This is a genomic window from Flavobacterium sp. FlaQc-49, assembly GCF_044005985.1.
GTDB lineage: Bacteria > Bacteroidota > Bacteroidia > Flavobacteriales > Flavobacteriaceae > Flavobacterium > Flavobacterium cupriresistens.
Genome location: NZ_JBIPCS010000016.1, coordinates 1 through 82,528 on the forward strand (window position 1 = coordinate 1; position 82,528 = coordinate 82,528).

Genomic DNA, 82,528 nt, shown 5'->3' on the forward strand with positions numbered 1-82,528 from the left:
TATTTCTTGAACAATTTGTAATTTAAAAGACATACTGTAGTCTTTTTGGGTACGCTTTACATAGCGTAATTCCTGATGGTTTTCCATAATGACACTTTTTGTGTATCGCTATTTCAGGACAAGACAAAAAAAGTATAAAAAAAGCTTCGTCTGAATGTAGACGAAGCTTTTTTTTAATATAAGGTAAACTTGAATTAATAATTATTTATAAAGCCGAGGCTAAACCCTTAAATTCAATTTTAATTTGGTAATACTTTTGTATTTGTTTGATGCTCAAATATACCATATACTAAAACGTAATAGTCTTAAAATTATACTAAATTTTTAAAGTGAAAAACGAACGATTGACTACTTTTTTTAAAGTGCAATTAATTGTTTTTGAAGGCAATCAATTCTGTTGGGTGCGCAAAAGCATTTTGGTCAGGTTGGATTTGCAGGAGTGTTTGTAAATTATGGTAAAGTCGCCAAATTCGATATTTTTTAGTTCCTCGTCAATTACTTTTTTTGCAAGATTATAATCGGTAACGATACACCCAATTTCTAAGCTATCACATTTGGTAGCAATGCTGTTGCAATGACCAAGACTTCTTAATTCGAGTATATGACTGATTCGTTCTTCAAGATTGTATCGTTTTTCTAAGTCGTTTTCTTTCTCGAAAGTTTGATTTTTATATGCAATCTCCAGATATAAAAATTGCTTTTCATCAAGCTCTGTATATCCTTCTTTTCGTTTTGTGTTAATTCTGTTTTTAAGCGTTCTTGGTAAATTGATGAAAATACCACTTTTAATTTCTTTGTATTGCCCCAATTTTCCAACAATACCCCAATAGACGATGGCTGTTTTTTCATCCACTTGCCAGATCTCCCAATAGTGGAGTTGGTTGTGAATTGTTTTATAAAGTTTAATCATTTTATTTTAGTATTACGTTACGATATAAAAGTTTTGCAAAATCAGATTTGTTTACATTATAGCATATTGCAAACATAGTAATATTCTTACTTTTTGTTTGTTTTTTTAGCAGTTTAACAAGTCAGGAGGTGAGTTATAAATTACTTGCTTGTTAATTTGTTGATATGTAGTTGTTTGTAGCTGTATGTTGCCCTTTGTTTTTGTGAATGCATTTTGAGGAATACTTCTTTGAGGGACTGCTACTATTCTTGACAAAGTGACAATTTGACATTTTAGAAGATTTGGCAGTACTTTTGCAGTCCAACAGAAAGAATAAAAAATGAAGTTTAAAAATATTTTTAAAAATAATAGTAATATGACTACGGAAAATACAGAATTCGATCAGGAATTAGATGATGTAACGTTAGAGAACAATGCCAACGGTGAGCAGTTAATTGTTGAAGAATTAAGTGTTGAAGAGCAATTAGCTCAAGACTTGGCAAAAGAAAAAGATAAGTTTCTGAGATTATTTGCCGAATTCGAAAATTACAAAAGAAGAACTTCAAAAGAGCGTATCGATTTATTTAAATCGGCAAATCAAGAGGTTTTGTTAGCAATGCTTCCTGTTTTAGATGATTTTGACAGAGCAATTGTAGAAATTAACAAATCTGAAGATGAAACTTTGACAAAAGGAGTGGAGTTAATTCATGAAAAACTAAAAAGCACTTTAGTAGGTAAAGGTTTAGAGCAGGTTGAAGTTAGAGCAGGTGATGCTTTTGATGCCGATTTTGCTGAAGCAATTACTCAAATTCCTGCACCTTCTGATAAAATGAAGGGTAAAATTGTTGATGTTATAGAAAAAGGATACAAATTAGGAGACAAAATTATCCGTTTCCCTAAAGTAGTTATCGGTAACTAAAATGCAAATAAAATTCTGAAAGTCAATTTTTTAAGCATTGGAATTTAGAGTTTAAGATTTGGAATTTAACTTAGATTATGAAAAAAGATTTTTACGAAATACTTGGCATTTCAAAAGGTGCCGATGCTGCTGAAATTAAAAAAGCGTACCGAAAAAGTGCACTAAAATATCACCCGGATAAAAACCCGGGCGACAAAGAGGCAGAAGAAAACTTCAAATTGGCAGCAGAAGCTTATGAAGTTTTAAGTGATCCAAGCAAAAAAGCGAAATACGATCAATACGGACATCAAGCATTTGATGGTTCCGGCGGATTTGGCGGTGGTGGCCATGGCGGGATGAATATGGATGACATTTTCAGCCAGTTTGGTGATATTTTTGGTGGCGGATTTGGTGGATTCGGTGGTGGCGGAGGCGGAGGCCCTCGTCGCTCTAAAGGAAGTAATCTTAGAATTAAAGTTAAATTGACTTTAGAAGAGATTGCCAATGGAGTAGAGAAAAAAGTAAAAGTAAAACGTAAAGTTCAAGCCAAAGGAGCTACCTACAAAACCTGTACGACTTGTAACGGTCAAGGTCAGGTGATGCGTGTTACCAACACTATTTTAGGAAGAATGCAATCAGCATCTACCTGTCCTGCTTGTGGTGGTTCCGGACAAATTTTAGATAAAAAACCTTCTGAAGCAGATTCTCAAGGAATGGTTCTGGAAGACGAAACCGTATCAATCAAAATCCCAGCAGGTGTTGTTGACGGGATGCAGCTTAAAGTTTCCGGAAAAGGAAATGATGCTCCGGGAAATAGTATTCCAGGTGATTTGATTGTTGCTATCGAAGAGTTAGAACACGAGTTTTTGAAACGCGAAGGAGAGAATATTCATTTTGATTTGTATATCAGTTTCCCGGAAGCTGTTTTAGGAATTTCTAAAGACATCGAAGCCATCAACGGAAAAGTTCGTATCAAATTAGAAGAAGGTATTCAATCCGGAAAAATCTTAAGATTAAAAGGAAAAGGAATTCCAAGTATAAATGGTTACGGAAGCGGAGATTTGTTAGTGCACGTAAATGTTTGGACGCCAAAAACGTTAAACAAAGAGCAAAAACAATTTTTTGAAAATGCGTTAAACGACGATCATTTTATTCCAAGTCCTGAAAAGTCAGAAAAATCATTTTTTGAGAAAGTAAAAGATATGTTTTCATAGCGCAAACTCTTTTTAAAAAATTGAAATAAATACTAAAACCCATTCTAATAGAAACATTAGGATGGGTTTTTTGCGTATTGTAACGCAGATTCGCTTCGAATTATTTACTTTTACAACCCCGTGATAGCACAATGATCAAACTGACGCAGAAAATTCTAATAACAGCATGAGCAACTTACTCGAAGTACATAAAGTCGTAAAACAATACGGTGATTATGTAGCGCTTAACGAAGTTTCATTAAATGTACCAAAAGGTAGTATTTATGGACTATTAGGTCCCAATGGAGCCGGAAAAACATCTCTAATTCGTATTATAAACCAGATTACTTTGCCCGATAGCGGTGAAATAATTCTGGACGGAGAAAAATTACAACCCAAACATGTACAAACAATAGGATATTTACCCGAAGAAAGAGGTTTGTATACTTCAATGAAAGTAGGCGAGCAATGTTTGTATCTGGCACAAATGAAAGGTCTTTCTAAGGCAGAAGCCAAACAACAGTTAGAATACTGGTTTGACCGTCTGGGAATTCAGGGTTGGTGGAACAAGAAAATTCAGGAACTTTCTAAAGGAATGGCACAGAAAATACAGTTTGTAGTTTGTGTCTTGCATAAGCCTAAATTACTGATTTTCGATGAACCTTTTTCAGGTTTTGACCCTGTAAACGCCAATGTCATAAAAGATGAAATTTTGGCATTAAAAGAGCAAGGCGCAACGATTATTTTCTCTACGCATCGTATGGAAAGTGTAGAAGAACTTTGCGACCATATTGCACTGATTCATAAATCAAATAAATTAATCGAAGGAAAGGTTAGCGATGTAAAACGCCAGTTTAGAACCAATAGTTTTGAAGTGGGTATTCTGACCGATAATGTAGAAGGTCTGATGTATGATATTACACAGAAATTTACCGTTGCCCCGGCACAGTTTAAATCCTTAAATGAAGATCTGAAGTTAGAGATCCAAATCGGAAATGCGACTCCAAACGAACTATTGCATCTTTTGACACAGCGTGGACAAGTCACCCATTTTGTGGAAAAGATTCCAAGTATCAATGATATTTTTATTAAAACCGTAACGGAAAACAAAAACTAGATTTTGGATTTTAGATTTTAGAGTGAAACCCTAAGATCTGAAAATCTAAAGTCAGCAATCTAAAATCTAAAATAAAAAATGAGCATTATATCATTAATTATAAAAAGAGAATTTATAGCAAAAGTTCGTAACAAGTCTTTTGTTGTCATGACATTTTTGAGTCCGTTGTTGTTTGTTGCCATTACCGTATTTATTGGTTATTTAGCTTCAATGAAAGCAGATACAAAGCGTATTGCAATTCATGATGAAACGGGTTTGTTTGCAGACGATTTTCTGAAAGAGAATAAAAAAGAGGCCGAATACCATTACCTTAATTTATCGGAGATAAGTGTTAAGAGTTTAAAGGATAGTATTACCAATGAAAATTTTAGTGGTTTAATTGTGATCCCTAAAACCGGCAACTTAAAAGATCTGGAAAGTAAAGTAGAATTGATATCCGGCGAAAGTCTTCCGGGACCTTTTATAAAAGATGTACAAAATTTAGTAGAGAAAAAGCTTACCGCATTCAACCTGCAAAAAGCAAACATAGATACTTTGCAAATTAAAAAAGCACAATCTAAAGTAGATGTGGTTTTGAAAAATACAAAGGGTGAAAAGAGATTCAAAGGATTAAATTGGATGAAAATTGTAATTGGTGGCGGATTCGGTTACTTAATTATGATGTTTATTATCATTTATGGCAATATGGTAATGCGCAGCGTGATCGAAGAAAAAACGAATCGCATTATTGAAATTATTATTTCGTCGGTGAAACCTTTTCAGTTGATGATCGGTAAAATTGTCGGGACCTCACTTGCAGGATTGTTACAGTTTTTGATTTGGGTCGTCATTGGTCTCGGATTAATGTTTGTCGCTTCTGCTTTTTTTGGTGTGAATGTAGGACCGGAAGGAAGAATTCCTCCCGAAGTAATGCAGTCCGCACAGCAGGAATTTTCAGGAACAGCACAAATGTACATTGCTGAATTATGGAATTTGCCTATTGCCAGTATTGTAATTGGTTTTGTTATTTATTTTATTGGAGGGTATTTTTTATATAGTTCATTTTATGCCGCGATTGGGGCTGCTGTTGATAATCAAACCGATTCACAACAATTCCTTTTACCTATTATTATGCCTCTAATTCTGAGTGTTTATATCGGATTTTTTACCGTTGTGAATGATCCGCATGGAACTATTGCCGTGGTGTTTTCGATGATTCCGTTAACATCACCGATTGTAATGTTAATGCGACTTCCGTTTGGAGTGCCTTGGTGGCAAATTGCAATTTCAGTATCTTTATTGTTTGCGACCTTTTTGCTTGTCGTTTGGTTCGCTGCGAAAATTTATCGTGTCGGTATTTTAATGTACGGAAAGAAACCAACCTGGAAAGAGTTATACAAATGGCTTAAATATTAAAAATTATGTGGAAGGATATTATTGAATTTATTAATTACAATTTTATTAATGGCGAAAATGTAAAAATCTCGCTACTTGATTTGATGCTGCTTTTTCTTGCTATAACGGCAACATCGATCGTATTAAAGTTAATTCAGAAGTTGTTTAGTAAAAAACTTCCTGTCGCAGACAAAAAGAAGTTCAATAGTGTTTTTCAGGTCGTTAAGTATATCGTTTACCTTTTTGTAATTGTATTAATGCTAAACGCAACCGGAGTAAATGTCAATGTGTTTTTAACCGCCTCTGCTGCCTTGTTTGTAGGTTTGGGGTTTGCATTACAAACATTTTTTCAGGATATTATTTCGGGAGTTCTAATCATTTTGGATCAGTCTTTGCATGTTGGTGATATCATTGAAGTCGACGGTCGTGTAGGATTGGTACAAGAGATCAAATTAAGAACCACCATTGTTGTGACCAGAAATGATCGTGTGATGATCATTCCGAATCATAAATTTATGGACGACACACTTTTTAACTGGACTCAGAATAATTCGAGTAACCGGGAAAGTGTTTCCGTTGGAGTAGCGTATGGAAGCGATGTTCGTTTAGTTGAAAAATTATTGCATCAGGCAGTAGATTCAGTTGAAGGAATTGTCAAAGGAGGAACGGTTAAAGTTACTTTTGATGACTTTGCAGATTCTTCGCTAAACTTCTCAGTTCACTTTTATGTTATTCATGGTATGCAGACACCGGGGATTCAAAGCGAAATTAGGTTCCGAATAAATGATCTGTTTGCAGAAAACAATATTTCAATTCCGTTCCCGCAAAGGGACTTAAACGTAATAAGCGTGCCGGTAAATTTGGCTTCAAAAAAAGAGAAAGAATAAGTACTGGTTTCAAATTTAATAAAGATGAGTAAAATATTAATTATAGAAGACGAAGCAGCGATCAGAAGAGTTTTGGTAAAAATTTTATCAGAAGAAAATGATACCTATCAGGTCGAAGAAGCCGAGGATGGTGCTGTGGGTCTCGAAAAAATAAAAAATAACGACTACGATTTGGTTTTGTGCGATATCAAAATGCCAAAAATGGATGGCGTTGAGGTTTTAGAAGCAGCCAAAAAAATAAAGCCGGAAATCCCGATGGTGATGATCTCAGGTCACGGGGATATGGAAACGGCAATTCATACCATGCGATTAGGCGCTTTTGATTATATTTCAAAACCACCCGATTTAAATCGTTTGTTAAATACCGTTCGTAATGCTTTAGATAAAAAACAACTGGTAGTTGAGAATAAAATTCTGAAGAAAAAAGTCAGTAAAAATTACGAAATGGTTGGCGAAAGTGAAGCAATCTCTCATATCAAAGTAATGATTGATAAAGTTGCACAAACAGAAGCCAGGGTTTTAATTACAGGGCCAAACGGAACCGGAAAAGAGTTGGTGGCACATCAGTTACACGAAAAAAGTGAACGTGCAAATTTCCCTTTGATTGAGGTTAATTGTGCTGCAATTCCAAGTGAGTTGATCGAGAGTGAATTGTTCGGACACGTAAAAGGTGCTTTTACATCTGCAGTGAAAGATCGCGCCGGAAAGTTTGAAGCGGCAGACAAAGGAACTATTTTCTTAGATGAAATTGGTGATATGAGTCTTTCCGCGCAAGCGAAGGTATTGCGTGCGTTGCAAGAAAGTATGATTACAAGAGTCGGTGCCGAAAAAGATATAAAAGTAGACGTTCGTGTTGTAGCAGCTACGAACAAAGATTTAAAAACAGAAATTGCCGAAGGTCGTTTCCGTGAAGATTTGTACCACAGGCTGGCTGTTATTTTGATTAAAGTTCCGCCTTTAAACGAAAGACGTGACGATATTCCGGCTTTGATTACCCATTTTACAGAGAAAATTGCTTCCGAGCAAGGAAATGCCATCAAAGTATTTTCAACACAAGCCATAAAACTATTACAGGAATACGATTGGACAGGGAATATCCGTGAACTTCGAAATGTAGTAGAAAGATTGATTATCTTAGGAGGAAACGAAATCTCAGAAACGGACGTAAAAATGTTCGCGAGCAAATAGTGGACTATAAGCAATAGGCTTTAGGCCTTAAGCTTTGGACTTCGTTAAATAATATAAATAATTTTTGCTTAGAGTATAAAGCTTAAAGCATAAAGTGTAAAAAAAATGAAACTAAAAAAAATAAAAGAACAATTACAAGACGCTTTAATCGAAAATGGTTTAACAGAGGCAAATGTATTGCAACAAGAGACTTTTTCGACTATTAAAAGTGGTGCTGACTGTATCATTCTTTCTCCGGAAAAAAGTGGAAAATCGACTACCATTGTAATCAATGTAATTCAGCAATTGGCAGGTTCAGTCGAAGAATCTCCAAGAGCGTTGATTATTGTAGAAGATAAAACTAAAGTTTTGGAAATGGTAGAGCTTTTTGCAAAATACGGAAAGTATACCGATCTTGAAGTGTACGGGGTACATGACAAAGGAGATATGGATTACGATAAAAACTATATTTCAACAGGAATTGATGTTTTAATCGGAACACCAAATAAATTAAGCGACATGTTTACAACGGCAGGGTATAATGTAAACCGTTTGAAAATGTTTGTTTTAGATGATGCAGATCCAATTTTAAAGCTACGTCATGAAACTAAAATCATGCGTATTTCGAATAGTATTGCAAAAACACAAAGAATCATTTTTGCCGAGCAATTAACGGAACGTATCGAAATTTTGGCAGAGAAATTTTTACTGGAGCCTTATATTTTTGATATGGAGGAAGAAGAAGAGGATGAAGAATTTGATGAGGAAGAAGAACTTGACGAAGAAGAAGATCAAACTGAAGAGGAATAGGGTAGTGAAGCGATAAATTTTATGGAGATATTTAAAACGCTTAAATTTTTATCGATTGTACTTGTAGTCTTTTTTGTTGTGATTTATCTGCTGCTGATTTCTTATCTGTATTTCAATCAGGTTGGGATGGTTTTTCAAAGTGCCGCGCTTCCCAAAGAATATCAGTTTGACTATCAGGAGAAATTCGAAGAGCTAAATATCAAATCTTACGACGGTACAACCTTAAATGGATTGTTGTTTAAAAGCGAAAAATCAAAAGGCTTGGTTTTTTATCTTCATGGAAATGCAGGAACACTGGAAACCTGGGGAAAGATGGCTAAAGTTTATACCCATTTAGGTTACGATCTTTTTATCTTAGATTACAGAAGTTTTGGAAAGAGTGAAGGTGAAATTGAAAATGAAGAACAGTTAAACAAAGATGTGGCTACGGTTTATAAAACACTAAAGAAGCGCTATTCTGAAGATAAAATCATTATTACGGGTTATTCTATAGGTTCAGGATTAGCTACAATTTTGGCTGCTGAGAATAAACCAAAAGCTTTAATTCTGCAATCGCCTTATTACAGTTTTACAGAATTATCGAGTAGTAAAGTGCCTTATTTTCCAAATTTCATGAAAAAGTTTCATTTGGAAACGTTTGAATATTTGCCGAAAATAAAAGCGCCGATTTACATTTTTCACGGAGTTGACGATCAATTAATTCCCTATGAGAATTCAGTTCGCTTAAACAAATTATTGAGGTCTAACAGCTCTTTTTATCCATTAAAAAAGCAAGGGCACATTGGAATGAACGAAAATGAAGATTTTCAAAAGCATTTAAAGACAATATTAGAATAGAAAATAAAAAATAATAATAAAAAACAATGTTATGGGATTAATGAAGGTATTTTCAGGAAGTGAAGTATTAGCAATTGCTTTAAAAGAAAGATTAGAAGAAGCCGGAGTAGAAACGGTAAAAAAAGACAACATTCAATCGGCAAGACTAGGTGGTTTTGGAGGTTCAGATTTAGCAGTTGAAGTTTTTATTCAGGAAACTGACTTTGCAAAAGCAAATCCCGTTATTGAGGATTTTAGAATGAATATTTAATAGCTCTCAGTATTCAGTCTCAGTATTCAGTCTCAGTCGCAGTTTACAGTCTTCTGTAAAATGCGAAAATGTGAAATGCGATTGAGTACTACAATTGAAATTAGAGGCCTGGATTCAGACTGCAAACTGCGACTGCGACTGAGACTGAAGGCCGCGATTGAGAACGGAGAAAAGTAAATTAATAAAAAAAATGCAATACAAAATGCTGGTGCTCGACATGGATGATACCTTGTTGACTGACGATCATAAAATTTCTGATTTAAATAAAAAAGTACTTCTTGAAGCGCAGGCCAAGGGGGTTTATGTGGTTTTGGCTTCAGGTCGGCCAACCTCTGCTATGACGGCTTATGCTAAGGAGTTGGAATTGGATTTGAATAACTCGTATATCATTTCGTTTAACGGTGCTATTATTAGTACAGTTAAAGACGATATTATTTTGTTTGAGCAAACACTGACACAAAAGCAGATTCACGAACTGTACGATTACAGTGTGAAGATGAAAACGCATATCATTACCTATCTTGACGGAGAAATTATAAGCGAAACCGATTCGGAGTTTATTGAAATTGAAAAAGTAATTACCGGAATGCCACATCGCAAAGTATCAAGTTTTAAAGAGGCTGTTGACAGGTCCGCAGTAAAATGTATTTTGTTGGCGGAACCTTCTTATTTGAAAGAAGTAGAGCAGGATCTGAAAGAGGCAATGCCACATTTAAGTATTTCAATGTCTAAACCGTTTTTCTTAGAAGCCGCTCAATATGGAATCGATAAAGCAGCAAGCATAAAAATTTTGGCTGAAAGGCTAAAGATCCAACAGAGCGAGATTATTGCAGTAGGAAATGCCGGAAATGATCTAAGTATGATTGAATATGCCGGATTGGGTGTTTGGGTAGATAATGTGACTCCCGAATTGCGCGACAGAGCTGATATAATTGTAGCTTCAAATAATAATGATGGAGTGGCAGAAGTAGTACAACGTTATATTTTAAATTAAAACTAAAATCGGATGAGAAAACCAATTGAAACTGACCGCTTAATTTTAAGAGAAGTGATTTCTGCTGATGCAGAAGGAATGTTTGAATTGGATTCGAATCCCAATGTACATCTTTTTGTGGGAAAGAAACCCGTTACCACCATCGAGGAAAGCATTGCTTATATTGAAAATTTGCAACAGCAATACAAAACTTTTGGCACTGGCCGCTGGGCTGTTGTTTTAAAAGAAACCAATGAGTTTTTGGGTTGGTCCGGAATAAAGTTTATCACAGACGAAATCAATAACCATAAAGATTTTTATGAAATCGGATACCGTTTCATTGAAAAACATTGGGGAAAGGGCTATTCTACCGAAGCCGGAAAAGCTTTTGTGGATTATGCATTTAATGAAATGAAAGTAAAGGCGCTCTATGCCTATGCAGATGAAGGAAACGAAAACTCAAGAAAGGTTTTAGAAAAACTGGGTTTCCGTTATGTGAATTCGTTTGATTACGAAGACGAAAGAGAAGTTTGGTATGAATATAAGAATCCAAACCTGATATAATACCCTAAGAAATGCATCCCAAATCTTTTCAAATGTACTTCTTACAGATTAAAAAGATTTGGAAAACAGCTCGTAGTTTAGGTTTCCGAAATGTTTCGAATTATTTTTTAGCTACAGAAACAAAATATTTATTTCCGTCACCCATAGTTAGCTTAACACGCTCGTCGCAAAGATCGATTGCAAAATTCACGCTTTCGTAACAAGCACAAGTAGTGTTTTTGTCCTTAGACATTTCTGTTTTACAATTGTTGTTTTTGAAAGTTGACAATTGTGGAGTGTACAGACTAACTAAATCAGTAGAAGCAGTTACTAAAGAGATAATACTTGCAGAATTATTATTTGTAATTCTGTAAACAATTCTATCCGTATAGTTTACTTCATTTACCGTTACCTTACGGATGTAAGTGTAAGCTGTAGATCCTTCACTTGGTTCTTTTACTTCAAATTTAAACCCAACGGCACGGATTGCAATATCAAATTGTGATTGATTGTTTAAACTGGCCCAACCTGTTAAAGTGCTAATTGACGGGAATGGATTAGTTGCAGGAGCAGCTGCAGTTTGCGCTTGCGAACTGAAAAGGGTTAAGAACATCAAGCAGATTGTGGGTAAAAATGCTTTCATAGTAAGTCTGGAATTTTTAATTGTTGCCTACTCTTTATGGTTTTCGGCTTTCCCCATTATTTTTATTAAACAAAACAACAACATAACGACAGAATATCAAAATTGTTATGGTAAAATCTGTCGAGAGATCAATTAATTTATTAATTGCTTAACTTTTTTAGCCGAAAGCATTATTTTGAACAGTTAAATGTAAGAAAATTTTAATCTAATTTTTTAAAAAATGTATTTAATCGATATTATTTGCATTTAATCGATGTTTTTGTCATTTTATTCCTATTGAAAGGACATTTAAGATCTTTTAAATATAAAACTTATTTTAGTCATTAGCAGGTTCAATTTATAGTTTTTAAGCCAAACTTAATTGTCTGGATAATGCAAAATGTTGATATATAGTGTATTATTGATTTTATTTTAAAGAATATTGTATGTAAATTTGCAAACTCTTCAATTGAGAATGTAAATATAATATCTTACTACTTAAAACGTAGTGTATTCCTATGGAAAATAGAAAAAAAGTTGCCTTTTATACGCTTGGTTGCAAACTGAATTTTTCAGAGACTTCCACAATCGCCCGAAATTTTAACGATGAAGGATTTGATCGTGTTGATTTTGAAGAAATAGCAGACATTTATGTCATCAATACCTGTTCTGTTACAGAGAATGCTGATAAACAATTTAAGCAGGTCGTAAAAAAAGCAATGAGACTCAACGAAAAAGCCTTTGTAGCTGCCGTTGGGTGTTACGCGCAATTAAAACCGGAAGAATTGGCAGCCGTTGATGGAGTTGATTTGGTTTTGGGGGCCACCGAAAAATTTAAAATCACTGATTATATTCACGACTTAAGCAAAAACGACATGGGGGAAGTACACTCCTGCGAAATTGCTGAAGCCGATTTTTATGTGGGAAGTTACTCTATTGGTGACCGAACCCGTGCCTTTCTGAAAGTTCAGGATGGTTGTGATTATAAATGTACGTATTGTACCATTCCGTTGGCAAGAGGAATTTCAAGAAGTGATGCATTGGAGAACGTTTTGCAAAACGCAAAAGAAATTTCAGCACAAAACATAAAAGAAATTGTTTTAACCGGAGTAAATATCGGGGATTACGGAAAAGGAGAATTCGGAAATAAAAAACACGAGCATACTTTTCTCGATTTGGTTCAGGCTTTAGACAAAGTGGAAGGAATTGAGCGTTTGCGTATTTCTTCGATTGAGCCTAATTTATTGAAAAATGAAACCATTGATTTTGTTTCTAAAAGCAGAACTTTTGTACCACATTTTCATATCCCGCTACAATCCGGAAGTAATGATATCTTAAAATTAATGAAACGTCGTTACTTACGTGAAGTTTATACAGAACGTGTCAATAAAATTCGCGAAGTAATGCCACATGCCTGTATTGGTGTTGATGTTATTGTTGGTTTTCCGGGTGAGACAGACGATCATTTTCTGGAAACCTATCATTTTCTGAATGAAATGGATATTTCGTATTTACACGTATTCACGTATTCAGAAAGAGACAATACTGAGGCAGCAAATATGGCAGGAGCTGTTCCTGCAAACGTAAGAGCAAAACGCAGTAAAATGTTGCGTGGATTGTCGGTTAAGAAACGCCGTGCTTTTTACGAAAGTCAATTAGGAACAAACAGAACTGTTTTGTTTGAAGGCGAAAATAAAGAAGGTTATATTCATGGTTTTACTGAAAACTACGTAAAAGTAAAAACACCGTGGAATCCAGAATTAATCAATACATTACAAGAAATTAACCTGACCAAAATAGACGAAGACGGAAGCGTTCGTTTAGAGTTTTTGAATAAATTGGCAGAGGTGTAAAATGTTTCTTTGTAAAATGTTCTTTGTAAGATGTGAAATGTATGATGAGGTTGGAAATTTGAGATTTCAGTGCCTTTTATATAGTTAGAGTTTAGAAAAGAGTTACATACAGTCTGTCATTTCGAGCGAAGTCGAGAAATCACACCAGGTATTCCGTTTCTATTTTCAGCAGTTTTGTCATCCTGAGGAACGAAGTATCTTCACAAGTAATTCCGTAAAGTGAAGTTCAACGGTATCGATTCAGCAAACGAAGATCCTTCGTTCCTTAAGGATGACAAACTGTACGGAGTCTCTAGTGTGATTTCTCGACTTCGCTCGAAATGACAATGTAAAACAGAAAAGTCCTTTATTACAAAGGACTTTTCTGTTTTATAAAGTGAAATATTACTTCACATCTTCCTGAACAACCAATTTCAAGGAATTGATATAATCGGTGTCGAACTCGATGACTCTAATTTTTTGCGGATTAAAGCTCAATTCGCCTCCAAATTTACCTCTTGTGTCTAAGAAGTCGATGGTGAGTTCTTCGTCTGTTAATTCGATTAGTTTGCCTAAATAAGCAGATTTGGCTGATTTTTTTGAAATCTGAAAAATCTCGTATTTATTCGTTAAGAAGTTTATGATAGCCGCAAGGTCCCTAATCGGAATAATATCTTCGGCATTTGTTTTCAGGCCTTTCATTCGGATTACTTTTTCGGTAAAAGCAAGATCCTGGTCTCTGTGAACGGCTTCGATATTTTTGTTTCTCAAAATCACAAAACCATCAAGGATATAGTCAACCGGATTATTTCTCAATAAAATCCAGTCATCAGAATAATCGATAAGAAATCCGGTAAAAATTTCTTTTTTATCGGTAAATTCTATTGCAATTAATTGTCTTAAATACTGTTCCATAATATTAGTTTTTTGAAATTCCAATTCCGAAAATTCCAAATTCCAATCAATGCGATTGAAATTTCAAAGAAACAAATTCAATCCAAAGAAGAATTGGAATTTGGAATTTTAAAATTTGAAGTTTACTGTAAGTTTAAGGATTTGTAGACCAGATGCTACTGTTTTTAATAAAAACTCTGCGGTTTAATTTAAGTTGAGCCACTATCAATTCGGCAATATCTTCCGATTGCATTACTTTTTCAGGATTACCATCCGTCAGATTCAGGTCTTTTGCCATGTCGGTTGCAACAGTACTTGGGGTTAGAGCGGTGACACGTATGTTGTGTTTTCTCATTTCCTGCATCAAGGAATCTGTTAGACCCAAAACAGCAAATTTAGAAGCGCTGTAAGCACTGGTCAAAGCATTTCCGTTTAATCCGGCTGTAGAGGATATATTGATAATATCTCCGGTTTGTCTTTCGATCATATTAGGTAAAACAGCACGGGTAGCGTAGTACGTTCCCATAAGATTCACTTGAATGATTTTTTCCCAGGCTGCTGGCTCTAAGTCAAGGAATTTACCAAAAGCGGCGATACCGGCATTGTTGATCAGAATATCGATAGTTTTAAATTCAGCTAAAGCTTTTTCTACCGCTGTATTTATGGAATTAATGTCCGAAACGTCAGCACTCAATGCCAAAGTTTTTACACCAAAAGCAGAGATTTCAGTACTTAATTGATCTACATCAGATTGGGTTTTAGCAACTAAAATTACATTTACGCCTTCTTTGGCTAAAGCAATTGCAATGGCTTTTCCGATTCCTTTTCCAGCTCCGGTAATAAGAGCATTTTTATTTTTTAAATCTGTCATGATAGTATTTTTGAAATGCAGAAAGCATCATTTTAGTCATACAAAAATAATTCATTTGCGTACTAAAATGATGCTCTCCGCCGTTTTCTTAATCTAAGTTTAACAACTTTGTTATTCTTTAAGAACCATATCAATGCACATTACCGCGCCAAGGATTAATTGTCTAAGTGGACTGTCTGCCGCTACACTTTCTTCGATTTGAAGGACATAATTGTCAGCACTTGTGAAAAATTCTTTCCCCAATCCAGCCCATTTTTTACTTACCTGAGCCAATGGTTTGTTTTCATGCGAAAATTTAAAATCCCAACCCGTCCATTTTCCTTGAAGGGTAGCACATGGTCTTTCGTTTTTATCCAGAATTTCGAATCTGCCTCCAAAAGAAAAGAATTTTTGTTTGAAAGTTCCGATCAAACGGTCTTTTTCATCTAAAACCTCTACTGTTGAACGAAAAACAGCGATGCCACGTCTCACGGTTACTAATTTTTCTCCTGAGGCAGTTGTAATTTCAACATTAAAAGGAGTCATTCTTTTATAATCAGTAAAACGCAATACTTTTGTGAAAAAGCCAAGATTATTTTCACGGCAATTCATAACGATCTGATTGGTTTCCGGATTGTAAATGTCGTAATTGTTTGCTGCTTTAAACATCCCAACATGCTCTTTTACAAGAAATAAATTCTGGTTTAAAATAGGGTTCATTTTAATTTTTTAAAATTAGGTTATAAATGGAAATCTTCAATTTTGAAGCGAGACCAAATGTAATAAAACCGCTATTAATAAGCTAGCTTTACTCCTTCAATAAGACGAATAAATTCTGCTTTATATCCGTCAGTATCGTTCGCCACTCCTTGTTTCGCCAATTTTAAAATAGCATCAGAAGATTTATTCGTTATTAGTTTTGAATCTCTCAATTTTAATCCGAACCAGGCAACGGCTGTGCTGAATTTAAAATCGGTACTTGAGCTCTCTAGTGAGATGGTTTTATTTTCAATTATAGCTACCATTTCGATACTTTTGTCTCCGTCGGGTTTTTTGTAACGGAATTTTATCGTCGCCAATTCCGTGCTGTATTTAGTTGTGTTTTCTTCAACGGGAGTATATTTTAAGGCATCAGGCTGATGATTTAAATAATCACTTTTAACTCCGGCCGGAATAATTTCATACAAAGCCGTAACTGTATGATTACTTCCTAATTCGCCGGCATCGATAGCGTCATTTTTAAAATCTTCTGCGCGAAGTTTTCTGTTTTCATACCCAATCAATCGATACGCCTGAACTTGTTTGGGGTTAAATTCAATCTGGATTTTTACATCTTTCGCGATAGCAAACATAGAACCTTTAAATTCTTTGCTTAAAAAACGATTCGCTTCCTGAATGTTATCGATATACGCATAGTTTCCGTTTCCTTTATCGGCCAGTGTTTCCATTTTACTGTCTTTGTAATTTCCCATGCCGTAACCAAGACAAGTTAAGAAAACACCCGTTTTTCTTTTTTGTTCAATTAAACTTTCCATGTCAGCGTTAGATGAACTGCCCACATTAAAATCGCCGTCTGTTGCTAAAACCACTCTGTTATTTCCGCCTTTGATAAAATTTTCGACCGCAACTTTATAAGCCAATTCAATTCCGGCACCTCCGGCTGTACTTCCTCCGGCGCTTAGATGGTCTAAAGCTTTAATAATTGTTTCTTTTTCGTCTCCAGAAGTTGGAGGTAAAACCAATCCGGCTGCACCGGCATAAACTACAATGGCTACTTTGTCTTTTGAGCGAAGTTCGTTTACCAATATTTTCATAGATTGTTTCAATAAAGGCAACTTATTAGCGTTATTCATAGAACCCGAAACATCGATTAAGAATACAAGATTAGAAGCTGGTAAATTTTCGGTTGGAATATTTTTGCCTTGCAAACCAATTCTTAGAATTTTGCTTTCAGGATTCCATGGAGATTCGCTTAACTCGGTATTGATAGAAAACGGATCCTTACCTTTTGGCTGCGGATAGGTATATTTAAAGAAATTGATCATTTCCTCTACACGAACGGCATCTTTTGGAACCGCCTGTCCATTGTTTATAAAACGTCTGATATTCGTATAAGAAGCATTATCAACATCTATTGAGAAAGTAGACAAAGGCGCTGCTTTTGGACTTTCGAATGCATTTTCTGCAAACGTATCATAATCTTCATTAGTTACTTCTGGTTGAACAGGAACGGTTATGTTTAGTTTTTTGTTAATTTCCTGCTCCGTAAGATTTTTGTAAATGTTGTTTTTAGTAGCAATTATGATAGCGCCGTTTGCTGCTCTGCTTCCATAAATTGAGGTAGCTGATGTTTCTTTTAAGACTTTCATGTCCTGAATATCATTTGGATTTATTCTCGCTATTTGCTGCGATTTTACAGGAACTCCATCTAGAACATACAAAGGCTCATTTGATGATGGAAGAGACTGGGAGCCATGAATTTTGATGTTCGAAGGAGCGACATATTGCGTGTTAGTTTGAACTTGCAAACCAGGAGTTCTCCCCTGAAGCATTTCGGTAACTGACTTTTTATCTTTTTTTCTTTCCGAGCGGGTGTAGTTTTGAGTTGTATATTCGGAATCACTTGCTCCGTATCCTACAACGACAACCTCATTTAGATTTTGTGAAGCTTCTTTCATCTTTACATTGATAAGGTCTTTGTCATTAACGACAACGGTTTCTGTATTAAATCCGATATAACTAAAAATAAGAATATCTCCTTTTTGAGCTCGAATCGAGTATTTCCCGTCAAAGTCTGTTGCAGTACCCGTTTTTGTTTTTTTAATGGTGATACTAACCCCCGGAAGTGCAACAGAACTATAATCTGAAACCGTTCCTTTAATTGTTCTTTCCTGCGCCATAGATACGAAACATATAAGCATAGTAATGGCTGATGAAATAAGTTTTAGACTTTTCATGATAGTAAATTTTAAGATTGAATTTTAGGTTTTAACTAGTGCTGCGAAGTTGGTTTCCCCGTTTTTGTAGTGATGATTATGACTCCTTTTTTTCCTTTTTCGCCATATTTTGAAGTGGCTTCAAGATCCTGAAGGATGGTGATGGTTTTAATTTCCTGTTTGTTTAAAGGAGCGTAAGGACTTGTCGGATTCTTCCCGAATAAATCATTTTCAGAATAGTAGTTTCCATCAATGATATACAAAGGTTCTGCTAGTACTACCAAAGACTCTACATTTTCAGGACTCAGGTTGGAAAGCTCAGCTTGCATCATTTTATCTCTTTTAACATCGTCATTGTGAGAAAGTGCTTTTCCGTTCATGATGACTAATGGAGCGCTTTTTTTAGCCATTTGCGGGGACGCCTCAGCATCTGCAATTCGGTAAGATTCGCTTTTTGCGGATTTTGATAATTCTTCAGTTGCAAAAGCTTTGTCTTTTAGATAAGATCTTTCTTCTGTTGCATAAGCGGGTGCCATTACCGGAGGCGAAATGTAAGCTTTAGCAGAAGCTTCAGCCTTTACTGTTTCATAAGCAATTACCGCTGCAGGATTTGGACTTTGTATGTCGTTTTGTACAATCTCTTTTTGTTGCTTAATTTGGTTGTCTATGATTTTTTCAGCCTCTTTTTGGGAAACTATTTTTGAGTTTTCTGATACAGCGACTTTGCTTTCTTCTAAAATTGGTTTCTGAACAGGTTCAGTTTTAGTATCGGTTGTGACTACTTTATTGGTGTTTTGAATAGTTTGACTGTTGTCTGTTTTTATAAACTGAGATCCTAAAGAAATCACGAGTAAAAGAGAAGCAGCAATTGCAATCTTTTTCCATAACGCGATTGTTTTTTTAGCTTCTTTTTTGTCAAGCTTCTCTTCAACACGCGACCAGACTTTTTCCATTGCCGGAAAATCTTTGCTTTCGGCGTTATGCGAAGCTTGTTTTATTTTTTCGAATAATTTATCTTGATTGTCCATGACTATTTTGCTTTTTGATAATACAACTTATTTACTAAATCCTTTAGCTTGGTTTTAGAGGCATTCAATTGTGATTTGGAGGTGCCTTCCGAAATGTTTAGCATGCTGGCTATTTCTTTATGTCCGTAACCTTCAATTACAAAAAGGTTAAAGACCGTTTTACAGCCGTCTGGAATATGGTTTAATAAATTGAGTAAATCTTCTTCTTCTAAGTGATTAATTTCGTCTGTAAAAGGCTGAGACTGCAATTTGACATCATCAAGATACATATTGAAATTAGTATGTTTTCTGATGGTTGCCAAACAATGATTCACTGTTATTTTTCTGGCCCAGGCCTCAAAAGCATGAACTTCTTTAAGCTGATCCATTTTTGTAAAGATGGTATAGAAAGCGTCGGCCATAGCCTCTTCGATTTCTTCCTCCTTTTTTAGATAGCGCTTGCAGAGGCGATACAGCTTTGGAGCCATATACTCATAAACCTGACGCTGTGCATCGCGGTTCATTTTTTTACAGTTAGAAATTTGAGTTTCGTTTATCACAATTGTTGTCTTTATACTAAAGAGAGATAAAAAGATAAAAAGGTTGGGACGATTATTAAAAAAAAGTAAAAATAATTTATGATTGGTTGTAAGTAGTTGATTTTATGCTTCTTATTGCTCGTAACAAATGTAGTTGTAATATTCGACGATTTCTTTAATTTGAATAGAATTAAACGTCTTGTCTTTTATTTTTTTAATAAGAATATCGCAATCGGAAAAGTAATTGGTAGCCGTTTTTTTCCAATTAGAAAGAATTCCAAGATTGATATAAGTAGGGTATTGCTCTTTTTTTCGTTTCAGATAGTAAAGCTCCGTAAATTGCTCTGTAGTCTCCGAATAGCGTACACCACCTTTCGCTATGGCTGTTGGTTTTAAATCCGGCATTGTAAAATATTGCAGTTTTGTCATTCGATACAAATGGACTTCTCCATCAAGAACAAGTTCCAGTAGTTTCGGTTTGTCGGACGAATTTATTTTTACATATTCATAGGTTTCCACAAAATCAAGTCCAACGAATTTTACTTTGGAAATAGTTTCGAAATCCCAGGAATCGGCCTTGCTGTCGGGAGTAATTTTAAATTTTACTTTATTATTTTTTATTTGGCCAACACCTTCGATAGAATCTCCTTCGTGAAAAAAAATGATACATTCCCGATCTTGTGCATAAATTGAAGTGTTAAGAAAGAGTAAGAAGATAAATAAGCTTTTAATGGTTTGTTTCATTCTTTTAAAAAGTGCAATCCGATACTGGATTGGGAGTGAATTATTTTTTATTTTTTTGCCACGAATTTCGCGAATTTTCACGAATTGTTTTTTTGCGACCGGATAGGAAAGCTCTGTGCCTTTGCTTCTCTGAACCTTTACTTTACAAGAAAACTAGTTTTTTAAAGGCAAACTAAGTTTAAAGATTTTCGTTTCCAGAACTTCGGTGTCATTATCTTCGCAAAGCAGAAATTCGATTTTGCCGTTTGCTTTTTGGTAGAAGGTCAGACCTTCAAATTTATTGGTTGACGTTATTTTCTGCGTGAAGTCGATTTTCATAGTTTTAAGATCGATGCGTCCGATAAAGCTTCCGAGGATTTCTCCGTCGTCGTAAGTCGATTTGGTGTCTTCGGCAGTAGAGAGAAAATAAATTTTATCTTCGACTAAAATCGCATCTGTAAAACTGGAACGCACTCCTTTTATTTTGGGCAGTTTATAATTGACAGCGACCAAAGCAAATTCTTCGCCCAGGTTTTTCGCATGGATCGTAAAAATGGTGTTTTTGTTTGAAATTCCATTACCACGATTGAATAAATACCAGTTTTCTCCATCGAAAATAGCCCCTTCCAGATTGAAGTCTTCCGGTTTTATTTCGCCAAAACTTTGCATTAAGTCGTATAAATCAACCAGATTGTTTTTTTGAAGAATGGTTTTCGTTTTGAGATCAAACGCGATCATTTTATTTCGTTTTTCGGTAGAGCCCGAACCAAATACATATAAAGTATCATTGTGATTGGTGATCGATTCGAAATCCGGTTTTATATTTTTTGGAATGTTTTGCGTCGGATTATCGATTAAAGCATGTTGATTTAATTGCTGATTCTGCATGTTGTATTCGTATAAGAATCCACTGTTATCACCAATGACATAAAGAGAATTGTTATTGAAGAATAATCCCGAAGCAGACCCGATTCCGATGATTTGAAATAATATTTCCAGTGTGAATTTTTCCATGAATGTTGTTTTGAAAACTAAAGTTTAACCGTGCTAAAAATGAAAATAACCTATTGAAAAAGTATTACCATAAATAGCAAAAATATGCTTCGTAAAAGTAGTATATTTACTTATATGATAAAACTGATAGTATGAAATCTATAGATCCGAATAATTTTAAAGTTGTAAAAAAAATAAGTTTAAAGCATATTCCGACTTTGTTGGACATAAAAGCAGATGAGGATGAAAAGGAGCATAAGCTCGATAAGGTTCAGGCAAAATTGAGCAATTTGCAAGATGTGATGTATGCCCACAACAAATACGGTGTTCTGATTTGCCTGCAGGGAATGGATACTTCGGGAAAGGACAGTTTGATTCGCGAGGTTTTTAAAGAATTTAATCCGCGTGGCGTAGTGGTTCATAGTTTTAAAACGCCTACCTCGGCAGAATTAGAGCATGATTATTTGTGGAGACATTATATCGCATTACCCGAAAAAGGAAAGTTTGCAATTTTTAATAGAACCCATTACGAGAATGTTTTGGTAACACGGGTGCATCCGGAATATATTTTAGGAGAGAATTTACCCGGAATTAATACGATTGATGATATTACACCCGATTTTTGGGAAAATAGAATGGAACAGATTACGAATTTTGAAAGACACATTGCACAAAACGGAACAATCGTATTAAAGTTTTTTCTGCATTTGAGTAAAGAAGAACAGCGCCAGCGTTTACTGCGTCGTTTGGAGGAAGAAAGACACCACTGGAAATTTTCTCCTGCTGATTTGAAAGAACGGGAGCGTTGGGATGAATATCAGAAATATTATGAAGAAGCAATAAATAAGACTTCAACAGAGCACGCGCCCTGGTATATTGTTCCGGCAGACGATAAAGAAATGGCCCGTTACATTGTAGCCAAAATTATTTGGGAAGAAATGCAAAAACACACCGATATCAAAGAACCCGAACTAGACGATAAAATAAGAGCCAATTTCGAAATGTACAAAAAGGAACTGGGAGCGTAATAAAATTACAAACCCGACAGTCCATGAGAAACTGCCGGGTTTTACCAAAAACAAAAGAATAATAATGAATCCGTTCGGTGCAATTAATTTTAACACATAGAGACATAGATAACAGGGCCTAAAAAGACGTTTTACTTGAAATAAATTACTCTTGAGACGATGTGAAAAAAATATGATTTTCTTGAAGCATCTCAAATTGTGAATTCAAAGTCTATGTTTCTATATGTTAAATAATCCTTTATCTAATTACACCCAACGGATCAATAATGAATGTATTTTTACAAATCAAAACCGTACGCTAAACGAAGCGCCACCTGATTGGTTTTGAATTTGTTGTAATCTTCGTATCGTACACTGATGTCAATGTATTTGTTGGCATATCCGATTCCCGGAGCCCATAAAAAAGTGGTGTCGTTGTATCCGTTTGTTACCGCAAAACCAGCACCAACTTCTCCTAATACATAAAATTGATCCTCCCAGATAAAGGCTTTAAAACCCGCTTTTGCAGGGATAAATCCAAGGTCTTTTACATCATCTCCGATAAATAAATTTGTAAAACCTGTAGTCAGGGTTAGTGAAGTTCTTTTAGATAAATCATATTGCAAGCGCACATCTCCTCCAAGCGACCAATCGTAAGCATTGTCTGTCGGGAGACCACCGTTTAAGCCAAAACCTAATCTAAAACCTGGCTTGTAAGTTTTGATTTCACCCTCGTTTTTAACTGCTTCAGTCTCTTGGGCAAAAGTTGTATTGGCGAATAAAAATGCCATAACCGCTACGCATAACATTTTTAGATTTTCAGATTTTTTCATGATCCTTTTTTTTGAATTATTAATAAGGTAAAAGTAGATTCTAACCACTCGGAGGTTGTTATACAATTCGCAGGAATTGTTATATAATCTTAGCGTTATTAAGGATATTCTTAACATTGGCTTATATTTCTGATAATAGGAGAGAATTCAAAGCTTCTGAGTATCTTTGTTCACTTAAAAACATTAAAATTGAATATAAAACAATACACAAAAGAGTTCTCTTATAATTTTAGATTAGCCTACCCAATTATTTTGGGAATGGTTGGACATACTTTAATAGGTATCGTCGATAATATTATGGTTGGGAAATTAGGTAGTACAGAGCTGGCGGCAGTTTCGTTGGGAAACAGTATGATCTTTGTTGCAATGTCATTAGGAATTGGATTTTCGACCGCAATAACCCCAATTGTTGCAGAAGGTGATGCGGAGCAAAATGATACCAAAATTCGTTCTGCATTTCATCACGGTTTATTTTTGTGCACTATTTTAGGATTGGTGATGTTCGGTGTGATTGTTTTAGCAAAACCAATAATGGAAATGTTAGATCAGCCAGCCGAGGTAATTGTACTTGCAAAACCGTATCTGGATTGGGTGGCGTTTTCATTGATTCCTTTAATTATGTATCAGGGATACAAACAATTTGCTGATGGAATGTCGATGACCAAATATTCGATGTATGCGATGGTTATGGCAAATGTCCTGCATGTGGGTATAAATTATCTCTTGATCTACGGTATCTGGATTTTTCCTAAAATGGGGATTATTGGAGCAGCACTCGGAACCGTAATTTCCAGAATCTTTTTGGTGATGTTTATGCATATTATGCTCTCTAGAAGAAATGATCTAAAGCGTTTTTTTAATGGTTTTAGCTTTAATGAAATTAAAAAAGAAACCATAAAAAAGATCGTAAGTATTGGTTTTCCTTCGGCTATGCAAATGCTTTTTGAAGTGGTCTTGTTTACAGCTTCGATCTGGCTTTGCGGTAATATCGGTAAAACAAGTCAGGCAGCAAATCAGGTTGCATTGAGTCTGTCTTCTTTGACTTTTATGTTTGCAATGGGATTAAGCGTAACCTCGATGATTAGAGTTAGTAACCAAAGAGGATTAAATGATTTTAAAAAATTAGTCGTGGTGGCCCGTTCTATATTTTTGCTGGCCATTATATTAGAAACTTTCTTTGCTATTCTGTTTGTTGTTTTTCATAATTATCTGCCTCATCTCTTTTTGAATATGGAAAATGGAGGACAATTGCTGGATAACAACGAAGTGATAAGTATTGCTTCGAAATTGCTTTTAATTGCAGCCGTTTTTCAAATTTCTGACGGAATTCAGGTGGTTGTTTTAGGAGCTTTACGTGGTTTACAAGATGTGAAAATACCCATGTACATTACGTTTGTGGCGTATTGGGTAATTGGTTTCCCGATTTCGTATTATTTGGCAGAATACACGCCCTGGAAAGCACAGGGGGTTTGGATTGGACTTTTGGCAGGTTTAACCACAGCAGCCATATTCCTGTACATACGTTTTCACTACTTAACCAAAAAATTAATTAATAATTCAGTTGCAAATAACTAAATTTGAAACTTAAAAATAAATAATGCCACAGATTACGCGGATTCAAAGGATTATTTTAAAATCTTTTTAATCCGTGTAATCTGTGGCAAACTAATAATCCGTTTGACAGATTATTACAAAGACTAAAAAAATAAAATAAATAATATGGAATTACCTAAATTTTTACTCGGAGACAATACTGATTTCCCGGATGATATTTTTATCATTCACCTTGATTATCCAAGATTTATAATCAATTTAAAAGATGATGAGGTAGAGTTTATGGAAGAAGCCGAAGACCTTGATGAAGCAGAATTAAATGCCGAAATGGAAGGTTTGATTGTTTTGGCCAACGACTTTTACGACAGAGAAATAAATCGTTACGAAGAATAGACACACACACACATTGGTAGAGACGCACAGCAGTGCGTCTCTACTGTGCGTCTCTACGGTGTGTCTACCCAAAATCTCCAAAGTTTTTTCACCTTAAATTATCTTTAATGAAAAAAATAAGTTTTTTAAAACCCGTTTTTAATTTTATAGCAATCGGATTGCTAATTAGTACTTTAAGCCGACTATTTTTATTTTTTATCTTTAAAGACAGAGTGGTCGAAACACCAAATTTCTGGTATATTTTCCCAATCGGTCTGCGAATGGATTTAATATTATTGTGTTATTTGTCTTTTCTTCCGGCTGTTTTAATTACATTTTTGCCAGGTAAATGGATAAAATTCACGAATAACTTTTTGGTGATTTATAGTTTTTTGTTCCTGTTTTTAATTCTTTTCGTAGAATTAGCAACGCCTGATTTTGTAAAACAATACGACACACGTCCCAATAAAATTTTTCTGGACTATCTGATCTACCCAAAAGAAGTGGTAGGAATGTTGTTGAAAAGTTATCTGACGTCTATTATCGTTACGTTTTTAATTTTGGGAGTGGTACTTTATTTTGCTTTCAAAAAAGGAAAACGTTTCTTTCACACCACCAATACCGAATATAAATTCAAATTGATGCTTTTTCCATTAGTGGCTTTTTTATTGTTTTTTGGAGCACGTTCCAGTTTGACTTCAAAAAGACCAATTAATGCCAGTAATGCAGTATTTTCTACCGATCAATTAACCAATACTTTGGGGTTGAATTCTTTTTATACGGTTGCTTTTGCGGCCTATTCGATTAAAAACGAGGGGAACACCAAAATGTACGGCAAAATGGAGGAAGCGGAAGCTATTGCGCGTGTTAAAAAATACATGATTGCCGGACCGACAGATTTTACTGATGCTGAAATTCCGTTTCTGCATGTGCAACAACCGGATACTGCTGTAGCAAAACCGTATAACCTCGTTATTTTTCTACAAGAAAGTTTAGGCGCGGAATACGTTGGAATCTTAGGAGGAAAACCCTTGACACCTGAATTTGATAAATTATCAAAAGAGGGATTGTTGTTTACCAATTTGTATTGTACAGGGACTCGTAGTGTTCGCGGAATTGAAGCGGTTGTAACAGGATTTTTGCCATCGCCATCTGAAAGTGTGGTAAAATTAGGAAATTCACAACAAGGCTTTTTTACATTGGCTGATGCCTTAAAACAAAAAGGTTACGATACCAGTTTTATTTATGGTGGAATGGCGAATTTTGATAATATGGCTTCGTTTTTCAACGGAAATGGTTTTCAGGACATTGTAGATCAGGCAGACTTTGAATCGGATGGAAACAAATATGCGTTCAAAGGAACTTGGGGGTATTCAGATGAAGATCTGGTAACAAAAGCAAACAATTATTTTAAAGCTAAAGGCGATAAACCGTTCTTTTCTTTGATGTTTTCGACTTCCAATCACGAGCCTTTTGAATATCCTGCCGGAAGAATAAAACCTTACGATCAAAAACCGGCAACGGTAAATAACGCCATGAAATATGCGGATTTTTCAATTGGAAAATTCTTTGAAATGGCTAAAAAAGAGGCGTATTTTAAAAACACCATTTTTATTGTCATCGCAGATCATAATACAAGAACTTACGGAAAGAATTTAGTACCGATCAATAAATTTCATATTCCAGCTTTGATAATGGGACCTGGAGTTCAGAAAGGAAGTGTTTACAGCAAATTGGCAAGTCAGATCGATATTCCTCCAACTTTGTTAGGGTATTTAGGAATTCCGTTTGAGACACCGATGGTAGGAAGAAATTTAAATAAATTGGATACTAAAGTTCAGGGAAGATCTATTATGCAGTTTAATGATATCAATGCGTTCAGAGTAGAGAACCAGGTTGTAATCATGCAGCCCAATTTAAAACCTCTGCAATTTGAGATCAAAAATGATACAACTTTAGTTCCTGTAAAACTAAACGAAGAACTAGCCAAAGATGCTTTGGCACACGTTATTACAGCAGGAAATTTATATAAGGAGAATAAGTATAAGCTTCGAAAAAAGTAATCTTTTAAGTGGCTGAGGTTCTGAGTGACTAAGATTCTAAGTTTGATTTTCTTAGTAACTCAGAATCTTAGCAACTTCGTTACTTAGTATCTTTTCCAAAATACAACGCTAACAAATTCTGAGCAGCTGCAAAAGGTGATAATTCATCATTTTGCACTGCTTTTTTGTTTTGTTCCAGTTGTGAAATTATTTCCGGTTGGTTGTAGAAGTTCAATCGGAGTTGTTCGTTGATGGTTTCCATCATCCAAAAATGATTCTGATCTTTTCGTTTTTCGTGAAAATAGCCCGTATTGGTTGTCATTTCGAAGTAACTGGAAATGGTCTCCCAGATTTCCGAAATTCCTTCGTGGGTAATGGCACTGCAGGTAGTTACTTTGGGTTGCCAGGTTGATTTTTTTGGTGGAAATAAATGCAAAGCCCGATTAAATTCCAGTTTGGCCTGAGTAGCTTTTTTGATGTTATCACCATCAGCCTTATTGATGACAATAGCATCCGCCATTTCCATAATACCCCGTTTGATGCCCTGAAGTTCGTCACCGGCACCGGAGATTTTTAATAAAAGGAAAAAGTCAACCATGCTGTGGACAGCAGTTTCACTTTGTCCGACACCAACCGTTTCGATTAATATAGTATCAAAGCCAGCAGCTTCACAAAGTATAATCGTTTCCCTTGTTTTTCGGGCCACTCCGCCTAAAGTATCTCCTGATGCGCTGGGTCTTATAAAAGCATTTTCATTTTTTACTAGTTCTTCCATTCGGGTTTTGTCGCCTAGAATACTACCGTGAGAAAGAGAGCTACTGGGATCAACGGCCAAAACCGCTACGTTTTTACCTAAGCCAGTCAGAAAGGTTCCAAAGGTTTCGATGAAAGTACTTTTTCCAACACCGGGAACGCCTGTGATCCCTATTCGGATCGATTTATTGGCATAAGGAAGACAACCTTTGATAACTTCATTTGCTTTTTCGGCATGCTCGGGATTGGTACTTTCAACCAAAGTAATACCCCGACTTAAGGATGTCCTGTTGGTGTTAAGAATCCCACTAATCAATTCTTCGGCAGAAGGTTGTTTTTTTCTGTTTTTCTGAATCTGATGAATGGCAGATATGCTGGTAATTTCAGGAGGTGAAATTCCGGCTTTTTCTTGTAGACTGCTAACTTGTTTTTTTGAACTCGACAAAACATTCTTTTTGGTAGTGTAAAAGTACAGAAAACAAAAACAGTTTCAAAAGGCAAATTGGCTTTTGAAACTGTTGAGGTTGGTTAACACGAATTACACGAATTTTCACGAATTGTTATTTTGCTGTATGGTGAGAACGAAAAACTTGTGAAAATTCATGATTATAAAAAAATAGAAACTTAACGACTCAGAAAACAAAAACAGTTTCAAGAGGCAATTTGGCTTTTGAAACTGTTGAGTTTGGTTGCCACGAATTACACGAATTTTCACGAATCGTTTTTTGCTGTAAGTGAGAAAAAAAATTAGCGGAAATTAGTGTAATTCGTGGCTATAAGAAAAACTCAGAACCTTAGAATCTTAGTTCCTCAGCAACTTAAAAAAAATCAATATGCCGCTGTAAAACGCACTTGATGATGTTTTGGAGTTTCGGCCTCATCAGCGATAACAACTGCTAAATCCTGTACTGATAAGATACTTCTTTGTTCGTCATTAAAAACCGGATTTTCCAGTCCTAAACGATAGTTACCTGTTCTTCCCGTTGTAATGCCTTGGTGCATTTCAAAAGCAGGGCTGAAAAAGGCCCAATCCAACTCTTTTTCTTCTTTGATGAGGTTTAAGTAATCCCTTGCAGCTGTTGCACCTGCATGGTATTCTTTTGGGAAATCTGGAGTGTCCACTGCTTGTAGATTGGGAGCTACAAATAAACTTCCGGCTCCGCCAATAGTAATAAAACGTTTTACTCCCGATTTTTTTACTGCTTCCTGAATGGCTTTTGAACCGGCAATAAAATCATCGTAAATGTTTGGGTTCGTCCAACCAGAGTTGTACGCGCTGATTACAAGGTCATTTCCTTTTAAAGCATCAGCCAATGTAGCCGTGTTAAAAATATCCGCAGCTACCCAATTTACATTTGGAGTTTCTTTTGGAGTTCTTGCGATGGCTGTAATTTCATGATTTCGTGAAGCCAGTTCGTTTAAAATAGCGGAGCCAACAAATCCGGTAGCTCCAATGATTGCAATTTTCATAATATATCTGTTTTATTAGTAATAAAAAATGTTACAGTTTTGTGTAAAAAAAAGTTTTAGAACTGATTTGAAAAATCTTCTAAGGTGATACCACTCAGTTGCAGACTAACTTTTTCATTCATTTCAGCATATAATTCGGCTAAATTTTGGTTGATTTTTTTTCCAACCGGACAATCAGGATTGGGCTGATTTTTCGCATAACCTAAATTGATTGTGTCAAGCGTCATTTCAAATACTTCTTTCAAAGTAATATTCGAAGCCGCTTTAGACAATTTTGTACCGCCGTTTTTGCCTTCTTTACTTTCTACAATATGATGCGCTTTTAGATTCGCAATTTCCTTTCTAACCAAAACCGGATTAAGGTTAATGCTTCCTGCAATAAATTCGGAAGACAAATAATCATTTGGGAATTTAGTGAGTAAAGTTAAAATGTGAATCGTTATGGCAAACTTACCTGAAATCATACTGTAATAAAATATATTACAAATGTATGCGGTTTTATTCAATAAAAAAAAGTTTTAACTGAAAATTAATAGTATTCAATGTTTTATAAAACCTTATTTTTGCAATCATTCTGCACTATGAACAATTTTATTCTAATATTCTTCTTTTTGACTTTGGGTTTGCTTTTACAAAGAGTAAAGCAGTTTCCGACTTCTGTTTATAAGCTTTTGAATAAAATAGTCATCTACGTTTGTCTGCCGGCCATTACTTTGTATCACATACCGAAAATAAAATGGAATGTTGATTTACTGTTTCCGATAGGATCAGGATGGATTAGTTTTATACTTGCCTTTGTGTTTTTTCATTTTCTGGGAAAAAAGTTAGGCTGGTCTAATAAATTGATCGGCTGTTTGATTCTGACAGCAGGATTGAGTAACAGTTCCTTTCTAGGCTATCCGATTATTGAGGCTTTATTTGGAAAAAAAGGTTTGGAAACCGCCGTTCTTGTTGATCAGCCAGGAACTTTTGTGGTGGTTTCGACTTTAGGGATTTTTGTGGCTGCTTTTTATTCAAAAGGAAGTCCTGATGCATTAGGGATTTTAAAGAAGGTTGTTCTTTTTCCTCCATTTATCACGTTTGTTGTCGCCTGTCTGCTGAATGTTTTTCAAGTGGAGTTTGACGAAAGTCTGCAAGCCATTTTATTAAAAATTGGAAGTTTTGTAACCCCTTTAGCCTTGCTTTCTGTAGGGTTGCAACTTACGTTTGACCGAAGAAGCCGACATTGGAAATTCTTGCAATTAGGGCTTTTTTACAAACTTATTCTGGCTCCTTTTATCATTCTGGTTTTGTATGTTTTTATTTTAAAACAACATTCAGAAGCGATCAAAATTACCCTTATGGAAATGGCAATGGCACCCATGATAACCGGTGCAATTTTGGCCTCGACTTACGGATTAAAACCAAAGCTCAGCAGCATGATGATTGGTTTCGGCATACCGGCTTCCTTCATCACCCTTACCATCTGGTATTTTATAGTTAGTTATATATAATTTTTTTGTTACCATAATATGAATTCATCTACTCAGACTGCTACAATTGATAGCAGTGCTTTAGCTCAAAAAACCGTTTATTCGGTATTATTCTCCATTGCATTTGCCCATTTGCTGAATGATTTAATGCAATCTGTAATTCCGTCTACTTACCCGATTTTAAAAGAAAACTTCAATCTGACTTTTACACAGATCGGATTAATTACGTTTGTTTTTCAGTTAACCGCTTCTTTGTTACAGCCTTTTGTTGGATTTTATACCGATAAAAAGCCAAAACCATACTCACTAGTGGCTGCAATGCTTTTTACTATTCTTGGATTAGGCTTATTGTCTATCTCAACGTCCTTTTGGATGATCTTGACTTCGGTGGCCTTGGTAGGAGTTGGTTCTTCTATTTTCCATCCCGAAGCTTCTCGTGTTGCTTTTTTAGGATCAGGAGGGAAGCGTGGTCTGGCGCAATCAATTTTTCAGTTGGGAGGAAATGCCGGTAGTGCCATCGGACCTTTGTTGGTTGCCTTGGTAGTTGCTCCTTATGGACAATCGTATGTGATTTGGTTTGTAATAGCAGGAGTTTTAGGAATCATGATTCTGTCTAGAATTGCACTTTGGTATGAAAATCATATGAGTTTGAGAGCTGCAAAAAAGACAGGTTTAGAGGAAACAGTTCCATTATCCAATAGAAAAATCACTATTTCGATTATTGTTTTATTGTTGTTAATATTCTCTAAGTTCTTTTACATGGCAAGTATGTCCAGTTATTTTACTTTTTATTTAATGAGTAAATTTTCTTTAGACATTCAGGAATCGCAGTACTATCTGTTTATTTTCTTAGCTTCTGTTGCGGCAGGAACTTTAATAGGTGGTCCATTAGGGGATCATTTTGGAAGAAAATATATTATTTGGTTTTCTATTTTAGGAGCGGCGCCATTTACCTTGCTTTTGCCTTATGCTAATTTGTTCTGGACAGGAGTTTTGGCCGTTATTATCGGAATTGTTATCGCTTCTGCATTTTCGGCAATCTTAGTTTATGCTCAGGAATTGAAACCCGGAAAAGTCGGAATGATTTCTGGTTTGTTCTTTGGTTTTGCTTTTGGAATGGGCGGTTTAGGATCGGCTATTTTGGGTTATATTGCAGATAAAACGAGTATCGAATATGTCTATACAATAAGTTCGTATTTGCCTTTAATTGGAGTTTTGGCTTACTTTTTACCGAACATTCAAACGAAAAAGTAGGGGCTTTTTTTAACTATTTTTGTGAAAATCAATGTTTTCTTTGTTCTTTTTTTGAGTAATTTTAGAGGAACTAAAAAAAGTACAATTATGTCAACATTACGATTAGGCGATATAGCTCCCGATTTTCAGGCTGAAACAACCGAAGGACCAATTCATTTTCATGAATGGCTCGGAGATTCCTGGGGTGTTTTATTTTCGCATCCATCCGATTTTACTCCGGTTTGTACAACTGAACTAGGAACAGTTGCCAATTATCTTCCGGAATTTACAAAAAGAAATACAAAAGTTATCGCTTTGAGTGTAGATGGTTTAGAATCTCATTTGGAGTGGATAAAAGATATCAACGAGACTCAGAATACAACGGTTAATTTTCCTATTATTGCGGACGAAGATAAAAAAATAGCAACGTTATATGATATGCTTCATCCAAACGCCAGTGATAAATTTACAGTGCGTTCGGTATTTGTAATTGGTGCTGATAAAAAAATAAAATTGACGTTGACTTATCCTGCATCAACAGGAAGAAATTTTGACGAATTGTTACGTGTTATTGATAGCTTGCAATTAACAGCAAATTATAGTGTAGCAACTCCGGCAAACTGGAAAGATGGAGAAGATGTGGTTATTACTCCGGCAGTTCCGGACAGCGATATCCCTGCAAAGTTTCCAAAAGGACACACACCTATAAAGCCTTATTTGCGTATGACTCCGCAACCGAATAAATAAAATTGCTGAGGTTCTGAGGTACTAAGTTTCTAAGATAGGAGTTTTTTTGCCGGGTGAATTTAACTAGTAATTTATTAAGCCCTTAAGTCCCTAAAATAAAGTTTTAGAGATTTAAGGGCTTTCTTTTTTTAAAAGTAGTACACTTAGCCACTTAGAACCTTAGTAACTCAGAGCCTTAGGATTTCAATAAATCCGACATTCTTTTTTTGTCTCCAACCACCCAAAGAATATCATTTTTTTCTAAGATTAATTGGGATTCAGGATTTAGGATTCTGTTTCCGTTTCGTTCTATACCAACTACCAGACCGTTGGTTTTTACTCGGAATTGTCCAATGCTTTTTTGTATAAATTCGTCTTGTGAAACTTCCAGTTGGCGCAATACAATATCTGTTTCTTCTGCTTTTTTAGGAGCTTCTACCTCATTTTGATTAAGATATTGGGCAAACTCAGTAACCTGAGCATCGGTACCGATGACACAAATTTCATCACTTGGGAATAAACGTTCATTTTTGGTTGGAATTGGAATGGTTACATCGCCACGTTTTATATACGCAATGTTGATTCCTAATTGCTCCCGAATCCTTAATTCTTCGAGTGTTTTACCCACTAAATTGGATTCTTTTCCAATGTCAAAAAACGACATGTGTCCGTCCCAAGGCATTAAGTTGGCATATCTTCTGTCGATTTTTTTGTTTTCGCGATCGTTTAAATTCTTCAAAAAGTGATTTTCGATTTTATGATATTGTTCGTTTAACTTTTTAGGGAATATCTGATACGCTCCAATAGCGATAATCAAGGCGATAAAAGCGATTAGGGGCGAAAAGAAAATATTCAACAGAAATCCGACAAAGAATAAACCAAGACTCATTCTGATTAAAATCAACATCAAAAGAGCCCCTCTGTATTTGCGCTCTGCCCATAACTCTTCGACTTCTTCTACTGCCACACGTCGCAAAGAAAGGGCCCATAAAAACGGAGCAATTACGACCAAAGTGATAAGGGCAGCTAAAGTGTTTCCAAATCGCGTATCGGCTACAAGTGGCGCTATAAATTTTGACGACGATAGAATTACAGCAACAATGATAATCGTATGCAGTATAATTTGAATAATATAGGCATGAAGTACTTTTTGCCAAGTGCTGACCGATTTTATAGCTTGTGCGTTGACACTATAACGGTTGATGTTTTTGACCCATTTTTTTGGAAGTTTACGTTCTAAAAGTTCCGAAAAAGGAACTGCGTATTTTACCATAAACGGAGTCGTAAAAGTAGTAACAGCAGAAACGGCTACCACGATTGGATATAAAAAGGAACTTGTAACATTTAGCGTCATCCCGAGAGTGGCAATAATAAAGGAGAACTCCCCAATTTGTGATAAACTCATTCCGGTTTGTACGGACTGTTTTAAGGGCTGACCGGCCAATAAAGCACCAATAGTAGAACTTACTGATTGCCCTACGATTGTTAAAATCGTTAAAATCGCTACGGGAACAGCATGTTCGTAAAGCATTTTAGGATCGATTAACATTCCGACCGATACAAAAAAGATCGCCCCAAAGAGATCTTTTACGGGTTTTATTAAATGTTCGATATGCTCAGCCTGTGTAGTTTCGGCAATAATTGAACCCATTATAAAGGCACCTAATGCCGGAGAGAAACCTACATTTGCTGCAAAACTCACCATCATCAAACATAAAGCAAGGGAGATAATAAGTAACATTTCGTCTGTCAGTAAATGTTTGGCTTTTTTTAGAAGTGTCGGAATAAAAAAGATACCACCAACAAACCAGGCGGTCAGAAAGAAAACTAATTTTAGAACAGACATCATCAATTCGCTACCTGAAAATTGCTGACTTACTGCAATTGTTGAAAGTAAAACCATCATTAAAATAGCAACGAGATCCTGTACAATCAGGGAACCAATAACGATTCCGGCAAATTTTTGCGCTTTTACACCCAGTTCATCAAAAGTTTTCAGGATAATGGTCGTTGACGAAATCGATAAAATCACTCCGAGAAAAATACTGTCCATCTGGGACCAGCCCATCCATTGCCCGACCAGATACCCCATGATGACCATAGTGATAATCTGGGTAATAGCCGTAATCGATGCGGTACCGCCGACTTTCATTAATTTCTTGAAACTAAATTCGAGTCCGAGACTAAAAAGGAGAATAATTACACCAATCTCAGCCCAGACCTCAACACTTTTCATCTCTGTAATCGAAGGGAAAAAATCAAAATGATTTCCTGCCAAAAAACCTGCAATTAAATAGCCCAGAACAAGGGGCTGTTTCATTTTTTTAAAAAGGAGCACAGCAATTCCGGCGGTGATCAGGATTAATCCCAAGTCGCTGATTAAAGGTTGTAAGTGGTGTGTAGTTGCTGCGGCGGCGTTTATGGCAATCATATAGGGAATGTTTTTTCAGGAGTTTAATCCAGTTTTCCATTTCAAACTTTTGTGAAAAAAATGTAGTTTTTTGCACAAAGCTTTTTATTTTAAATGAAAATCACTCAACTTTTATAAAATAAAAATTAAGTGAAATAATCTGGGCTAACTTCCAATCGGATTAAATAAAAAAAGCTACCGTTAAAGATAGCTTTTTTTGGTAAAATATTTTAGGTTTTCTTTAAATTCCTGTGTAATTAGCAGGCGTTATTTGCATTAATTCAGCTCTAACAGCATCAGAAACTTCTAAAGTGGCAATAAAATTATGAATAGCCTTTTTATCAATTGCTTCGTTGGTTCTTGTTAAACCTTTTAACGCTTCGTAAGGATTTGGATAAGCTTCACGACGTAAAATCGTTTGGATTGCCTCAGCCACAACTGCCCAGTTTTTTTCTAGATCTTCAGCAAATTTTGCCTCGTTTAAAAGTAATTTGTTTAAACCTTTCAAAGAAGCTTCAAAAGCAATAATGGTGTGTCCAATTGGAACTCCGATATTACGTAAAACAGTACTGTCTGTTAAGTCACGTTGAAGTCTTGAAACAGGCAATTTAGCAGCTAAATGTTCAAAAATAGCATTTGCCATTCCTAAGTTTCCTTCCGAATTTTCAAAATCAATCGGATTTACTTTATGTGGCATAGCGGATGAACCAATTTCACCTGCTTTGATTTTTTGTTTGAAATAATCCATCGAAACATACGTCCAGATATCACGGTCTAAATCGATTACGATAGTGTTGATTCTTTTTAAAGCATCAAAAAAGGCTGCAAAGTGATCGTAATGTTCAATTTGAGTTGTTGGAAAAGAATGGTGTAAGCCGAGACCTGTTTCAACAAATTTATTTCCAAACTGTTTCCAGTCGATTTGTGGATAAGCTACGTGGTGGGCATTGTAATTTCCGGTTGCTCCGCCAAATTTAGCAGCAAAAGGAATATTAAACAACAAACGCATTTGCTCTTCTAAACGCTCTACGAAAACCAGGATTTCTTTTCCTAAACGGGTAGGAGAAGCCGGTTGTCCGTGCGTACGCGCCAACATCGGGATGTTTGCCCATTCAACACTTAATTCTTTTAATTTAGAAATTAAAGTGATCAAGGAAGGCATATAAACCTGCTCAAAAGCGTCTTTTGTAGAAAGCGGAATAGCAGTATTGTTAATGTCCTGTGATGTTAATCCGAAGTGAATAAACTCTTTGTATTGCGATAAACCTAACTTTTCGAAAGCATCTTTAATAAAATACTCTACTGCTTTTACATCGTGATTGGTTACTTTTTCTGTTTCTTTGATCCAAAGAGCATCTTCGGTAGAAAAGTTTTTGTAAATGTCACGTAAGCTGTCAAATAAATTAGAATTTACGTCTTTTAGTTGTGGCAAAGGCACTTCGCACAAGGCGATAAAGTACTCAACTTCAACTAATACGCGATATTTGATTAAAGCTTCTTCTGAGAAAAAAGGCGCTAATGAAAGGGTTTTATTTCTATATCTTCCATCAATTGGTGATATAGCATTCAATTCGTTTAAAGTAGTCATTGTTATGTTGTTTGTTCGAAAGGAGCAAATATAAACAGAATTTGGGGATAAAAAGTAATCAAAAGGGGCAATTGTGGGATCAAATCTAAAAGTTGTCGTGTCTTTATTTCGTGTTTTTTGATTATTAGGATCTTTTTGCCACGAATTACACAAATTGCACGAATTATTTTTTTGCCACAGATTAAAAGATTCGCACGGATTATCTAATTCTTTAATTCTATCGAACCCTTTTATGCTCTTGGTAAACAGATAGTTTTTATAACGTGTTTTTTGACCATCTTGCTCTTTTTGCCACGAATTTCACAAATTGGCACGAATTAATTTGTGTAATTTGTGCAATTCGTGTCTGTTTTTTTTGCGTCACAAATTATTAATCATTTTAATCCTTTAATCTGTGGCAAAATAAAAAGATAGCCATAGATTTTAAAGATTAAAACGGATTTCTTTTTTCTCTTTAAATTGAGTTTAATCGCTCTCTTAAAATCAGCATCCCTTCTGAAGCAATTTTGGCAATCGTTTCTACTTTATTACTAATATTAGGAATTGCAATTGGTTTTGGATCAATGTAAAAGACCGGCGTTGTGCTGTTGGTGTACGAAATTAGTCCGGCAGCTGGATATACCTGTAATGAAGTTCCAATTACAACAAGATAATCTGCTTTCTCCACTATGTCAATAGCTTCTTCAAGGGCAGGAACTTCCTCGCCAAACCAAACAATATGGGGGCGGAGTTGATGTCCGTTTTCATCAAAGTCACCGGTATATAAATCTTCTGTCCAGTCTAGAATCCGGTTTTTATTTTGAGTGCTTCTTACTTTTAACAATTCGCCATGCAAATGCAGGACTTTTGTACTTCCGGCACGTTCATGTAAATCGTCAACATTTTGGGTAATAATATGTACCTCAAAATCCTGCTCTAGTTCGGCTAAAATCTCATGGCCTAAATTGGGTTTTACTTCTTTGAGTTGTCGGCGTCTTTTGTTGTAAAAATCCAGTACCAGTTCCTGATTTTTATACCAGCCTTCCGGTGTGGCCACTTCCATAACATCATGTCCTTCCCATAAACCATCGCTGTCGCGAAAAGTTTTTATTCCGCTTTCGGCACTGATTCCTGCACCGGTTAAAACGACTAGTTTCTTTTTCATTTTGATTTTTTGAATTTCAAATATAAGGAAAATGCTGTATTAGATGTTTTTATTTGTGAGGTCATTTCTTTAGAAAAGCATTTAAAAGTAAGTAAAATCTTATATATTTGTATTGTGTATTGCTGTAATATATGGCAACTTTGTTTGTTTTTTTAAGTCAAATTATAAAAAGAGATGTTAAAGTTCGGTTTTTATCAGAACTTTTCATTTACTTTGTAAAATCATTGCAATGAGAATTATAGGAAAAAAGATAATCTTAAAGATTAAAATTAAAAATATAGGAAATAAAAAGTTATGCAGTGCGATTGATAAACTCATTACTGATCTGGAAAACTTTGATTCTAAAACTGGGAAGTTCAGGGAAGTTTGGACTGATGCAGATTGTGTTCATAAGGATGGATTTTACTTTTTCAATATTCACTTTCATAGAACATTAATTTTAGTTGAGTTAGATGATGAGGGAGAAGCTACAATTGCATGGGCAGGAACGCATCAGGAGTATGAAGCTGTTTTTAAAAATAACAAATCAACTATAGAAAAGTGGTTGAGAAAAAAAGGATATATAACATAATGAAAGCAAATTTTGACATTGAAAGTATAATTGATAGTGGGTTCATTTCAAATGAACTTGACTATGAAAGAGCGCTTATTGCTGATAGAAAATTAAGACTTTTGGCAAAAGAGAGTAGTCACTTTAAAAATCTGAGATCAAAACTTCGAGATTTAATTGTGAAATATGAAAGTTCGGAATGGAGTGATGTTAATTTAATTGATGAGAATAAACTTTTAGAAGTTGAAAAGTTTGAGCAAATAGCAGAACTGGAAAGAGTTTTTATCGAAAACCGAAAACAATCTATTCGAAAAAAATTGAAAGAACTTGATTTGACTCAAGAAAATCTGGCTACGCTCCTAGGTCATAAAAGTAAGACTCATATGTCTGAGCTCGTTAATGGAATTAAGCCTTTTACCTTAAAAGATTTGGTAATTATTAATAGAATACTAAAAATTGATGTGAGCTTATTAATTCCGCTGTTTCTTTCTAATGAAGAGCAACTAAGAGTGAAGGAGGCAGTCAAAAAGTTAGATAAACCAAAAGTGAAATTAAACGTAGAGGATTTACTTTTATCTTAAAATGATTATTCTTCTTTTCGTTTTCTTTTTTTAGTATTTTTACTATAAATAATTGACAAGCTACTGATCTATATAGCTTTGTTTTTTTTATGTAAAAGCTAAAATGATACTAATACAATTTACAGGTTTGTCAGGTTCCGGGAAAACTACATTAGCAAAGAATGTTTCGTATTTGCTGGCCAAACAAGGGCACAAAGTAGAAATAATAGATGGCGATGTTTACAGACAAACACTTTGCAAAGACCTGGGATTCTCTAAAGAAGACCGTTGTGAAAACGTCAGACGCTTATTTAAGGTAGGTCAGGATTTTGTGCAGTCAAAAGTAATTGTTTTAATGTCGGTCATCAATCCTTATGAAGAGTTAAGAAACGAAATCGGTCAATTTTCTTTTGTAAGAACCATATTTCTGGACTGTTCAATAGATAACCTCATAAAAAGAGATCCGAAAGGATTATACAAAAAAGCACTGCTGCCGGATACTGACAGCAACAAGATCAATAATTTTACAGGAATCAGTGCTGTTTACGAAGTCCCCGTAAAAGCTGACTTAATAATAAAAACAGATTCTGAATCTGAAACTGTTTCAACCAATAAACTTTATACTTTTATAGTAGATAACCTAACGGATTCTGTTCAGGAGCAATACCATCTTATAAATAAAATAAATCTTTAAACATGGAAAATAGCGATCATCCCCTTTTACATTGGATTCCGAATAAGTTAATTGAAAAAGAGGACGAGGTCTATTTTGAGTGGATCTATTTGGGAGATAAAAGATATTTAGATCCCTTTTTTGAAGAAACACTGATGAAATGCGTGGGATATTCTAATAATTCAACAAGATTTAAACTGGTAAGCACAGTTGAAAATCTTATTGATTGGTCGGAACAGTTAGTCTCTACTGATTTAAAAGCATTTGTTTTTCATGTATCGCGCTGTGGTTCTACAATGCTGGCGCAGTCTTTGGCGGTTTCTCCGCAAAATATTGTAATTGCAGAAGCTCCGATTATTGATGCCATTATAAGAAGTGACCTTTTTGATTTGGATAAAAAAAAGATTCTTATCAAGGCGGTAATTGCCTTGTTGGGACAAAAAAGATTCCCGGAAGAAAAGAATCTGATTGTGAAATTAGATTCCTGGCACATTTTTGAAGCAAATCAATTAAGAGCCATTTTTCCTGAATTGCCTTTTATTCTGCTGTATAGAAATCCAACGGAAGTACTAAAATCTCATTCAAAACTAAAAGGAATGCACATGGTTCCCAATTTGCTTCCGTCTAAAGTTTTTGGAATTAATGATCAACATATGGAAGAACTTACTTTTCAGCAATATGGTGCCGTGGTTCTGGAAAAATATTTTGAGGCGTATTCTGATTTTTATGAAAAGGATCAAAATGTTGCAGTGTATAATTACAAAGAAGGAATGAGGGAAATTCTGGAAAAAGTAATGGATATTATAGATGTGGATTATTATATCGAAGAGGTTGACCAAATGTATGAACGTCTAAAAAAACATTCTAAAAATGAAACAAACGTTTTTAACGGAGATTCTTTTTTAGGTGAAAATTTAGCAATTGACATGGTTAAGGTGAATCATTTATATGAAAAACTACAAGAGAAATTGACAGCACAACTGGCCGGAAGGAATTAACGGCTCCTTGTTACTAATTCTTTTTTAGTATTTTTGCGGCAAATACAACCAAAATGATTGATTTAGATTACCTCGCATTTCTTGAAAATATACTAACCGACAACCGTAAAGAAAGATTTCTAAAAGTGCTCTCAAACCGTACCAAGCATTTTACAATTGCTGTAGAAGATGTTTTTCAGATGCATAATACAAGCGCTGTTATGCGAAGCTGTGAGGTTTTTGGGATTCAGGAACTGAATATTATAGAGCAGCGTTACGGAAAAAGAATTGATAAAGAAATTGCAATGGGTGCCCAGAAATGGGTAGACATCAATCAGTTTGATTCGATTGCAAATTGCGTCTCAACTTTAAAAAATCAAGGGTATCAAATTATTGCTACAACACCGCATGAAAACGACTGTTTGCTGGAAGATTTCGATATTACCAAACCAAGTGCTTTGTTTTTTGGTACAGAACGCGACGGGCTTTCTCAGGAAGTATTAGATAAAGCCGATGGTTTCCTAAAAATACCGATGGTTGGTTTTACAGAAAGTTTAAATATTTCTGTTTCTGCAGCAATCATCATTCAAAACCTTACCAATCGATTACGCAATTCAACTATAAACTGGCAATTGTCTGACGTAGAAATTCTTGAAAAACGATTGGCTTGGGCTAAAAGTTCAATCAAAGACATCAAGAGAATCGAAGCCAGATACTTTGAAGAAAATCCACGATAAGAGGACTTAACGGTTTTGTTTTTTAAACCATATAAGTGATGTAAGTTCATTTAAATTGGAGCTCGTACTTTCTTAAATGGCTTAGAATCTTTATGAGTGGAATAGCAAATCATAGAGATTATTGTTAGTATTTTTAACCATATAAGTAATTTAAGTTCATTTAAACTGAAGCTTATATTTTCTTAAATCACTTATATGGTTTAGAAAAATTGTGATTTTTTGATAGCTATAATTAGGCACTTAGAACCTTAATAACTCAGCACCTATTTTCTCAAAAAAAGAACAAACCCTAAGACACTGACAACTAAAATAATCAGTGCGGCTAGTACCATTGTCAGATCGCGAATGTTTTTTCCTGCCCAGTCCATGAATAAAAATTTATGCAAAAAGGCAAAGGAGTACCCTTCTACTTTGTCCGAATTTTTGATAACAGCGGCTAATCTTGAAGTTGCTGTTTCGATAAAATAAGTTGTTTTTTCAGGGGTGTCATAGGCTAGTTTGGTTACTGGCAGTCTTTTGTTGACAAAGCCATATTCACGACTTTCAAAATCAGTTAAAACTTTTGATTCCAGTAGCTTTACATCTTCCAGAGTGGGTTGAGGTTCGTCATTTGAACTTTCGGTCATCTCACAGCAAGAGGCTTTTGGGGTGCCATCTGTAAAATAATACGCAAGGAATTCCGCATATTGCAGATCAAGGTTGGGTGTGATGGTATTGGTTGCCATATTGAGGTAAATCACTTCTGATTTGGACTCCTTTTTTTTGCCCCATTTTGAATTTGTGTCCGATTTTGGTTTTTTGAATTTTCCGGTTTCTTTTTCGGTTAGCTGACAACGATAATAAATGCTGTCGTTTAAAGTAATGATTCCAATGTTTTGAAAACGACTCCAATCTAAATTCAGAATGTTATTTGCAACGCCAATATCTTTGGTTTCAAAAGTAGGCTCGTAAACCATTTGTGATAAAGTGTAAGGCTCCCATTTGGTGGTAGCGTGATATCCACCGCTAAAAGCAAAGGTCAAAGTAAAAAGAGAAACCCAGATTCCGATTTGGCGGTGGTATTTTCGAAGTCCTTTTTTGGGTTGTAAATTATCTGTTTTTTTAAATTGTTTCCACAGTAAACCATAAATTACAATACCACTTAAAGCAGAAAAACCAATTATAGACAAAAGGAAGATCATCATTATAATCCGGATACTGTTGTTAGAGATGGCATCAATAAACGACCAATTATGAAAAACGTCAAAAAACCAAATAAAAGCTTGCCTTGAAGTTGGATTGTAGGTAGCCAGCTTGCCTGAGGAAGTTTCTACATAAATTTCCATTCCATCCGTACGATCGAATGTCAGTTTGTAAACCGGTAAATAACGATTGACATATTTGTATTGTGAAGTAAATTCGGTTACGACTTCACTTTTTTTAACGGTGCTTTTTTGATCCTCCAGAAAGTAGCGGGATAGCCATTCGGCATATTTCTGATCTCCGTTTTCCAGTTTTTTGCCAGTGGCGGTGTCAAAATACCATAGTTCACCAAGGATTGTTTTTACTTGGTAATAGGTAACATTATTAAAAGATACAATTCTGAAATTCTTGAACTGTGTCAATTCGTTTTTTTGTAAAACTTCCTGAATAGAATACTTTAGCTGATTTTTATCGATATGCTGTTGTTCCAGTTTTTCATGGGCGATTTCCGGTTTAAAAAAATGTGCCATAAAAGGATGCATCAAACCCGATAAGGTCCAGAAAATTACAGGAACAATTGTAATTAATCCAATAACACGATGCCATTTGTACATGTGTTGTTTGATTTTTTTGATGAATTTTGAATCCTTCTTTTTAGCCGTTTTTCTGTTTGTTTCTTTGCTCATGGTTATTTTTTTAAGGAAAAATTATACTGAATTCCAAATACAAAAGTTCTCGGTGCTGCCGCTGTATAAGTGGGTTGAGCATTTGCTATATTGGCTCTGGAGACATTATAGGCATATAATTTATCCGTAAGATTCATTACGTTTCCATAGATTTCAATTTTTCTCCATTGATAACCAATTCTGGCATTAAACAAGTTATACCCGTTGTACTTGAAGGTATTAATCTGATCCTGGTAATAACTGCCAACAAGCTGCCATTCAATTGAAGTTCTTAAATTGGGAAGCCAATTGGGGTAATAACTAACTTCAGAATTTCCGGACCATCTTGGAGCTGCGGGCATTTCTTTACCGTTTAGATTCTGTACAGGATCTGACGGTTTGTCCGAAAGTTTAAAATCAATGTAAGTATGTTGTGCGTAAGTTCCGCCAAGACGAATATTGAATTGTTTGGAAGGTTTATAAGTAGCACCAAATTCAATTCCTTTGTGGCGGGTTTCTCCGGCCGAACGATAATCAGTGGTATTATCTGCAAGTTTTACATTTAGTAATTCATTCTTGCCTTCCATATAATAGAATGCATAATCCAAGTTTAGTTTGTTTTCTAAGAGCGAAAACCATCCGCCTATTTCGACATTATTGAAAGTAGCCGGTTCCAGATTGTAATAAAACTCGGCAGGAACAGCTGTTGTTCCTCCTGTACCGGGTTTAGTTCTGAAAATGGAGGTGATTCCGGGAGGCGCAAAACCTTGTGAGTAGTTTGCATATATCCCCGCAAATGTAAACGGATTGTAATTGGCTCCGGCTTTATACGTTATTTTATCATAAACCTTACTCCCGGAGGAAAGATCGAGGGCGTTGTTATACTTCACTTTCATATTGTCATAACGACCACCAACGGTAAAGATTAATTTATTTACGGGATTAATACTTACCTGAGCATATCCGGCGGTGTTGATAATATCGGCGGTATAATCCGCGAGTTTTGAGTCTGGATGTTCGGCAATAATTTCATAAGAATCTACGGTTTGTTTTCCTGCTTCTCCCGGATTTAGATTGGCTTTCAAATCAAGTACATACGACCAATAGGTTACTGGCGAATAATCGTATAAGGCACCCGCTACAATTTTAGTATTCAGGAAATCGAACTTTTGGGTGTGCTGTCCAATTGCCCCGTAACTTTTGAAGTTGTTTGAATTTACTTCACCCTTGGCTGTGGTAGGATTAACAGTAGGACTCCATCGGATTCCGTAGGATGGATTCTGTCCTAATTTATTATCACGAAAATAGGCTGTAAGATAACTGCTTGAATTGTTATTCCAGTCGTGTTCTAATGTTAGTCGTGTTCGTAAAGCTTCCGATTTTCTGTATGTGAAATTAGAAGTGCTTTTGTAGGTTCTGTTGTTAAAAGCATCTTCGTTAACCGTACCACTCATATCCGAATAGTATTTTCCATACATCGTGTTACTGATCAATCGGGTAGAAGGGGAGATGTTGTAATCGATTCTGGCATTGAGATTGTCTTTGTTGTAATCAGAATACGCCATCCAGCCATTTTCTTGTAAACTTGAAATTCCGGCAATATGAAAACCGACTTTTCCAACAGTTGCACCACCGGCAGCCTGAAATCTTCTGTAGCCATAATTATCAGCCTGAACTCCAAACTTAAATTCGGGATCAACAGGTGGTTTTAGCGAAATTAAATTGATGGTTCCGCCGACAGCCTCCGGTCCGTACAGTGAAGAAACGGGGCCTTTTACGACTTCAATATTTTGAATGTTAAACTGATTAATCTCTAATAAGGCATTATGGTTGAAGATTCCCATGGGGCGAATCGGTAAACCATCTTCCAAATACAAATAATAGGCATTGGTTGTCATAGGTTGACGAATCGACATCATGTGTTGTTCGTTTCCTATATTGACCATCAATACCCCCGGGGTTTTATTGATGATTTCGTAAACCGCAGTTGCCTTGGTTTCATTGATGGTTTTTGCTGTTATTTTGCTAATGGCAACAGGGGTTTCTTTGCGTAAAGTGGCAGTACGATTGGCCGTTACAAAAACATTTTCCAGTTCCTGAGATTTGGTAGAATCTTTCTCTACTTTGTTTTGTGCAAAAACACATTGTCCTATGATCAGTAGGATAAAGTATATTTTTTTCATTTTAAATGCTATAAATTTTTAAGGAGTAACCGATATTCTTTGGCTTTATGCCAAGAAAGATTTTTTCAATTTTCATTGAAAAAAGGACTAAAATTTATAGAATACAGGAGGGAGGATGAAATACAGTCTTTGAAATCGAAACCGGTTTCTCATTGAGAGAGGCGTAAAGTTTTACTTCAGCTTCGATTGGCAGGAGGAGTTCAAAAGGAGTAATGCCAAGATTTTGAATGTAAACGATTTCTGTTTTTTCTTTCAGATTGTTTTGCATTCTTTTTTCATTATCCTCATACTTTTTTAAACTCTTTTGAAGTTCACATCGACCATTACAATCATTAAAAAGCATTTTTCGTTGTACACAGATGGTTTTTGAGATTTCTTCCTGATTTAATTTGAAGGTAGTATATACAAAGAAACTGCCAAAAGAGGGGACTAATAGCATGCAAGAAAGCAATAGGATAAGAAAGCGTTTCAAGATAAATTTCGTTGTTTAATGAATTTGTTTTTTAATGTTTAAAGGGTGTAATTCAAATTAATACCCCATCTGTAATTGGCTTCCATTTTTCCGCTGGATAAATTTTGGTTGATAGGCAACATGGCGTTTATACCCAAAGAAAATTTGTCTCTTCCGACCTCAATTCCAAATTTTCCAAACAGTATATCACCTGCCGTATCGGGTAAATCTAAACCATGTTGTTTGTTGGTCTGATAAACTTCTCCGGCTAAACCTAATTGTGGAACCAGTTGTAAAGCCTCGAGATTAAATAAATAAAATAGCGTACTGGCATAGTTAAACTGATCTCCGTACTGATAGTTTTTACTGTTCTCGGTTTTGAAAACATAATTCAGCATGGTATTCAACCCTAAATTGTTTTTCTTAATCACATATTCCGAAACCAATAGATAATCCCAGCTTCCGGTTCCTAATTGAAAGCTCTGATTGATACTTCCTAAATTATTGGCTTCGGCAAATTTTCCAGTTGGCATTTTTACTCCTGCGCCCAGATTTATTTTGTGGGTAAAAAGGGTGCTGTCTTTTTTTGTTTCATAAACTGAATACAATCCCATTACGGTGATATCCCCCAAACCTGCAATACTTTCGGTACCTGATGTTAATTCACGTTCGTGAAAATGATACGGAACCAATGCCGAAATCTGGATTTTTTGGGTAATCGGAATCCTTGCCCAGGCCTGAATAGTATTGAAATTCTCGTCGATCCACGGAGAATTGTTGAAAATCCCGTCGCGACTGGTATAACCTTGTTTGAAGTAACGAACTCCGACAAAATTATTGTTTAGCATAGAACTAAATCCCATGCTTCCACCACTTGCCGAGCACCCGCAGGCGTCACAATCAAAATCTTCCAGCATGGCCAGACGCTGAAAGGTAAAACTTGACAGTGAGTCTTTTTCTGTAAAACTATAGGCCGAAAGCCCAACTAAAAGCACTATTGTTAAGAGTATTCTTTTCATTCTTTTTTATTTTAAAATTCCGAAAATCGCTTATCGGTTAAATATTGTGTATCAGTGAGCGTTTTTAAAAACGCAATAATTTGTTTTTTTTCATTTTCGGAAAGTGGAATTCCGAGATTTCCATTTTGTTTCAAAATAGGGTCTAAAGTTTCAGAGTCCACTACTCCCGAGGCATAATGATTAAGTACAGCCTGCAGCGTTCCAAATCGTCCGTCGTGCATATAGGGAGCCGAAACTTCTATATTACGGAGACTTTGCACTTTGAATTTATAATAATCAGAGACTAATTCAGTGACTCTGTAACGTCCGACATCTTTTACTTTAGGATTTACTGCCAGGCCATTATTGCGAAAGGAATGGTCCGTCATTAAATCTGTTGCATGGCAGGAGGCACATTTTGATTGGAATAAATCATAACCCGCTTTTTCATCTGCAGTAAAAGTGCCACCAATTTCATTTCGTCTGTATTTATCAAATTTAGAATTAGACGAAACCATCATGACCATAAACTGCGAGAGAGCTTTGAGCATATTCTCAGTGCTGATTGTACCGTCGTCAAAAGCCTGACCAAATAATTTTCGGTATTCTTTATCTGCTTTCATCATGGCCAGAATAGCGTTCAGATCGCCATTCATTTCAATGATACTTGTCAACGGAATAATGGGTTGTAAGTCCAGATTAGTGGCAGCTCCGTCATACATATAAGCAGACTGGAAAGCCATATTCTGAATTGGTGTTGCGTTACGAGTGCCCTGCTCATTATTTACGCCATGACTGACTGTGTGACCGTGGTGTGTGAAAGCATTAGCCTGTATGTGGCAAAAACCACAGGAGACCAAGCCATCAGAGGCCAGGCGCCCGTCGTAGAATAATTTTTTTCCTAACTCGAAACCTTTTTCTGTAGGCTTATTTAAAGCTATATTATAGGTCATATCCGGAAAATTGGATGGAACAGTAAACGCTAAAGGAAGATTTACATATTCTTGATCTTCTTCATTATCGGAGCAACCTAAAAATAGTGGAATAAACAGCCAGAGAACAAATTTTATTTTCTGCATGGTATGATGCTTTTTGAAAACAGTATTTTACATTTTCAGTCCATCAGTGTCCTTTTTATTTTTTAAGTTTAGAACAAACTCGAAAAATAAAAAGGCAAAGGATGTATTAGCATTCTGAAAAATAATAAGTACTATATTTTCGGAATTGGACTAATTGTTATGTACGTGATCTATTCTGAACATTTTTGAGATGTTGGCAGTGATTTTAGGTAAGGCTTCACCTCCCATAATCATAGCACCCATTCCGCCTTTGTTGTAATCAGATAGTTTAATGCTGTTTTCTCCGTCCAGAATTTTAGATAAATCTGTTACGATGTGAATAGCCGGTGTGATAGTAGTTCGCACTAAGGCTTTGGTAGGTAAGTCCAGCGTTACTTCTGTATAATTATATGCTGTACCGATTTGCCCTGTATGCACCATAAAAGGGACTGCAGTTTTAACGGTAGAGGCGGTAAAAGTTCCTTCGAAGGCTATAAATTTATAACCTGCAGACCAGCTCCAAATGAGATCCTTGGCTTGTGCCTTGGCTAAAAAATCACCTTGTCCCGAAGCTCCCAAAAGCCATTGTTCTTTGTCTACTCCAATGCCAAATTTAACTTTGGTATAATCTCCGGCAGGAACATCAGTAAGATTAAATTGGTATCCTGCAGTAGCATCCCCTTCATCGGCAATAAAGTAGCTCTGTGCTTTTGGATAGGTAAAAGTAGTTCCGTCTGCTTTTGTCAGAACAATATTGCTGACAATATAACGAACGAGATTGATTTTTAAAACCTCGTTGTTTTTGGTAGTATTGGGTTGGGTTTCTAAGATTAAGTCATTGTCTCCAAAAGAATTGTCAAATTTCAAACCTAATTTTCCCGTTCCTGTTGTGCTTTTTTCGTTGTTATCATCGCTAGAACAGGCTGTAATAAAAATACTAAGTACCAGTAGCACTATAGTCTTGTATACTATTTTTTTCATTTTATGAATTTTATATAATTTTAAATTTAGAATAGGCGTAAGCACTATTTCATTGTTTTTAAGAACAATGAGAAATCATTTCAATAGCAATTGAAATAAATTTTTAAAAATTATATAAAATAGGAGGGAGGGCGGAAAGTAGTTTTTGAAACCGAAATTGGTTTCCCGTCAAAAGAAGCAAAAAGATTTGTTTTTGATTCGATTGGGGCTACTAATTTGAAAGTATTTAGAAGGGTATTCTGAATGTAAACGATTTCTGCTTTTTCTTTCAGATTGTCCTGCATTTTCTTTTCGTTGTCGGCATATTTCTTCAAACTTTTCTGAAGTTCACATCGACCATTACAATTGTTGAAAAGCATTTTACGCTGTACACAAATGGTTTTTGAAATTTCGTCCTGGTTTAATTTGAAGGAGGTATAAACAAAGAAACTGCCAAAAGAGGGTACTAATAGCATGCAGGAAAGCAATATGATGAAAATGCGTTTCAAAGAGTGTTTCGTTGTTTTCAGGAGCAAAAATACAGTTTATTCGTTTTAGATTGACTATTTATTGTCGTTTTTTATTTTTTTTTAAACCTAACAGGTTTTGAAAACCTGTTAGGTTTTATTCGAAGTCCTTAAGGTCAAAAAAAAAATCTCCAATTGCCACAAAGCTATTGGAGATTTTATATTTCGCAAACCTAACAGGTTTCTAAAACCTGTTAGGTTTAATTCATAACATAGTATTATTTAACAATAACCCATTCGCCATTTGCGATTAAAGTTTCTGCTTTTTTAAATTTCATCGTTTCCGTTTTTCCGGTAGCCACTTCCTGAACAGTTACAGTATCGTTACGATTGATTTTTGGCATATCTCTCACGATAGTTTCTGTAACCTGGCGTTCTTGCGTTTGTCCCGCTTCACGATTGATGTCTTCGCTGTTTACAATTTCATCTTTGCTCAATTTGAAATTTTCTTTCTGACGAACTTCTCTTGCTTCTTGAATTTCAGGAACGTTTTGAGCCGGTAAATCACCTTTGAATAAGAATGAAATAACTTCTTTGTTAACGTTGTCTAACATTCCTCTAAACAATTTGAAAGCTTCTAATTTGTAGATAAGCAATGGATCTTTTTGTTCGTGAACGGCTAATTGAACAGATTGTTTCAATTCGTCCATTTTACGTAAATGTTTTTTCCAAGCTTCATCAACAATAGAAAGCGTGATGTTTTTCTCGAAATCAGCAATTAACTGAGCTCCTTCGGTATCGTATGCTTTTTTAAGGTCTGTAACCACATTCAACGTTTTGATTCCATCAGTAAACGGAACTACAATACGCTCAAAATGATTGTTAGGCTCTTCATAAACACCTTTAATGATTGGGAAAGCTTCTCTGGCACTTCTTTCTGTTTTTTCAGTGTAGAAAGCTAAAGTTTCTTTGTATACTTTTCCGGTGATTTCGATATCAGTTAATTTTGTAAAATCAGCTTCTGAAATTGGAGAAGTGATAGAGAAATAACGGATCAAATCAAATTCGAAAGTTTTGAAATCGTTCATTGCTTTATTATGACTTACCACTACTTCACAAGTATCGTAAAGCATGTTGGCGATATCCAGTTTCAAACGCTCACCAAATAAGGCGTGACGACGACGTTTGTAAACTACTTCACGTTGCGAGTTCATTACGTCATCATATTCTAATAAACGTTTACGAACACCAAAGTTGTTTTCTTCTACTTTTTTCTGAGCACGCTCGATCGATTTAGTCATCATAGAATGCTGAATCACTTCACCTTCCTGTAATCCCATTCTGTCCATTACTTTCGCTACTCTTTCAGAACCAAATAAACGCATTAGGTTGTCTTCAAGAGAAACATAAAACTGTGAACTTCCCGGATCTCCCTGACGTCCTGCACGACCACGTAACTGTCTGTCTACACGACGGGAATCATGACGCTCTGTACCAACAATTGCTAAACCTCCCGCAGCTTTTACTTCTGGAGATAATTTAATATCGGTACCACGACCAGCCATATTGGTTGCAATAGTTACAACTCCGGCTTTACCTGCTTCTTCTACAATTTGTGCTTCTTGCTTGTGCATTTTTGCATTCAAAACGTTATGGGTAACGCCTCTCATTTTTAGCATTCGGCTTAATAATTCTGAAATCTCTACAGAAGTTGTTCCAATTAAAACGGGTCTTCCTGCATTAGATAATTCCGTTACATCTTCAATTACAGCGTTGAATTTCTCACGTGTCGTTTTGTAGATATAATCTTCTTTGTCTTGTCTTGAGATTGGACGGTTGGTTGGAATTTCAACAACATCCAATTTATAAATCTGCCATAACTCGCCAGCTTCTGTAACCGCTGTACCTGTCATACCACCCAATTTGCTGTACATACGGAAATAGTTCTGTAAAGTAACAGTTGCAAAAGTTTGTGTAGCAGCTTCGATTTTTACATTTTCTTTCGCTTCGATCGCTTGGTGTAAACCGTCAGAATAACGACGACCATCCATGATACGACCTGTTTGCTCATCTACAATCATGATTTTGTTTTCCATGATCACATATTCTACATCTTTTTCGAATAAAGCATATGCTTTTAAAAGTTGTGTCAAAGTATGAATACGCTCGCTTTTTACTCCGAAATCCTGGAACAATCTTTCTCTGGCTTCTGCTTCAGAATCTTTGTCTAGTTTTTGTTTTTCGATAGCAGCAATCTCCGTTCCGATATCCGGAAGTACGAAAAAGTCCGGATCAGTATCTCCTGAAAGGTATTGAATACCATTATCAGTCAATTCGACCTGATTGTTTTTTTCTTCAATTACAAAATACAAAGCTTCATCGACTTTGTGCATTTCGCGATTGTTATCCTGCATGTATTGATTTTCGGTTTTTTGAAGCAATTGTTTGATTCCTTCTTCACTCAAAAATTTAATTAATGCTTTATTTTTAGGTAAACTTCTGTACGCTCTTAACAATAAGAATCCACCTTCTTTAGTGTTTCCTTCTTTGATTAATTTTTTAGCCTCAGATAAAAATCCGTTTGCCAGTTGACGTTGTTGTGCAACTAAGTTTTCGATTTTTGGTTTCAATTCATTAAATTCATGACGATCTCCTTGTGGAACCGGTCCTGAAATAATAAGTGGCGTTCTTGCATCATCAATTAATACAGAATCGACCTCATCGACAATGGCATAATTGTGTTTTCTTTGAACTAAATCGCTTGGCGAATGTGCCATGTTATCTCTTAAGTAGTCAAAACCAAATTCGTTATTGGTTCCGTAAGTGATATCAGCATCGTACGCTTTTTTTCTTTGTTCTGTACTTGGTTGGTGATTATCGATACAATCAACGGTTAAACCGTGGAATTCGAATAAAGGTGCTTTCCAGGTACTATCACGTTTTGCTAAGTAATCATTCACGGTTACTAAGTGAACACCGTTTCCAGTCAAAGCATTCAGGTATAATGGAAGTGTAGCCACTAATGTTTTACCTTCACCCGTTTGCATTTCGGCAACTTTACCTTCATGCAAAACCATTCCACCAATTAACTGCACATCATAATGAATCATGTCCCAGGTAATTTCCTTACCTGCAGCATTCCATTTATTAGCCCAAACCGCTTTATCGCCATTAATTTCGATGTAAGGTTTAGCAGCAGAAAATTCACGGTCTTTTGGAGTAGCCGTAACTTCGATATGTGTGTTGTCTTTAAAACGACGAGCCGTTTCTTTTACAACAGAAAATGCCTCAGGTAAAATCTCTAATAAAGTTTTCTCTGAGATTTCGTATGCTTCTTTTTCAAGCGTATCAATAGCATCATAAAGATCTTCTCTTTTGTCGATGTCTTCGATGTTTTCAACTTCAGCTTTAAGCGCTGCAATTTTAGCATCTTTGTCTGCTCTTGCTTCTTTAATTGTTTCTTTAAAATACACGGTTCTCGCTCTTAGTTCGTCGTGAGACAAACCCATTAAGCTGGTTTCGAATGTTTTAATTTTGTTTAAATAAGGTTGTAAAGCTTTGACATCTTTCTGTGACTTGTCACCTACAAAGACTTTAATAATACTGTTTATGAAACTCATGATTTAGTGTATTTCTATTATATGTAAATGTGTATTTGAACCAAAAAAAAAGCCTCGGTGATGAGACTTTTTCCTTTGGTTTATTTTTTAATATTCATCCTCATTCCAAAGATAATCTTCGTCTGTTGGATAATCAGGCCAAATTTCTTCCATTGATTCATATATCTCTCCTTCATCTTCGATAGACTGAAGGTTTTCTACTACTTCTAACGGAGCACCAGCTCTAATAGCGTAGTCAATAAGTTCGTCTTTGTTAGCAGGCCATGGCGCATCACTTAAATAAGATGCTAATTCTAATGTCCAATACATCTGTTATCTGTTTAGTTTGTGCAAAAATAAATTTTTTACTGAAAAAGACAAGTAAATTTTGATTTATTTTAAGAAAATTTAAGAACGTCTTGTTTTAAAATTCCAAAAATTAAATTTCAAATTCCAAAAAGGAATCAGAAACCCTATGTTTTCCGGTATCTCCGGTTTGGAATTTGGAATTTAAAAAATTGGAATTTACAGAAAATTTATTTTCTGGGGATCCATTTTACTTCATCCGCTTTTAAGTCTGAGGACAACTTCCGTGCCAAGACAAAAAGGTAGTCAGAAAGTCGGTTTAAGTACTGAATTGCAATTTCGGGAACGTGTTCATTATGGCTTAAATGGACTGCCAAACGCTCTGCACGACGGCAGATACAGCGTGCTATATGACAATGTGACACAGTTGGATGACCACCTGGTAGAACAAAATGAGTCATTTGCGGAAGGCTATCTTCCATTTGATCAATCTCTTTTTCTAATAATTCGATATCCGTATCGATAATTCCGAGATTTTTTAATCGAAGTTCTCCGTTTTTCAAAACTTCTTTTTCCACAGGAGTTGCCAAAATGGCGCCTACTGTAAATAAACGATCCTGAATTTCGATTAAAATCGTTTTATAATGAGTATCCATTTCCTGATCCCGAATAAGTCCTATATAAGAATTCAGTTCATCAACAGTTCCGTAACTGTCAATCCGGATGTGGTCTTTAGGGACACGATCACCGCCAAAAAGGGCAGTAGTGCCTTTGTCTCCTGTTTTTGTATATACTTTCATTTTTTTGAGTTGCTAAGTTTCTGAGTTGCTAAGTTCCTAAGTTTTTCGATGTAGATCTAAAGTTTAAAACTTGAAACTTTAAACCTGAAACATAAAACTTGAAACATAAAACTTTTAAAATAAGAAATCTAAAATTACTTAGTTGTGTCACTTTCAATTATACCATCGCGCAAGCGAATCACACGGTGTGCGTAGGCGGCGATGTCTTCTTCGTGGGTTACCAGAATGACAGTGTTTCCTTGTTCGTGAATATCACCAAAAAGCTTCATGATCTCTACAGAAGTTTTACTGTCGAGGTTTCCTGTTGGTTCATCGGCGAGAATAATAGAAGGTTTATTGACCAAAGCGCGGGCAATGGCAACACGCTGGCGTTGTCCTCCCGAAAGCTGATTGGGCTGGTGGTCCATTCTGTCGCCAAGATTTACTTGTTTCAGCACTTGTGTAGCGCGTACAACCCGTTCCGATTTAGAATGTCCCGCATAAATCATGGGTAACGCTACATTGTCTAAAGCGGTAGTTCTCGGTAATAAATTAAAGGTTTGAAAAACAAAACCAATTTCTTTATTTCTGATTTCTGCCAATTCATCGTCACGCATCTGGCTCACATCTTTACCATTTAATATATAACCTCCCGAAGTAGGCGTATCCAGACAGCCTAATAAATTCATTAAAGTCGATTTTCCCGAACCCGATGGTCCCATCAAAGCGACGTACTCTCCTTTTTTTATTTCTAAATCAATACCTTTTAAAACATAAACGATTTCATTACCCAGAATAAAGTCTCGTCTTATGTCGGTTATTTTAATTAATGGATTTGCCATTTCGGTTTACAATTTTGGATTTAAAAGTACAAAACGCTTTTCAATAATTAATGAGTAGGCATTATTTGATTTTTGTTACAAAAAAGGATAAAGGCAAGGACGTATTCAGATCATGATGCTATTATCTATAAAGTATACTTCAATTGTTTGAAAAAGGGTTACATTATTTTAGGTGATATTTACATAATTATCATATTTAATTATTTTTACTGAATTATAATTATTTAAAATGCTAAAATTATGATAAATATTTATAATTATTTATTTTTATAGGTATATTTGATATCTATTAATTAAACAATCAAGATTATGAAAAATATACAAATTATATCAGGAATTGCATTGCTTGTTTTAAGTTTTGCATCATGTAAGGATGAAAAACAAGTAAATGCTCAGAAAAAAATCGACTCCTATGTTGCCTATGTTGATTCAGTGAAAAAGGTTGCAGCTGCCGATTTGAAAGAAAATTGGAAAGCAGTTGATGCCGAATACGACAAAAGAGCTCAAGATGCTCAGGTAGCGTTAGCGGACATTAAAGACAATTCGGCCGCGACCGAAAAAATAAATACAAGTAAAATAAAATACGAAGAGTTTAAAAATGAAATGACAGTCCTTTTTACTCCAAAGCCCAGTCCAAAACAACAATTGCGAAATGCCTTGTTTGGTGAAGGAAAAATTGGTGATGATATGAGCTTTGCCTGGGTAAATGCTAAGAATATTCACAGTGTGTACCAACAATTTGTTCATACAGTAGAAAATAACAAGGACAGTTACTCCCGCGAAGATTGGGATGAAATTAAATTGATGTACGAGGCATTGGACAGTCGTAAAAACACGGTTGAAAAAGAAGGACTTACCGGTGAAGATAATAGAAAAATTGCCGGTTTAAAGTTGAAGTTTGCTCCAATGTATACCTTAAATAGAATGGGAGCTAAGTCGGAAGAAACCGCAGAAGCTAAAAAATAAAAAAATTGTAAATATTAAACGAGAAATGACAATCAGAAATGGTTGTCATTTTTTTATGCTCAATTGTGAGATGATCCTGAAATTTATTTGATGATTAATTTTTCAAGCTTTGCTAACATTTCATCTTTTTCTTTTAACATACGCTCAAATAAAACAATTTTTTCTTCATGAAGTTTTTTTACCTCTTCAATAGGGTTGAAGTTGATTGTAGGATTCTTCCCGACGCAGGCATTGTCTCCAAAAGTATTTGCAATAACATTTATTGCCTGTTCTTCATTGAAATTTTGAAAAGCTTCAACAGGAATTTTCAAAGAATTAGAGATTTGTCTAAGCAGATTATCTTCAATTACGTCTTTTTGTTCCAGTATAGAAATTTTCTTTTGGTTCCAGTCTTCTCCCAAATCATAAGCCAATGCTTCCTGTTTAATGCCAAGCATTTCTCTGAAGCGTTTTACGTTTCTTCCTTGATGAATTTTCTGTTCCATAATGAGTATCGTTTTTCTAAAGGTTCAAAGATAAAGCTATCTGCAATAAAAAAAAATCATAAAACATTTTTTTGTAAGATATTGTATCCGAATTTAGAATATGGAAGCAAAATACGAATAAAATAAAGAAGCAAAAAAAATAAAAATTTTGAATTACTGTAAAGAATGACAATCAGAAATGGTTGTCATTTTTTTATGCGCGAATGATAAAATGTTCTTTTTCCTGTTCCCGTCTAAAAAACACAAATCCCCATTGAAACGTGTCGATAGTCACTTTTACTTTTGGATGCTTTTTAAGAATTTCCCAGGTTTCTTCCATTTCGGGAGACCAATGAATGTCATCAAAAATCCAAACCGTATCGTTGGTAATGGTTGGTAATAAAAGATCGAAATAAGCTAAAGTGGCTTTTTTAGAATGATTTCCGTCGAAGTAGATCAAGTCGAAGTTTAAAGTTTCCTGTTTCAAGTTGCTCAAATAGAACTGAAATTCTGAAACGATACTTTCGACATTGTTACAGTCGAAATTTTGTAATTGATTTTTTGCGATTGCCATTGTATTTGGGCAGCCTTCGAGTGTAATTACTTTCGCTTTCGGATTCCCTAAAGCCAGAGCAGACGTGGCTAAACCTAATGAAGTTCCAATCTCTAAAATCGTATTGGGTTGAAAATAGCGTACCACACGAAATAATAATTCGGCGCGTTTTGGAGAAATTCCGGCAGTCTTAGCAATTTTAGCAATTTGTCGGGTATTCGATTTAAAAACTTTTGAGCCCGCACCAAAATCGGTTACTTCAATAAAGTTTTTGTTTTGCAAAAGTGATTTTCGATACTTTTTTAGAATCGAATATTCAGGTTTTGGTTTCCTATCGTAAAAACATTTCGTCAATAAATGAAATACAAACGGAGAATGAACAGCATGCTCATTTTTGGAATTCCAAAGAAATTGGAGATATGATTTTATTTGAAATAGCATAGAAACAGTTGCAAAGTAGCGGCGAAGATACTAAAGAATTGTGAAATGTGAATTGTAAAACATGAAACACGAAACATGAAACATGAAACATGAAACGTGAAACATGAAGCATGAAACATGAAACACGAAACATGAAACATGAAATGTGAGAATCGTAATATGAAAAGTCATTAAGCCTGACTAGACCTTTCTGCTTTTCACATTTAAGGCGCTAAAAAGACTATATTTGCGGCCTTGAAAAAATACACATTTTATGATGTTGAAGGAAGAAATAGAGGATAAGAGTATACTAACTTCGGAGGATATTGAACGTTGCATTGCTGTTTTGGCGCAATTGAATGCAGAAACGAATCAGATCTTTGAGATTCCTAAAGAGCAAAGAATAGCTTTGCTTAAGGAAGCCGGGATGTTTTCCAGACCGGATCGTGGGGAATTTTCCAGACGAGTGAAAGAGGGTAAGGAAGCTGCCAAACGCAAAAAAGAAAAGAAAGACAAAACGGCTCGTAAAGAAACCGGAATTCGTTATGCACGTGAAGCAAGTGTGTTTGTAGCCCCAAAATTATTAGCTTTTAATGATCTTGCTAATAAAGAACAATTGGAATTAGAGACACCGAGAAACTGTTATGTTTGTAAAACTAGTTTTACCAAAATGCATCATTTTTATGATACGATGTGTACAGATTGTGGTGATTTTAATTATGCCAAACGTTTTCAAACGGCCGATGTAAAAGGGCAGGTTGCCGTTATTACAGGTTCCCGACTAAAAATTGGTTATCATATCACGCTGATGCTTTTGCGAGGAGGAGCGACTGTTATTGCAACAACTCGTTTTCCTGTGGATTCTGCATTGCGTTTTTCTAAAGAAGATGATTTCATGGAATGGGGTCATCGCTTGAAAATTCACGGATTAGATTTAAGACACATTCCGAGTGTGGAGATTTTTTGCAATTTTATAGAGCAAAAATACGAACGATTGGATATACTAATCAATAATGCGGCACAAACGGTGAGACGTCCTGCGGGATTTTATACCCATCTAATGGAAAATGAAGAACGCCAGATAAGTTCTTTACCAAAACAAGCGCAAGAATTATTACTGGATCATACCAATTGTCTGGACGAATTAAAAGTGCTGACTTCTGGAGCTTCTTCCAATCAGAACATGCCGGTCACCTGGCATGGACCGGAACCTGGTATTGGATTACGTGCTTCGGCCAAATTATCTCAAATCCCATATTCTTTTGATAATGCTTTGGTTGCTAATGAAGTTTTTCCGGAAGGAGAATTAGATGCCGATTTACAGCAGGTGGATTTAAGAAAAACAAATAGCTGGCGTTTGCGTTTGGGCCAAATAGAAACGACAGAAATGATTGAAGTTCAATTGGTAAATTCGGTGGCGCCTTTTGTATTGTGTAACCGTCTTTCGGAGGTAATGAAGAAAGACAATACCGGAAAAAAACATATTATTAATGTTTCAGCTATGGAAGGGAAATTCCATCGCTTTTTTAAAGAAGACCGTCATCCGCATACCAATATGGCGAAAGCAGCTTTAAACATGCTGACACATACTTCATCCGGAACATTGGCTAAACATGGTATTTTTATGAATGCGGTAGACACCGGTTGGGTAACTGACGAAGATCCTGCAGAATTAGCCAAAAAGAAACAAGAATTGGAAGATTTTCAACCACCACTGGATATTGTTGATGGAGCCGCAAGAGTTATGGATCCTTTGTTTGATGGTATTAATACAGGAAAACACTGGTGTGGGAAGTTTTTGAAAGATTATAACCCGATTCCGTGGTAGGGCTTCGACTTCGCTCAGCCTGACGGTTTAAGTTTTTGGTTTTAGTCTCAGTTGTACTTAGTGTCACCCTGAGCGGAGTCGAAGGCTGGTTAGTTAGAAAGGGCTTCGACTTCGCTCAGCCTGACGGTTTAAGTTTTTGGTTTTAGTCTCAGTTGTACTTAGTGTCACCCTGAGCGGAGTCGAAGGCTGGTTAGTTAGAAAGGGCTTCGGCTTCGCTCAGCCTGACAATTTAAGTTTTTGGTCTCATTCTCAGACTTAGTTTTTGATTAAAATGTGCTATTAACGTTCATTTCAATTAATCGAAAAATTAAGAACATAAAAAAGTCCGTAATGAAACTTGTTTCATTACGGACTTTTTGTTTTATAGTTAAAGAACTTCGGCAATACAATTGAAAACTGAGACTGAGACTGAAAGCTCAAACCAGCACTCTTCTTTCCGGTCTTTCTGTAATCTGTAAAAATAGACTAAAATTATTCTACATAAGTTTTACTAGTAAGCCTCTTTAAGATATTGCATAAATGCCAAGGATAATAGATTCCTAAGGTAACGATAGTTAGCAGTATTTGACCCCATATAAAAAGGAAGTCTTTCCTATCATCATTATCAAATCCAAAATTTCTTTTTACTTCACCATTTGCTGCAACGGTTCTTTCTGCGAAATATTTATATAATTTTAGAATAGCCATTGGCATATAGATACCAAAAGTAATAATCGTCAAGAAAATTTGAAAAGCAAATTGAAGACATGAGTCCCAAAATTTTGTTTCCCAGGAGATATTGTAGTTTTTATAGTCAATATCTAAAGCCCATTTGTAAAAACAATACATGTAGGGAATCAATATTATCCAAGTAATTACTTGTTGGATGTACGATATAAAAAGAGGTATTTGTTGACCTGAATAACTTAAGACAAATTTTACCATTATGATCGACAGGACAATCATAGGTAAGAATAAGGTAAGTAAGAAGATTTTAAATAATTTGCCGCCAGTTCCTTTAAATTTAAACGGAGCCGAATCGTATGAGGAATTATCAATAAAAAAACTATGCATATCACGCATAAACCAAGGCATGTATATACCCAAAGTTATCATACTCAAAAGGTAGCCTAATAGTATTTTTGCAATAAATCCGCCAAATGATCCTTCAAAAACTATATTTTTTCCCTTAAAGACAAAATGCCCTATGATTAGTTTTACAATATAAAAAGTTAACGCAAATGCCGTCAAAAATAACACTAGAAAAAGGGGGAAAATGTAAGGGTTAGGCATTTTTCCTTGTTGTATGTTTTTCAAAGTAAAAATTAAACAAACATAGGGAGTGATAAAAAGAGCATAAAAAAGTAGCCAAACAGGCAACAGTTTCTTCCCTGTTAAGGTGAAGTCAAAATAGTTCTTCATTATTTTAATTGTTAATTGGTTTTGTTTTTCTATCGTAAGTAGCTGGAACTGAGTGGTGATAGAAAATTAGATTAAATAAAAATTTATGGTGGCGAATATATAAGAAACAATGCTACAAATTATAGAATAAAAGCTTTTTTTGAGATTTTATTCTTGCTAATAAAGGACTGGTTTTAGGATAAAAAATAACCCCGTATTTTTAGATGTTAAAATCTAGAAATACGGGGTATGATATGGCGAATTTATGTTTTTTAATTTCCCTTTTTTGTGTTTGGGATATTAGTGTTTATCCTTCAATTTTAGCTGAAAGCTCGAACCAGCGTTCTTCTTTCTGGTCGATTTTCTTGATAATGTTTTCAAGCTCTTTTGCTTTCTTTTCGATATCAGCATCGGCAACTTTACCGTCAGAGAATAATTGTTCGATTTTAGTTTTGTCAATCTCTAAATCTTTAATTTCTCTTTCCAGTTTTTGATATTCTTTTTGCTCGTTGAAAGTTAAATTTCCGGTTGGATTATTTTGTTTCCAATCTTTCTTTTCGGCTTTGTTTTCTTCTTTTTGGGCCACATCGGCACTGTCTTCATAGGCTCTGAAGTCGGAATAGTTTCCAGGGAAATTTTCGATCTCTCCGTTTCCTCTGAAAACAAATAAATGATCGACAATTTTATCCATGAAATATCTATCGTGCGATACTACCAGCAAACAACCCGGATAATCCAAAAGGAAACTTTCTAAAACGTTTAGGGTTACAATATCTAAATCGTTGGTAGGCTCATCCAGAATTAAAAAGTTTGGATTCTGAATCAAAACGGTACATAAATACAAACGTTTTAATTCACCACCACTTAATTTTTCTACAAAGTCGTACTGTTTTTTAGCATCAAAAAGAAAACGCTCCAACAATTGAGAAGCCGAGATCATTCTGCCTTTTGCAAGTGGAATAAATTCACCGTATTCTTTTATAATGTCAATGACACGCTGATTGGGTTTCGGATTGATTCCGGTTTGTGTATAATAACCCACTTTTATCGTATCTCCTTTTACCACACGACCACTGTCTAACGGAAGTGTTCCGGTAAGTAGATTTAGGAAAGTAGATTTCCCGGTTCCGTTTTTACCAATGATTCCGATACGTGCTCCACGTTGAAAGTCAAAACTAAAATTATCCAGAATAACATGGTCTTTAAACTTTTTAGAAATTTTGTGAAGCTCGATAATCTTGCTTCCCATACGTTCCATATTAATTTCAAGTTCCACTTTGTTCTCCTGGCGACGGCTTTGTGCTTTTTCTTTGATTAAGTAAAAATCATCCTGACGCGATTTTGATTTTGTCGTTCTCGCTTTGGGCTGACGACGCATCCATTCCAATTCTTTTACAAATAAGTTTTTGGCTTTGTCAACACTCGCATTTTCAGAAGTAATTCGCTCTTCTTTTTTCTCTAAATAGTACGAGTAATTTCCTTTGTATTGGTATAATTTTCCGTTGTCTAATTCGATGATTTCGTTACAAACACGCTCCAAAAAGAAACGGTCGTGCGTTACCATAAACAACGTAATGTTTTCTTTCGCAAAATAACTCTCCAACCATTCGATCATTTCCAAATCCAAGTGGTTGGTAGGCTCATCCAAAATCAATAAATCAGGACGATTGATCAAAATAATAGCCAATGAAAGACGTTTTTTCTGTCCACCCGAAAGATTTTTTACTTTTAGTTTAAAATCTTCCAGTTTTAATTTGAATAAAATCTGTTTGTATTGCGTCTCAAAATCCCACGCATTGTGTTGATCCATTCCGTCGAAAGCTTTTTGATAGGCTTCTTCATCATTTGGATTTTCTAATGCTTTTTCGTAGGCTTCAATTACCTTAAGGGTTTCATTGTCCGAAGCAAAAATACTTTCTTCGATTGTCAATTCTTCCTGAAGATTATTGTCTTGTGAAAGAAACGCCATTCGGATCCCTTTTCTTAAAACAACCTGACCTGTGTCCGGTTCGTCCAGACCATTAATAATGCTCATAATGGTTGTTTTTCCCGAACCATTTTTGGCAATAAAAGCAATTTTTTGGTCTTTATTGATTCCAAATGAGATGTTGTCAAATAAGGTTCTTTCGCCAAATGATTTGGATATATTCTCGACTGATAAGTAATTCATGAAAATTGGTAACTGAAAGTCAGTTTTTTATTGTTTAAAAATAGGTAACTAATTTAGTCTCTAACTTTTGAGTGCTCTAAAAAAGATGGCGCAAAGATAGCTTTTTGAAGCAAACAAAAAAAGAGCTTTTACAGATGACAAAAGTTTGGTATAAATACAGTGTAATTTTGAAAGAGAAACTGTAACAAATTCAAAAAAGTTTAGACCTATTAAAAAACATAAATCCTTAAAAATGAGCGAAAATAAAATAAAATCAGGAAATTTGGAGGACTTCAAAATCAATATAAAAATCAAACTCTCGGCAATGTGGGCGTCGGTGATGTTTTGTTATATTTATGGAGACTATTTTTCGCTTTACGTACCCAATAAAGTAGAGGAATTTATCGATGGAGAAGCAATGTTGGATACTCCTTTTAAATTGTTTGCGGCAACACTATTAATGACAGTGCCAGCGCTAATGATTTTTTTGTCAGTGGTACTAAAGCCTAAAATAAACAGAGGGCTGAATATTATTTTTGGGATTCTGTATACCGCAATTATGCTTTTAATAGCTGTTACTTCAATTGCACCATGGTGGACTTTTTATGTGTTTCTGGCAGTCGTAGAAAGTTTTATTACGGCACTAATTGTTTGGAATGCCTATAAATGGCCCAGAATAAACCGCTAGAAAAAGAGCCTAGATGAATGACTACCTAAATAACCACCAAAAAATGAAAAATCATAGAAAGATGTCCAATAAAAAGAAGGCCAGAATAGCGGGATTATTGTATTTAGTTGTAGTCTTAACCGGTATTTTCAGTCTGGCTTATGTTCCATCGCAATTAATTGTTTGGGATAATGCTTTAGTCACGTTTAATAACATAAAGGGGGCCGAATTTCTTTTCCGTTTAGGCATGGTGAGCAGCTTAATTTGTTATACTTTCTTTTTGTTTTTACCTCTTGCTTTATATCGATTGTTAAAGTCTGTTCAGGCTACGTATGCAAAACTGATGGTTATTTTGGCAATAGTCAGTGTGCCGATATCTTTTATAAACATACAGCATAAATATGCGGTTCTATCTATTATAAACGGTTATAATAATGCCAAAGTTTACAGCGGCACGCAGCTGCAGGATCAGGTTTTGTTTCATCTAAACCAGTATGATAATGGCAATTTGATTGTTCAGATATTTTGGGGATTATGGCTGTTTCCTTTTGGGTATCTGGTTTTTAAATCGGGTGTTATTCCTAAGTTTTTGGGTGTTCTTTTAATGCTGGGTTGCTTTAGCTATCTGATTAACTTTTTAGGATTTTCTTTATGGTCTAATTATTCAGATTTAGGGATTTCGTCTTTTGTACAACTACCGGCAACTCTTGGAGAAATTGGAACCTGTTTGTGGCTTTTAATAATGGGAGCAAAGGAAAAACAATCCGTAACGCCATTAGAAGCTTTGAATAATTAAATGCATAACTATTATTAAACCCTTTGGGTACAATTAATTTTAACACTTAGAGCCATAGTTAAGAAAGATTAGAAAGGACGTTTTACTTTAAAATAAAGCACATAGGGCTATGTGAAGAAATTGTAATTTTCTTGAAATACCTCAAATTGATAATTCTAAATCTATGTGTTAAATAGCATTTAGCTGAATTACAGTTAACAGGTTTGTTATTATTTATTCAGATAAGAATTTAATACAGTACTCAAATCAAAATAATGTATCTGCTGTGGCACATTCAGAATTGGTTTTCGAGTCAAAGATTCGTTAGTTAAATAATAATGTAGGCCATCTTTCGTAGCGATTCCTTCTATCTGATGAAAGGGGAGTTTAAGTGCTATTTTTCTTTTATTTCCGCTGGAGAAATGATGGTCTTTAAAATCGTATAAAAGGTATAAAAAGGTTTTTCCGGTTTTAGAATAACCACAAAGGACGACCAGTTTTTTGGATTCTAAATAAGTGGCGCCTGTTACTAAACCTTTTGTATCAATACTTTCTTTGTATTGGGCAATATGATTTCCGGGTTGGTTTGGTAATGCATAAATGTGGGTTTTAGAGGAATCCCATTGTTTAGAGAATAAATAAATACTGTCTTTCGATACTATAAAAGCTTCACAGTCAAAATTAGTTGTATTTCCTTTCTGTGGTTTGAAATCACTTTGATCGGAATACGAAAAGGAAATAGTGTCTATAATGGGGTTTCCTTCTGTAAAACCTCTTTTTTCGATTTTCAAAATATGGAGATCGTTTCGGTTTCCGTGCAAATTATTTCCAAAATCACCCAGATATAAATGGGTGCTGTCTTGCGAAATTTCTTCCCAGTCCTGATTAACTACAGATTTAAGAATAACTTTTTTTCTGATTTTTCCTAAAGAATCTAATCCATAGACGGTCGTATCGTGATCGTCATTATGTGTCCATAATAAGTTGTCGAATGCAATTAGTCCTGAGGTTTCTTTTATAGAATCACTTAATCTAATGGAGTATTCCGGTTTTATTTTTAAATTTTGATACAAACAACTTCCGTCATTTAATGTGGCAGACGGATTGTAATTTTTAGAAAGAGGATCTGTACAACCTGAAACTTGACCATATGTTGATGATAGGATTAAGAAAAATAAGAAAAATGTTTTTATCATTGCGCAAACTTTAGGATCAGGTCAGCTAAAAGTAAAAAATAAAAGAACAGTATAAAAATAATTTAAAGGAGTGGACTTGGATTAGGAAGTAAGATAAGAAGCAGTTTTTTTGGACTCCTATTTAAAATCAATGTTTTAAGAAGCGGAAAGTAGCTCGCTTTTTTTGACTGATCACGGACAGCAGTTCAATGATTATTAATTAAAACTATGCGGATATTAACGAATTGCGATTTTAGATGTTTAATTTTATAATTTCTGGCTAGATTTGTAGTATAAGTTTTAAAGTATGCTTTTAGAGAGAGTAGCTGATTGTTAAATTTTAAAATGACGTTAGCTTTAAAATAGAAGACAGCTGATATAAAGAAAAACAGAAACAATATTCAATGCCGGTGAAAACCTTTTTGCAAGAACCAAGCTATGTGATAGCTCTTGCTCGAGTAGTTTTTTTAAGTCGTTGCAATACTGTTTCGACTCACATTACAATTAAACAGATTAATATAACGAACATCTTGAATTATATAATTAAAATGGTACTTTGCGCTAGTAAAATTTTATTAAGTTTAGATTCAAAACGATTAAGCTTGATCCCCCAAATATGACAATTTCACAAAAGATCTCCAATTACCGTATTTCCCGTTATTTCAAACTTTTGTTTGTCTTTTTTGATATCTTATTATTAAATGCGGCAATCAATCTTTCAGCCTTGGCGCGATTTGGAAATTTAGAGGAGCTTTCTTCAAAAGAAGAGAGGGCTATTGTTTTGCTGATGAATTTAATCTGGATCGGTTTGTTGCTTTATAGAGACTCTTATCGAATGGTACGAATTGAACGCATAGAATCGATATTAAGAAGGACAATAAACAAAATCCTCATTCATGCTGCGATAGTTTCCATTTTTGTTGTCTTCCTGAAATACGAAGATGTTTCAAGACTTCGGCTGTTGTTCTTTTATTTATTTTTCTTTTTTATCATAATGATCTTCCGCTATATACTGATGAAAATTTTAAAGAAAATCAGAGCCAATGGTTATAACTTTCAAAAAGTGATTATTGTTGGAGCTAATGATACCGGAGAAAGAATGCGTAAAATATTAGCCAAGGATTTAACTTATGGGTATCGATTTTTAGGTTTTTTTGATGATAGAACGGCCGTTTCGTCTACTATTTCAGGTCCTTTTTTGGGAGAGTTCGATAGTATTCAGGATTTTATTGTCAAAGAAAAAGTGGATGAAATGTATGTAGCGCTTCACATCGATAAAGTGGAAATAATCAACAAACTCATCAAAATTTGCGAGCAGAATATGATTCGGATCAAGTTTATTCCCGATTTTCAATTGTACACAAAATCAAGTAAAGTTGAGGTGGTCTTCTATGAAAACACACCTGTTCTTATGTTTCGTCCGGAACCTTTAGAATTTGCTTCAAACAGACTTGTTAAAAAAGTATTTGATATTTGTTTCTCTCTAGCCGTTATTGTGTTGATTTTCCCATGGCTTTTGCCAATTGTAGCGCTGATTATAAAAATAGAATCGCCCGGACCGGTTTTTTTTAAGCAAGAGCGTTCAGGAAGAGACAATCAAACTTTTATGTGTTTTAAGTTCAGAAGTATGTATGTCAATGATTTGGCACACGATAAACAAGCAGGAAAGGGAGATAGCAGGATTACAAGGTTTGGCGCTTTTATTCGGAAAACAAGTGTTGATGAATTGCCACAGTTTTTTAATGTTTTTTTAGGCGATATGTCCGTTGTTGGTCCAAGACCGCACATGGTAAATCTGGCAAAAGAATACAGTGAATTGATCAATAATTACTTAGTAAGACAATACGCAAAACCCGGAATAACAGGCTGGGCACAAGTTAATGGGTATCGTGGCGAAACAAAAGAACTTATCGATATGGAAAACAGAGTCGAGTATGATATTTGGTATATCGAAAACTGGAGTTTATTATTGGATATGAAAATTATCGTCAGAACGATTATTAATGTTTTTAATGGAGAAGAGAACGCTTATTAATTAGAACCTAAAAAAATGATTGTTAGAGATAACTTCCGTTAAAGCAGTAATGTCTCGCACTTTTACCTTTTTGTGAAATTCCTTAATATGGGTATGGTGATGCACATCAGATCCCACAAAATTATACATTCCTCTTTTTAACAACTCTTCTGTGATTTGGGTAATTTCACTACCATAATAGCCAACAGCAGCCAGTAAATTCAGCTGAAACAAACAACCGGTTTTCTTTAGATTTTCGTATTCTTTGAAGTTTTTATGATAATACAGATATCTTTCCGGATGCGCTAAAATGGGGGTGTAACCTGCAACCCGTAAGTCAAAAAGTATTTTATGCAATTGTATGGGCGGACTGATATAGGAGATCTCTATCAGCACATAATTGTCTTTTAAAGTCAGTAGTTTTTCAGATTTAAAATGATGCTCAAACCAATCATCAACGAAATATTCCGCTGCAGCCTGAAATGGAATTTTAATACCGTTTTCTTCTAAAGCAAGTGCTGCTTGTTTTTGATTTGCAGTAATAGATTGAGACGAATTATCCCAAATATGATGTTTGATATGTGGCGTTGTAATAAATTGAGAAATTCCAATTTCCTGAAACCCTTTGGTAAGTTCGATCGTTTCGGTTATAGTTTTGGCGCCATCATCGATTCCCGGTAGTAAATGGGAATGAATATCGACGTAGTTTTCCGAAAGAAGATCCTTTAGAAACGGTTTTGATTTTAAAAATGATAACATGCGGCAAAAGTAAAAAAAAAGAGGTGTTTTTAGAGAATTTGTTAAATGGAATTTTATGCCCCAAAATTAAGGCAATAATCTAAGTTATCATTTTAGATTTATAGTATATTTGGCGGTATTAAAAGTGCAATAATTTATGAAAATAAAAGAAAATTTATACAATCAAAGGATTATTTCGATAGATGCTTTACGTGGAATCACCATTTTTGTGATGATTTTTGTCAATGAACTGGCAAGCGTTAAAAATGTACCACAATGGATGAAACACATGCCCGCAGATGCAGATGCCATGACCTTTGTTGATTTAGTTTTTCCGGCATTTTTATTTATTGTCGGAATGTCGATTCCTTTTGCTTTTAATGCGCGATTAGTAAAAGGTGATAGTTCTAAAACGATTTGGACACATACTTTAAAAAGGGCTTTGGCTTTAATAATTATTGGTGTTTTTATGGTCAATGCAAGTGACGGTTACGACGCTGCAAAGATGATTATAACTCCGGCCTTTTGGGGACTTTTAGCATTTACAATGCCAATTCCGATTTGGAATAAGTACGACAAAAATTTCCCGCTGTGGCTAAAAAACACCTTACAATATGGTGGAATAGCTGTATTAGTGATACTCTATTTTCTATACGTTCAGAACACCGGAGCAATAGGGATGACGCCACAATGGTGGGGAATTTTAGGCTTAATCGGATGGGCGTATCTGCTAACAGTAGTTTATTATTGGTTGGTTTCAGGAAAATTAGGGGCAATGATTTTGTTTTTGATTGTTTGTGTTGTCGCGAATTCAATTAACCTAATACCGGAATCAGCACTTCATCAGAACTTTTTGTTTAATTTTATTGCAGGACATTTAACGCATGCTTCGCTGGTAGCAGCAGGTGTGGTTATCTCGTTACTGTTTTTTGATCGAAAAGTAGCGCCAAAAGTAAATTGGGCTGTGATCGGTTTTGCGGTTTTGTTTTTTGTAACCGGCTATTTGTTAAGACCCTATTTCGGGATCTCAAAAATAAAAGGAACTCCATCTTGGACTATGTTTTCAGCAACAATTTGCACAGTGTTGTTCTATTTTCTTTTTTGGTTAATGGAGATCAAAAAACAAACCAAATGGAGTAATTTCTTTATGCCCGCCGCCGCAAATCCTTTATTGATTTATATTTTACCGGGTGTTATTTACTATTTCAGTAAGGCTTTTAATCTGCATATAATTCCCGACTATTTTCGCGAAGGACTTCCCGGAATTATCTGGTCTTTAGTTTTTTCGACAATTATGTTACTGGTCATGAAAATCTGCAACAGATATAAGATTCAGTTGCATCTGTGAAAGTTCTTAGTCTCAGTTTTCAGTCTCAGTTTTCAGTCTCAGTTTTCAGTCTCAGTCCCAGTTTTCAGTCTCAGTTTTCAGTCTCAGTTTCCAGTCTCAGTTTCCAGTCTCAGTTTCCAGTCTCAGTTTCCAGTCTCAGTTTTCAGTCCCAGTTTTCAGTCCCAGTTTTCAGTCCCAGGTTAACCGCGACTGAAAACTGCGACTGTGACTTTTTTACCCTTCAGCATAACTGCGACTGAAAACTGCGACCGGGACTAAAAAACTCTCACCTCACGCGCTTAAAAGCAATCGCTCCGGTTCTTTTTTTATTGTCTATATAAGTGCCTTCAAGTGTATTGCCGTCTGCAGAAAGCGTCAGGGTATGGGTGCCTTGTGTTGCCCAGCCTTCAATCGGTAGTGTCACATCTACGGTATAGGTTATGGTATTTCCGGTTCTTTTTCCGATGCCGCTTTCTGTAAATTTTTGCCCTTTCCATTCTAAATAATGAGAAAAAATGACTTTCCCATTTTGTTCTGTGATAATGGCCACAGCATTCTGAACGCCTGAATTGATGTCTTCCCAAACACCGTTTATATTTGTTTTTGCCGGAATAGTTTTTTCCTGGCTGAAGCCGAAATTTGAAAATATCAAGAAGAAGAAAAGAAAGAGCTGAATGTTGTTTTTCATATTGATTTTAGTTTTGAAGGATAACCGATTTTATTTCCAGAACAGATCCTGATACCGGATTGTAATTCACAAAATTGAATTTGCAAAGATTGTGTATGTCTAAAAGTCTTCCGTTTGGCAAGCCATCTTGCTTAAAATGGGTCCACGGAATTTTCAAGGTTGTAAATTTATTCGGAGCAGCAGGTAAATCAACTCTCGGGTGTGAACCTCCATGTACGCAACCCGTACCTTCCTCGTTTCCTTCGCGAGCCTGCAATTTAATAAGTTGGGTGGATCTATAGGTAATGCTCACAAATTTAGAATGATCTGATAAATTAGTCGCGACACCATCATTGGAGTCGGATGCTGTGATCATCACATTCAATTCGATTTCCCCAACCGGACTGTCTTTGGCCGTTACGCGAAGAACCCCTTCTTTCTGCCGAATTTCGTTTAGAGTTGTCTGATTCTCTTTGACCGGTCCCGCTATATACCAATCATTTTCTTTTACCAGATCCCGAGTATTTCTCTTGTTAGTAAAACCGGAAATAAAAAATAAAACAACAAGAAATGAAACTGGTAAACGAATCATGTTTTTAGTTTATTAGATAATTATTTTTAAAAGAAACAAGGATAATTCAAAAAGCCCAAAAATAAGTGATTTTCGTTAACAGTGATCTTTTCAATTAATACCCAGTTAAATGAACTTAAATAACTTATATGGTTTAGGCAATACCAAATATACTCTTCTGGGAAATATTCTTCCCGAATATATCTAATTTTATTAAGAAAACTTTAAATTTGTAAGAATCGATTCTTAAATTGCTTTTAATGAATAGTTTGAAAACAAAATTCCTCTTGTTTTTCTTTTTTTTGATGTCGGTTTGTTATTCGCAAAATGACAGTACTGCTGTGGAAAAGAAAGACATTCGGGATGTTCTCTATAAGCTCTTCAATAAAAACGATTCTGTTAAAAAAAGTAAAGACAAAAAACTGGCTTTCTCTTTATTGCCTGTTCCTGTTGATGCCAATTCAAGTACGGGATTGGTGGTTTCTTTTTTGACGAGTTTTTATCTGGGCGACGATCATGAAAAAACCAAAATGTCGCAAGTTACTTTTTCGCCCTATTTCAGTTTCTCCAATCAGTATGTTTTTCCGATTCAGACTTATATTTATACCAAAGATGATAAATGGAATTTTATAGGCGATTATCGGTATCTGATTTATCCCCAGCTCACTTATGGTTTAGGAGAGCACAATGCCAAAGAAGAAATGTCAACTTTAGATTATCAGCAGTGGCGTTTTTATCAATTTGCCAACCGCAAGGTCGTTGGTAATTTCCGAATGGGATTAGGGTTGTTATTCGATAATTATCAGAATCTTTCCGAGGAGTCTTATATCGAAGAAGAAACGGATTACTCGAAATATATGAAGGGTGATTTTTCTAATGAAACTTCATTCGGATATGCTTTTCAGGGATTGTACGATTCCAGAAAGAATACCATTAATCCCGAGCAGGGTTTGTATGTTGAAGCAGATCTAAGGATCAATACAAGTGGAGTAGAAGGGGATAAGTGGAGATCTTTGTATGTTGATGCCAGAAAGTACCATTCGTTCAGCAAGACCAAACACAGGGTTTGGGCTTCAAGAGCCTTTTATTGGTCTACTTTTGGAGGAAAACCCCATTATCTCGATTTGCCCAGTATTGGCTGGGATCGCGAAGGAAAAACAGGACGCGGTTTTACCAAAAACAGATACAGAAGTAATGCGCTGCTCTATTTTGAAAGTGAATACAGAACCGATATAACCAAAAACGGATTTATTGGTGCGGTGTTTTTTGCCAATGTTTCTTCAGTTTCGAAATTGGATACCTATCAATTCGCCAAATGGAATCCGGCCGTCGGGACAGGATTGCGGATTAAATGGAACAAACAAAACAGCAGTAATTTAGTTTTAGATTTTGGAGTCAGCAAAAACGATTGGTCATTGCGACTGGGATTGGCTGAAAATTTCTAACTTTCGCAAAAATCTATATTTTTTCTTTTCATGCAATTATCAGTTATTATTCTCAATTATAATGTCCGTTATTTTCTGGAACAATGCGTTTTAAGCGTTCAAAATGCTATCTCCACTCTTGATGCCGAAATTATAGTAATAGATAATAATTCGTCAGATGACAGCTGTTTGATGATGAAAGAGCGATTTCCTACTGTGAAATTAATTGAGAACAAAGAGAATTTCGGTTTTCCGAAAGGAAATAATATTGGAGTGGCACAAGCACAGGGAAAATACATTTGCATTCTCAACCCCGATACAATTGTAGCGGAAGATAGTTTTGTTAAAATCTTAGCTTTCGCCGAAGAACAAACCAATTTAGGAATTGTGGGTTGTAAGTTGATTGACGGAACAGGTAATTTTTTACCTGAAAGTAAACGTGGAATTCCAACACCCTGGGTAGCTTTTACCAAGATTTTTGGTTTGTATAAAGTTTTCCCGCAATGGCGTCTTTTTAATCAATATTACGCACAACATATTTCAGAAAATGAAACCGGAAAAGTAGCTATTCTGGTAGGTGCTTTTATGTTGATGAAAAGAGATCTGTACCTTGATTTGAAAGGTTTCGATGAAGCTTGTTTTATGTACGCAGACGACATTGATCTCTCGTATCGGGCTTTGTTAAAGGGAAAAGAAAACTATTATTTTCACGACACAACGGTACTGCATTACAAGGGCGAAAGTACCGTGAAAGACGAAAAATACATGAGACGTTTCCAGGAGGCCATGACCTTTTTTTACCAAAAACATTTTAAGAAATCGTTGTTTTTTTCTGTTTTCATAAAAATGGGAATTCTCTTTTTTTCATTTGTTAAAATGTTTCAGGGAAAATCAAAAGTCAAACCGGGACCGGAAAGTTATGTTTTGTATTCTTCAGATATAAATTTGTCTGAAAAATTGTCTATTATTTTGAAAAATAAAGTCGATATATTCGATTTCAAAAAAGAAAAAATGGTAAATTCGTGGCAGGTTTTGAAGGGTAAAAGAGTGGAGATTATTTTAGATAATCAGCATGTTTCATTTAGAAATTGTATCAAAATCATAGAAACTATTAAAGATAAGCGTATTACTTTTAAGATTTTCCCCAAAAATGCAAATTTTATTATTGGAAGCAATTCCAGAAATGAAAGGGGGCAAATTATAAAAATCAAGTAAAAAATTATATTAAATGTAATTTATATATAAAATATTCAGTAATTTCGCAATCGGAAAATCAAAATCACCCTTGAGGTTAACAATATGGCAAGATTTGAATTAAAGCTTCCTAAAATGGGAGAAAGTGTAGCTGAAGCAACTATTACAAACTGGTTGAAAGAGGTTGGAGACAAAATTGAAGCTGACGAAGCGGTACTGGAAATAGCAACTGACAAGGTTGATAGTGAAGTGCCGAGTGAAGTAACTGGGATTTTAGTCGAAAGATTATTTGGCAAAGATGATTTAGTTCAGGTAGGACAGGTAATTGCAATTATCGAAACTGAAGGTGGTGTTGAAACAGCATCGTCGTTTTTGGTAGATAAAATTGCAGACGAAGAATCAACTCCTGCTGAGGCAACTGAAATCGAAAAAACGATTGAAGGGGCTAAAGAGGCGGTTGCTGCTCCTCAGGATTTTTCGACTTCAGAAAAATTCTTTTCCCCACTTGTAAAAAACATTGCAAAAGAAGAAGGTGTTTCTGTTGCTGAACTGGATAGTATTCAAGGTTCAGGAAAAGACGGACGTGTCACAAAAGAAGATATTCTTAAGTATATAAGTGATCGCAAAGCGGGTGCAGTAGTTGCTCCAAAAGCGGTTGTTGAACCGGTTAAAGAAGTTGCGGCTCCAAAAGCTGCAGAACCAGTAGTTCAGAAAAGTCAACAAGCAGTTCCGGTTTCTGTAAACGGAGGTGATGAAATCATCGAAATGGACAGAATGCGTAAATTGATTTCAGGTTATATGGTGGCTTCCGTGCAGACTTCTGCTCACGTACAGTCCTTTATTGAAGTTGATGTAACGAATATCGTGAAATGGAGAGATAAAGTTAAAACTGCTTTTGAGAAAAGAGAAGGTGAGAAACTTACTTTTACTCCAATTATGATGGAAGCGGTTGCGAAAGCATTAAAAGATTTCCCTGGAATGAACATTTCAGTTGATGGTGATTATATCATTAAAAAGAAAAATATAAATTTAGGAATGGCTGCGGCTTTACCAAACGGAAATTTAATTGTACCGGTTATTAAAAATGCGGATCAATTAAATCTTGTTGGAATGGCAAAAGCGGTTAATGATCTTGGTGGTCGTGCAAAAGCAGGAAAACTAAAACCGGACGATACACAAGGAGGAACTTACACCGTTACAAATGTCGGGACTTTTGGAAGTGTTTTTGGGACGCCAATTATCAATCAACCGCAAGTTGGAATTTTAGCTCTTGGAGCAATTCGTAAAGTACCGGCTGTTATCGAAACTCCTGAAGGAGACTTTATCGGAATCCGTCAAAAAATGTTCTTGTCTCACTCTTACGATCATAGAGTTGTAGATGGTGCTTTAGGTGGAAGTTTTGTAAAAAGAGTGGCAGAATATTTAGAAGCATTTGATGTAAACAGAGATTTCTAAAAGTAGCTGTTTGATATATAAAAAGCCCTTTCGACATTTAAACGTTGAAAGGGTTTTTCTTTTGGCTTTAGTGTTAAAGTCAAAGTGGGAATTGGGAACTTTATGAAAAAAAGAAGTGAAATTCAGCTTTAAAAATTATATTTGTAAACTTATAAAATTCAAAAATGGAACTCAAACTCAATAAACCAATTTGTTTTTTCGATCTTGAAACGACAGGTATTGATATCGGAAAAGACAGAATAGTAGAAATTTCAATATTCAAAGTTTTTCCAAACGGAAATAAAGAAAGTAAAACTTGGTTAGTGAATCCTACAATTCCGATTCCGCCTCAAACTACTGCTGTTCATGGAATAACAGATGAGAAGGTTGCGAATGAGCCTACTTTTAATGAGCTTGCGCAGCAGGTTTATACAATGATTAAAGACAGTGATTTGGGTGGGTTTAATTCAGATCGTTTTGATATTCCGCTTTTGGCTGAAGAGTTGCTTCGTGCCGGAGTTGATTTTGATATGAAAAATAAAGTTTCTGTAGATGTGCAGACTATTTTTCACAAGATGGAAGAGCGTACTTTAAGTGCTGCATTGAAGTTTTATTGTGGAAAAAGTTTAGAAAACGCACACTCAGCGGAAGCAGATACCATGGCGACTTACGAAATTTTAAAAGCACAATTAGATCGTTATCCGGAATTGGAGAATGATATGAAAGTATTGTCGGAATTTACAACCCGAAAAAAAATCGCTGATTTTGCCGGAATGATTGCTTTTGATAAAGACAATGAAGAGGTTTTTACTTTCGGAAAGCACAAAGGTGCGAAAGTAGAGAAAGTGTTAGAAACAGAGCCCGGATATTTTAGCTGGATTCAAAATGCGGATTTCCCACTATATACCAAAAAGGTCTTAACAGCTATTAAACTAAGAAGATTAAATACGAAGTAAGGTCCTGAGAGGCTAAGATTCTGAGTTTCTGAGTTTTTTGCGACTTACGGTCTTATTTGCTTAGAACCTCAGAACCTTAGCAACTTAGAGTCTGAAAAAAAGAAATTTATCTGTATAGGTAAAAGTTAGATCATATATTACAAAATAAGATTCTGAGAATCTAAGGTTTTAAAATCCTGAGTTTTTAGGCTCATTTTCTTAGCAACTTAGCAGCTTAGTAAACTTAGTAACTTAAAAAAAAGAATGAAAATCATCTGTATCGGTAGAAATTATACCAATCATATTGAAGAGTTAAAAAACGAAAGACCAACAGAACCTGTTGTTTTTATGAAACCGGATTCGGCTGTTTTGTTAAAGCAACATCCGTTTGTGATTCCGGAATTTTCCGAAGAAATTCATCACGAAATAGAGATAATCGTTAAAATTAATAAAGTTGGAAAGTACATAGAGCCAAAATTTGCTCATAAGTACTATGATGAAATTAGTGTAGGTATTGATTTTACGGCCAGAGATTTACAAGAGAAATTGAAAGCAAAAGGACTGCCTTGGGAGAAAGCAAAAGCGTTTGATGGCTCTGCTGTCATTGGTGATTTTTTGCCTAAAACTGATTTTGTTTCTATGGAAAATCTTACTTTTGAACTAACAAATAATTCTAAGACGGTTCAAAAAGGAAATACAAGCTTTATGCTTTGGAAAATTGATGAACTGGTTGCGTATGTGTCACAGTATTTTACATTAAAAATTGGCGACATTATTTTTACAGGAACGCCCGAAGGTGTTGCTGCTGTAAAACCAAACGACGTTTTAGAAGGCTTTTTGGAAGATAAAAAACTATTTAGAATACAAGTAAAATAATGGCTTTAAAGTATAACCTTTCGAAAGTTTATGCGCTTTCAGACAATGATCCTGAATTCGTAAACGAAATTCTAAAACTATTTGTTACGGAAGTCCCTGAAGATTTGAAACAAATTAAAGAAGGGATTAAAAAGAAAGATCATAAGTACGCTTATTCTTATGCGCATAAGATTAAACCAACATTAGATTTAATGGGGTTGAATATGGCATTTGAAGAAATTCTTCAAGTAGAAGCCTGGACAAAAGCCGAAGGCAAGAAAAAAGAAATCATCGAAACTTTCAAAAGTATCAGAGAGCAGGTAAAAGATGCAGTCAAAGAAATTAAAAAAGACTTTGACCTGTAAAATTTTGGCTTAGCCTGAATTTGTTCTTTCTGTGTTTGTAACTTAAAATTAAAAATCAAAGTCGGATTATATGCTGGCTTTTTTTGTTTTTGAAATTTTGGATTAATCAAGTGTTTCTTTTGTAGTGAAAGAGCACTTTTTCTGCTTCTTACGTTACTTTATTTCTTTTAATACTAACTGAATCACAATAAATAAAAACAGCATTTATATGAAGGCTACGATTATAACCATTGGGGATGAAATATTAATTGGTCAAATCATTGATACCAATTCGGGTTTTATTGCTAAATCATTAGACAGAATTGGCGTAGAAGTCACAGAAATGATTTCGATAAGTGATGACAAAAAGCATATTTTGGACACCTTTGCCCAACTGCAAAACAAAGTCGATGTTGTAATCGTGACAGGTGGTTTGGGACCAACAAAAGATGATGTAACTAAAAAAACATTTTGCGAATATTTTGATGATGAGCTAGTTGTGAATCCTGAAGTATTGGCTCATGTAACGGAATTGATTGAAGGTTTTTACAAGCGTCCTATTTCGCAATTGAATAAAGATCAGGCTTTGGTACCTTCAACCTGTACCGTTTTGCCTAATAAAGTGGGTACGGCACCGGGTATGTGGATGAAGAAAGAAAACACCGTGTTTATTTCGCTTCCGGGAGTTCCGTATGAGATGAAGTATTTAGTCGAGAATGAAATAGTTCCCAAGATTATTCGCGAATATAAACGTCCCTATATTATTCATAAAACAATTTTAACTTATGGTCAGGGAGAGAGTTTAGTCGCGGAACGTATTGAAGATTGGGAAAATAATTTGCCTGATTTTATTAAACTGGCCTATCTGCCAAATCCCGGGAGAGTGCGTTTGCGTCTTTCGGCACGAGGTACGGATAAAGAGGTTCTTGAAGAGGCATTAGAAGATAATATAAAGGCTTTAGATGCTATAATTCATGATATTATAGTTGGCTATGAAGAAAATGAAACAATAGAGTCTGTAGTCGGTAAATTGCTTAAAAAAGAAAATAAGACCATTGCTACAGCCGAAAGTTTTACCGGAGGGAAAATAGCGTCGATTTTGTCAGCCGTTCCCGGAGCTTCAAAGTATTTTATGGGGAGTGTTGTTTCGTATCATACTGATGTGAAGGTTAATGTTCTTGGTGTCTCACGGGAATTAGTAAAGGAATTTTCGGTAGTAAGTAAAGAGGTGGCATCTGCTATGGCTTTGGGTGTAAAAGAGCTGCTTAAAACAGATTATGCAATTGCGACAACTGGTAACGCCGGACCGTCAAAAGGAGACTCGGATGCTGAAATTGGCACCGTTTTTATCGCTTTGGCTACTCCGGACGATATAATTGTCGAAGAGTTTAACTTTGGGCAACCCCGTGAAAAAGTGATAGATAGGGCGAGTATTAAGAGTTTAGAAATATTACAGAAAGAAATTTTAAAAATTGTGCAATAATTTTTTGCTACAATGGTTTATTTTTCTTTTCTTTGCACCCTGATTTTGAATAACGATAAAAGTAAAGTATAATGTCAAGAGTTTGTGACCTTACAGGTAAAAGAGCGATGGTAGGAAATAACGTTTCTCACGCTATGAACAAAACTAAGAGAAAGTTTTCTGTAAACTTAGTTAAAAAGCGTTTTTATCTTCCAGAAGAAGATAGATGGATTACTCTTAGAGTAGCAGCATCTACGATAAAAACAATTAATAAAAATGGAATCACTGCTGTTTTGAAAAAAGCACAGTCAGAAGGATTTATCAAATAATCTTTTCCTAAATAAATATATAGCAAGATGGCAAAGAAAGGTAATAGAATCCAGGTAATTTTAGAATGCACGGAACACAAGACTTCTGGTGTTTCAGGTACTTCTAGATATATAACAACTAAGAACAAGAAAAATACTCCGGATAGACTTGAGATTAAGAAATTTAATCCAATCTTGAAACGTGTAACTGTTCATAAAGAAATTAAATAATTAAGTCATGGCAAAGAAAACCGTAGCATCGTTACAGACAGCTTCTAAGAGATTATCAAAAGCAATTAAAATGATAAAATCTCCTAAAACTGGTGCATATACATTCGTAGAATCTATTATGGCTCCTGAAGAAGTTGATAATTTCTTGAAAAAGAAATAATAACATACACAGTATATAGAAAAGCTACTTTCATTCGGAAGTAGCTTTTTTATTTTTTATATTTGTCTAAAATTTTATAGAAGTGAGTAGTATTGCACTTTTAAAAAGGTTTCCGATCTCTTCTTTAGTAATGGATGAGGTAGTGGTTAAACCGGTGAATACTAAAATCTCTTCTGTGTATCTTAAGATTATTTAGATCCTCAAAAAATCAGCTAATCTGAAAAACTAACAACAAATAACAAATGAGTTTTTTTAAAAAATTATTCTCTAGTGAAAAGAAAGAGACTTTAGACAAAGGTCTTGAAAAATCAAAAAGTACTTTTTTTTCAAAGTTAAGCAAAGCCGTTGCCGGAAAATCTAAAGTTGATGATGCTGTTTTAGATGATCTGGAGGAAATTCTGGTAGCTTCTGATGTTGGTGTAAATACAACGTTGAAAATAATTTCAAGAATTGAAAAACGAGTTGCTGATGACAAATATTTAGGAACCGAAGAGTTGAATCAAATTCTTCGTGAAGAAATAGGTGGTTTGTTGTCTGAAACCAATAGAGGTGAAGCTACTGAGTTTGAAATTCCAAAGGATAAAAAACCTTACGTTTTGATGGTGGTTGGTGTTAATGGAGTTGGTAAAACAACGACTATTGGTAAATTGGCTTATCAGTTTAAAAAAGCCGGTTACAAAGTTGTTTTAGGAGCTGCAGATACATTTAGAGCCGCTGCTATTGATCAATTGCAGGTATGGGCAGATCGAGTAGATGTGCCAATCGTGAGACAAAACATGGGAAGTGATCCAGCTTCCGTTGCTTTTGATACTTTGCAGTCTGCCGTAGCTCAAAATGCCGATGTTGTTATTATTGATACAGCGGGACGTCTTCATAATAAAGTCAATTTAATGAACGAGCTGACCAAAGTAAAACGTGTCATGCAGAAAGTAGTAGAAGACGCTCCTCATGATGTGCTTTTGGTTTTAGATGGTTCAACTGGTCAAAACGCTTTTGAGCAGGCAAAACAGTTTACTGCCGCTACAGAAGTGACTTCGCTTGCTGTAACCAAATTAGACGGAACTGCTAAAGGTGGTGTTGTGATTGGTATTTCAGATCAATTTCAGATTCCAGTAAAATACATTGGTGTTGGTGAAGGTATTGAAGATCTTCAGGTCTTTAATAAATATGAATTTGTAGATAGTTTTTTTAAATAATAGTAGAATGAGTTTTTCTTCTTTAAAAAATATAACGCCTGTTGCTTTCTATTTCGCAAGCGTTGTAAGTTTTGTATTAGCGAATGTTTTAAAAGATAAAAGTTTGTCTTTTTATTACGTCTTATTGGTTCTTGGTTTAGGATTCTTCTTTATGGGAATGCTAAAAAGAATCCGTACTAAAAAATAGTTAGAGATACAAAGCATTAATTTTCTCCCATAAAGTTTTGTCAAAATCAGATAAGGCTAAGTTGACATTGTCTGCCGCGTCCCCCATTCTGATTACGACCATGTTTTTACTTGGTACGACATATATTTTTTGGTCGTTTTTACCTAAGGCCATAAACATATCATTTGGAGCCGTTGGAATTATACTTCCCGGAAAGGTAAGCTGTGATTGTGGTAAATGGTAATTTGCTTTACCGTTTAACCACCATAAGTAACCGTATCCTAAATTGATCGCTTGTGAAGTGTTTGTGGCCTCTGTGAAGTAATTTTCATTTAGAATCACATCGTTGTTCCATTTGCCTTTGTTGAGCATTAAAAGCCCAAAGCGCGCCATGCTTCTTGTGGTACTCGTATATACGCTGTTAGGGCCAAGTTGAACCCAGTTGCCATTCATACCGATTTTATCTCTTAATTTACTGTTGAAATAATTTTGCCAGGTTTGACCACTTGCCTGCGCCACAACGTCCTGCAATTTTACATATACATTATGATACGCCCATCGTTTTCCTGCGTCGGCTTTGTAAATTAAACTGGCAGGATCTACATTGTCAGAGCTGTCATCAAGTCCAGATGTCATGGTTAGTAAATGTTTGCAGGTAATCGCGTCTTCCTGCGCGGCTGTTTCGCTTGTCCAGCCCGTGCCGATGTATTGAGAAACTTTATTGTTAATATTGATCAGCCCCTCTTGTTGTGCGATTCCCGTAATGGTTGCTGTTAATGTCTTTCCTGCGCTTGCCCAATACCAGTTGGTGGTGGCAGTGTGGTCATTGAAGTAGTACTCTAAAACAATTCGCCCATTTACTAAAAGAATAAAAGATTTGGAGTTCTTTAATTCTAAATAATCTAAAAGAGGCTGTACTGCATTTTGATTCCATTTGAGGTCTGAGACCGATTGTGTTTCCCAGATAGTTCCTGTTAATGGAGGAAAATACATATTTTGTGCAGGTGTAGATACTGTATCGGAGGACTCTTTACTACAACTGATAAAGCTTAAGAATATCAGGAGTTTAAAAATGGCTTTGGTCATGTTTTTAGTTTTTGGTTTGGAGTTTGACTTAAAATTAGCAAAATAGTTTAATGGGTTTTGTGTATTTTTATTTCTTTTGAATCTTTATAAAGTTAACTTTGTAGTTCACGGATTTTCTTTTGAATGCAGGACTGGTGTCGGATTAAAAACAGGCTCTTCTGTTAATTATAGTCCCAAGGCAGCAGGAATGGCAACAATTGAATTTTTTAATTAATTTAGAATATGAAAAACACTTTTATGATTTTGGTTTTGTCTCTTTTGTTTGTTGGATGCAAACAGGATATTAAACCGGCAGATATTGCGAAGTTAAATGGTTATTGGGAAATTACTAAAGTGGTTTTTGATAAAGGTGAAATAAAGGATTTTAAAATGAATGAAACTTTTGATTTCTTTAAAATTGAAAAGAACAACAAAGGAGTACGAACAAAAGTAGCACCGCAACTCGATGGTACTTTTTTGTCTACAGATACATTTGAAGATGTTTCGGTTCGTTTTACCGACGATAAAGTTTATTTGGATTATAAAACAGATTATGCAAAGTGGAGCGAGGAATTACTAACGTTATCAGATGATGAATTGGTGGTGAAAAATGCTGAGAATAAAGAATATCATTATAAAAAAGCAGGACCAATAAATATCATAAACGATGGCAAAGAGACTAAATAACGAAAGTACGATTGGGGCTGTTTTAAAGCAGATCATTCAGGTAAATAAATTGCAACCCGGAATGGATCAGATTGATGTAAAGGAGGCCTGGAGACAGCTGATGGGGAATGGTGTTAATACCTATACCAGAAACGTCGTTTTAAAAAATGGTACTTTATATGTCGAGCTTGGATCGTCTGTTTTAAGAGATGAACTGAGTCACGGAAAGTCTAAAATCATCAGGATGATTAATGAGGAATTGGGTAGAGACGTGGTTAAAGACGTTATTTTACGTTAGGCTTTTTTGATGTTCAAAAGGAATTAGATTAGTAGACTTCAGTCTGACTAGTCCTAAATAATCGATACAGATTATTAGATAAAAATATTTTAATTAAACACCTGCAAAAACGTTTTTGCAGGTGTTTTTTGTTTTATAAGTTCTCATTTCAACTTTACTTTGTTCGTGCAT

The 82,528-nt window shown here is 35.3% G+C and carries 81 protein-coding genes; 44 read left to right on the forward strand and 37 right to left on the reverse strand.

What is annotated here, in order from left to right:
- Positions 1–388 precede the first annotated feature (388 nt).
- A complete protein-coding gene (locus ACHRV3_RS21290; RefSeq protein WP_395436050.1) occupies positions 389–910 on the reverse strand; it encodes a hypothetical protein in 522 nt (173 codons plus the stop codon).
- 319 nt (positions 911–1,229) lie between these two features.
- On the opposite strand from ACHRV3_RS21290, the gene ACHRV3_RS21295 reads away from it, so the two are divergent.
- The 11 genes from ACHRV3_RS21295 (at position 1,230) to ACHRV3_RS21345 (ending at position 10,959) form a co-directional block, all read left to right on the forward strand.
- Positions 1,230–1,808 carry a nucleotide exchange factor GrpE gene (locus ACHRV3_RS21295; protein ID WP_047779187.1) on the forward strand — a complete coding sequence of 193 codons (579 nt, stop codon included), beginning with the start codon at positions 1,230–1,232 and terminating at the stop codon, positions 1,806–1,808.
- Between the two features lie 77 nt (positions 1,809–1,885).
- The gene (dnaJ, locus tag ACHRV3_RS21300) at positions 1,886–3,001 is read left to right on the forward strand and encodes a molecular chaperone DnaJ (protein WP_047779186.1); all 1,116 of its coding nucleotides are present in this window, start codon (positions 1,886–1,888) and stop codon (positions 2,999–3,001) included.
- Positions 3,002–3,167: 166 nt separating this feature from the next.
- A complete protein-coding gene (locus ACHRV3_RS21305; RefSeq protein ID WP_047779185.1) occupies positions 3,168–4,097 on the forward strand; it encodes an ABC transporter ATP-binding protein in 930 nt (309 codons plus the stop codon).
- Between the two features lie 78 nt (positions 4,098–4,175).
- A complete protein-coding gene (locus tag ACHRV3_RS21310) occupies positions 4,176–5,492 on the forward strand; it encodes an ABC transporter permease (RefSeq protein WP_395436051.1) in 1,317 nt (438 codons plus the stop codon).
- Between the two features lie 5 nt (positions 5,493–5,497).
- On the forward strand, positions 5,498–6,358 hold the full coding sequence (locus ACHRV3_RS21315) for a mechanosensitive ion channel family protein (RefSeq protein WP_230002997.1): 861 nt from the start codon (positions 5,498–5,500) through the stop codon (positions 6,356–6,358).
- A gap of 24 nt (positions 6,359–6,382) precedes the next feature.
- Positions 6,383–7,546 (forward strand): sigma-54 dependent transcriptional regulator, encoded by a 1,164-nt coding sequence (locus ACHRV3_RS21320; protein WP_047779182.1) that lies wholly within the window; start codon positions 6,383–6,385, stop codon positions 7,544–7,546.
- A gap of 105 nt (positions 7,547–7,651) precedes the next feature.
- Positions 7,652–8,335: a DEAD/DEAH box helicase gene (locus tag ACHRV3_RS21325; protein WP_395427370.1), complete on the forward strand. Its 684-nt coding sequence runs from the start codon at positions 7,652–7,654 to the stop codon at positions 8,333–8,335.
- Positions 8,336–8,356: 21 nt separating this feature from the next.
- On the forward strand, positions 8,357–9,172 hold the full coding sequence (locus ACHRV3_RS21330) for an alpha/beta hydrolase (protein ID WP_395436052.1): 816 nt from the start codon (positions 8,357–8,359) through the stop codon (positions 9,170–9,172).
- A gap of 31 nt (positions 9,173–9,203) precedes the next feature.
- The gene (locus ACHRV3_RS21335) at positions 9,204–9,422 is read left to right on the forward strand and encodes a putative signal transducing protein (RefSeq protein ID WP_047779179.1); all 219 of its coding nucleotides are present in this window, start codon (positions 9,204–9,206) and stop codon (positions 9,420–9,422) included.
- A 190-nt stretch (positions 9,423–9,612) separates the two neighbouring features.
- Positions 9,613–10,416 (forward strand): Cof-type HAD-IIB family hydrolase, encoded by an 804-nt coding sequence (locus tag ACHRV3_RS21340; protein ID WP_395436053.1) that lies wholly within the window; start codon positions 9,613–9,615, stop codon positions 10,414–10,416.
- Positions 10,417–10,428: 12 nt separating this feature from the next.
- Positions 10,429–10,959, forward strand: a complete 531-nt coding sequence (locus tag ACHRV3_RS21345) for a GNAT family N-acetyltransferase (protein ID WP_395436054.1) — start codon at positions 10,429–10,431, stop codon at positions 10,957–10,959.
- A gap of 100 nt (positions 10,960–11,059) precedes the next feature.
- Here the strand turns inward: ACHRV3_RS21345 and ACHRV3_RS21350 are convergent, their stop codons facing one another.
- On the reverse strand, positions 11,060–11,581 hold the full coding sequence (locus tag ACHRV3_RS21350) for a hypothetical protein (RefSeq protein WP_047779176.1): 522 nt from the start codon (positions 11,579–11,581) through the stop codon (positions 11,060–11,062).
- A 497-nt stretch (positions 11,582–12,078) separates the two neighbouring features.
- Here ACHRV3_RS21350 and mtaB point away from each other — a divergent pair, with 497 nt between their 5' ends.
- Positions 12,079–13,413 carry a tRNA (N(6)-L-threonylcarbamoyladenosine(37)-C(2))-methylthiotransferase MtaB gene (gene mtaB, locus ACHRV3_RS21355; RefSeq protein ID WP_395436055.1) on the forward strand — a complete coding sequence of 445 codons (1,335 nt, stop codon included), beginning with the start codon at positions 12,079–12,081 and terminating at the stop codon, positions 13,411–13,413.
- 384 nt (positions 13,414–13,797) lie between these two features.
- On the opposite strand, the gene ACHRV3_RS21360 is transcribed toward mtaB, so the two are convergent.
- The 8 genes from ACHRV3_RS21360 to ACHRV3_RS21395 all read right to left on the reverse strand — a co-directional run bounded on the left by ACHRV3_RS21360 (position 13,798) and on the right by ACHRV3_RS21395 (position 21,355).
- Positions 13,798–14,307, reverse strand: a complete 510-nt coding sequence (locus ACHRV3_RS21360) for a hypothetical protein (RefSeq protein WP_047778518.1) — start codon at positions 14,305–14,307, stop codon at positions 13,798–13,800.
- A gap of 133 nt (positions 14,308–14,440) precedes the next feature.
- Positions 14,441–15,157, reverse strand: a complete 717-nt coding sequence (locus ACHRV3_RS21365; RefSeq protein ID WP_395436056.1) for a 3-ketoacyl-ACP reductase — start codon at positions 15,155–15,157, stop codon at positions 14,441–14,443.
- 111 nt (positions 15,158–15,268) lie between these two features.
- Positions 15,269–15,856 (reverse strand): LURP-one-related/scramblase family protein, encoded by a 588-nt coding sequence (locus ACHRV3_RS21370; RefSeq protein WP_395427375.1) that lies wholly within the window; start codon positions 15,854–15,856, stop codon positions 15,269–15,271.
- A gap of 74 nt (positions 15,857–15,930) precedes the next feature.
- A complete protein-coding gene (locus ACHRV3_RS21375) occupies positions 15,931–18,093 on the reverse strand; it encodes a von Willebrand factor type A domain-containing protein (protein ID WP_395436057.1) in 2,163 nt (720 codons plus the stop codon).
- Between the two features lie 35 nt (positions 18,094–18,128).
- Positions 18,129–19,100 carry a hypothetical protein gene (locus ACHRV3_RS21380; protein ID WP_395436058.1) on the reverse strand — a complete coding sequence of 324 codons (972 nt, stop codon included), beginning with the start codon at positions 19,098–19,100 and terminating at the stop codon, positions 18,129–18,131.
- A gap of 2 nt (positions 19,101–19,102) precedes the next feature.
- Complete coding sequence (locus ACHRV3_RS21385) at positions 19,103–19,603, reverse strand: RNA polymerase sigma factor (RefSeq protein ID WP_230002987.1); 501 nt, start codon at positions 19,601–19,603, stop codon at positions 19,103–19,105.
- A gap of 147 nt (positions 19,604–19,750) precedes the next feature.
- Positions 19,751–20,362: a hypothetical protein gene (locus ACHRV3_RS21390; protein ID WP_395436059.1), complete on the reverse strand. Its 612-nt coding sequence runs from the start codon at positions 20,360–20,362 to the stop codon at positions 19,751–19,753.
- Between the two features lie 153 nt (positions 20,363–20,515).
- A complete protein-coding gene (locus ACHRV3_RS21395; protein ID WP_395436060.1) occupies positions 20,516–21,355 on the reverse strand; it encodes a DUF6929 family protein in 840 nt (279 codons plus the stop codon).
- A gap of 131 nt (positions 21,356–21,486) precedes the next feature.
- Here ACHRV3_RS21395 and ACHRV3_RS21400 point away from each other — a divergent pair, with 131 nt between their 5' ends.
- A complete protein-coding gene (locus tag ACHRV3_RS21400) occupies positions 21,487–22,362 on the forward strand; it encodes a PPK2 family polyphosphate kinase (protein ID WP_395436061.1) in 876 nt (291 codons plus the stop codon).
- Positions 22,363–22,640: 278 nt separating this feature from the next.
- Here ACHRV3_RS21400 and ACHRV3_RS21405 read toward each other — a convergent pair whose 3' ends face one another.
- Positions 22,641–23,174, reverse strand: a complete 534-nt coding sequence (locus ACHRV3_RS21405) for a hypothetical protein (RefSeq protein ID WP_047778509.1) — start codon at positions 23,172–23,174, stop codon at positions 22,641–22,643.
- 189 nt (positions 23,175–23,363) lie between these two features.
- Between ACHRV3_RS21405 and ACHRV3_RS21410 the strand changes: the two genes are divergently transcribed.
- From ACHRV3_RS21410 to ACHRV3_RS21420, 3 genes are all read left to right on the forward strand, one after another.
- Positions 23,364–24,749 carry an MATE family efflux transporter gene (locus ACHRV3_RS21410; RefSeq protein ID WP_395427381.1) on the forward strand — a complete coding sequence of 462 codons (1,386 nt, stop codon included), beginning with the start codon at positions 23,364–23,366 and terminating at the stop codon, positions 24,747–24,749.
- Positions 24,750–24,893: 144 nt separating this feature from the next.
- The gene (locus ACHRV3_RS21415; RefSeq protein WP_047778507.1) at positions 24,894–25,121 is read left to right on the forward strand and encodes a hypothetical protein; all 228 of its coding nucleotides are present in this window, start codon (positions 24,894–24,896) and stop codon (positions 25,119–25,121) included.
- A gap of 107 nt (positions 25,122–25,228) precedes the next feature.
- Positions 25,229–27,163: an LTA synthase family protein gene (locus tag ACHRV3_RS21420; RefSeq protein ID WP_395436062.1), complete on the forward strand. Its 1,935-nt coding sequence runs from the start codon at positions 25,229–25,231 to the stop codon at positions 27,161–27,163.
- A gap of 79 nt (positions 27,164–27,242) precedes the next feature.
- On the opposite strand, the gene meaB is transcribed toward ACHRV3_RS21420, so the two are convergent.
- The 3 genes from meaB to ACHRV3_RS21435 form a co-directional block, all read right to left on the reverse strand.
- Complete coding sequence (gene meaB, locus ACHRV3_RS21425) at positions 27,243–28,340, reverse strand: methylmalonyl Co-A mutase-associated GTPase MeaB (protein ID WP_395436063.1); 1,098 nt, start codon at positions 28,338–28,340, stop codon at positions 27,243–27,245.
- Between the two features lie 383 nt (positions 28,341–28,723).
- Positions 28,724–29,365 (reverse strand): NAD(P)-dependent oxidoreductase, encoded by a 642-nt coding sequence (locus tag ACHRV3_RS21430; protein WP_395436065.1) that lies wholly within the window; start codon positions 29,363–29,365, stop codon positions 28,724–28,726.
- 56 nt (positions 29,366–29,421) lie between these two features.
- A complete protein-coding gene (locus ACHRV3_RS21435; protein ID WP_047778503.1) occupies positions 29,422–29,829 on the reverse strand; it encodes an Rrf2 family transcriptional regulator in 408 nt (135 codons plus the stop codon).
- Between the two features lie 117 nt (positions 29,830–29,946).
- Here ACHRV3_RS21435 and ACHRV3_RS21440 point away from each other — a divergent pair, with 117 nt between their 5' ends.
- From ACHRV3_RS21440 to ACHRV3_RS21450, 3 genes are all read left to right on the forward strand, one after another.
- A complete protein-coding gene (locus tag ACHRV3_RS21440; protein WP_395436066.1) occupies positions 29,947–30,858 on the forward strand; it encodes an AEC family transporter in 912 nt (303 codons plus the stop codon).
- Between the two features lie 18 nt (positions 30,859–30,876).
- Positions 30,877–32,091 (forward strand): MFS transporter, encoded by a 1,215-nt coding sequence (locus ACHRV3_RS21445; protein ID WP_395436067.1) that lies wholly within the window; start codon positions 30,877–30,879, stop codon positions 32,089–32,091.
- 87 nt (positions 32,092–32,178) lie between these two features.
- Complete coding sequence (locus ACHRV3_RS21450; protein WP_047778500.1) at positions 32,179–32,817, forward strand: peroxiredoxin; 639 nt, start codon at positions 32,179–32,181, stop codon at positions 32,815–32,817.
- Between the two features lie 175 nt (positions 32,818–32,992).
- On the opposite strand, the gene ACHRV3_RS21455 is transcribed toward ACHRV3_RS21450, so the two are convergent.
- The 3 genes from ACHRV3_RS21455 to ACHRV3_RS21465 all read right to left on the reverse strand — a co-directional run bounded on the left by ACHRV3_RS21455 (position 32,993) and on the right by ACHRV3_RS21465 (position 37,938).
- Positions 32,993–35,227 (reverse strand): cation:proton antiporter, encoded by a 2,235-nt coding sequence (locus tag ACHRV3_RS21455; protein ID WP_047778499.1) that lies wholly within the window; start codon positions 35,225–35,227, stop codon positions 32,993–32,995.
- A 220-nt stretch (positions 35,228–35,447) separates the two neighbouring features.
- On the reverse strand, positions 35,448–36,794 hold the full coding sequence (purB, locus tag ACHRV3_RS21460; protein WP_395436068.1) for an adenylosuccinate lyase: 1,347 nt from the start codon (positions 36,792–36,794) through the stop codon (positions 35,448–35,450).
- Positions 36,795–37,248: 454 nt separating this feature from the next.
- Positions 37,249–37,938 carry an SIR2 family NAD-dependent protein deacylase gene (locus ACHRV3_RS21465; protein WP_395436069.1) on the reverse strand — a complete coding sequence of 230 codons (690 nt, stop codon included), beginning with the start codon at positions 37,936–37,938 and terminating at the stop codon, positions 37,249–37,251.
- 229 nt (positions 37,939–38,167) lie between these two features.
- Between ACHRV3_RS21465 and ACHRV3_RS21470 the strand changes: the two genes are divergently transcribed.
- The 5 genes from ACHRV3_RS21470 (at position 38,168) to ACHRV3_RS21490 (ending at position 41,435) form a co-directional block, all read left to right on the forward strand.
- The gene (locus ACHRV3_RS21470) at positions 38,168–38,509 is read left to right on the forward strand and encodes a type II toxin-antitoxin system HigB family toxin (RefSeq protein WP_395436070.1); all 342 of its coding nucleotides are present in this window, start codon (positions 38,168–38,170) and stop codon (positions 38,507–38,509) included.
- Positions 38,509–39,069, forward strand: coding sequence for a helix-turn-helix domain-containing protein (locus tag ACHRV3_RS21475; RefSeq protein WP_395436071.1), 561 nt, complete (start codon positions 38,509–38,511; stop codon positions 39,067–39,069). Before ACHRV3_RS21470 ends, ACHRV3_RS21475 begins: the two co-directional genes overlap by 1 nt.
- Positions 39,070–39,172: 103 nt before the next feature.
- A complete protein-coding gene (gene cysC / locus ACHRV3_RS21480) occupies positions 39,173–39,742 on the forward strand; it encodes an adenylyl-sulfate kinase (protein WP_395436072.1) in 570 nt (189 codons plus the stop codon).
- A gap of 2 nt (positions 39,743–39,744) precedes the next feature.
- Positions 39,745–40,719, forward strand: coding sequence for a sulfotransferase family protein (locus ACHRV3_RS21485; protein ID WP_395436073.1), 975 nt, complete (start codon positions 39,745–39,747; stop codon positions 40,717–40,719).
- 53 nt (positions 40,720–40,772) lie between these two features.
- The gene (locus ACHRV3_RS21490) at positions 40,773–41,435 is read left to right on the forward strand and encodes a TrmH family RNA methyltransferase (RefSeq protein WP_395436074.1); all 663 of its coding nucleotides are present in this window, start codon (positions 40,773–40,775) and stop codon (positions 41,433–41,435) included.
- Positions 41,436–41,698: 263 nt separating this feature from the next.
- Here ACHRV3_RS21490 and ACHRV3_RS21495 read toward each other — a convergent pair whose 3' ends face one another.
- From ACHRV3_RS21495 to ACHRV3_RS21545, 11 genes are all read right to left on the reverse strand, one after another.
- Complete coding sequence (locus ACHRV3_RS21495; protein WP_395436075.1) at positions 41,699–43,303, reverse strand: PepSY domain-containing protein; 1,605 nt, start codon at positions 43,301–43,303, stop codon at positions 41,699–41,701.
- A 2-nt stretch (positions 43,304–43,305) separates the two neighbouring features.
- On the reverse strand, positions 43,306–45,465 hold the full coding sequence (locus ACHRV3_RS21500) for a TonB-dependent receptor (protein ID WP_395436076.1): 2,160 nt from the start codon (positions 45,463–45,465) through the stop codon (positions 43,306–43,308).
- A 94-nt stretch (positions 45,466–45,559) separates the two neighbouring features.
- A complete protein-coding gene (locus tag ACHRV3_RS21505; RefSeq protein WP_395436077.1) occupies positions 45,560–45,904 on the reverse strand; it encodes a hypothetical protein in 345 nt (114 codons plus the stop codon).
- A 71-nt stretch (positions 45,905–45,975) separates the two neighbouring features.
- Positions 45,976–46,935, reverse strand: coding sequence for a transporter (locus tag ACHRV3_RS21510; protein ID WP_395436078.1), 960 nt, complete (start codon positions 46,933–46,935; stop codon positions 45,976–45,978).
- Between the two features lie 11 nt (positions 46,936–46,946).
- The gene (locus tag ACHRV3_RS21515; protein WP_230002970.1) at positions 46,947–47,993 is read right to left on the reverse strand and encodes a cytochrome-c peroxidase; all 1,047 of its coding nucleotides are present in this window, start codon (positions 47,991–47,993) and stop codon (positions 46,947–46,949) included.
- 150 nt (positions 47,994–48,143) lie between these two features.
- Positions 48,144–48,953: an MbnP family protein gene (locus tag ACHRV3_RS21520; protein ID WP_395436079.1), complete on the reverse strand. Its 810-nt coding sequence runs from the start codon at positions 48,951–48,953 to the stop codon at positions 48,144–48,146.
- 110 nt (positions 48,954–49,063) lie between these two features.
- Positions 49,064–49,408 (reverse strand): hypothetical protein, encoded by a 345-nt coding sequence (locus tag ACHRV3_RS21525; protein ID WP_230002968.1) that lies wholly within the window; start codon positions 49,406–49,408, stop codon positions 49,064–49,066.
- Between the two features lie 269 nt (positions 49,409–49,677).
- A complete protein-coding gene (gene secA / locus ACHRV3_RS21530) occupies positions 49,678–53,019 on the reverse strand; it encodes a preprotein translocase subunit SecA (protein ID WP_395436080.1) in 3,342 nt (1,113 codons plus the stop codon).
- Between the two features lie 87 nt (positions 53,020–53,106).
- Positions 53,107–53,328, reverse strand: coding sequence for a DUF2795 domain-containing protein (locus ACHRV3_RS21535; protein ID WP_007138072.1), 222 nt, complete (start codon positions 53,326–53,328; stop codon positions 53,107–53,109).
- Between the two features lie 206 nt (positions 53,329–53,534).
- Positions 53,535–54,104, reverse strand: a complete 570-nt coding sequence (locus tag ACHRV3_RS21540) for a cob(I)yrinic acid a,c-diamide adenosyltransferase (protein ID WP_395436081.1) — start codon at positions 54,102–54,104, stop codon at positions 53,535–53,537.
- 134 nt (positions 54,105–54,238) lie between these two features.
- A complete protein-coding gene (locus ACHRV3_RS21545) occupies positions 54,239–54,925 on the reverse strand; it encodes an ABC transporter ATP-binding protein (protein ID WP_047778480.1) in 687 nt (228 codons plus the stop codon).
- A 309-nt stretch (positions 54,926–55,234) separates the two neighbouring features.
- Here ACHRV3_RS21545 and ACHRV3_RS21550 point away from each other — a divergent pair, with 309 nt between their 5' ends.
- A complete protein-coding gene (locus tag ACHRV3_RS21550; protein ID WP_047778479.1) occupies positions 55,235–55,891 on the forward strand; it encodes a DUF6565 domain-containing protein in 657 nt (218 codons plus the stop codon).
- An 83-nt stretch (positions 55,892–55,974) separates the two neighbouring features.
- On the opposite strand, the gene ACHRV3_RS21555 is transcribed toward ACHRV3_RS21550, so the two are convergent.
- Positions 55,975–56,376 carry a helix-turn-helix domain-containing protein gene (locus ACHRV3_RS21555; RefSeq protein ID WP_047778478.1) on the reverse strand — a complete coding sequence of 134 codons (402 nt, stop codon included), beginning with the start codon at positions 56,374–56,376 and terminating at the stop codon, positions 55,975–55,977.
- A 193-nt stretch (positions 56,377–56,569) separates the two neighbouring features.
- Entirely contained in the window at positions 56,570–57,349 is a 780-nt protein-coding gene (locus tag ACHRV3_RS21560; protein WP_395436082.1) for an O-methyltransferase, read from the reverse strand.
- Between the two features lie 256 nt (positions 57,350–57,605).
- On the opposite strand from ACHRV3_RS21560, the gene ACHRV3_RS21565 reads away from it, so the two are divergent.
- Complete coding sequence (locus ACHRV3_RS21565) at positions 57,606–59,156, forward strand: SDR family NAD(P)-dependent oxidoreductase (RefSeq protein ID WP_395436095.1); 1,551 nt, start codon at positions 57,606–57,608, stop codon at positions 59,154–59,156.
- Between the two features lie 471 nt (positions 59,157–59,627).
- On the opposite strand, the gene ACHRV3_RS21570 is transcribed toward ACHRV3_RS21565, so the two are convergent.
- Positions 59,628–60,557, reverse strand: coding sequence for a DUF898 family protein (locus tag ACHRV3_RS21570; protein ID WP_395436083.1), 930 nt, complete (start codon positions 60,555–60,557; stop codon positions 59,628–59,630).
- A gap of 286 nt (positions 60,558–60,843) precedes the next feature.
- Positions 60,844–62,706: an ABC-F family ATP-binding cassette domain-containing protein gene (locus tag ACHRV3_RS21575; protein WP_047778474.1), complete on the reverse strand. Its 1,863-nt coding sequence runs from the start codon at positions 62,704–62,706 to the stop codon at positions 60,844–60,846.
- Positions 62,707–62,938: 232 nt separating this feature from the next.
- Here ACHRV3_RS21575 and ACHRV3_RS21580 point away from each other — a divergent pair, with 232 nt between their 5' ends.
- Positions 62,939–63,373 (forward strand): DUF6326 family protein, encoded by a 435-nt coding sequence (locus ACHRV3_RS21580; protein ID WP_047778473.1) that lies wholly within the window; start codon positions 62,939–62,941, stop codon positions 63,371–63,373.
- A gap of 43 nt (positions 63,374–63,416) precedes the next feature.
- Positions 63,417–64,148 (forward strand): DUF4386 domain-containing protein, encoded by a 732-nt coding sequence (locus ACHRV3_RS21585; protein WP_395436084.1) that lies wholly within the window; start codon positions 63,417–63,419, stop codon positions 64,146–64,148.
- Positions 64,149–64,357: 209 nt separating this feature from the next.
- Here ACHRV3_RS21585 and ACHRV3_RS21590 read toward each other — a convergent pair whose 3' ends face one another.
- Positions 64,358–65,323, reverse strand: a complete 966-nt coding sequence (locus ACHRV3_RS21590) for a T9SS C-terminal target domain-containing protein (protein ID WP_395436085.1) — start codon at positions 65,321–65,323, stop codon at positions 64,358–64,360.
- A 595-nt stretch (positions 65,324–65,918) separates the two neighbouring features.
- Here ACHRV3_RS21590 and ACHRV3_RS21595 point away from each other — a divergent pair.
- Positions 65,919–67,337 carry an undecaprenyl-phosphate glucose phosphotransferase gene (locus ACHRV3_RS21595; protein ID WP_047778471.1) on the forward strand — a complete coding sequence of 473 codons (1,419 nt, stop codon included), beginning with the start codon at positions 65,919–65,921 and terminating at the stop codon, positions 67,335–67,337.
- Here the strand turns inward: ACHRV3_RS21595 and ACHRV3_RS21600 are convergent, their stop codons facing one another.
- Positions 67,338–68,075 carry a tyrosine-protein phosphatase gene (locus tag ACHRV3_RS21600; protein WP_395436086.1) on the reverse strand — a complete coding sequence of 246 codons (738 nt, stop codon included), beginning with the start codon at positions 68,073–68,075 and terminating at the stop codon, positions 67,338–67,340. It lies immediately after the preceding gene.
- Positions 68,076–68,211: 136 nt separating this feature from the next.
- On the opposite strand from ACHRV3_RS21600, the gene ACHRV3_RS21605 reads away from it, so the two are divergent.
- Complete coding sequence (locus ACHRV3_RS21605) at positions 68,212–69,402, forward strand: DUF5009 domain-containing protein (RefSeq protein ID WP_395436088.1); 1,191 nt, start codon at positions 68,212–68,214, stop codon at positions 69,400–69,402.
- A 265-nt stretch (positions 69,403–69,667) separates the two neighbouring features.
- On the opposite strand, the gene ACHRV3_RS21610 is transcribed toward ACHRV3_RS21605, so the two are convergent.
- Complete coding sequence (locus ACHRV3_RS21610) at positions 69,668–70,069, reverse strand: hypothetical protein (RefSeq protein ID WP_395436089.1); 402 nt, start codon at positions 70,067–70,069, stop codon at positions 69,668–69,670.
- A 7-nt stretch (positions 70,070–70,076) separates the two neighbouring features.
- A complete protein-coding gene (locus ACHRV3_RS21615; protein ID WP_395436090.1) occupies positions 70,077–70,640 on the reverse strand; it encodes a hypothetical protein in 564 nt (187 codons plus the stop codon).
- 239 nt (positions 70,641–70,879) lie between these two features.
- Here ACHRV3_RS21615 and ACHRV3_RS21620 point away from each other — a divergent pair, with 239 nt between their 5' ends.
- From ACHRV3_RS21620 to ACHRV3_RS21675, 12 genes are all read left to right on the forward strand, one after another.
- The gene (locus ACHRV3_RS21620; protein WP_395436091.1) at positions 70,880–72,064 is read left to right on the forward strand and encodes a hypothetical protein; all 1,185 of its coding nucleotides are present in this window, start codon (positions 70,880–70,882) and stop codon (positions 72,062–72,064) included.
- 30 nt (positions 72,065–72,094) lie between these two features.
- Entirely contained in the window at positions 72,095–73,258 is a 1,164-nt protein-coding gene (locus tag ACHRV3_RS21625; RefSeq protein ID WP_395436092.1) for a glycosyltransferase family 2 protein, read from the forward strand.
- Positions 73,259–73,342: 84 nt separating this feature from the next.
- Entirely contained in the window at positions 73,343–74,692 is a 1,350-nt protein-coding gene (locus ACHRV3_RS21630) for a dihydrolipoamide acetyltransferase family protein (RefSeq protein ID WP_047778464.1), read from the forward strand.
- A gap of 164 nt (positions 74,693–74,856) precedes the next feature.
- Positions 74,857–75,627: a 3'-5' exonuclease gene (locus ACHRV3_RS21635; protein WP_047778463.1), complete on the forward strand. Its 771-nt coding sequence runs from the start codon at positions 74,857–74,859 to the stop codon at positions 75,625–75,627.
- 243 nt (positions 75,628–75,870) lie between these two features.
- Positions 75,871–76,482 (forward strand): fumarylacetoacetate hydrolase family protein, encoded by a 612-nt coding sequence (locus ACHRV3_RS21640; protein ID WP_047778462.1) that lies wholly within the window; start codon positions 75,871–75,873, stop codon positions 76,480–76,482.
- Positions 76,482–76,826 (forward strand): Hpt domain-containing protein, encoded by a 345-nt coding sequence (locus tag ACHRV3_RS21645; RefSeq protein ID WP_047778461.1) that lies wholly within the window; start codon positions 76,482–76,484, stop codon positions 76,824–76,826. Before ACHRV3_RS21640 ends, ACHRV3_RS21645 begins: the two co-directional genes overlap by 1 nt.
- A gap of 208 nt (positions 76,827–77,034) precedes the next feature.
- Positions 77,035–78,288, forward strand: a complete 1,254-nt coding sequence (locus ACHRV3_RS21650) for a CinA family nicotinamide mononucleotide deamidase-related protein (protein ID WP_395436093.1) — start codon at positions 77,035–77,037, stop codon at positions 78,286–78,288.
- A gap of 71 nt (positions 78,289–78,359) precedes the next feature.
- Positions 78,360–78,596 carry a 50S ribosomal protein L28 gene (rpmB, locus tag ACHRV3_RS21655; RefSeq protein WP_008468080.1) on the forward strand — a complete coding sequence of 79 codons (237 nt, stop codon included), beginning with the start codon at positions 78,360–78,362 and terminating at the stop codon, positions 78,594–78,596.
- 27 nt (positions 78,597–78,623) lie between these two features.
- Positions 78,624–78,806 (forward strand): 50S ribosomal protein L33, encoded by a 183-nt coding sequence (gene rpmG, locus ACHRV3_RS21660; protein ID WP_047778459.1) that lies wholly within the window; start codon positions 78,624–78,626, stop codon positions 78,804–78,806.
- 7 nt (positions 78,807–78,813) lie between these two features.
- The gene (locus ACHRV3_RS21665) at positions 78,814–78,966 is read left to right on the forward strand and encodes a DUF4295 domain-containing protein (RefSeq protein WP_082210668.1); all 153 of its coding nucleotides are present in this window, start codon (positions 78,814–78,816) and stop codon (positions 78,964–78,966) included.
- A gap of 242 nt (positions 78,967–79,208) precedes the next feature.
- A complete protein-coding gene (ftsY, locus tag ACHRV3_RS21670; RefSeq protein WP_047778458.1) occupies positions 79,209–80,162 on the forward strand; it encodes a signal recognition particle-docking protein FtsY in 954 nt (317 codons plus the stop codon).
- 7 nt (positions 80,163–80,169) lie between these two features.
- Positions 80,170–80,349 carry a hypothetical protein gene (locus ACHRV3_RS21675; RefSeq protein WP_230002950.1) on the forward strand — a complete coding sequence of 60 codons (180 nt, stop codon included), beginning with the start codon at positions 80,170–80,172 and terminating at the stop codon, positions 80,347–80,349.
- Here ACHRV3_RS21675 and ACHRV3_RS21680 read toward each other — a convergent pair whose 3' ends face one another.
- Positions 80,350–81,414, reverse strand: a complete 1,065-nt coding sequence (locus ACHRV3_RS21680) for a serine hydrolase domain-containing protein (protein WP_395436094.1) — start codon at positions 81,412–81,414, stop codon at positions 80,350–80,352.
- Positions 81,415–81,636: 222 nt separating this feature from the next.
- Between ACHRV3_RS21680 and ACHRV3_RS21685 the strand changes: the two genes are divergently transcribed.
- Both ACHRV3_RS21685 and ACHRV3_RS21690 read left to right on the forward strand, forming a co-directional pair.
- Complete coding sequence (locus ACHRV3_RS21685) at positions 81,637–82,080, forward strand: lipocalin family protein (protein WP_395427410.1); 444 nt, start codon at positions 81,637–81,639, stop codon at positions 82,078–82,080.
- A complete protein-coding gene (locus ACHRV3_RS21690) occupies positions 82,061–82,357 on the forward strand; it encodes a DUF721 domain-containing protein (RefSeq protein ID WP_047778454.1) in 297 nt (98 codons plus the stop codon). Before ACHRV3_RS21685 ends, ACHRV3_RS21690 begins: the two co-directional genes overlap by 20 nt.
- The last annotated feature ends 171 nt before the right edge of the window (positions 82,358–82,528 follow it).

Excerpts from the sequence above, each read along its gene's own strand:
- ACHRV3_RS21570 (WP_395436083.1), bottom strand. The coding sequence starts at position 60,557 with ATGAAGAACTATTTTGACTTCACCTTAACAGGGAAGAAACTGTTGCCT.
- ACHRV3_RS21320 (WP_047779182.1), top strand. The coding sequence starts at position 6,383 with ATGAGTAAAATATTAATTATAGAAGACGAAGCAGCGATCAGAAGAGTT.
- ACHRV3_RS21415 (WP_047778507.1), top strand. The coding sequence starts at position 24,894 with ATGGAATTACCTAAATTTTTACTCGGAGACAATACTGATTTCCCGGAT.
- ACHRV3_RS21490 (WP_395436074.1), top strand. The coding sequence starts at position 40,773 with ATGATTGATTTAGATTACCTCGCATTTCTTGAAAATATACTAACCGAC.
- ACHRV3_RS21510 (WP_395436078.1), bottom strand. The coding sequence starts at position 46,935 with ATGAAAAGAATACTCTTAACAATAGTGCTTTTAGTTGGGCTTTCGGCC.
- ACHRV3_RS21585 (WP_395436084.1), top strand. The coding sequence starts at position 63,417 with ATGAAAAATCATAGAAAGATGTCCAATAAAAAGAAGGCCAGAATAGCG.
- rpmB (WP_008468080.1), top strand. The coding sequence starts at position 78,360 with ATGTCAAGAGTTTGTGACCTTACAGGTAAAAGAGCGATGGTAGGAAAT.
- ACHRV3_RS21345 (WP_395436054.1), top strand. The coding sequence starts at position 10,429 with ATGAGAAAACCAATTGAAACTGACCGCTTAATTTTAAGAGAAGTGATT.
- ACHRV3_RS21450 (WP_047778500.1), top strand. The coding sequence starts at position 32,179 with ATGTCAACATTACGATTAGGCGATATAGCTCCCGATTTTCAGGCTGAA.
- ACHRV3_RS21685 (WP_395427410.1), top strand. The coding sequence starts at position 81,637 with ATGAAAAACACTTTTATGATTTTGGTTTTGTCTCTTTTGTTTGTTGGA.
- ACHRV3_RS21505 (WP_395436077.1), bottom strand. The coding sequence starts at position 45,904 with ATGCTATTAGTCCCCTCTTTTGGCAGTTTCTTTGTATATACTACCTTC.
- ACHRV3_RS21350 (WP_047779176.1), bottom strand. The coding sequence starts at position 11,581 with ATGAAAGCATTTTTACCCACAATCTGCTTGATGTTCTTAACCCTTTTC.
- ACHRV3_RS21340 (WP_395436053.1), top strand. The coding sequence starts at position 9,613 with ATGCAATACAAAATGCTGGTGCTCGACATGGATGATACCTTGTTGACT.
- ACHRV3_RS21400 (WP_395436061.1), top strand. The coding sequence starts at position 21,487 with ATGAAATCTATAGATCCGAATAATTTTAAAGTTGTAAAAAAAATAAGT.
- ACHRV3_RS21515 (WP_230002970.1), bottom strand. The coding sequence starts at position 47,993 with ATGCAGAAAATAAAATTTGTTCTCTGGCTGTTTATTCCACTATTTTTA.
- ACHRV3_RS21305 (WP_047779185.1), top strand. The coding sequence starts at position 3,168 with ATGAGCAACTTACTCGAAGTACATAAAGTCGTAAAACAATACGGTGAT.
- ACHRV3_RS21445 (WP_395436067.1), top strand. The coding sequence starts at position 30,877 with ATGAATTCATCTACTCAGACTGCTACAATTGATAGCAGTGCTTTAGCT.
- ACHRV3_RS21565 (WP_395436095.1), top strand. The coding sequence starts at position 57,606 with ATGTTGAAGGAAGAAATAGAGGATAAGAGTATACTAACTTCGGAGGAT.
- ACHRV3_RS21620 (WP_395436091.1), top strand. The coding sequence starts at position 70,880 with ATGAATAGTTTGAAAACAAAATTCCTCTTGTTTTTCTTTTTTTTGATG.
- ACHRV3_RS21525 (WP_230002968.1), bottom strand. The coding sequence starts at position 49,408 with ATGCTATTAGTACCCTCTTTTGGCAGTTTCTTTGTTTATACCTCCTTC.
- cysC (WP_395436072.1), top strand. The coding sequence starts at position 39,173 with ATGATACTAATACAATTTACAGGTTTGTCAGGTTCCGGGAAAACTACA.
- ACHRV3_RS21590 (WP_395436085.1), bottom strand. The coding sequence starts at position 65,323 with ATGATAAAAACATTTTTCTTATTTTTCTTAATCCTATCATCAACATAT.
- ACHRV3_RS21520 (WP_395436079.1), bottom strand. The coding sequence starts at position 48,953 with ATGAAAAAAATAGTATACAAGACTATAGTGCTACTGGTACTTAGTATT.
- ACHRV3_RS21295 (WP_047779187.1), top strand. The coding sequence starts at position 1,230 with ATGAAGTTTAAAAATATTTTTAAAAATAATAGTAATATGACTACGGAA.
- ACHRV3_RS21420 (WP_395436062.1), top strand. The coding sequence starts at position 25,229 with ATGAAAAAAATAAGTTTTTTAAAACCCGTTTTTAATTTTATAGCAATC.
- purB (WP_395436068.1), bottom strand. The coding sequence starts at position 36,794 with ATGACTACTTTAAACGAATTGAATGCTATATCACCAATTGATGGAAGA.
- ACHRV3_RS21595 (WP_047778471.1), top strand. The coding sequence starts at position 65,919 with ATGACAATTTCACAAAAGATCTCCAATTACCGTATTTCCCGTTATTTC.
- ACHRV3_RS21440 (WP_395436066.1), top strand. The coding sequence starts at position 29,947 with ATGAACAATTTTATTCTAATATTCTTCTTTTTGACTTTGGGTTTGCTT.
- ACHRV3_RS21575 (WP_047778474.1), bottom strand. The coding sequence starts at position 62,706 with ATGAATTACTTATCAGTCGAGAATATATCCAAATCATTTGGCGAAAGA.
- ACHRV3_RS21385 (WP_230002987.1), bottom strand. The coding sequence starts at position 19,603 with ATGAACCGCGATGCACAGCGTCAGGTTTATGAGTATATGGCTCCAAAG.
- ACHRV3_RS21495 (WP_395436075.1), bottom strand. The coding sequence starts at position 43,303 with ATGAGCAAAGAAACAAACAGAAAAACGGCTAAAAAGAAGGATTCAAAA.
- ACHRV3_RS21315 (WP_230002997.1), top strand. The coding sequence starts at position 5,498 with ATGTGGAAGGATATTATTGAATTTATTAATTACAATTTTATTAATGGC.
- ACHRV3_RS21690 (WP_047778454.1), top strand. The coding sequence starts at position 82,061 with ATGGCAAAGAGACTAAATAACGAAAGTACGATTGGGGCTGTTTTAAAG.
- ACHRV3_RS21675 (WP_230002950.1), top strand. The coding sequence starts at position 80,170 with ATGAGTTTTTCTTCTTTAAAAAATATAACGCCTGTTGCTTTCTATTTC.
- ACHRV3_RS21310 (WP_395436051.1), top strand. The coding sequence starts at position 4,176 with ATGAGCATTATATCATTAATTATAAAAAGAGAATTTATAGCAAAAGTT.
- ACHRV3_RS21605 (WP_395436088.1), top strand. The coding sequence starts at position 68,212 with ATGAAAATAAAAGAAAATTTATACAATCAAAGGATTATTTCGATAGAT.
- ACHRV3_RS21635 (WP_047778463.1), top strand. The coding sequence starts at position 74,857 with ATGGAACTCAAACTCAATAAACCAATTTGTTTTTTCGATCTTGAAACG.
- ACHRV3_RS21375 (WP_395436057.1), bottom strand. The coding sequence starts at position 18,093 with ATGAAAAGTCTAAAACTTATTTCATCAGCCATTACTATGCTTATATGT.
- ACHRV3_RS21370 (WP_395427375.1), bottom strand. The coding sequence starts at position 15,856 with ATGAACCCTATTTTAAACCAGAATTTATTTCTTGTAAAAGAGCATGTT.
- ACHRV3_RS21665 (WP_082210668.1), top strand. The coding sequence starts at position 78,814 with ATGGCAAAGAAAACCGTAGCATCGTTACAGACAGCTTCTAAGAGATTA.
- ACHRV3_RS21645 (WP_047778461.1), top strand. The coding sequence starts at position 76,482 with ATGGCTTTAAAGTATAACCTTTCGAAAGTTTATGCGCTTTCAGACAAT.
- ACHRV3_RS21680 (WP_395436094.1), bottom strand. The coding sequence starts at position 81,414 with ATGACCAAAGCCATTTTTAAACTCCTGATATTCTTAAGCTTTATCAGT.
- ACHRV3_RS21330 (WP_395436052.1), top strand. The coding sequence starts at position 8,357 with ATGGAGATATTTAAAACGCTTAAATTTTTATCGATTGTACTTGTAGTC.
- ACHRV3_RS21430 (WP_395436065.1), bottom strand. The coding sequence starts at position 29,365 with ATGAAAATTGCAATCATTGGAGCTACCGGATTTGTTGGCTCCGCTATT.
- rpmG (WP_047778459.1), top strand. The coding sequence starts at position 78,624 with ATGGCAAAGAAAGGTAATAGAATCCAGGTAATTTTAGAATGCACGGAA.
- ACHRV3_RS21335 (WP_047779179.1), top strand. The coding sequence starts at position 9,204 with ATGGGATTAATGAAGGTATTTTCAGGAAGTGAAGTATTAGCAATTGCT.
- ACHRV3_RS21650 (WP_395436093.1), top strand. The coding sequence starts at position 77,035 with ATGAAGGCTACGATTATAACCATTGGGGATGAAATATTAATTGGTCAA.
- ACHRV3_RS21640 (WP_047778462.1), top strand. The coding sequence starts at position 75,871 with ATGAAAATCATCTGTATCGGTAGAAATTATACCAATCATATTGAAGAG.
- dnaJ (WP_047779186.1), top strand. The coding sequence starts at position 1,886 with ATGAAAAAAGATTTTTACGAAATACTTGGCATTTCAAAAGGTGCCGAT.
- ACHRV3_RS21500 (WP_395436076.1), bottom strand. The coding sequence starts at position 45,465 with ATGAAAAAAATATACTTTATCCTACTGATCATAGGACAATGTGTTTTT.
- ACHRV3_RS21380 (WP_395436058.1), bottom strand. The coding sequence starts at position 19,100 with ATGGACAATCAAGATAAATTATTCGAAAAAATAAAACAAGCTTCGCAT.
- ACHRV3_RS21365 (WP_395436056.1), bottom strand. The coding sequence starts at position 15,157 with ATGACAGATTTAAAAAATAAAAATGCTCTTATTACCGGAGCTGGAAAA.
- ACHRV3_RS21535 (WP_007138072.1), bottom strand. The coding sequence starts at position 53,328 with ATGTATTGGACATTAGAATTAGCATCTTATTTAAGTGATGCGCCATGG.
- ACHRV3_RS21600 (WP_395436086.1), bottom strand. The coding sequence starts at position 68,075 with ATGTTATCATTTTTAAAATCAAAACCGTTTCTAAAGGATCTTCTTTCG.
- ACHRV3_RS21615 (WP_395436090.1), bottom strand. The coding sequence starts at position 70,640 with ATGATTCGTTTACCAGTTTCATTTCTTGTTGTTTTATTTTTTATTTCC.
- ACHRV3_RS21610 (WP_395436089.1), bottom strand. The coding sequence starts at position 70,069 with ATGAAAAACAACATTCAGCTCTTTCTTTTCTTCTTCTTGATATTTTCA.
- ACHRV3_RS21360 (WP_047778518.1), bottom strand. The coding sequence starts at position 14,307 with ATGGAACAGTATTTAAGACAATTAATTGCAATAGAATTTACCGATAAA.
- ACHRV3_RS21390 (WP_395436059.1), bottom strand. The coding sequence starts at position 20,362 with ATGAAACAAACCATTAAAAGCTTATTTATCTTCTTACTCTTTCTTAAC.
- ACHRV3_RS21470 (WP_395436070.1), top strand. The coding sequence starts at position 38,168 with ATGAGAATTATAGGAAAAAAGATAATCTTAAAGATTAAAATTAAAAAT.
- ACHRV3_RS21435 (WP_047778503.1), bottom strand. The coding sequence starts at position 29,829 with ATGATTTCAGGTAAGTTTGCCATAACGATTCACATTTTAACTTTACTC.
- ACHRV3_RS21395 (WP_395436060.1), bottom strand. The coding sequence starts at position 21,355 with ATGGAAAAATTCACACTGGAAATATTATTTCAAATCATCGGAATCGGG.
- ACHRV3_RS21550 (WP_047778479.1), top strand. The coding sequence starts at position 55,235 with ATGAAAAATATACAAATTATATCAGGAATTGCATTGCTTGTTTTAAGT.
- ACHRV3_RS21290 (WP_395436050.1), bottom strand. The coding sequence starts at position 910 with ATGATTAAACTTTATAAAACAATTCACAACCAACTCCACTATTGGGAG.
- secA (WP_395436080.1), bottom strand. The coding sequence starts at position 53,019 with ATGAGTTTCATAAACAGTATTATTAAAGTCTTTGTAGGTGACAAGTCA.
- ACHRV3_RS21545 (WP_047778480.1), bottom strand. The coding sequence starts at position 54,925 with ATGGCAAATCCATTAATTAAAATAACCGACATAAGACGAGACTTTATT.
- ACHRV3_RS21580 (WP_047778473.1), top strand. The coding sequence starts at position 62,939 with ATGAGCGAAAATAAAATAAAATCAGGAAATTTGGAGGACTTCAAAATC.
- ACHRV3_RS21625 (WP_395436092.1), top strand. The coding sequence starts at position 72,095 with ATGCAATTATCAGTTATTATTCTCAATTATAATGTCCGTTATTTTCTG.
- ACHRV3_RS21325 (WP_395427370.1), top strand. The coding sequence starts at position 7,652 with ATGAAACTAAAAAAAATAAAAGAACAATTACAAGACGCTTTAATCGAA.
- ACHRV3_RS21540 (WP_395436081.1), bottom strand. The coding sequence starts at position 54,104 with ATGAAAGTATATACAAAAACAGGAGACAAAGGCACTACTGCCCTTTTT.
- ftsY (WP_047778458.1), top strand. The coding sequence starts at position 79,209 with ATGAGTTTTTTTAAAAAATTATTCTCTAGTGAAAAGAAAGAGACTTTA.
- ACHRV3_RS21405 (WP_047778509.1), bottom strand. The coding sequence starts at position 23,174 with ATGAAAAAATCTGAAAATCTAAAAATGTTATGCGTAGCGGTTATGGCA.
- ACHRV3_RS21630 (WP_047778464.1), top strand. The coding sequence starts at position 73,343 with ATGGCAAGATTTGAATTAAAGCTTCCTAAAATGGGAGAAAGTGTAGCT.
- ACHRV3_RS21455 (WP_047778499.1), bottom strand. The coding sequence starts at position 35,227 with ATGATTGCCATAAACGCCGCCGCAGCAACTACACACCACTTACAACCT.
- ACHRV3_RS21555 (WP_047778478.1), bottom strand. The coding sequence starts at position 56,376 with ATGGAACAGAAAATTCATCAAGGAAGAAACGTAAAACGCTTCAGAGAA.
- ACHRV3_RS21475 (WP_395436071.1), top strand. The coding sequence starts at position 38,509 with ATGAAAGCAAATTTTGACATTGAAAGTATAATTGATAGTGGGTTCATT.
- ACHRV3_RS21485 (WP_395436073.1), top strand. The coding sequence starts at position 39,745 with ATGGAAAATAGCGATCATCCCCTTTTACATTGGATTCCGAATAAGTTA.
- mtaB (WP_395436055.1), top strand. The coding sequence starts at position 12,079 with ATGGAAAATAGAAAAAAAGTTGCCTTTTATACGCTTGGTTGCAAACTG.
- ACHRV3_RS21560 (WP_395436082.1), bottom strand. The coding sequence starts at position 57,349 with ATGCTATTTCAAATAAAATCATATCTCCAATTTCTTTGGAATTCCAAA.
- ACHRV3_RS21465 (WP_395436069.1), bottom strand. The coding sequence starts at position 37,938 with ATGAAAAAGAAACTAGTCGTTTTAACCGGTGCAGGAATCAGTGCCGAA.